98 protein-coding genes, 1 tRNA gene and 5 pseudogenes are annotated in these 107,415 nt (G+C 63.5%); 34 read left to right on the top strand and 70 right to left on the bottom strand.

The features are described 5' to 3' along the window. The 4 genes from CXY79_RS16445 to CXY79_RS07245 all read left to right on the top strand — a co-directional run. Positions 1 to 239 (top strand): hypothetical protein (locus CXY79_RS16445; protein WP_233191343.1); only part of this gene is annotated, 239 nt, incomplete at its 5' end. Further along, the gene (locus CXY79_RS07255) at positions 167 to 898 is read left to right on the top strand and encodes a dienelactone hydrolase family protein (protein ID WP_104100464.1); all 732 of its coding nucleotides are present in this window, start codon (positions 167 to 169) and stop codon (positions 896 to 898) included. The genes CXY79_RS16445 and CXY79_RS07255, both read left to right, overlap by 73 nt. A 265-nt stretch (positions 899 to 1,163) precedes the next feature. Beyond that, positions 1,164 to 1,607, top strand: a complete 444-nt coding sequence (locus CXY79_RS07250) for a hypothetical protein (RefSeq protein WP_104100463.1) — start codon at positions 1,164 to 1,166, stop codon at positions 1,605 to 1,607. 95 nt (positions 1,608 to 1,702) lie between these two features. Continuing rightward, positions 1,703 to 2,056, top strand: coding sequence for a hypothetical protein (locus CXY79_RS07245; protein ID WP_104100462.1), 354 nt, complete (start codon positions 1,703 to 1,705; stop codon positions 2,054 to 2,056). A 425-nt stretch (positions 2,057 to 2,481) separates the two neighbouring features. On the opposite strand, the gene CXY79_RS07240 is transcribed toward CXY79_RS07245, so the two are convergent. Next, complete coding sequence (locus CXY79_RS07240; protein WP_146068110.1) at positions 2,482 to 2,766, bottom strand: hypothetical protein; 285 nt, start codon at positions 2,764 to 2,766, stop codon at positions 2,482 to 2,484. A gap of 30 nt (positions 2,767 to 2,796) precedes the next feature. Between CXY79_RS07240 and CXY79_RS16435 the strand changes: the two are divergent. After that, positions 2,797 to 2,932, top strand: a pseudogene (locus tag CXY79_RS16435) (IS481 family transposase); the annotation flags it as partial. A gap of 163 nt (positions 2,933 to 3,095) precedes the next feature. Here CXY79_RS16435 and CXY79_RS07235 read toward each other — a convergent pair. Next, positions 3,096 to 4,310: an ROK family protein gene (locus CXY79_RS07235; protein WP_104100460.1), complete on the bottom strand. Its 1,215-nt coding sequence runs from the start codon at positions 4,308 to 4,310 to the stop codon at positions 3,096 to 3,098. Positions 4,311 to 4,508: 198 nt separating this feature from the next. Here CXY79_RS07235 and CXY79_RS07230 point away from each other — a divergent pair, with 198 nt between their 5' ends. From CXY79_RS07230 to CXY79_RS07200, 7 genes are all read left to right on the top strand, one after another. Then, complete coding sequence (locus tag CXY79_RS07230) at positions 4,509 to 5,330, top strand: sugar phosphate isomerase/epimerase (protein ID WP_104100459.1); 822 nt, start codon at positions 4,509 to 4,511, stop codon at positions 5,328 to 5,330. 52 nt (positions 5,331 to 5,382) lie between these two features. Continuing rightward, complete coding sequence (locus tag CXY79_RS07225; RefSeq protein WP_104100458.1) at positions 5,383 to 6,540, top strand: substrate-binding domain-containing protein; 1,158 nt, start codon at positions 5,383 to 5,385, stop codon at positions 6,538 to 6,540. 135 nt (positions 6,541 to 6,675) lie between these two features. Further along, positions 6,676 to 7,866, top strand: a complete 1,191-nt coding sequence (locus tag CXY79_RS07220) for a Gfo/Idh/MocA family protein (RefSeq protein WP_104100457.1) — start codon at positions 6,676 to 6,678, stop codon at positions 7,864 to 7,866. Between the two features lie 5 nt (positions 7,867 to 7,871). Continuing rightward, a complete protein-coding gene (locus tag CXY79_RS07215) occupies positions 7,872 to 9,380 on the top strand; it encodes a sugar ABC transporter ATP-binding protein (protein ID WP_199186739.1) in 1,509 nt (502 codons plus the stop codon). Beyond that, positions 9,381 to 10,355, top strand: a complete 975-nt coding sequence (locus tag CXY79_RS07210; protein WP_104100456.1) for an ABC transporter permease — start codon at positions 9,381 to 9,383, stop codon at positions 10,353 to 10,355. Further along, positions 10,355 to 11,494 (top strand): Gfo/Idh/MocA family protein, encoded by a 1,140-nt coding sequence (locus CXY79_RS07205; RefSeq protein ID WP_104100455.1) that lies wholly within the window; start codon positions 10,355 to 10,357, stop codon positions 11,492 to 11,494. The genes CXY79_RS07210 and CXY79_RS07205 overlap by 1 nt, the downstream gene beginning before the upstream one ends. A gap of 28 nt (positions 11,495 to 11,522) precedes the next feature. Then, positions 11,523 to 12,530, top strand: coding sequence for a sugar phosphate isomerase/epimerase (locus CXY79_RS07200; protein ID WP_104100454.1), 1,008 nt, complete (start codon positions 11,523 to 11,525; stop codon positions 12,528 to 12,530). A 535-nt stretch (positions 12,531 to 13,065) separates the two neighbouring features. On the opposite strand, the gene CXY79_RS07190 is transcribed toward CXY79_RS07200, so the two are convergent. Then, a complete protein-coding gene (locus tag CXY79_RS07190; protein ID WP_104100453.1) occupies positions 13,066 to 14,367 on the bottom strand; it encodes a glycosyl hydrolase in 1,302 nt (433 codons plus the stop codon). 188 nt (positions 14,368 to 14,555) lie between these two features. On the opposite strand from CXY79_RS07190, the gene CXY79_RS16900 reads away from it, so the two are divergent. Together CXY79_RS16900 and tatA are read left to right on the top strand one after the other, a co-directional pair. After that, complete coding sequence (locus tag CXY79_RS16900) at positions 14,556 to 14,882, top strand: fibronectin type III-like domain-contianing protein (protein ID WP_369827954.1); 327 nt, start codon at positions 14,556 to 14,558, stop codon at positions 14,880 to 14,882. Between the two features lie 290 nt (positions 14,883 to 15,172). Then, positions 15,173 to 15,388, top strand: a complete 216-nt coding sequence (gene tatA / locus CXY79_RS07180; protein WP_104100451.1) for a twin-arginine translocase TatA/TatE family subunit — start codon at positions 15,173 to 15,175, stop codon at positions 15,386 to 15,388. Positions 15,389 to 15,463: 75 nt separating this feature from the next. Here the strand turns inward: tatA and nrfD are convergent, their stop codons facing one another. The 8 genes from nrfD to CXY79_RS07140 all read right to left on the bottom strand — a co-directional run bounded on the left by nrfD (position 15,464) and on the right by CXY79_RS07140 (position 24,348). Next, positions 15,464 to 17,410: an NrfD/PsrC family molybdoenzyme membrane anchor subunit gene (gene nrfD / locus CXY79_RS07175; RefSeq protein WP_104100450.1), complete on the bottom strand. Its 1,947-nt coding sequence runs from the start codon at positions 17,408 to 17,410 to the stop codon at positions 15,464 to 15,466. Next, positions 17,407 to 18,270 (bottom strand): 4Fe-4S dicluster domain-containing protein, encoded by an 864-nt coding sequence (locus CXY79_RS07170; protein ID WP_104100449.1) that lies wholly within the window; start codon positions 18,268 to 18,270, stop codon positions 17,407 to 17,409. The genes nrfD and CXY79_RS07170 overlap by 4 nt, the downstream gene beginning before the upstream one ends. 56 nt (positions 18,271 to 18,326) lie before the next feature. Beyond that, the gene (locus CXY79_RS07165) at positions 18,327 to 18,908 is read right to left on the bottom strand and encodes a hypothetical protein (protein ID WP_134401343.1); all 582 of its coding nucleotides are present in this window, start codon (positions 18,906 to 18,908) and stop codon (positions 18,327 to 18,329) included. 44 nt (positions 18,909 to 18,952) lie between these two features. Further along, positions 18,953 to 19,297, bottom strand: coding sequence for a cupredoxin domain-containing protein (locus tag CXY79_RS07160; RefSeq protein ID WP_233191351.1), 345 nt, complete (start codon positions 19,295 to 19,297; stop codon positions 18,953 to 18,955). Between the two features lie 50 nt (positions 19,298 to 19,347). After that, positions 19,348 to 21,348, bottom strand: coding sequence for a Sec-dependent nitrous-oxide reductase (nosZ, locus tag CXY79_RS07155; RefSeq protein ID WP_104100446.1), 2,001 nt, complete (start codon positions 21,346 to 21,348; stop codon positions 19,348 to 19,350). A gap of 397 nt (positions 21,349 to 21,745) precedes the next feature. Further along, positions 21,746 to 22,006, bottom strand: a complete 261-nt coding sequence (locus CXY79_RS07150; RefSeq protein ID WP_104100445.1) for a hypothetical protein — start codon at positions 22,004 to 22,006, stop codon at positions 21,746 to 21,748. 458 nt (positions 22,007 to 22,464) lie between these two features. Further along, positions 22,465 to 23,748, bottom strand: a complete 1,284-nt coding sequence (locus CXY79_RS07145) for an MFS transporter (RefSeq protein ID WP_104100444.1) — start codon at positions 23,746 to 23,748, stop codon at positions 22,465 to 22,467. Positions 23,749 to 23,760: 12 nt separating this feature from the next. After that, entirely contained in the window at positions 23,761 to 24,348 is a 588-nt protein-coding gene (locus CXY79_RS07140; protein WP_104100443.1) for a helix-turn-helix domain-containing protein, read from the bottom strand. Between the two features lie 365 nt (positions 24,349 to 24,713). On the opposite strand from CXY79_RS07140, the gene CXY79_RS07135 reads away from it, so the two are divergent. Together CXY79_RS07135 and CXY79_RS07130 are read left to right on the top strand one after the other, a co-directional pair. Then, positions 24,714 to 25,460, top strand: a complete 747-nt coding sequence (locus tag CXY79_RS07135; RefSeq protein ID WP_104100442.1) for a phosphotransferase — start codon at positions 24,714 to 24,716, stop codon at positions 25,458 to 25,460. A gap of 38 nt (positions 25,461 to 25,498) precedes the next feature. Then, positions 25,499 to 26,053, top strand: coding sequence for a GNAT family N-acetyltransferase (locus CXY79_RS07130; RefSeq protein WP_134570374.1), 555 nt, complete (start codon positions 25,499 to 25,501; stop codon positions 26,051 to 26,053). A gap of 78 nt (positions 26,054 to 26,131) precedes the next feature. Here CXY79_RS07130 and CXY79_RS07125 read toward each other — a convergent pair whose 3' ends face one another. Beyond that, positions 26,132 to 26,935 carry a LysM domain-containing protein gene (locus CXY79_RS07125; protein WP_104100440.1) on the bottom strand — a complete coding sequence of 268 codons (804 nt, stop codon included), beginning with the start codon at positions 26,933 to 26,935 and terminating at the stop codon, positions 26,132 to 26,134. Positions 26,936 to 27,123: 188 nt separating this feature from the next. On the opposite strand from CXY79_RS07125, the pseudogene CXY79_RS07120 reads away from it, so the two are divergent. After that, a pseudogene (locus CXY79_RS07120) lies at positions 27,124 to 27,657 on the top strand (transposase); the annotation flags it as partial. Positions 27,658 to 27,979: 322 nt separating this feature from the next. Here CXY79_RS07120 and CXY79_RS16200 read toward each other — a convergent pair. From CXY79_RS16200 to CXY79_RS07110, 3 genes are all read right to left on the bottom strand, one after another. After that, positions 27,980 to 28,459 (bottom strand): zinc-binding dehydrogenase, encoded by a 480-nt coding sequence (locus CXY79_RS16200; RefSeq protein WP_199186738.1) that lies wholly within the window; start codon positions 28,457 to 28,459, stop codon positions 27,980 to 27,982. Between the two features lie 131 nt (positions 28,460 to 28,590). Continuing rightward, positions 28,591 to 28,947, bottom strand: a complete 357-nt coding sequence (locus CXY79_RS16195; protein ID WP_198412245.1) for an alcohol dehydrogenase catalytic domain-containing protein — start codon at positions 28,945 to 28,947, stop codon at positions 28,591 to 28,593. A gap of 144 nt (positions 28,948 to 29,091) precedes the next feature. Further along, positions 29,092 to 29,667, bottom strand: a complete 576-nt coding sequence (locus tag CXY79_RS07110) for a DUF4386 domain-containing protein (RefSeq protein ID WP_104100439.1) — start codon at positions 29,665 to 29,667, stop codon at positions 29,092 to 29,094. Between the two features lie 137 nt (positions 29,668 to 29,804). On the opposite strand from CXY79_RS07110, the gene CXY79_RS07105 reads away from it, so the two are divergent. Then, positions 29,805 to 30,428, top strand: coding sequence for a TetR/AcrR family transcriptional regulator (locus CXY79_RS07105; protein ID WP_199186741.1), 624 nt, complete (start codon positions 29,805 to 29,807; stop codon positions 30,426 to 30,428). Between the two features lie 461 nt (positions 30,429 to 30,889). On the opposite strand, the gene CXY79_RS07100 is transcribed toward CXY79_RS07105, so the two are convergent. From CXY79_RS07100 to speB, 4 genes are read right to left on the bottom strand one after another with little or no spacing between them, the layout of a single operon-like run. Next, positions 30,890 to 31,570: a cyclase family protein gene (locus tag CXY79_RS07100; protein WP_104100437.1), complete on the bottom strand. Its 681-nt coding sequence runs from the start codon at positions 31,568 to 31,570 to the stop codon at positions 30,890 to 30,892. Continuing rightward, positions 31,551 to 32,927 (bottom strand): cytosine permease, encoded by a 1,377-nt coding sequence (locus CXY79_RS07095; protein WP_104100436.1) that lies wholly within the window; start codon positions 32,925 to 32,927, stop codon positions 31,551 to 31,553. Before CXY79_RS07095 ends, CXY79_RS07100 begins: the two co-directional genes overlap by 20 nt. Before the next feature lie 29 nt (positions 32,928 to 32,956). Next, positions 32,957 to 33,352 (bottom strand): nuclear transport factor 2 family protein, encoded by a 396-nt coding sequence (locus tag CXY79_RS07090; RefSeq protein WP_104100435.1) that lies wholly within the window; start codon positions 33,350 to 33,352, stop codon positions 32,957 to 32,959. 42 nt (positions 33,353 to 33,394) lie between these two features. Continuing rightward, positions 33,395 to 34,393, bottom strand: coding sequence for an agmatinase (speB, locus tag CXY79_RS07085; protein ID WP_104100434.1), 999 nt, complete (start codon positions 34,391 to 34,393; stop codon positions 33,395 to 33,397). A 102-nt stretch (positions 34,394 to 34,495) separates the two neighbouring features. On the opposite strand from speB, the gene CXY79_RS07080 reads away from it, so the two are divergent. Next, positions 34,496 to 35,080 (top strand): XRE family transcriptional regulator, encoded by a 585-nt coding sequence (locus CXY79_RS07080; protein ID WP_104100433.1) that lies wholly within the window; start codon positions 34,496 to 34,498, stop codon positions 35,078 to 35,080. Here the strand turns inward: CXY79_RS07080 and CXY79_RS07075 are convergent. Further along, positions 35,046 to 35,339: a hypothetical protein gene (locus CXY79_RS07075; protein ID WP_104100432.1), complete on the bottom strand. Its 294-nt coding sequence runs from the start codon at positions 35,337 to 35,339 to the stop codon at positions 35,046 to 35,048. The two genes, CXY79_RS07080 and CXY79_RS07075, sit on opposite strands and share 35 nt — an antisense overlap. An 85-nt stretch (positions 35,340 to 35,424) precedes the next feature. On the opposite strand from CXY79_RS07075, the gene CXY79_RS15670 reads away from it, so the two are divergent. Continuing rightward, complete coding sequence (locus tag CXY79_RS15670; RefSeq protein WP_134373144.1) at positions 35,425 to 35,673, top strand: hypothetical protein; 249 nt, start codon at positions 35,425 to 35,427, stop codon at positions 35,671 to 35,673. Positions 35,674 to 36,078: 405 nt separating this feature from the next. On the opposite strand, the gene CXY79_RS07065 is transcribed toward CXY79_RS15670, so the two are convergent. From CXY79_RS07065 to CXY79_RS16895, 7 genes and pseudogenes are all read right to left on the bottom strand, one after another. Further along, a complete protein-coding gene (locus tag CXY79_RS07065) occupies positions 36,079 to 36,633 on the bottom strand; it encodes a hypothetical protein (protein ID WP_104100430.1) in 555 nt (184 codons plus the stop codon). Between the two features lie 794 nt (positions 36,634 to 37,427). Continuing rightward, positions 37,428 to 38,084: a histidine phosphatase family protein gene (locus CXY79_RS07060; RefSeq protein WP_104100429.1), complete on the bottom strand. Its 657-nt coding sequence runs from the start codon at positions 38,082 to 38,084 to the stop codon at positions 37,428 to 37,430. 294 nt (positions 38,085 to 38,378) lie between these two features. Further along, positions 38,379 to 38,642, bottom strand: a complete 264-nt coding sequence (locus CXY79_RS07055) for a hypothetical protein (protein WP_104100428.1) — start codon at positions 38,640 to 38,642, stop codon at positions 38,379 to 38,381. A 245-nt stretch (positions 38,643 to 38,887) separates the two neighbouring features. Continuing rightward, entirely contained in the window at positions 38,888 to 39,472 is a 585-nt protein-coding gene (locus CXY79_RS07050) for a chlorite dismutase family protein (RefSeq protein WP_104100427.1), read from the bottom strand. A gap of 372 nt (positions 39,473 to 39,844) precedes the next feature. Next, the gene (locus CXY79_RS07045; RefSeq protein ID WP_146068109.1) at positions 39,845 to 40,207 is read right to left on the bottom strand and encodes a hypothetical protein; all 363 of its coding nucleotides are present in this window, start codon (positions 40,205 to 40,207) and stop codon (positions 39,845 to 39,847) included. Next, the gene (locus tag CXY79_RS15930; protein WP_158250240.1) at positions 40,180 to 40,476 is read right to left on the bottom strand and encodes a hypothetical protein; all 297 of its coding nucleotides are present in this window, start codon (positions 40,474 to 40,476) and stop codon (positions 40,180 to 40,182) included. The genes CXY79_RS07045 and CXY79_RS15930 overlap by 28 nt, the downstream gene beginning before the upstream one ends. 132 nt (positions 40,477 to 40,608) lie before the next feature. Further along, a pseudogene (locus CXY79_RS16895) lies at positions 40,609 to 40,755 on the bottom strand (helix-turn-helix domain-containing protein); the annotation flags it as partial. Between the two features lie 202 nt (positions 40,756 to 40,957). Here CXY79_RS16895 and CXY79_RS07030 point away from each other — a divergent pair. Next, positions 40,958 to 41,692 carry a hypothetical protein gene (locus CXY79_RS07030; RefSeq protein WP_104100423.1) on the top strand — a complete coding sequence of 245 codons (735 nt, stop codon included), beginning with the start codon at positions 40,958 to 40,960 and terminating at the stop codon, positions 41,690 to 41,692. A 272-nt stretch (positions 41,693 to 41,964) separates the two neighbouring features. On the opposite strand, the gene CXY79_RS07025 is transcribed toward CXY79_RS07030, so the two are convergent. From CXY79_RS07025 to CXY79_RS06990, 8 genes and pseudogenes are all read right to left on the bottom strand, one after another. Beyond that, entirely contained in the window at positions 41,965 to 44,991 is a 3,027-nt protein-coding gene (locus CXY79_RS07025; RefSeq protein ID WP_104100422.1) for a glycoside hydrolase family 38 C-terminal domain-containing protein, read from the bottom strand. Positions 44,992 to 45,045: 54 nt separating this feature from the next. Beyond that, entirely contained in the window at positions 45,046 to 45,930 is an 885-nt protein-coding gene (locus CXY79_RS07020) for a carbohydrate ABC transporter permease (RefSeq protein ID WP_104100421.1), read from the bottom strand. Between the two features lie 3 nt (positions 45,931 to 45,933). Then, complete coding sequence (locus CXY79_RS07015) at positions 45,934 to 46,884, bottom strand: carbohydrate ABC transporter permease (RefSeq protein ID WP_369827953.1); 951 nt, start codon at positions 46,882 to 46,884, stop codon at positions 45,934 to 45,936. 54 nt (positions 46,885 to 46,938) lie between these two features. Continuing rightward, entirely contained in the window at positions 46,939 to 48,309 is a 1,371-nt protein-coding gene (locus CXY79_RS07010) for an extracellular solute-binding protein (protein ID WP_104100420.1), read from the bottom strand. A gap of 164 nt (positions 48,310 to 48,473) precedes the next feature. Continuing rightward, the gene (locus tag CXY79_RS07005) at positions 48,474 to 49,724 is read right to left on the bottom strand and encodes an ROK family transcriptional regulator (RefSeq protein ID WP_233191339.1); all 1,251 of its coding nucleotides are present in this window, start codon (positions 49,722 to 49,724) and stop codon (positions 48,474 to 48,476) included. 128 nt (positions 49,725 to 49,852) lie between these two features. Then, positions 49,853 to 49,996: pseudogene (locus CXY79_RS16730) on the bottom strand (FAD-dependent oxidoreductase); the annotation flags it as partial. Between the two features lie 81 nt (positions 49,997 to 50,077). Then, the gene (locus CXY79_RS06995; RefSeq protein WP_104100419.1) at positions 50,078 to 50,806 is read right to left on the bottom strand and encodes a hypothetical protein; all 729 of its coding nucleotides are present in this window, start codon (positions 50,804 to 50,806) and stop codon (positions 50,078 to 50,080) included. Then, entirely contained in the window at positions 50,803 to 51,447 is a 645-nt protein-coding gene (locus CXY79_RS06990) for a helix-turn-helix domain-containing protein (RefSeq protein ID WP_146068107.1), read from the bottom strand. The genes CXY79_RS06995 and CXY79_RS06990 overlap by 4 nt, the downstream gene beginning before the upstream one ends. A gap of 330 nt (positions 51,448 to 51,777) precedes the next feature. Between CXY79_RS06990 and CXY79_RS06985 the strand changes: the two genes are divergently transcribed. From CXY79_RS06985 to CXY79_RS06975, 3 genes and pseudogenes are all read left to right on the top strand, one after another. Further along, the gene (locus tag CXY79_RS06985) at positions 51,778 to 53,679 is read left to right on the top strand and encodes an ABC transporter ATP-binding protein (protein WP_104100417.1); all 1,902 of its coding nucleotides are present in this window, start codon (positions 51,778 to 51,780) and stop codon (positions 53,677 to 53,679) included. Positions 53,680 to 53,916: 237 nt separating this feature from the next. Beyond that, positions 53,917 to 55,641, top strand: a complete 1,725-nt coding sequence (locus CXY79_RS06980) for a formate--tetrahydrofolate ligase (protein WP_199186737.1) — start codon at positions 53,917 to 53,919, stop codon at positions 55,639 to 55,641. Positions 55,642 to 55,890: 249 nt separating this feature from the next. Next, positions 55,891 to 56,274: pseudogene (locus tag CXY79_RS06975) on the top strand (ATP-binding cassette domain-containing protein); the annotation flags it as partial. 463 nt (positions 56,275 to 56,737) lie between these two features. Here CXY79_RS06975 and CXY79_RS06970 read toward each other — a convergent pair. From CXY79_RS06970 to CXY79_RS06945, 6 genes are all read right to left on the bottom strand, one after another. After that, the gene (locus CXY79_RS06970) at positions 56,738 to 60,181 is read right to left on the bottom strand and encodes a DUF3376 domain-containing protein (protein ID WP_369827952.1); all 3,444 of its coding nucleotides are present in this window, start codon (positions 60,179 to 60,181) and stop codon (positions 56,738 to 56,740) included. Positions 60,182 to 60,885: 704 nt separating this feature from the next. Continuing rightward, positions 60,886 to 61,428 (bottom strand): hypothetical protein, encoded by a 543-nt coding sequence (locus CXY79_RS06965; protein WP_146068106.1) that lies wholly within the window; start codon positions 61,426 to 61,428, stop codon positions 60,886 to 60,888. A gap of 556 nt (positions 61,429 to 61,984) precedes the next feature. After that, positions 61,985 to 62,269, bottom strand: a complete 285-nt coding sequence (locus CXY79_RS06960) for a hypothetical protein (RefSeq protein WP_146068105.1) — start codon at positions 62,267 to 62,269, stop codon at positions 61,985 to 61,987. Positions 62,270 to 62,322: 53 nt separating this feature from the next. After that, positions 62,323 to 63,654 (bottom strand): DUF1524 domain-containing protein, encoded by a 1,332-nt coding sequence (locus CXY79_RS06955; protein ID WP_233191337.1) that lies wholly within the window; start codon positions 63,652 to 63,654, stop codon positions 62,323 to 62,325. 171 nt (positions 63,655 to 63,825) lie between these two features. Further along, positions 63,826 to 65,604 (bottom strand): DUF2075 domain-containing protein, encoded by a 1,779-nt coding sequence (locus CXY79_RS06950; protein WP_104100413.1) that lies wholly within the window; start codon positions 65,602 to 65,604, stop codon positions 63,826 to 63,828. Then, a complete protein-coding gene (locus CXY79_RS06945; protein WP_104100412.1) occupies positions 65,591 to 65,911 on the bottom strand; it encodes a nucleotide pyrophosphohydrolase in 321 nt (106 codons plus the stop codon). Before CXY79_RS06945 ends, CXY79_RS06950 begins: the two co-directional genes overlap by 14 nt. Positions 65,912 to 66,156: 245 nt before the next feature. Between CXY79_RS06945 and CXY79_RS06940 the strand changes: the two genes are divergently transcribed. Both CXY79_RS06940 and CXY79_RS06930 read left to right on the top strand, forming a co-directional pair. Beyond that, entirely contained in the window at positions 66,157 to 66,384 is a 228-nt protein-coding gene (locus CXY79_RS06940) for a hypothetical protein (RefSeq protein ID WP_104100411.1), read from the top strand. 1,970 nt (positions 66,385 to 68,354) lie between these two features. Continuing rightward, entirely contained in the window at positions 68,355 to 69,119 is a 765-nt protein-coding gene (locus tag CXY79_RS06930; RefSeq protein WP_369827951.1) for a dihydrofolate reductase family protein, read from the top strand. A gap of 270 nt (positions 69,120 to 69,389) precedes the next feature. Here CXY79_RS06930 and CXY79_RS15660 read toward each other — a convergent pair whose 3' ends face one another. The 12 genes from CXY79_RS15660 to CXY79_RS06875 all read right to left on the bottom strand — a co-directional run bounded on the left by CXY79_RS15660 (position 69,390) and on the right by CXY79_RS06875 (position 80,851). Then, entirely contained in the window at positions 69,390 to 69,851 is a 462-nt protein-coding gene (locus tag CXY79_RS15660) for a hypothetical protein (protein ID WP_146068104.1), read from the bottom strand. Positions 69,852 to 70,126: 275 nt separating this feature from the next. Continuing rightward, complete coding sequence (locus CXY79_RS06925; RefSeq protein ID WP_199186736.1) at positions 70,127 to 71,398, bottom strand: ThiF family adenylyltransferase; 1,272 nt, start codon at positions 71,396 to 71,398, stop codon at positions 70,127 to 70,129. A 149-nt stretch (positions 71,399 to 71,547) separates the two neighbouring features. After that, complete coding sequence (locus CXY79_RS06920; RefSeq protein WP_104100471.1) at positions 71,548 to 71,940, bottom strand: hypothetical protein; 393 nt, start codon at positions 71,938 to 71,940, stop codon at positions 71,548 to 71,550. 5 nt (positions 71,941 to 71,945) lie between these two features. Further along, a complete protein-coding gene (locus CXY79_RS06915; protein ID WP_104100408.1) occupies positions 71,946 to 72,590 on the bottom strand; it encodes a multiubiquitin domain-containing protein in 645 nt (214 codons plus the stop codon). A gap of 85 nt (positions 72,591 to 72,675) precedes the next feature. Then, positions 72,676 to 73,710, bottom strand: coding sequence for an ImmA/IrrE family metallo-endopeptidase (locus CXY79_RS16190; RefSeq protein WP_199186735.1), 1,035 nt, complete (start codon positions 73,708 to 73,710; stop codon positions 72,676 to 72,678). Between the two features lie 3 nt (positions 73,711 to 73,713). Beyond that, complete coding sequence (locus CXY79_RS06905; protein WP_104100407.1) at positions 73,714 to 74,622, bottom strand: hypothetical protein; 909 nt, start codon at positions 74,620 to 74,622, stop codon at positions 73,714 to 73,716. After that, a complete protein-coding gene (locus CXY79_RS16185) occupies positions 74,612 to 75,583 on the bottom strand; it encodes a hypothetical protein (protein WP_199186734.1) in 972 nt (323 codons plus the stop codon). The genes CXY79_RS06905 and CXY79_RS16185 overlap by 11 nt, the downstream gene beginning before the upstream one ends. Before the next feature lie 14 nt (positions 75,584 to 75,597). Next, on the bottom strand, positions 75,598 to 77,973 hold the full coding sequence (locus tag CXY79_RS06895; RefSeq protein WP_146068103.1) for a S8 family peptidase: 2,376 nt from the start codon (positions 77,971 to 77,973) through the stop codon (positions 75,598 to 75,600). Next, entirely contained in the window at positions 77,970 to 79,097 is a 1,128-nt protein-coding gene (locus CXY79_RS06890; protein ID WP_199186733.1) for an AAA family ATPase, read from the bottom strand. Before CXY79_RS06890 ends, CXY79_RS06895 begins: the two co-directional genes overlap by 4 nt. Positions 79,098 to 79,395: 298 nt before the next feature. Continuing rightward, positions 79,396 to 79,740 carry a hypothetical protein gene (locus CXY79_RS06885; RefSeq protein WP_104100405.1) on the bottom strand — a complete coding sequence of 115 codons (345 nt, stop codon included), beginning with the start codon at positions 79,738 to 79,740 and terminating at the stop codon, positions 79,396 to 79,398. Between the two features lie 169 nt (positions 79,741 to 79,909). Further along, positions 79,910 to 80,269: a hypothetical protein gene (locus tag CXY79_RS06880; protein ID WP_104100404.1), complete on the bottom strand. Its 360-nt coding sequence runs from the start codon at positions 80,267 to 80,269 to the stop codon at positions 79,910 to 79,912. Positions 80,270 to 80,341: 72 nt separating this feature from the next. After that, a complete protein-coding gene (locus tag CXY79_RS06875; RefSeq protein WP_158250238.1) occupies positions 80,342 to 80,851 on the bottom strand; it encodes a hypothetical protein in 510 nt (169 codons plus the stop codon). A gap of 974 nt (positions 80,852 to 81,825) precedes the next feature. Here CXY79_RS06875 and CXY79_RS06870 point away from each other — a divergent pair. From CXY79_RS06870 to CXY79_RS06855, 4 genes are all read left to right on the top strand, one after another. Continuing rightward, positions 81,826 to 82,128: a hypothetical protein gene (locus CXY79_RS06870; RefSeq protein ID WP_104100402.1), complete on the top strand. Its 303-nt coding sequence runs from the start codon at positions 81,826 to 81,828 to the stop codon at positions 82,126 to 82,128. Then, on the top strand, positions 82,125 to 83,030 hold the full coding sequence (locus CXY79_RS06865; RefSeq protein WP_104100401.1) for a hypothetical protein: 906 nt from the start codon (positions 82,125 to 82,127) through the stop codon (positions 83,028 to 83,030). Before CXY79_RS06870 ends, CXY79_RS06865 begins: the two co-directional genes overlap by 4 nt. 92 nt (positions 83,031 to 83,122) lie before the next feature. After that, on the top strand, positions 83,123 to 84,121 hold the full coding sequence (locus CXY79_RS06860; protein WP_104100400.1) for a tyrosine-type recombinase/integrase: 999 nt from the start codon (positions 83,123 to 83,125) through the stop codon (positions 84,119 to 84,121). Continuing rightward, positions 84,118 to 86,037: a hypothetical protein gene (locus tag CXY79_RS06855; protein WP_104100399.1), complete on the top strand. Its 1,920-nt coding sequence runs from the start codon at positions 84,118 to 84,120 to the stop codon at positions 86,035 to 86,037. The genes CXY79_RS06860 and CXY79_RS06855 overlap by 4 nt, the downstream gene beginning before the upstream one ends. A gap of 234 nt (positions 86,038 to 86,271) precedes the next feature. On the opposite strand, the gene CXY79_RS06850 is transcribed toward CXY79_RS06855, so the two are convergent. Continuing rightward, positions 86,272 to 86,348, bottom strand: a tRNA-Pro gene (locus tag CXY79_RS06850). Between the two features lie 175 nt (positions 86,349 to 86,523). On the opposite strand from CXY79_RS06850, the gene CXY79_RS06845 reads away from it, so the two are divergent. Beyond that, positions 86,524 to 87,024, top strand: coding sequence for a hypothetical protein (locus CXY79_RS06845; protein WP_104100398.1), 501 nt, complete (start codon positions 86,524 to 86,526; stop codon positions 87,022 to 87,024). Positions 87,025 to 87,062: 38 nt separating this feature from the next. Here CXY79_RS06845 and der read toward each other — a convergent pair whose 3' ends face one another. The 7 genes from der to CXY79_RS06810 are packed head-to-tail and all read right to left on the bottom strand — an operon-like array spanning position 87,063 to position 93,542. After that, positions 87,063 to 88,580: a ribosome biogenesis GTPase Der gene (gene der, locus CXY79_RS06840; protein WP_104100397.1), complete on the bottom strand. Its 1,518-nt coding sequence runs from the start codon at positions 88,578 to 88,580 to the stop codon at positions 87,063 to 87,065. Beyond that, the gene (gene cmk, locus CXY79_RS06835) at positions 88,577 to 89,263 is read right to left on the bottom strand and encodes a (d)CMP kinase (RefSeq protein ID WP_104100396.1); all 687 of its coding nucleotides are present in this window, start codon (positions 89,261 to 89,263) and stop codon (positions 88,577 to 88,579) included. Before cmk ends, der begins: the two co-directional genes overlap by 4 nt. A 2-nt stretch (positions 89,264 to 89,265) precedes the next feature. Beyond that, positions 89,266 to 90,348, bottom strand: a complete 1,083-nt coding sequence (locus tag CXY79_RS06830) for a prephenate dehydrogenase (protein WP_104100395.1) — start codon at positions 90,346 to 90,348, stop codon at positions 89,266 to 89,268. Positions 90,349 to 90,367: 19 nt separating this feature from the next. Next, positions 90,368 to 91,165 carry a pseudouridine synthase gene (locus CXY79_RS06825; protein ID WP_104100394.1) on the bottom strand — a complete coding sequence of 266 codons (798 nt, stop codon included), beginning with the start codon at positions 91,163 to 91,165 and terminating at the stop codon, positions 90,368 to 90,370. Next, positions 91,162 to 91,785, bottom strand: coding sequence for an SMC-Scp complex subunit ScpB (locus CXY79_RS06820; RefSeq protein WP_104100393.1), 624 nt, complete (start codon positions 91,783 to 91,785; stop codon positions 91,162 to 91,164). The genes CXY79_RS06825 and CXY79_RS06820 overlap by 4 nt, the downstream gene beginning before the upstream one ends. A gap of 43 nt (positions 91,786 to 91,828) precedes the next feature. Beyond that, the gene (locus CXY79_RS06815) at positions 91,829 to 92,638 is read right to left on the bottom strand and encodes a ScpA family protein (protein WP_104100392.1); all 810 of its coding nucleotides are present in this window, start codon (positions 92,636 to 92,638) and stop codon (positions 91,829 to 91,831) included. Next, the gene (locus tag CXY79_RS06810; protein ID WP_369827950.1) at positions 92,622 to 93,542 is read right to left on the bottom strand and encodes a ParA family protein; all 921 of its coding nucleotides are present in this window, start codon (positions 93,540 to 93,542) and stop codon (positions 92,622 to 92,624) included. The genes CXY79_RS06815 and CXY79_RS06810 overlap by 17 nt, the downstream gene beginning before the upstream one ends. Before the next feature lie 174 nt (positions 93,543 to 93,716). Between CXY79_RS06810 and CXY79_RS06805 the strand changes: the two genes are divergently transcribed. After that, on the top strand, positions 93,717 to 94,988 hold the full coding sequence (locus CXY79_RS06805) for a glycosyltransferase (RefSeq protein ID WP_233191335.1): 1,272 nt from the start codon (positions 93,717 to 93,719) through the stop codon (positions 94,986 to 94,988). Further along, entirely contained in the window at positions 94,985 to 95,785 is an 801-nt protein-coding gene (locus CXY79_RS06800; RefSeq protein ID WP_104100389.1) for a PIG-L family deacetylase, read from the top strand. The genes CXY79_RS06805 and CXY79_RS06800 overlap by 4 nt, the downstream gene beginning before the upstream one ends. A 794-nt stretch (positions 95,786 to 96,579) precedes the next feature. Here the strand turns inward: CXY79_RS06800 and xerD are convergent. The 9 genes from xerD to CXY79_RS06755 all read right to left on the bottom strand — a co-directional run bounded on the left by xerD (position 96,580) and on the right by CXY79_RS06755 (position 105,732). Then, positions 96,580 to 97,515, bottom strand: coding sequence for a site-specific tyrosine recombinase XerD (gene xerD, locus CXY79_RS06795; RefSeq protein WP_369827949.1), 936 nt, complete (start codon positions 97,513 to 97,515; stop codon positions 96,580 to 96,582). Positions 97,516 to 97,633: 118 nt separating this feature from the next. Beyond that, complete coding sequence (locus CXY79_RS06790; RefSeq protein WP_174721921.1) at positions 97,634 to 98,257, bottom strand: NUDIX hydrolase; 624 nt, start codon at positions 98,255 to 98,257, stop codon at positions 97,634 to 97,636. 84 nt (positions 98,258 to 98,341) lie between these two features. Beyond that, positions 98,342 to 100,063, bottom strand: coding sequence for a CTP synthase (locus CXY79_RS06785; protein WP_104100387.1), 1,722 nt, complete (start codon positions 100,061 to 100,063; stop codon positions 98,342 to 98,344). A gap of 11 nt (positions 100,064 to 100,074) precedes the next feature. Next, positions 100,075 to 101,772, bottom strand: coding sequence for a DNA repair protein RecN (recN, locus tag CXY79_RS06780; protein ID WP_104100386.1), 1,698 nt, complete (start codon positions 101,770 to 101,772; stop codon positions 100,075 to 100,077). A gap of 9 nt (positions 101,773 to 101,781) precedes the next feature. After that, positions 101,782 to 102,702 (bottom strand): NAD kinase, encoded by a 921-nt coding sequence (locus CXY79_RS06775; RefSeq protein WP_104100385.1) that lies wholly within the window; start codon positions 102,700 to 102,702, stop codon positions 101,782 to 101,784. Beyond that, positions 102,699 to 103,505: a TlyA family RNA methyltransferase gene (locus CXY79_RS06770; RefSeq protein WP_104100466.1), complete on the bottom strand. Its 807-nt coding sequence runs from the start codon at positions 103,503 to 103,505 to the stop codon at positions 102,699 to 102,701. Before CXY79_RS06770 ends, CXY79_RS06775 begins: the two co-directional genes overlap by 4 nt. Positions 103,506 to 103,600: 95 nt before the next feature. Beyond that, a complete protein-coding gene (locus CXY79_RS15925; protein ID WP_158250237.1) occupies positions 103,601 to 103,771 on the bottom strand; it encodes a hypothetical protein in 171 nt (56 codons plus the stop codon). A gap of 10 nt (positions 103,772 to 103,781) precedes the next feature. After that, positions 103,782 to 104,813, bottom strand: a complete 1,032-nt coding sequence (locus CXY79_RS06760; RefSeq protein ID WP_104100383.1) for an HAD-IIA family hydrolase — start codon at positions 104,811 to 104,813, stop codon at positions 103,782 to 103,784. Further along, positions 104,788 to 105,732: a hypothetical protein gene (locus CXY79_RS06755; RefSeq protein WP_233191332.1), complete on the bottom strand. Its 945-nt coding sequence runs from the start codon at positions 105,730 to 105,732 to the stop codon at positions 104,788 to 104,790. Before CXY79_RS06755 ends, CXY79_RS06760 begins: the two co-directional genes overlap by 26 nt. Here CXY79_RS06755 and CXY79_RS06750 point away from each other — a divergent pair. Beyond that, complete coding sequence (locus CXY79_RS06750) at positions 105,697 to 106,686, top strand: hypothetical protein (protein ID WP_104100382.1); 990 nt, start codon at positions 105,697 to 105,699, stop codon at positions 106,684 to 106,686. The genes CXY79_RS06755 and CXY79_RS06750 overlap by 36 nt on opposite strands. The last annotated feature ends 729 nt before the right edge of the window (positions 106,687 to 107,415 follow it).

Below are 107,415 nucleotides of genomic sequence, written 5' to 3'. Positions count from 1 at the left end.
GGGCGCAGCCTCGTATGGTGGCATCGCTCTGTTGCCGTCCTGAAGCCATCGGTAACCTGATCAGTGACGAAGCTTCTTCGTCCCAGTCCGCCGGTTCACGCGGGCAAGGCGAGGATACCTCCGGTGAAGCCGCTGTCACTGGATTCCTGAACGAACGGAAGAAAGCATGCAATCTATCCCGGCCCGTTCCGACCATTCGCATGCGAATAAAACTGCAGGGGCTGGTGGTGTCCCACTGACAGTGTCAATGCCGGTGGGCGTAGCCCGGGCTGGAGTCATTGTGCTCCACGAGGTCTGGGGCCTCTCCGCACCGGTCACCGCTCTCGTCGTCCGCCTAGCCGGCTGCGGCTATATCACCGCCGCGCCGCACCTCTACCACCGCATCGCAGACCCCGTCGTCACCAATGGGAAATTCACACAAGCCCGCCGTCACCACGACACCCTCACGAGGGAAGGGCTCACATTTGACATCGAGAGCGCCTTGTCCTGGGTCCGTGCCCAAGGAGCACAGAAAGTAGCGGTAATAGGATTCTCCATGGGAGGCACCCTCGCATTGTGGGCGGCAGCAACACTGCACATCGATGCCGCAGTCACCTTCTACGGTGCCGGCCTGGATTCGCCACGCTGGCCTGGCATCCTCAGCGGAATCGATGCCGTACGCGTGCTTAAGGCACCCTGGTTAGGAATATATGCCGGCAAAGACGCCAGCACCCCGGCCCGTGACCTCCAACAGGTGCGCGAAATCCTCACCCACAACACCACGCAATCCGCGGTGGTTGTTTACCCCAAAGTCCGTCACGGCTTCGCCCTGGACCCGGACCTTCCACGCCACGCCGCAGACGAGACGACAGACGCATTCGAGCGAACATCCCTCTTCCTAAAAACCCATCTACGCTAAACCAGCCAGCCAGTCCCGTAAACGGTGTCGCTCGTCGGTCACCCGGCGCATCACACCTAGCGCCATACGCGATGCACGTGGCCCAATGAGGACGGAATGGCCCATCATCGATACAGCAACAAACCGGGAGCGCATCAAGAGCCGCACCGCGTTCCAACTCCACGTCAAGGAGAAGCCCGATGCAAATGGCCGCGTCGTGCTGCGCTGCCCCGCACTGGCCGCCAGCCCGACCGTGACCTGCCCCTTATGAGAACTGCTCAAGACCGTGACGGACAAGATCCGCCCCGCGGTCGACGTAGAAGATCTGCCCGACTTCGCGGACAAGATCTGCAGCCAGCATTCCGTGTCCTTTGACATTACCAACAACCGGCGCAACGCGGAGGCGTTCGAATACGGCACGAAGGAATGGGATGAATTCCACGACCATGCTCGCAACTCCATCGAGTCCCTGAACGACCAGATCAAAAGCAACGGGCCTGAGGACATCGAGTCCGCCAGGCGCCGCCGAGTGCGCGGATTCGGCGCCGCGCAAATTATCGTCGCCATCCTGCTGACGAACTTCAACCTCCGCAAAATCGCCGCTTTCATCAGCGACAAAATTAGGGACAACGCAAAAAACACGTTCACGGAGAACCCGTCGTCCGCCCGATTCGCCGCCGCGACCGCGAATGGCACAACCCCTACACCGACACCTACCCGGCCGGCGTGATGCGGCCCGACAAGGTCAAACACCTCGCATCGGACGAAACCGGCGGACCACCGCTACGGACCTAACAGTCCCGCTCAGGACCAGATACCGCTCAGATGGCAAAAACACTTAGCATTCGAGACAATCCGGCGCGCGCGCAAACGCTTAAAAAGCTGCAGGACAGCCGATGGCACGACGACAACTCAAGCATCGCGACCGAAATCGGACGCGAGAACCCCTTCAACCAGAAATCGCTCCTGAGAGGCCTCAGGAGCGATTTCTTTTTGTTTCGACCGGACCATTTCGTGAAGAGTTTCGCGAACGGCCCTTTGGTGGGCCGTTTACGAAAGGCAGTGGGGCACGGGTCTCGCAAGATCGCAGAAGGCGTTTTCCTCCACGATTTCTGGATTTTCCTCCACTTAACGAAACCTCTCTATGCCGCCGTGGCGAGATGGGGCATATCGACGTGAAGGAGCTCGGTCGTATCCCCGACGGCGGCGGTTGGCGGGCCCAGCCCGGTCAACCCGCACCAACCACACAGCCGGGCAGGTTCGGGTCAGTTATGACTACGTGCACGCTGTCATCGACGACCACACCCGCCTCGCCTACGCCGAAGTGCACGCCGACGAAACGGGCGTCACGGCTGTCGCCGTTCTCCTCCGCGCTAGCTGTACTGCCCAAGGAGGTTAGTTCAGCGTCTGATGGGCGGCGATCGCGAGAGATGCTTCACCGTCCGCTGCTCTCTTCAGAGCGGTGAAAAGCCGTCTCGGTTGGTCGTCACCGAATGTTTCGGAACCTCGTGGGAGTTTGCAAGGTCTAGATCAGTCGGCATCAGAGCAAAATTATGGAAGTCGAAGATCACCGTTGGCGGTCTTCGGCTCCCGCTCGTGCGGGTTCAACCTTTCAGCGCCGTTTCGATCCAGTCGGCTGGAATGATGTCGGAGAATGCGGGAGCATCGTCCACCAACCCCGTTTGGAGGTGGAAGTCGACGGACTTCTCGAAACCGGATTCGGTGGGTTGTGAGCTGGCTGAGACGTGCGCCTGAATGATCGGGATCAGGGCTTCCAGGGTGGCGGGGTCCATGGCCTCTTCGTATAGGGCAAGGAGTCTTTCCACCTCGGCTGAATCGCTCACACTGAGTTGCTCGGCCCGATCGATGGCTCGGAGAAATGCTGCCACGGTGGGACCCTTCTCGTCCAAGACGTCCTGCGCTTCTACGCCTCGGAATCAGCCCGTCGAAACGCACTGCCAGCATGGATCCACGAATACGATCACCACAAAGCCCCACACCGCCATCGGAAAATACCCGCCCATCAACCGCTTAACTAACGTCTCTGGGCGGTAGTACATCTAGGTCGATGGCCAAGAACGATCCAGATCCATGCGTCGTGCATCTGCAAGTGGATTTCCATGGTCACGTCCTACCAGGTTGTGCAATTCATCGGCAGCGCGCCGGTGATCTTCTCGCAGTGACCGCTCCTGGTAAGAACTGCCTGCCGAAGTGCCCGCTATTTGTTTGCAGACTCCAGCGCGGCCGCCATCGCGTCAATGCTCGCGGACGAGAGGGCGAAGTCGATTGCCATGACGCTGGCTCCGATAATGCCGGCGTCGGCACCGGCTCGAGATTGTGCCACGATGAGATGTTCCGTGGCCAGCGGCATCGTGCGCGAATAGACAACTTCGCGAACGCCGGCAAGAAGATGGTCGCCGGCGAAGGCGAGGGAACCCCCGATCGAGATGATGGAGGGATTCAGGACGCTGACGCAGGTGGTGAGGACTTCGCCGATATCGCGGCCCGCCTGTCGAACTGCCTGAATGGCGGCCAATTCGCCAGCCTTTGTGGCGGCCACCACGTCGCTGAGAACAGCGATGGACTTGCCGTTGTATTCGACTCCGGCGAGGGCTAGTCGCTGAGCCAACGCTGGTCCAGCGGCCATAGCCTCCAAACAACCGCTGTTGCCGCAGCGACAGGGCACGTTCTGACCGCGGGCGATTTGCACGTGCCCGATATCTCCTGCGATACCTTCGGCTCCCCGTTGGAGTACGCCGCTGCTGATAATTCCGGAGCCGATCCCCGTGGACGCCTTCAGAAAGATGATGTTCTCCATGTCGGGCCAGGCGAACTTCTGCTCTCCGAGCGCCATGATATTCACGTCGTTATCGACAAGGACGGTCGCTGTGAGATGGTGGTTGACGAAGCCAGGTACATCGAAGTCATCCCACCCTGGCATGATCGGTGGGTTCGAAGGGCGCCCGGTAGAGTGCTCGACGGGGCCGGGGAGACCGATTCCGATGGCGATCAGATCCGCTTCTTTGAGGCGGAGAGATGCGAGTTCTGAGCGAATTGTCCTAACCATCCAGCCGAGGCATGTTTCAGGACCATCCGCAATGATGATTTTTGACGATGTTCGGCCGAGGATCTCGCCTGCCAGATCTGTCAGAGCCAGGCTCGCTTGCGTTGCCCCAAAGTCCACGGCCGCAATCACACGGGCTTTGGGGTTGAGGGCTACTTGGGCTGAGGGTCGACCACCGGTAGAAACGGCATCATTGACAGGTGCAATGAGGCCCAGATCAAGCAAAGTGTCGATGCGGAGCTGGATAGTCGATCGAGCCAAGCCCGTCATTGTCACCAATTCGGCCTTTGTTCGTGGCTGCCCATCTCGTAGGAGCTGAAAAAGGGCTGCGGCACTGAAGCCGTTGAATTTGATTTGAATCTCAGCCATCCCCGAATTTTACTGGCGCCGGACGCAACGATCTGCCCCTGATCTGGTTGTTATCGACAGTAGTTGATAACAGGTAGGTAACGTAATGTTGATTTTCGACAGAAGACCATTGTTCACTGTCATTATCGATCCACACACAGAATCACCATGAGATCAATGCCACAGGGCAGTAAAGCTTTACTTATGAAAGGCACATCGATGAAGATTGGCTACTCGACCATTACATGGGGCGGGGTCGTCGGGCATCCCTCCGGCGTCACGGCTGTGAAAGACCTCTTTTATCGTGCGAACGGCGATACCCTCGAAGCGATCTCGGACATCTCATCCGCTGGTTATCAGGGGACAGAGGTGTTCGACGGAGATCTCGCCGAATATGCCGATCGGCCAGACGTGCTGATTGATGCTTTCAAGAAGGCCAAGCTTGAGCTCGTTGCCGTCTACACCGGCGCCAACTTCATTTATGACGACATCCTCGAAGATGAGCTTCACAAAATCTCCCAGTCGGCCAAGCTCGCCTCGGAGTTCGGCGCCACCAGGCTGGTTGTGGGCGGTGGCGCCAAGCGCGCTCGAGGCGAGCAGCCAGACGATATGGCCAAGCTGGGTCGTGCCCTTGACCAGGTTGTGGAGATCGCCGCCTCCTTTGGTCTGGACTGCACCTACCATCCTCACCTCGGAACCATCGTTGAGGGGCCGGACGCCCTCGAACGGCTGATGGGTCTGTCCACAATCAAGTTCTGTCCCGATACCGCCCACCTGACTGCTGGTGGCGGAAATCCGGTTGAACTGATCGAAAAATACGCCGAGCGTTTGGCCCACGTACACCTCAAGGACTACAAATACGCCACCGGTGATTTTCTTCCCCTTGGACAGGGAGACATCGATATTCCTGGCGTGATTGCAGCAGTTCGATCAGCTGGCTACGACAGCTGGCTCATGGTCGAACTGGATTCATACGATGGCGACCCCACCGACGCCGCCGTCATCAGTAAGCGGTACCTCGATGACGTTCTTGCCCACTAGCAACACGCTTCGAGACTAATCCCCCCTCTCCCACAAAAAGAAAGCTATTTCAATGAAGAAATCAATTGCAGCGCTTGCCCTCGGCACAGCGTTGATGCTTGGTCTTGGAGCATGCTCAACAGCAGCCACCGGAACCGCGAGCAGTGAAAACGCTGATGTGTCGGCGCAGGTAGACGCGGCACTGTCCGAATTGTCAGGACAGGTGTTGAGTGTTGGTCCGAACGGCGAAAAACCCGCGGGTTTCGATGCAACGACGCTGACCGATGACGAAGTTGCCAAGGTCAAGACCGGAAACTTCAAGGTCGCGATTGTTATGCACTACGCCGGAAACGACTGGTCCACTGCACAGGTGGAAGGGCTCGAGTCAGAATTCACTCGCCTGGGCATGGAAGTCGTTGCAGTGACAGACGCCAACTTCAAACCCGAGCAGCAGGTCTCTGACCTGGAGACCGTACTCGCGTTGAAACCCGACCTGATCGTGTCTATTCCCACCGACCCGGTGGCAACCGCTTCCGCGTACGCACAGGCTCGCGACGCCGGCGTGAAGCTCGTCTTCATGGACAACGTTCCTGCTGGTTTTGTCGGCGGCAAGGATTACGTTTCGGTTGTCTCCGCCGACAATAAAGGCAACGGTGTCGTATCAGCTCACCTTTTGGCCAAAGCTCTCGGCGGCCAAGGCGAGATCGGTCTCGTCTTCCACGACGCGGAGTTCTTCGTGACAGCACAGCGCTACGAGGGTTTCAAAGAAACGATTGCCTTGTACCCCGGCATCACCATTGTTGAAGAGAAGGGTATCGGCGGCCCCGACTTCGCTGGCGACGCGCAGGCAGCCACCACCGCCTTGCTGACCAAGTACCCGAACCTCGCCGGAATCTGGGGAGTTTGGGACGTTCCTGCCGAAGGCATCATGGCCGCTGCCCGTGAGTCCGGTCGCCCGGACCTGAAGATTGCAACCGAAGACCTCGGAACCAACGTTGCTATTGCTCTGGCCAAGGACGAGCTCATCGTAGGCCTGGGCGCTCAGCGCCCCTATGACCAGGGTGTAGCGGAGGCTCGTCTTGGCGCAGCGGCACTCATCGGCAAGGCAGACATTCCGAACTTCGTTGCCCTCGGCGCCCTCCCGGTGACGCACGAGAACGTCCTCGAATCGTGGAAGACGGTTTACCAGGTCGAAGCACCTGATTCGATCTCGAGCGCTTACACGAAATAAAACGCACTTCCAACCGTGGGACCGGCAGCAGACATTTCATCTTTTGCTGCCGGCCCCACGGACTTCACGCTTTGCCAGAAACAGCTAGGTTGCAGCCTTTCCAAAGCTTTCGCCTAAAACGACAAGGAATTCACAATGAAGAGAATCAATGTTGGCCTCATCGGCGGCGGATTCATGGGCAAGGCCCACTCGCTGGCTTATTCGGCTGTCCCCATGTTTTACTGGCCCACCGACATCATGCCGGTCAAACACAGCATCGCGGAGGCCACGGATGACCTGGCTTCAGACGCTGCGGCGCGCTTCGGTTTTCAGAAGTCCACAAGTGACTGGCGCTCCATCATCGATGACCCGGAGATTGACCTCGTTGACATCGCAACCCCTAATAATCTTCACGCGGAGATCGCCATCGCCGCTCTCGAAGCCGGTAAGCACGTCATCTGCGAGAAGCCACTGGCCCGCACAGTGGAAGAATCAGAGAGAATGTACGAAGCCTCGCGCGGAAGCGATCGCGTCCACATGGTGGCCTTCAACTACCGCCGAACCCCCGCTGTCGCTCTGGCGAAACGATATATTGACGAAGGCGCCATTGGGCGCATCCTGAACCTTCGTGCGACGTACTTACAGGACTGGTCGGCCGACCCAAACTCTCCCCTGTCGTGGCGTTTCAAGAAGTCAATTGCCGGTTCAGGCGCTGTGGGCGACATCCTGACCCACGTGCTTGACATGGCTCGTTACCTCGCAGGTGAGATCACCGAAGTGAGCAGTCTGACGGCCAACATCATCACGGAACGCCCCTTGCAGCAGGCTGGTGCCGACTCGCTCGGGAATTCCAAAACCGATGGCGGACCAATGGGATCCGTTGATGTAGAAGACGAGGTCTTGTCGCTTGTGAAGTTCGCCAGCGGAGCCATCGGTTCCGTAGAAGCAACGCGTAATGCCTGGGGTCGCAACAACTTCATCACCCTCGAAATCCATGGTTCGGAGGGGTCCATCGTCTTCAACTACGAGAACAGGGACGAACTTCAGGTCTGTTTCAAGAGCGATGAAAACGATCGTCGCGGATTCCGCACGGTATACACCGGCCCCAACCACCCCAATGGCGCCAATCTGTGGCCCATCCCTGCGTTGGGTATCGGTTATGGCGAAACGAAGATCATCGAAGCCCATGACCTCTTCACCGCTATTGCAGGTGGTGACCCTGTTCGCCCCGACTTCGGCGATGGCTACCAGGTTGCTTTGGTCGATCACGCCATTCTCAGCTCGGCAGCGTCCGGGCAGTGGGTTAAGGTTCCTCAGCTCAACCGCGAGACCGGAAGGGTCGAATAAACCAGATGTCCACGACTCCTGTGCTCGCAGTTGAGATGTCCGGCATCACCAAGGCCTTCACCGGAGTTCCTGTTCTTCGCGAGGTCGATTTTGAACTGGTCACTGGTGAAGTGCACGCTCTCGCTGGTGAAAATGGTGCGGGCAAGTCGACTCTCATGAAGATACTGCAGGGCGTGTATCAGCGTGACAGCGGCGAGGTGAGGGTTGCGGGTGAGACAGTCTCCTTGACCGACACCTTCGCTGCGCGGGCTGCAGGCATCGGTATGGTTTTTCAGGAGTTCAGCCTCATCCCCACCCTCACCGTCTGGGAGAACGTCTTCCTGACGGCTGAACCCATGGGCAAATTCGGTCTCATCAATGATTCACTCGCCCGTGAGAAAGCGCATGCCATTTTCGTGGACATGGGTGTCAGCGTCGACGTCACGAGCCTGCTCGAGAATCTGCCCACGGCGCTCTGGCAGCTCACCGAAATCGCCAAAGCTTTGGCCCAGAACGCCCGTGTGCTCATCATGGATGAGCCCACGGCATCGCTGGCCAAGCACGAGACGAATGCGCTCTTCGAACTCATCGAGCGACTCCAGGCCCGTGGAATCTCCATCATTTACATTTCACACCGCATGGATGAGGTTTACCGGGTTGCCGATCGCATCACCGTGCTTCGTGACGGCAAGAAAGCTCTGACCGCAAAACTCTCCGATGTCTCTCCGGCGCAGATTGTCGCGGCCATTGTTGGACGAGAAATGTCCGGAATCATGGCCTACGAAGACCGCAGCGTGAAGATCAGCACGGATGCCGTGATGACCGTGACCGGTTTGGCTTCCGGCAAACGTCTGTCAAATGTCACTTTCGACTTGCACCGCGGAGAAATTCTCGGTCTGGCAGGTCTCATGGGCAGCGGTCGCACGGAACTCGTGAACACGTTGTTCGGAATCGATCGGGCCTCCGCTGGAACCATCACGATCAACGGACAGACCGTATCCATTCGCAATCCAGGGCACGCGATCTCCCTCGGGCTCGCACTCATCCCCGAAGATCGCCGAGCTCAGGGTCTGGTGCTTGAGCACTCCGTGCAGGAAAACATCACCCTTCCTCTTCTCGACGAACTCAAGAGTGGTCCGCTCCTGCGTTCCTCCAAGATAGCCATACGAGCACAAGAGATCATTGGCAAGTTTTCCATCAAGGTCGCCGACCAAACAATGGATGTCTCGAGGCTCTCAGGTGGAAACCAGCAGAAGGTCGTGATCGGAAAATGGCTCGGCACTGATCCAGACATCCTCATGATGGATGAGCCCACGGCTGGCGTAGACATCGGTACCAAGAAGGAGATCTTGGCTATGGTTCGCCAGATTGCCGACGACGGCAAGGCCGTCATCATCATTTCGTCCGAACTTCCGGAACTGCTATCGGTGAGCGACCGCATCCTCGTTCTCCGAGATGGCGAAGTGGTTCGCGATCTTTCGCGGGCCGAGATCCCATCTGAAGAATTCCTTCAACTCGCTGTGCAAGGAGCATAAATGTCTACGCTGACTACGCAAATGACCCGCAGTTTTCGAATTGTTCAGCGCTTTGACTGGCGTCAGAACATTATTTACGTCGGTTTTGTAGTGGTGTTTATCCTCTTCGCCATACTCCTGGGCGACAGCGGTTTCACGAGTGCCAACAACCTCCTGAACATTGCGCGCCAGACGGCCACCATTTCGATCATGGCCGTGGCCATGACATTCGTGATCGCCACCGCCGAAATCGACCTCAGTATCGGGTCTGTCGCGGGTCTGTCCTCCGTGGTTTCTGCCCTGGCCGTGTCTTCCTATGGACTGGTACCGGGCATTCTCGCCGGCCTCCTGGTCGGACTCGTTGTCGGTGCTGTCAACGGCGGACTCGTGGCATGGCTCAAGGTCCCGTCTTTTCTCGTGACCTTGGGAATGCTCGGTCTCATTGTGGGCGTGGCTCGCTGGATCACGGCTTCTGCACCGGTGCCGATCGCCGATGCCACGTTCATCCAGATCTTCGGTGGCGGTAATGTCGGCGCGATTCCGTCCCTTCTGATTTGGGCCGTGGTCGTTGTGGCCATTGGCGCGGTCGTCATGAACAAGACGAAATTCGGCCGCCAAGTTCGGGCTACGGGTGGGAATACTCAGGCAGCCATGTTTACTGGAGTCAACACCGCCCGGATCAAATTCTACGTTTTACTCCTCTCCGGGCTCGTGGCCGCCATCGCAGGCATGCTCTACGCGGGTCGACTTCAGTCTGGACGCTTCCAGTGGGGAACCGGTGATGAACTCTCAGTCATCGCTGCTGTGATTCTTGGGGGAACGTCCCTCTTCGGCGGCCGCGGTGCAATCATTGGATCACTCTTCGGTGCGCTTTTCATCGGCCTGGTCAACAACGGTTTGATCCTCGCCGGCCTTGAAGTGAGTCAGCAGCAGGTCGTTCGTGGCGCCATCATCATTGTCGCCGTCGCCCTGTCGAGCAAAAAGGCCTCAAGCTGATGCAGCCCCGACTCCGAGCCGGTATCCTCGGCGGTGGTTTCATGGCAGAAGTACATGCCCGGGCAATCCGGGCAGCCGGCTCCGAGGTTGTACTGATCGCGAGCTCTTCGCCCGACAGCTCCGCTCGCGCTGCGGCTCGGTTGGGTATCCACGGTATCGCTCCAAACGCCCGCGCCTTGATCGAGTCCGATGCGGTGGATGTCATTCATGTCTGCACACCGAATGCGTTTCATTCTGAGCAGGCAGGGCTGGCTCTTCTAGCCGGAAAACCTGTCGTGTGCGAGAAACCGTTGGCGACGCGGGTGTCAGACGCGGAAGACCTGGTGAGCCGCGCCAGGATCTCTGGAACACCGACTGCCGTTCCGTTCATCTACCGTTATTACCCTGCGGTTCGTGAAATTCGGTCGCGCATCTCACACGGTTCGGCCGGAGAGATGCACCTGCTCCACGGCTCGTATCTCCAGGATTGGCTCGCACTGCCCACAACCACAAACTGGCGGGTCGATGAGAAGGTCGGCGGCTCATCGCGTGCCTTTGCTGACATCGGCGTTCATTGGTGCGACCTGATGGAGTTCGTGACAGGGCACCGCATCACCAGACTCGTCTCAGCGCTCTCGCGATCACATCCTGAACGCGGGTCGACCGAAGATGCCGCATCCATCTTGTTTGAGACAGATCGCGGCGCATCCGGCACGCTCATCGCCAGTCAGATTACCCATGGGCGCAAGAACCGGCTCCACTTTTCCTTTGATGGGGAACTGGAATCATACCGATGGAACCAGGAGCACCCGGGAAAGTTCACGGCTTCGAACCAGAGTAGTGAAAGCACAATCTACTCTGGCTCCGCAGAGCTGTCCGCCCTGTCGTCCCAGCGTCTTGCACATCTTCCTGCCGGGCATCCGAAGGGATATCAAGATGCTTTCAACGCTTTTACAGCGGATGCCTATGCTTCATTTCAGGACCAGAATGTCGATGGCCTTCCCACGTTTGTCGACGGTTTACGGGCTGCGATCATCACAGATGCAGTGTTGACTTCCGCACAGTCCGGCCGATGGGTCGACGTCGTGGGTCCTACTGACGGAACTACTGCTGTGACGAACAACAGCCTCAGCGTCCTCGACGCAGCCCTAACTCAGTAGATTCATACTGACCACGAAGGAGGAACACATGTCTCGACCCGTCACCCTTTTCACCGGTCAGTGGGCCGACCTGCCGCTTGAGCAGGTCGCGAAGTATGCAGCCGAGTGGGGCTACGACGGCCTGGAAATCGCCTGTTCAGGCGAACACCTCGACGTATGGCGTGCCGCAGAAGATGATGCCTACCTTCAGGAACGCCGCGATATTCTCAAGCGCCACAACCTCAAACTCTTTGCAATTTCGAACCATCTCAAGGGCCAGGCCGTCTGCGATGATCCCATCGATTTTCGCCATCATGCCATCGTTGGTTCGCGAGTATGGGGAGACGGTGAAGCCGAGGGCGTTCGCCAGCGCGCCGCCCAGGAGCTCAAACTCACCGGCATCGCCGCTCGCAGGCTTGGCGTCGACACCGTGGTGGGTTTTACGGGCTCAAAAATATGGCCGTACGTTGCCATGTTCCCGCCGGTACCGGAGCATGTCATCGAGGCGGGTTATGAAGATTTCGCGGACCGATGGAATCCGATTATGGATGTCTTTGATGACAATGGTGTGCGGTTTGCCCTTGAAGTTCACCCAAGCGAAATTGCCTACGACTGGTATACGACGGAGAAGACGCTCGAAGCCATCGGACACCGTCCGGCGTTTGGCCTGAACTGGGACCCTTCACATTTGATGTGGCAGGACATCGACCCTGCGGCGTTCATACATAACTTTGCCGATCGGATTTATCACGTGGATTGCAAGGACACCACTTTGCTGCCGAAGGACGGCCGTCGCGGGCGGCTTTCATCGCATTTACCGTGGGGCGACCCGAAACGCTCATGGGACTTCGTCTCGGCGGGTCACGGCAGCGTGGATTGGGAAGCCAGTTTCCGCGCCCTGAACACGATCGGCTATACCGGTCCCATCTCCATCGAATGGGAGGACTCCGGTATGGACCGACTTCGCGGTGCCCCGGAAGCGCTCGCTTTCATTCGGGCACTACTCTGGACGCCAGCGTCGACTTCGTTTGACGCGGTGTTCAGCAACCAGGACTGATGGGGCAGTCCCGCACAAAGTCGCTGAGAGCTATGACATCAATCACATGCCGGGTTGAACCGTTCCCGGTTTCCTGCCAACGCGTTGCTGGCGTGAACAGCTGTCCACTGACTTGTTGATCTGAGGACTCAGCCCTGGCTCATTGGGTCCCCGATAAGACCGGTTACGTCAGCCCGGCCGAAACCCACCAGTCCGGCCGAGCGGCACTCCCCCACTCATTCAGAGTGCGGCAACCGATGCGTCCTCCACGAACCAGACGTGTCGGATCTTTGCATCGTCGCTTCTCGGTGTAAGGCTAGCGTTGCGAACTTTGAATGTCGTGGGCACGCTCACTGAATTACCGAAGATCAGTGCGTGCTGTTTTGGCAGAGACGGCAGGCGGCTGAGCACCGCTTCGGATATGAAAGGAGTCATTCGTCGGACGTGCTGGAGGTCTTCCGGGTTCTGGATCCGGTGCACCACGAAGTTAGAGCACTGCGAAAGTACCGTTTTGGAGATTCCTATTTCAGCCGTCGACTGTCACCAACCTGGCGGCTCAATTCACCGAGCGCGCCGCCAGTGCCTTGGTGAGGGAGCTTGTGGAGGTTGTGGAGCTGTTGATGCGCCAGTCGGTCTCCTTGAGGAAGTGGAACCAGACGAAACCGGTGACGTCGGGTTGCTTCGCCAGGTAGGCCACCAAGGCGGTGTTCCACTTCGACTTCGACCCGCCGGCCTCGGCGGACGAGGTTTCGGCGATAATGATCTGCTTCCCGGGCGCCAGTGCGCGCAGTTGGGCGAGCCCAGTGTCGAAGAGGGCCGCTGGTGCCTGCCAGGTGCTCCAGGCCGCCGACGTACCCCAGTTGTACCCGTCCAGCGCAACGACGTCGACGTACGCGGCGTCGGGGTAAAGTCCGACCAGCGGGGTCGAACCGGTGAACGGGATGTTCGGGCTCCAGACCCAGGACACGTTGGTGGCTCCGGCTGCGGCGACGACGTCGTGCACGTGGCGCCAGGCCGCAGCGTAGTCGCCCGGGGCGTTGCCGTTAACGCTATCCGCCCAGGGATACCAGTTGCCGTTCATCTCATGGCCGTAGCGCAGCATCACCGGCTGCCCCCAGGCGGCCAAGGCCTGGCCCCACTGGGTGAGGTAGGTGTCGTAGGTGCCGTCAGTGACGCGAGTAGAAGAGTAGGCCGGCTGGCTTAGCCCGCCGCCCCAAACCCAGGGTTCCCAGGTGATTAGGCTCGTGGCTCCGCGCGCCCGCACGGAGTCGAGTTCGGCGATCGACAAGGCCTGGTTGAAGTCTTTGTACGACATCACGATCGAGGGGCTCTCGTTTACGAGAGTGGCGACCGCGTCCAGTTCGGAATTCGCCAGGGCGCCGCCCGGGGTGGCCACCCCGAAACGTAGACGGGACGCGCTGATTGGGGCGCTCGTTGTAATGGCCTGCTGGGTGAGGGTGGTGGTGGCTGCCGGGTCCACCGCGGTGGAGACGGGGGCGAAGCTGACGGTGAAGGACGCGCTGGCCGTCACGGTGCCTACTGTTGCCGTCACCGGCAGGATGCTGGTTGTGGTGTTGGGAACCGTCAGATCGGCGCTGAAGGTTCCGTTCGCCCAGGTTTGAACCGCAAGACGGGTAGTTCCCATGGTCACCGTGCCCGCGGTGTTTCGCGGAAATCCGCGTCCGCTGGCGGTGAGTGTGGAGCCGGCCGGGCCGGTGTTCGGGCTCAATGAGAGAGTGGTGGCACTCGACGCGGCTGACGCGCTGGGGGCGGCAGCCATGCCGGTGGATCCGGCCAGGATGGTAAGTAACACGACCGAAACCGCGACCGCGGATCGGATGTGACGGTGTGCGCGCATGGAAGCTCCCGGGTGGGGAGATTCACTCGGATACCACGGCACAATGCCGCAGTGAAAATCTCTTGTGTCGTCAGAGTAGGGCATCAAGGGGGCCCGCGGAATCCGCGGGGTCTGCTGGCCGCAAATAAAAAAACGTCGGTCCGCATGTACTTCAGGCCAGCACGTTGGGGTACCCAGGAGGTGGTGGCGTGCGAGGAGAGTCGCGCCGTGCCTGCTGGCGGATCCGGCTCGCCCGGGAACACCTCACTCCTGCGAGACACCAAGGAGCAGAGCCTGGTCACCTGCAACAAATCGCCCCTTTCACCCGAGTGCACCTCCACGCGGGCGAGAGCGAGGCCGTTCAACTCGCCCTCGAACCGCGGAGCTGTACCCACTGGGATGAGAACGCCGCGGCGTTGCGCATTGTCGGCGGTACTTACACCGTCACAGTCGGCATCATCGGGGCCGGCGGCTGGACCAAGGAGGCCACATTCCCGCTGAGAAGACTGAATCAGCCCGACTTGTCCCCGTCTTGAGCCGGAGCCAGGAAAGCGCCGACCAGCTCGCTGAAGAATTAAAAGTTGCGAATGCTTTCGGCGGCTACAACGACCTCATTGCTCACCCGAATATCGACTCGTCGTCGTCCCCACTCCGGGTCCGCAACGCAGAGTGCTAAATTACTTAGTAGGTCATCGCTAGTTCGGATGCGTTCAACGACGTTTAGCGTCGCGATTGAGCGGCCGCGGAGATTTCGGATTGACGTTGTCCACCTCCCCCTTGATGGGGGCGGTATCGACACCCCTACCGAATTACAGATCGGACCCGCATGTTCAGCAACCTAACCGGATGGCATTCCCTGATCATCCTTGCAATCGTCGTGCTTCTCTTCGGCTCGTCCAAACTTCCCGCCCTTGCTCGCAGCCTTGGGCAGTCGACAAAGATTTTGAAGAGCGAAATGCAGAGTACGACCCCCGCCGAATCAGGCCTCGATGCCCCGGTGGCCGCTACACCCGAGTCACCGGAGCCTGCCCCCCGTCTCTGAGACGGTGCCAAAGGGCATACAAGGAACGCCCGCGATATTGTCGCGGACGTTCCTTTTTTCGTAGCTGGTCCGGGGTCAGCCGGAGGTGACCTTCCCGCCCTCGCTGCCCTGCGTGTCCTGGTTGAGCTGGGCGTCGGTACAGACCCGTCGGACCTTTACAACCTGCACGGTCAACGTCAACCAGATGGCGGCGACGATAGTGAAGATCGCTATGACCGTGACCTTTCCCATCGTGACAAAGGGTTTGGGTTCGGCCGGATGGTATGCCGACTGGCCCACCGTGACATTCACGGTTACCGAGTCTGTGATCGGTTGCTCGCCCATAGACGGTGTGTAGTGGGCGAAGAATTCCTGCGGCCCGGCCTCTGACGGCCGGTAGAGGTGGTCAGAGTCTCCGCCCAGGGTCAGGACGGCGACGCCCGTGGTATCGGTGGCGATTGTGCCCAGGGGAAGGAGCCGTTCCCCCAGTGCGCTCGTCGTCGTGAGGAATTCGACATCCCCCTGGGACATGGGTCGACCGTCCGGATCGGTGAGGGTCGCGGTGAGCCGCACTAGGCCGGTCGCTTCCACCCCGGTCAGGGCTATGGATGCCGTGTCTGACGTCGTGTCCGCCTGAGCGGGAGCCGCAGCCCCGACTGCCGCCCCACCCATCAGCCCCACGAGCAGGACGACGATACCCACGGATCGGGCCATCCGCCCGTTACCATCGACCTTTTGCCCGGATTCTGCTTTCCGGACAGTCCCATTCGCGGCGTCGATCTCCTCGATCTCGTCGATGGACAACAGGGGCACCACCCGGAAGAGCAGCATGAGCAGCAGCGGAACGGCGGCCGCTGCGGCGAGGGTCATGGCCACTCCGACCCATGTGATTCGAAAGTCGCCGAAGGTTCCGGTCATGTTGTCGAATGTGGCCGGAGCAACGACCATGAGCATCCGTTTCAGCCACATTGCCGGAACGACGAGGGCCGCCGCTGTGACGATGCCCCACACATTCCTGGTCCAGGGCAACGCCATGATCACGATCGGCAGTACGCCCCCGACGATAACGAATAGCCAAAACCAGACGGCCAGGCGGCCGAGCAGGAGCTCGTGAAACACTGCGAGGGTGTCTGGTTCACCGATGTACGCGCCAGGCAGGAGATCCGCAAAGGTCATATAGAGGTAGGTCGCGGAGAAAGTGACCAGCAGCATCCCGAGACGGACGAAGTGTCTTGGGGTGATAAACGCCTCCAGGTGGTAGCCACGACGGAATGACGCGACGACAAGAATGACCAGCGCTACGCCCGAGTAGAGTGCTGCGACGACGAAGTACGGCGCCCAGATGCTTTCATTCCACCAGGGGCGGTTGGTTAGTGTGAAGGCCCATGACAGCACGGAATGCACCGACACCGCCAAGGGAATGATCATGATCGACACCAGTCCAAGTGACCGGTTCAGCACCTTCCGTTGTACAGGGTTACCCACCCAGCCGCGAGATAGGACTCTGTACAAGCCGGCTCTGAACCGGCCGAGCCGGTGCGGGCCCTCACCATGCAGGATGGCCATGTCCGGCACGAGTGGCAACAGGAAGAACACCAGGGATGCGGCGGTATAGGTCATCACGGCGATAAAGTCCCAGAACACTGGGGCCGCGAAGTTTGGTTGGGTCAACAGCTCCCAGACTCGCTCCGGGCGTCCCAGGTGCGGGATGATGAGTGCCGTGCCCACAAGCACAGTCACTACTGCGGTGCCCTCGGCAAGCCGGGTGAGCGGTGCACGCCAGTCGGCGCCGGTGAGGCGCAGGATCGCGGAAACCACCGCTCCGCCGTAACTGACCCCAATGAATGTGATCACGTCGGCGATGTAGATGCCCCAGAACGCCTGATCGTTGTAGCCGGCGACACCCATCCCAAACACAAGCTGTACGATCCAGGCGACGACACCGGCCAGGACCACAATGCCGAGGGCGGTGATCGCGTACCAGTAGCGGCGGCTGGGGGTCCCGAATGGGCGAAGCGCTGCGGCCCGGACCGGGTTGCTCACGAGAGGTCCTGTCCGTGGCCGCGAATGTAGTAAACCCGCGGGTTGGTCCCGAGTTCCTCCTTGAATCGCACGGCGTCGTTCTCTTTGAGAAATTCGGAGAGTACCTTGACGTCTCCGAGGCCATTCACGGCGACGTCGGTGATCAGGTCGCCGACATACATGACACCCATTGGGCAGCCGGTCACGCACGCGGGTAGTTCACCGTACGGCAGTCGGTCTGCGCATAGAACGCACTTGCCGACTGTTCCCTTCTGTTGGGGCACCGGCATTTGCGGCGTCGGAGGGAATGGCATCATTGTGACTGGTTTTGGTTCGTTCCAGTTGAAGTAGCGCGCCTCGTAGGGGCAGGCCGCCATGCAGGCCCGGGAGCCGACGCAGGTGTTCGGGTCGACGAGGACGAGCCCTTCGTCAGTGCGGAAGGTGGCGCTCACCGGGCAGACCGACAGGCACGGCGGGTTCTCACACATCATGCACGGCCGTGGCATCGGATAGGTGCCCCCTGTGCTGTCCTCCATCGAATACACCTTTATCCAGGTCTGCTCCTCCGGTAGCTTGTGCCGCTGTTGACAGGCGATTGTGCACGCTTTGCAGCCGTCGCAGCTTCGGAGGTCGATGACCATGCACCACGCGTGCTCCGGTCCTTTCCCCTTCTTTCCATTCGTTCCTCCCTGCCCGGTTGTCGCCTCCGCGTCGTCGTTGAGGAACCCGAGGGCTATGGCACTTCCGCCGGCTGCCGCGATCCCGAGGGTGGCGAGGAGGTTGCGACGGCTGAGAGTGTGCGACTTGCCTTCCGTGCCGACGCCGGTTTTTCTCACCCGGTTGTCGCCTGCCTCGACTGGCTCGTCTGCTTTATTAGACATTCGAATGTCCTGCCAAACTGCTTGGTGTTCGTGAGTGGAACGGGTGAACGCTGCGTTCAGCGCTCGGAGACACGCCGTGGGATGCGTCGTGGGATAGTCGGGGCGAACGTCACCAGTGCGGCGGCGGCCGCGATCAGCGCGAGAGCCGATCCGGGAATGCCCCACATTGTGAAGTTCATAACCACGGTCGGGCCCACGACCAATGGGGTGAAAGAGTCGATGGTCATCGGTGCGGAACCATCCAGGTTGTGTCCCATCTGCCAGAGGCGGAACTGCACATCGGCCAGCGCCCCGACAGGTATAAGCCACAATCCGGTGCAGGCGAGACGTCGCCACCAGGCTCTGTCCGCCGCTGTCGCAATGATTACTCCCAGCACAGCGAGCAGGATCACAAACGGCCACAGCGTCATCTCGGGCATCCCTGTAGCGTCGAAGCGCGGCATCCCGATGTAATGCGAGAGCACCGTGATCTCACTCAGGTCGCCACTGACGCTGTTGCCGTACGCTTTGATGTCGAGGCCGGCTGGGTATTGGGGGGCGAGGAACCTCATTTGCCAGATCGGCAATGTGGCAGCGACGAGTACCAAAGCGATCCCGGCGGCACCGGCAACGATCCGCGCGATTCCGATTCGCGTCACCGAACCTCGCCGGAAAAAGCGGGCGAACCCTTCGGTTCCTGCCGTCATGAGACCGTCAGCGTTCCTTCCATTCCGCCTGACCGATGCCCGGGTATCGAGCAGTACACCGCGTATGTGCCCGGTGCGAGGGTGACGTCTGCCTCGACGGTTTCACCGGCATCAGCCATGAGATGCACATGCAACTCATCGATCAAGAGGTCATGCCCTGTCGTTCCCTTGTTCGTGAAGCGGATCGTCGTTTCGCCCGCGACCGCAGTGAGGGCGGCCGGCGTAAAGGAGAACTCCTTGCCGACCACGGCAAGCACCGCGGTGGACGAGCTGGACGAGGACGTCGCCGACCGGTCAGGCTGAGCCCCGCCGGTGCTGCATGCCGTCGCCAGCAGGACCACGGTCAAGAACAACGATGCAAGGCCCGCGCGTCGCGAGGATGCCGGCCTCATCAGGCACCCGCCGGTGCTACAAGCAGCCACCCGTACATTTCCATGTGCATGGCAGAGCAGAACTGAGCGCAGTAGAAGGCGAACGATCCCACCCGGTCGGCGGTGAACTCCACGCTCACGGTCTCCCCCGGGTCGAGCGTGGCCTGAAGGTTGTGATTGGGCACTGCGAATGTGTGTGTGGCGTTTTCCGCTGTCTCGATGTTGGTCAGGTGGATGCGCAGCTTCTCACCGACAGTGACCGGGATCTGCTCAGGAGTGAAGTGGCTGCGCATGACAGTCGCGTAGACATCGACGAAGCCGTCCGCGCGCACGATTCGTTCCTGCCCGGAGGCGGTCGCGAACTCCGATTTAGCCATGGTCTCCGGGTCGGTACCCGGAGGGTAGACCGTGAGCGGGCTGAGCCGGTCGACGCTGATAATCTGCGCATAGTGCGGCTCGGATCCGCCGAGGGGCAAACTGCTCAGCACGCGTGGCGGCGTGTGATCAATGTCGAAAAGCTCCAAGTTCACCGGATGCTGCGGACCAAGTTTCTGCACCTGATCGAGCGACCACTTGTTGAGGGCGACCATGTACGTCCCGACCGGCGCTACAGTGTCTCCGCCGGGGATCGCGAGGTGGCCAATGTTGTAGTGCACGGGGATCTTCTCAAGAACGGTAAACGGCTTTTCAGTCACACCGGCATCGGGACCCAGGGTCCACTTGATGATCGCACTGTCGATGAAGAGGCTCGTGTACGCGTTGCCTTTGCCGTCGTACTGCGTATGGAGCGGCCCGGCACCGAGTTCGACATGCGCCGCAGTGACGGCCGTGATCGGGATGATCGGAACGCCGTAGCGGTCCGTGCCCTCGAAGTTCTTGTCCTCGATGGCCTTCTTGATCATCGTGATCGAGTACACCGTCACGGCCGGGTCGAGCTTGCCCGCGATCACGATGTAGTTTCCGTCGGGAGAGACCTCAACTCCATGCGGATTCTTCGGCTCAGGAATGAAGTGCAGGATACCCTCACTGATGGCCACTTGCAACGGGATCACGCGGATGCCGTTCCGCATAATGATCTTGCCTGCAGCGACGACCTTTTCGGCTTTCTTCCAGTCAATGACGTGGAGGTAGTCGTATTTGTTCTTGGCCGCCCCGATTTCAATCGGCGGGTTCTTGTGAGACATGCCGACCGAGAGCTCGGCGTTGAACGAATTCAGGAACCCGTAGCCCGCGCTGGCCAGCTTGCCCATGTCCGCGAGATCCTGACTATAGGGTGGGAGCTCGATCTGAAAGCTTTTTTCGGGCACCAGGTGGCCCGTCGTCTGGTCGATCGCACACCAGCTCGAGAAGCCTCGATAAAGGTCCGCGTAGCTTTCGAGCGGCGCATATCCGTTATCGGTAATCGGCCGGGGAGTGATGGACGACACATGGGCGTACTCGGAATCGGGCGTGACGAACACTCCGCCGTGAGCGCTGCCGATGTTGGGGATGTCGTAGATCTGCTTCGTCTTGTAGTCGGCGAGGTCAACCATACCGATCCGCCCGTTGGCACGGTCGTTGACGTACAGCCAGCGGCCGTCATACCGGCCTTCGGTTTCCGAGAGGGCGGGATGGTGGGTGTCGCCCCAGCTCAGCAGATTGCTCTTGGTCGGATCGGACCCCCGCGGGATGACGCCGTCAACGTCCGTACCAAAGCCATATCCAGAGAATGAATCGCGAGAGAACACGGGAATGATCTTTAGCAGCCGCATCGAAGGGATGCCGATGATCGAGATCTGACCGGAGTGCCCGCCGGACGCGAACATGAAGTACGGATCATACTTGCCGGGTGGCACCACCGACGTCAGAGCCGCACGGGCCTCGGCACCGGTCAGTCCCCGGCTTGAGGCCACAGCCGCGAGTTCCCCACCGGCTCCTAGATTGTTGCCAACGTTCGTGCCGGTGATGCCAACGGCCGCGCCAGCGACCACACCACCGCCAACCTTGAGAAAATCTCTTCGTTTCATGGCGGGGATCTTCATGGCATGTTCCTCCTACTTGTCGCAGGTTCACACGGCTTTTCGGCGCGCAAAACAGGCACTAATGGCAGGTCATGCTCGCCCAGCTGAGGATCCCGAACAGGAGGCGGGCCACTACGGGCAGTGGGTCGCGTCAAAATACGCTTGACGCACGTCGTCACGTTTGCCGCGGCGGCTCCCACGATGCGACCGGCGAGACTTGGCCGGGGGCATGGGGTGGACGCACTCCACTTGGAATGCGTTCTAGCCTACCAATTGGATGATGCTCATCGAAGCATACCGGGTCTCGCCCCCGGTTCCGGAACAAGGGCGGTAGTTCTCATACTGTCGCCGTCGGCACAACTGTGGATTTCGTGGGTGAACGGATCGACACCAGTCGGAGCCAGAGCGCCGATGCTTCTCAGCCTTTGTGAATCAGGTCTACGATTCTTTGGGCGTTGTCGTCTGGAGCGATGCTGATCTGCACATGATCATCCTCCAAGGCTTCCATCACCACGGCGGCAGCCTGTATCTCGCCGCCGATCTTGATAATCAGGCGCGCCGAATCTCCGGCTTGGACAGCCTTCACCGTGAGGGCGTTAAAGACGATCGCCCCGTCTTCGGTGAACGTCACGTCAACCGCGTTCTGCCCCTCACCTTCGGCGATGGTGGCATCCTTCACTCCAGCTCGCTCAAGTGCGGATGGGAGAACAACATTCTCGCCATTGACCTGAACGCATTGCGGGTCCGCCCCATCAGCGCACGTCTCCGATACTGCCAACTCGATCGCTCCCCCTGTAGCCGACGCTGTATCGCTGGCGCCAACACCAGCCGAACACCCACTGAGGGCCAACACGATAAGTACGACCAGAGAGAGCCTGGGGGTTCGAGAAGCCATGAATATTCTTCCTTAGACGCGGGAGATGAGTGCTGGTACAGCTGCCGCGTCCAACCATTGTTGCCCGCCGCGGATTGGCGATCTACAAATTGGTCATTTGCACCAGCAGCGTCTCGGCGGCACTGGAGATGCTGCCAATTGAGGAGAGAGGGACGATGCCAGCAACGCCCCAGAACCAGTGGACGCGCTTTCCATCTCGGGGCACAGGTTACCAGGCATGGACTGGCGAGCGTTCGGGGCGTTCACTTCGCGGGCATCACGGCCGGGCGCCGCTCCATGTGCCGCCAAGCTCCTCCGGTCAGTGGACTCAGCGTGACGAGCGTGTAGACGACCGCGACGATTCCGAAGGCGAGCGACAGTCCGATCGTGTCGGCGGCGAGGCCGCCGAGCAGGGCGCCGAACGGCACCCCCGCCCACGCACCGGCGTTGATCAAGCCGAACACCCGGCCGCGCATGTGTTCAGGAACGCGTTCAAGCTCCACCGCGCCGAGAATCGGATTAATCGCCCCAGCCGCCAGGCCCGAGAGCACGGTCATCGCGACGAGCACGGGCAGCGGCGCACCGATAGCGAAGGCAGCGCTCGACGGGCCGCCAGCCACGGCAAAGCAAACCGCCAGGGTCACGCGGCGGGGCACACGGTGAGCGACGAAGCCGAAGGCCACGTTGCCCACCAGAGCGCAACCGCCCATGACCGCCACCAGCAGACCCAGAGCGGCCGCGCCTCCCAGACGATCGTTCGCGTAGAGGGGCATCAGGGTCGAGCCGCGGGCGGCGTCGAGCAGGTTCGTGACCAGCACGAGGCCGACGACCAAACGCATCAGCGGGTCGTGGATGACGAAGCGAAAGCCTTCAGCCAGGTCGGCCCAATACGAGGTATGGGGAGTGTCAACGCTGTCGCCGCTCAGCCTGACGGTGGCAGGGACGGCTGCCACGAACGTCCAGGTCAGCAGCGCTGAGACCGCGAACGTTGCCGCGTTGACGAAGAGGGCTGCGATCGGCCCCAGGAGCGCGACGAGCAGGCCGGCGATCGAGGCGCCGATCAGCTTGGCGAAGCGCTCAGAGCCGTCGAGGAGCCCGACACTCTGCTCGATCCGCACGCCGGCCCGTACCGTCAGCCCGGGCAGCATGACGCGGCGGGCGGTCTGTCCCGGGGTGTCGAGCAATCCGCCCGCGAATACCAGGATGAGAAGGGCCCAGAATGGCAGCCCGACGGTCAGCGCCAGTACCGGCATGGCCAGCACGGTGGCACCGCTCACGAGGTCCGCAACGATCGCCGCTCGGCGGTGACCCACCCGGTCCACGACAACCCCGCCGAGCGCCCCGCCGACCACAACCGGGGCGGTAGCGAAGAATGCCGCGATTCCCACCTCGACGCCCGACCCGCCGAGGCCGAGGACGTAGAAGGGGATGGCGAACGCTGTGATCACGTTGCCCGTTTGCGAGATCGCGTGGGCAGCCAGCAGGGCCGAGAGGGCGCCGGTTGCGCGGCGGTCGCGAGGCAGCGCCTCGTTCATGTTCTTGCTCATCGGCGGTCTGACTCAGGGACGGCGATAGGCCTGGTAGACGAGCACCACAGGCTCGGCGCCGTCGGCCGTCGCCGGGTCGTGAGCAGCGCTCGCGTCGACCCACCGGGTGACCAGGGCTTCGAGCTCGGCCCGCATAGTGCCCAGCTCCTCGACCGTTAGACGCAGGCTGCGATCCCCGCTCGCGCCTGCCGCGACCCACTCACGAGGCAGGGCAGGTGTCGCGTCGATGTAGTCCGTAAACCGGGCGGCGTAGGCCTGAGCAATCGACTTCTGCAGAACAGAAGACGCCGCGAGCTTATCGGGGTCGTCGAGCAGATCGGCGGGCTCCCAACTGGTCAGTAGGGTCGTGGCCTTCCACCAACGTTCGCGGTGGTCGGTGCTCTGAGCCTCGGCGGGCTCGATCAGGGCGATGGAGGCAAGCTTGCCGAGATGGTAGCTGATGGTACCGGGAGCCTCATCGACGATGTCGCCGAGCTGGGCTGCGGTCAACGGGCCGCGTTCGCGAAGCAGGCCGAGCAGACGCAACCGGGTCGGATGCGCGAGGACCCGCATGGATGCAGCCGAGCTGAGCGTGGTGCGTGAAGCGTCGCGGGGGGACATACCGCTGACCCTATAAGAACAACAGTTATTGCGCAATGATTGTTGCGCGATAACTGGTACTCGAGCGCCCTCTCGCTCCTAAGCTGAGCCCATGGTCAACGAGGCGAAACATGAGGGCCGGGCTCTTCGGATCGAAGGTTTGGTGAACGCACGCGATCTCGGTAGCCTCCCACGACAACTCACGGCACGACAATAGAGGGCGCATTTCGCTCCGCACTTCTCGGCCTCGACCTGGTCACACTCCTCGAATCCCCGGGACTCAACGACGCCAACCGGGCCGCGGTCACGAACTGGCGAGGCTCCGTCTGACCCGGGTGCACGACATTTCGCCCTGAGGTTCCGCTTGCAGCCTTTAGGTTGGTGGGATGGATGAAGAGGTTCTGGCCGGGGGAAACTCGAGCATTGTCGTGCGGGTGGGCGATACCGTTCACCGCCCCGCCGGTCCTTGGACTCCTGCGGTACATCAACTTCTGAGCACACTCCGTGCGGCGGGCGTGATGGAAGTACCTGAGCCCTTGGGTCTGGACGAGCAGGGCCGCGAAGTGCTCTCCTACCTTCCGGGGATCGTCGGCAACTACCCGTTGCCCAGCTGGATCTGGTCGTCGACGATCCTGCACGAGGCTGGGTCCTTGCTCCGACGGGTGCATGACGCGAGCGCACCCCTCGCGCACTCGGCAGCCACATGGCAGTTGCCTGCACACGAGCCAATCGAGGTGGTGTGCCTGAACGACGTCGCACCGTACAACATGGTTTTCCAAGACGGGCACATCACCGGTCTCATCGACGTTGACATGGCCTCCCCCGGGCCTCGGATTTTGGATCTGGCTTACCTCGCATATCGACTCGTCCCGCTCGGCGAGTACTCAGACCCTGACGCGCCCGGACGAGATGCTCGCCCGGGCCGGCTCGATGCGCTCATCCGTTCCTACGGCTATGAGTTTGACCAGGCTGCCGTTCTTCGGGCGGCAGCGGACCGTATGGAGGATCTGGCCGTGTTCACGGATCAACGTGCCGCCGACACGGGCCGCAATGATTTCCTGGAGCATGCCGCACTGTACCGACGCGACCGCGACCGACTTCTCGACATGATCGCAAGCCTGAAGGCCCCGTGAACGCGGATATCCAGGTAGTCCAAGTCAACGATCCACGCTTGAAGCGTCTAACCGAGGCGGGGTACTTCGTTGTCGGCGAATCGTGGGGTGCCCGCCTGCGCCTGAGCGATCCACCCAACCTGACGGTCCTGAACGCCGCCGTCGTCGCGGCAACAGGCCAAGGATTCCGGATCGAGGAACTCGATGCCAGCTGGGCGCCTCAGGTCACAGCACTCGAAGCCATGAACCACGCCGACTACCCGTACACGCCAGCGACATCCGTGCCCCACCGCGACGAGTCCGACGTGCTCGACCTGTGGACATTCGGCTGCCGTCTCTTTGGCGCCATCCATGACGGACAACTCGTGGCCGTCAGCGTAATGAGACTGACTGCCGCGCGCGCGGAAACCGAATTCACTTCCGTCCACCGCACTTACCGCCGACGAGGGCTCGCCGTTGCCGTCAAGGCCGCATCGATCACGGCGTTGGCCCACGACGGCGTCAGGATCTTCGGCACGGGTGGTGCTCAAGTCAACGCCGGCAGCATCCGTATGAACGAACACCTCGGCTACGCCATCGAAGAACGCTGGCTCAGCCTCACCGTGCCGCATTAGAACAAGAACACACGCGCTCGGAGGAGGTTTCTACACGGCCACTATCCCTGGGCGGCGGTTCATGCCCTGAAGCGGCGTTCAGGCCCAAGGCGGCGGGACCGAGGCGCCGCCACGCAGTGCCACCTGGAGGTTCAAATCGTCACCGGCCTGGAGCTGGCGGCTAGTCAGTGGGTTGAGGAAGCCGAGATCGTCGACCGTGATGCCGAAGCGGTCGGCGATGTCGTTGAGCGTGTCGCCAGCGACCGCCCGGTAGGAGATGGGGGCACCATCGGTTGTGGCGGTGGCGCCGCCGGCGCCGAACCGGGAACCGGTGTCAACGGCGAGCAGCCCGGGCCGGGTGTCCGGCACGTCCCAGGTGATCGTGCCGACCGCCCGGGGAGTGAGCACGCAGCCGTCAGGATCGGTCGTGCTCGGGTCGGTCTCCGTGATGACGGCAGTCAGGAAGTAGCTGGGGTTGCCCCGGGAGTAGTCTCTGTCTCCCAAACTCAGCCCGGGCTGATCGGCGTCCGTGGATAGGTTGCCGAAGGAGAAGTTGTACATGTCGGCCAGGCAAGTCGTGGTCTCCGACCAGGGACTGAAGAACAGTTGCAAGCCTCCGGGAACGTCCGAGTGGAAGTCTTTCAGTGCGACGTCGAACCCGCCGCCTGCGGCCGTGACGACGACGGTTCCGGAGACGGTGTCGTCCCCCGAGGCCGACGTGAGCTCGGCCGTGCCGATGACACCGTCGGGGATGACGACGTCGACCGCGCCGTCGGGCGGGGCCGACGCATCAGTGTGAACGGCCGTGTCGAGCGGTGGAGTCTGGGTTGTCGGGGGCGAGCAGGCCACCAGTCCGAGCACCAGAGCGATGCTCCCCAGAACGGATGTCGTCAGTCGTGGCATCAGGTCCCCTCCCCGCCGGGCCCAGTATGGCAGTCGGCCGCGTCGCCGGTCCAGCCGCGGGCCCGAGAAACGAGATGGCTCGACCGACGTCGCCACCGGACGCACCGGTCGCTATGAACCCTCCCGTTGGCGGTTGGGCTTGCGGGCGAAGCAGGGGGACTTTTCAGTCGCCTGAATTGCCCGGATGCCGCGGTTCAGACGTGCTCGTGGGCTACCTGCCGGGGCTGGCAATGAGGCGCGTCGCGGACCTGCACGCGGGCGAAGCCAAGACCGACGCCCGCGATGCCGCGATCATCGCCCAAGCCGCGAGGAGCCTCCCGCCCGCTTTGCGGTCGCTGCAGCTGGCCGATGAGCAGGTCGCTGAGCTCTCGATGCTTTGCGGTTTCGACGACGATGTCGTTGGCCAGATCACGGCCACGAGCAACCGTATCCGGGGCCTGCTCGCCCAGATCCACCCTGCGTTGGAGCGGGTCCTGGGCCCGCACCTGGACCATCCGGCGGTGCTGGATCTGCTGCAGCGCTACCCAACGCCAGCGGCGATGAAGGCCGCTGGCCCAACTCGACTTGGCAACCAGCTGCTGAAGTTGGCACCGCGAATGGGCCGGCGCCTCGCGGACGAGATCACCCGGGCGCTGGGCGAGCAGACCGTAGTGGTGACGGGCACGAACGAGACCAACGTCGTGCTCCCCAAGCGTGCCGAACAGCTCGCCGCGCTCCGCCGGCACTCGCAGACGCGAACCGACTTCCGACCGCCGCTCTAGCTCGAAGCCTGAGTGGGTCCCTGGCCACTCCGATGACAGCTACAAAGCGATGGCACTAGTGAGGTTGACGAGCACATGGTGAGGGGCAACGGCCAGCACCACGTTTGCATATTGGCTGAGTATGGTTACTCGCAATGGTCGATTGGTTCCTTGGGCTGCTGACGCCCGCTCAGTGGGATGCGTGGCGCACCTGGCTCGCGACCGATGGGGGGGCTCACCGCGCTGCTCATCGAAGCCCTCCGGTCCAACGGCTAAATGAGGTCGGGTCCATCCGCTTCCGAGATCAGACGCTTATCGCGACCTTTCCACGGGCGTGCTCGTCGACGAAGTACCGCATGGCAGCGGGCACCTCGGCAAGCCCATAGATGCGATCGATTACGGGGGTCACCCGCCCGGCCTCAATCAGGTCGCGTCGCTCGTTCAGCGTTTTCGTGCTGCCATTCTGGGTGAATGGTTTGAGTTTTTGGCCAATGAATGGCGATATGGCAACGGCTTTGAGGATGTGCCCCGTAGGCCCGACCACGCGTCCGCCTGTGCCACTGGAGAGCACGAGGACTCCCTTGGAAATGAGTGCGCTGCGCAATTCGGTCAGCGTGTGGTTCCCGATCAGATCGAAGATGACTTGGTGCCGAGCGGTTCCACGGGTGAAGTCGTCGCGGCCGTAATCGACGACGTGGTCGGCACCGAGTGATTGCACGAGCGCAGCGTTGGCGGCGCTGCTCACGGCGGTGACCTCGGCGCCGAGCGCCTTCGCGATCTGCACAGCGAAAGTCCTTACTCCCCCGGATGCCCCATTGACCAGCACCCGCTGACCGGGCGTCACCGAACCGGCATCGCGCAAGCCGACCAAAGCTGTCATCCCGGACAGAGGCACCGCGGCGGCTTGCTCGAAGGTCAAATTGACCGGCTTTCGCGCCAGAAGGGAGGCGGGTGCGGCGACGTACTCCGCAAAGGTTCCTGAACTGAGCTCTCGTAGACCTCGTCGCCCTGGCGGAAGGCCGTGACGTTGGTGCCGACCGACTCGACGACGCCCGCGACATCCTTGCCCCGCGTCATCGCTTTCGGTCTTCGAGTGCCGAAGGCCAATCGCGCGACAAGCGGTGTGCCCGACATGTGAATCCAGTCGGCATGGTTGAGGCTCGCGGCTACCACGCGGACGAGAACGTCGTTTTGACCAACGACCGGATGGTCGATGTCTTCCACTTTGAGCACTTCTACATCGCCGTAGTCCCGCTGAACTATTGCCTTCAAGATGTGCCTCCTAGTTCGGCTGCAGGGTACCGCTTACCGGTAACGTCTTTCGGCGCTGCGCACAGCCGGGCGGCGGTGACGCGACCGGTGGCCGGGCCGGAGCGGTGCCCAATCACGGCTGGCCTTTTGTGGGACAGGAGACGGTCATGCCCGAGCCGTTACGGCTGCGGTCGTGCCAAAGCCCCGCACAATGAGCCAAATGGCGAAGAACAGCTCGAACAGGCCACCCGGAACGGTGAAAACGAGGCTGGCACCCACTACGCCGGCGAGTTCGAGAAAGCACCCGCCCGCGAATAACGCGTAGCCAATAAATCCCCACACGGCCAGGAACCGTGGCACGAGGCGTGAGCGGTAGAGCGCAATGCAGAACAGCAGGCTACCGACGCCAAGGCCCGCCATCGCAATGTTGTATGCAAGGAAGTTGGTGCCGCCCATGCCTGCGAGTAGCGCGACCGCGCCGACCGCCAAAAACCCACCCTCGAAGATCCGGGTGGCGAGGTAGCTGGCCGCGATTCCGGGAGCGTGTGGCCAAAGGACAGGAAGCATGACAGCTCCGATCGCGATCACGGCCACCGAGTTCAACACCATGAGCACCACTCCTGCGGTGAGGAGGCCGCCGGGGGAAGCGGTCGTCGCGATAGAGCTTCCAGTGCCGTAAAGGAAAAAGGCGGCAAGCATCAGCGCGCCGACGGTGCGGGCAATTGTGCGTGTATTACTCATACGTTTCTCATCTCCAGTCGTCGCACCTTACGGTGTATGGTGAACAGTGCGAAAGTACCATACGGCGTATGGTGATGTCTATGGCGAAGCTTGAAGATAGAACACCGGTCACCCGTGAGCGAGCGATCAGGGTCGCCATGGCGCTGGCCGATGCCGACGGGATCGAGTTGCTCAGCATGCGCAAGCTGGCCGCCGCACTCGACATAACGGCCATGTCGCTCTACTACCATTTGAAGGACAAGGAAGATCTTCTCGACGGGATGCTCGACATCGTGCACTCCGAATTCGCGACGCCGAGTGCTGGGGACGAGTGGCGGGCGGCCATGCGGAAGCGGGCGGGGTCGACGCGCAGTGTCCTGGCACTGCATCCCTGGGCCATCAGCATGAAGGCCCGCACATCCCCTGGACCGGCGACCCTCGGTCACCTCGATTCGGTCATCGGCTGCTTAACGGCTGCGGGCTTCTCGATGGCCATGACGGGCCACGCCATGTCGATCCTGGACAGTTACGTGCTGGGCTTCGCCCAGCAGGAGGCCTCGCTGCCGCTCGACCCGTCCGGCGACATCGGCGACGCGACCGAAGCCATTATGGCGCAGCAGGAAGCCATGGCCGACTCCTTTAAGAACCTCGCCGCGATGGCAGTATCGCTGATCCTGCAACCCGGATACGCCTTCGGCAACGAATTTGACTTCGGTCTCGAACTGATTCTCGACGGTCTCGAAGTAGCCCTTCTCAGCGACTCCGTTCCTTCTAGTCAGTAACGTTCGGCCGGACAAGGCCAAACACCTTCCATCGGATGAGACCGGCGGACCACCGCTACGGACCTAACCGTCCCGCGACGGTCAACGTACTGCCCGAGAGGACAAAACACCCAGCATTCGAGACAATCCGACGCGCGTGAAAACAGACAAAACAGCTTGAGCGGCGTCGCTGAACACGAATTCGCAGCCACGAAGAGCCGCAAGATCCGCTTAAACCAGAAATCGCTCCTGAGAAGCCTCAGGAGCGATTTCCTTTTGTTTCGACCGGACCGTTTCGTGAAGAGTTTCGCGAACGGCCCTTGGTGGGCTGTTTACGAAAGCTAGCAGGGCGCGGATCGGCGGTGAGGGTTGAACTCCATTTCCTCCGCAGCCCTCATTCTTTTCCTCCCGGAAGGCCAGCGCCTGACCACTGACTCCCGATCTGACCCAGCGCGAGGCGCGAATTCATTCGCTGCTCGGCCTCAGACGAAGGCGACCGCGCGCACCGGCGCCCCGTCGCCGCCGAGTCGCAGGGGGAAGAAGCCGATCCGCACCTGTGACGGCAGGTCATCCAGGCCGCAGAGGTTCTCGACGATCAGCCCGCCGCGGCCCAGCACGACCTCGTGCACGGGAAAGGCGGCCGACGACGTGCCGGTCGGGTCGGGACTCAGCGTGTCGACCGCGAGGATCCGCATCCCGCGAGCGACGAGTTCGCTCGCGGCACCGGCATCGAGGGCCGGATGCCGCACTGCGCGTGCGTCGCCGAACCACCGCGACCAGCCCGTGTCGATCACGACGATCGGGGGCAATCGATCCGGTAGCGGATGCTCCGCATTCAGCCGGTCCCACCCGTATACCTCGCCCTCGGCGAGCGCTCGCACCCGCACCACCAGCGCATCGCCGAGGAGCTCGTCGAGGGCCACATCGGCCATTGTCCGGCCACCGGGGACGGTATGGGACGGCGCATCTATGTGCGTCCCGGTATGAGACCCCATTCGCAGCCCTGTCACGGCCACCCCGTCGCGGTCGAGGACCAGCGCGGCTTCGACGTGGACCGCCGGGTCGCCGGGATACACCGGCATCCCGTCGGTGATCGGGTGACTGAGGTCCCGGAGTGCCGCGCGCGGCGGCGCTCCAGGGCCGTCAGCGAGAGGTGTCGGCATCGGCGAGGTGCTGGCTGGGCTCGAAAGGCGTCCTGCTGCGGCGCGCGAGCGAGAAGGCCAAGTACACGGCGAAGGTCAGGAGGAATGCGGGAACGGTCGCACCGAACGGAAGCGGCCACACGTACGCCCACACGTAGGCGGACACCGCACCGACCACCCACGACGCGACAGCGAGCCAATTGATGCCGCCGGTGTACCAGTAGCGACCGCCTTGAGCCTTCAGGATGTCGGCGCTGTAGCTGCCGCGTGCGACGATGTAGTAGTCGACGATCATGATCGCGAAGATCGGTGCGAACAGGGCACCGATCGTGACCAAGAAGGTCGTGAACTGGGCCAGCAGACCGAAGAAGGTCGAACCGATGATCGAGATGAGCCCGAGGACGATCGCGGTGGGCAGGAACTTCACCCGGCGGCCGGGGAGCGCGTTGACCACGCTTGTGACCATGCCGTAGACGACCATCGTGTTCGTCGCCATCACGGATAGGAAGATCGCGACCGCGAACAGGGCGCCGAAGGGTTCGATGATCGTCACAGGGTCGAACGCCATCGCGTCGCCGCCCCGCAGGACGACGTAGCCGATCGCGCTCGCGCCGAGCGTCATCGAGATCACCGTCGACAGGGTGTAACCGATTCCCGAGCCGACCACGCCCGCGCGGGTCGTCGATGCGAAGCGGTTGAAGTCGGCCGAGAGCACCGTCCACGATATGGCGGTCGCGACCACGACATCGAACGCCAGTCCCGGGGAGTAGAACGGCTCTAGCGTCGCCGGGATGGCCGCGAACTCTGCCGGCGGGAACGTAGAGAACGCTACGACGAAGATGTAGGCGGCGATCGCGAGGATGACCGCGGCGAACCACGGTTCCACCCGAGCGACTCCGGCGTGGCCGAAGATCGCAAGGATCACGACGATCGTCTGGCAGAGCACCGCGAAGATGACGGGGTTCGAGAACCCGGTCATCGACGCGACGATGTAGTTGAGGGCGATCCCGGCGAGCATCGCCTGCACCCAGCTCCAGCCCATGAGGATGACCACGTTGGCGGCCACCGGCAGCAGGCTCCCGCGCGTCCCGAACGGTCCGCGCGTGATTGCCATCGTCGGCAGGCCGGTGCGCGTTCCGATCGCACCGACCGTCACGAGCACTGCTGCTCCGACGATCGTTCCGCCCACGATCAGAGCGATGACGAGGCCGAACGGCACATCCGGCACGAAGAGCGTGCCGGTCAGAAGGGTGGTGACCACAAGGTTCGCGGCCAGCCAGATCATGAGTACGCGGCCGAGCGAGTAGGTTCCGCGAACCGGGCCCGCGTCATCTGAGTTGGTGTCCAGTCGGCGGTCGAGACGGGTGTAGAGCGACATCTTTGGGCTCCTCGATGAATAGGGACTGGTCAGGGCTGGGGTGACAGGTGTTCGTGGATGGCGATGAGACCGGCAGAATCAGACCGGAAGACGATCGTTTCGCGCTCCCGGTAAGACATGGGTCCGTCCGCGGTGCTCACGCTCGTGCTGACGGAGTGGGTGAAGACGGCTCCGCCGGGAAACGCCTGCACCGCGGCCGCGCTCGATGCGCAGGATTGCACGCTCCAGCCGCCGCCCACCCATTCCTCCCACATGGCTTCGTAGGCAGCCCGGTCCTCGATTCGCGCAGGTTCGGTGTGGAAGACGAAGGTTGCGTCAGGTGCGAAGAGTGAGAAGTAGCGCGGGCCGTCGGTGGCGGCGAACGCCTCGACGATGGCGGATGCCGCGGCACGGACTTCTTCGTCCGTTGGGGTGGGCAGTGTCATGGGTGTCTCCTGCGTCGGGCTTGTCGGTCGGGTTCGGGACTTCTACGTCAGGTCGGGGCTTTGTCGGTCGGGGTGGGTCACCCCAGGCGCCATCGCGCTCAGCAGCTCGTAGACGACGTGGCTGGCCGCGACAGCGGTCAGCTGGGCATGGTCGTACGCGGGGGCGACTTCGACCACGTCGGCGCCGATGATGCGCAGGTCGGCCAGGGCACGCAGCATCCGTAGTAGTTCTCGACTCGTGAGCCCGCCCGCCTCCGGAGTTCCTGTTCCCGGCGCGTGGGCGGGGTCGAGTACGTCGATGTCGATCGAGATGTAGAGCGGCGCGTCTCCGACTCTGGCGCGGATGCGTTCGACGGCGGCCGCGACCCCGTGCTCTTCGACGAATTCGCTCGTGACGATCGCAAAGCCGAGCCGGGCGTCGTCTTCGAGGTCGTCCTTCGAGTACAGGGGGCCGCGAATTCCAACGTGCATGCTCGCGGTCAGGTCGATGAGGCCTTCTTCGGACGCCCGCCGGAAGGGGGTCCCGTGAGTCATCGGCGCCCCGAAGTACGTGTCCCACGTGTCGAGGTGGGCATCGAAGTGCAATACCGCGACGGGCCCGTGCTGCGCGTGCGCGACGCGAAGCAGCGGCAGAGCGATCGTGTGGTCTCCGCCGATGGCGACTAGTCGGTCGGCGTGCTCGCTGAGCTGGCGCGCGCCCGCCTCGATCTCGGCCACGGCAGCAGCGATGTCGAACGGGTTCGCGGCGATGTCGCCGGCGTCGGCGACCTGCTGGGCGTCGAACGGGAAGACGTCCTGCGCAGGGTTGTACGGTCGCAGTAGGCGCGAGGCCTCGCGCACATGAGCGGGGCCGAACCGAGCACCGGGTCGGTAGCTCACTCCGCTGTCGAAGGGAATCCCGACGATCGCGATGTCTGCCCGCTCGACCTCGTCGAGCCGCGGGAGTCGCGCAAAGGTCGCGATTCCGGCAAACCGGGGCACGACACTCGCGTCCACCGGCCCGCGGGGCTCATCCGTCGCATCTTTGCTGAACGGTTGCATATTTGACAACTTTCGGTACGCTATAGACAACTACAGCGCTACCGTACGCTGTCCCGTGCAGATCGTCAAGGACGAATGTGTGAGCAGCTTCGAGGAGGAACTGTGCGCGCCATCCACCCCACCGCCGAAGGCACCGCGACACCCATCGGCGCCAAGCTGCGCTCCGCGCGCACCGCTCAGGGCATGTCACTCGCCCAGGTCGCTCAGACGACGGGCCTCAGCAAGGGCTTCCTCAGCCGGGTCGAGCGCGACGAGACGTCACCGAGCGTGGCAACGCTTGTCCAGTTGTGTCAGGTGCTCTCGTTGCCCGTCGGAGCGCTCTTCGCCGAGCCCGACGTTCACCATGTCGCGTACGCCGACGCTCCGCGGATCAACTTGGGCGGAGTGCACGCCGACGAGCGACTGATGTCGCCGCGCGGCGAGGAGCGGGTTCAGCTGCTGCGATCAGAACTCGAGCCGGACGCGCACGGCGGGACCGATCTGTACACGATCAACTGCGACGTCGAAGCGCTCCACGTCGTCTCGGGATCACTCACCGTGCGATTCGCCGGTCGCACCGTGGCCGTCCACGCCGGCGACGCACTGACCTTCCCCGGTCGAGAGCCGCACACCTGGCAGGTCGAGGGCGGCGAGCCAGCCGTCGTGCTGTGGGTCATCGTGCCCGCGCCGTGGAGCGGCTCGGCCTGACCGAGACCGCGTCGTATTCGAACCCCAGCGTCCAGATCAGCGCAGGCAGGGGCGCGGCCGCCCCGAAATCGTTGAGGAATCCGCTGATGGTATCCAGGAGCCCGGCAGATAAAACCCTGTCCAGGTCGGGACCGAGGCCGGTCATCCACTTCGTCCCTTCCGCAGCGCGGTGGTCCGCCACAGCTTCGTCGACGCGTTCGAAGGCGACGCTCGGGCCGGCGAAGTCGAACTCGGCCGCCCGCAGCACATCCGGGTCCACGTCGACCGCTTCACACTAAATCCTGTCCGCGTCTCACTCTGAACGTTAGGCTTGCTAACAGAACCCTTGAGATCGGAGGAGCAGCATGAATGGTGACGGCACACAGAGTGAACCGATCCAAGACCAGCATTCTCAATCGGACGAGGACAAGGTGGCGGGGATTCTCGCACAGGAGGAAGCTGACCTCGCCGGCCACAGTGAGCCCCAAGTCCTCGACGCGCTGCGTGAACGATTCGCAGATGCTGGACACACCGTGAGCGAAGAAGCACTCCACGAGCATGCGCGTCGAATCGCCGGCCTCGACCCGAACGATTTCTCCAGCAAAACACGGTGACTTCCTAACGACGATGCAGCGCCACCATCGCGGATGCCGACAGGGTTCTGCGTGGACATTCAGGAACGGCGTAGGAACCGGATCAGAACCGCGGACCCAGGCCAGCGACAAACAGTAGCGTCACCGCTACCGGCCGAGCACGCCTCGACATGTGCGAGTCCTCATCGCGCCGGCGGAATCTGGACGGGGCGGCCTGGGTGCGAGCCTCTTCGGTCACCCCACTCTCGGCGAGCGGATCGGGGTTACTGCCCATCAAGGCGGCCACCCGTTCTCCACCGCGTCGACGCGGTCGGATGCCAGAAGCGGGAGCGAGTGACCTCTAACTCTCTCCCGGCTTCATCAGCAAGGGGGTCGTCCCGTCCCCTTCCGAGTATCGCCAGAAACAGGGATCTCAATAAGAATCGCTCAACGATGGTTCGGCGACCGCAAGGAGGTGCGCGAGGGAGAATGCTCCGCACGGTCCCGGATACCCCGGAGCATCCGCTCGGTCATGAGGAAGCTCACCATCTCGATCGGCTCCACGAGCACCTTGGCCCAGTCGGTGAGGTACGCGTACCGCTCGCGAACGACAAGGCGCGTCGACCCGTCGGTTCGAGGTTGAAGGACAAACGCCCACGTGAAATCGTAGGGCGCTCCGGCGCCCGTGCCGTCGAGGGCGACCGCTCCGCGCAACACGAGATGGCGCTCATCCTCGAGATGGACAACCGACAACACGACCTCGGGAGCAAGATTCACATCGTCGCCGACGGAGCGGATCTGAAGTTCGGGCTCGACAGTGTCGACGCTGTGAATCTCGACGCCGGCGAGGTTCTCGACCCAGTCGTAGGTGTAGAAGCCGCCGCGGTTCTGGCCGAGCTGCGCAAGCCAAGGCCACACCTCGGAAGGTGTCGCAGCGATCGAGATACCGCGGGTCGCTGTGAGGTCGGGGTTGGGAAGCAGATCATCCCCCGCCAGCGTCATGCGGAGCTCGTCGTCGGTCGCTCCCCACCGCAGCGATGCCCGCCGCGGCGATCGCCATCGCGCCGGCTAGCCCTCGCATCCACACCATGAGGTCACTATCCCACCCGTGCAAATCGAGGGCAACGGATGCCGCCGCACTGGAGTCTGGCGCGCGCCCGACCTCATGGACTAACGACGCTCGAGCAATAGTCCGGCGGACACTGACTCGGATCGGACCCAGCGCGAGGGGCAAATTCATTCGCTGCTCAGCGGTGTCGACGCCCAAAGGGCAGTTCGATAAAACCACACCCATCAAGAAGGCCCGGAACGCAAACTTCCGCTGGGGCTGGGAAATCAATATCGCCGTCCGCGTCGACTCCGAAACCCCTGGGAAGCAGCGGTTTCCCGGACTGGCCGTCGCCGCAGATCTCGCACACAACTCAAGAATCGCGACCGGAAACGGACGCGAGAACCCCATAAACCAGAAATGGCTCCTGAGAAGCCTCAGGAGCGATTTCTTTTTGTTTCGACCGGACCGTTTCGTAATGAGTTTCGTAAACGGCCCATTTGGTGGGACTGACAGGATTTGAACCCGCGACCCCTTGAAGGTTCAGGCCTTAACTTGGTTCTCGCCGAATGTCTTAGAAAACTCGCGGATTTCCTTGTCTTTACAGGGAACCGAGCGGTTCGCTACCTGCAATTGTACTTTGTCAATTTGGGTCGAATCGAGATGAATGTGATGAGTAAATGATGACCATTTGAACCGTCGCGGTCGGCACCGCGATCCCAAGTCCTTCAGCACTTTGGGTCGCGACTTAGGACTCTGAGGGCACCAAAGGCAGTTCGGCTCCGTAGTTCCACGACAAGATGGCCGGCTGCTCTCGGTAATAGCTCAGCACGGAGACTGATCCAGCATCCAGGCTGATTTGAGCACCGAATCGAGGGGCCATCCTCAGGTACACGGCGGTGAGAATGCGCAGGAAATGTCCGTGCGCGATCAGGGCGACATCTCCCTCCTCCATGGCAGGCAGCACCCGCGTGAGCACCCGCGACGCGCGGGCGGCGACCTCCTCCACCGTCTCACCAGGCGTTTCACCACGAATCACGCCGTGGGTGAATGCGCTCCAGTTGTAGCCGAGTTCACTGCGGATGTCCCGCGTCGTACGCCCCTCGTACCCGCCGTAGTCCCATTCGACGAGGAGCGGATCAACCTCCGCTTGAAGGCCAGCGAGCTCAGCAGTGCGTCGCGCACGCTGCAGCGGCGACGTCAGAACGAGCGAGAAATCGTAGTCGGCCACTAACCTGCCCGCGCCGTGGGCAAGTCCCTCTCCCCGGGCAGTGAGCGGAATATCCGTGAGCCCAGTGTGTTTGCCATCCTTCGACCACTCCGTCTCCCCATGGCGCAAGAGAATCAGCTTCCCCGACGGGTTATCCGGAGCGGGGTGGCTGGGCAGCGGCTCGATCGTAAACATACGGCAACAGTAGTAGCGCACCCCCGTTTCGATGGAGGTTCTTGATTGCTGGAAAGGCCAACGTTCACCCCTGCGGGTGTTCGAAGCGGGTGGGGGAACGGGCATCCCAGCCATCACGCGGCTACGGCCGTTCATGGTGAGCGCAGACGGCTCGGAAAGCGAAGAGCTGCTCGCCCACCCCGGAACAACGGATGTTTCGGGCAGCACTTACACGAGGACGATTCGGGATGAGAACGTGCCGGCAGGGTTCTCCCGTCGCAACATAGTACTAGACAAGTCCGTCCTGGCGAGTGTCTAAAAATGCCGCAGAGTGCTAACCGTCTTGGCCGAGCCGACCTGATCGACGGCCTCCGGGACCTTGTCCAACGTCTGCAGGGCGACGGTTTGAGCACCGGTGTCTACTTCATTGGAGGCGCCGCATTGTCCCTTCGATACATCCCTGATCGTGGTCTCACCGACGATATCGACGCTGAGATTCGTCCCTCTTCCCGAGCGCTTGAGTAGGCCCTCGAGATCGCCGACAACCGAGGGCGGGGTGGCGACTGGCTCAACGCCCACGCCGAGACATACATACCCATAGCGAAGAACCCCGGCTGGGAATCCCCCTACGACGGTGACTTTGTGTCCGGGTGGGTGGCCTCACCGCCCGCAGCCCCGCCGGCTCCAGAACGGGGACCGTCCCGGAGCAACTAGCGACCCACCAACGCCCCAGCCACCGGACACCACGCCAAGGCCAGAACCGGAGGGACATTCTCGCCCGTTGCTCATCATCTGCGGTTAACTGACCGGCGTCGGGGCGCTCGTCACTGCGAACCGAGCGACAAGCGCACCTCGACCTCGCGTTCGACGAAGATCCATTCCTCGGTGCTCCGCAACTCATCGAGCAGCTCGTCGAAATCCGCGACACTTTCGGGCGCGTACTCAAACCAGGTCAAAAAATCGAACGGCCCACCCCCATCACGGCTGTGATGGAGCCGCCGGGCCACAGCTGGCAGCGAGTTCATGGAACGTCGGATGTGGTGACTGGTTTCCTCGAAAATCTGCCGGCGTTCGTCTTGGGCCAGTTCCCACCACTCCTTTGACTTGGTGATGGGGATAAAGGAGGCGACGGTCGCGCCGGGTCGGCCCAGAGCCGGTGACCGCGCCGTCAGCTCGGCCAGTTCGGCAGCGGTCGTGTAACGCTGATGACTAACGGTGCCGCGCAGGGTCCACCCCGGGGCGTCCGTGGCCGATGACCCCGACAACCATGATTCATCCTCTGCCGCTCCTTCACGAATCAGCAGACGCGCGGCGGCGGGGAGCCCGTCACCGGTCACCGCGATGATGCGATCAATACGCCACTGGCCAGCATCGCCTGCAGTGAAAGTGACGGGTAGGGCGTCGGTCATTGGAACTCCTGACGGTATCAGCGACTTCGACGCTAACATCATCTTGAGAACCGCCCCAGCAGGCTCTGATGGCGTGCGATCAGGCATCCTCAGGTCGACGCCCCAGCGTCAGCCCAAAAAGGTGCGGCCGCCAGATCTGGGCCTGGCGTTCATCATGGTTGACGGTGACCAGCTCAGCCCGGTCGATTGCTTGGTTGGATCCTCGGGCTTCCAGGGGGGTGCCTCCTGTGACTCCTCGTCGTGCTGCGGCCTTCTCACCGACGTGCTCTGCGATGAGGACGTCGATGGTGGCATCGCCGCGGGTCCACCGGTGCTGATGGCCTTCTGGGCTTTCACCGGCGGACTCGAATCCGATGTCAACGGGAGCTTTAGTCAAACGATGCCGTCCTCATCGTCAATTGTCTCCCACTCGACGACGCGGCCGAGGGTCGGGACGGCGTCGGCCTTCGTGACCTCGAAGTTCAGCCACTTCGCGTCCCACCCATGCTTCAGTGCGACTCGTTCGGCGGCAGCGACGGAATCGTCCGAGCCGGGGCGGACGTGAAGGACATCCAGGTCCTGCGTGGTCCCCCGATCGAAGTAGCACAGGGCGAGTGCCGCACCGCCCACGAGCCGGATGCCGGCCACCTCACCCGAATTACGAAGCTCGGCGACGAGATCACGGAGGCCGATGAGGATCGCGTTGCGGTCCAGCGCGGTGCCGGACATCAGACGCTCGCGAAGGTATCTGCCCATGCAAGAACGCCGCGTTCGGCGAACTCGTTCGGCACGTCATCACGTTCGGGCGCGGGGTCGGCCGGGTCGACCCGAAACACGACAGGTTCGGTCAGTGCGCGATCGGGGTTGTTGACCCATCCAGGCAGCGGGATGTTCTCTTGATTGAGTCGCCATGCCACGAGAGCCGCGATGGCGGCATCCCACATATGATCGCCGGTGGGTTCCGGCTCCGTCAGCCCAAGGATTCCTCGAACGAGTCCGTGTTCGGCGATGAGATTATCGTTCAACTGAAGCAAAGCCCGGAGCGCGCGGTCTGTATCCTTCGCTCGAAGATGCTCTCTGATCGCCTCTGCGGAGCTGGCAGCGTCATCACGACGCGTGGGAGCGGCATACAGGCGGTGTCCGGCGCCGGCGAGCAGCCGATCGACCGTGCTGTAGGCAGCATCCCGTCCACGCTCATGATGGGAGACGCTGGCCTGGTCAATGCCGGTTAGCTCTGCGAGTCTCGCCTGAGTGAGGCGTTTGCTCCGGCGAGCGGCGCGGACGAGAGTAGATGAAGCTGCCACAATCGCCTCCTCCTTATTACCAATATGACTTGTGCATCATATTCTGCGCGCACTCGATGCAACCCGTGCCTGAGGGTCTGGCCTGCACCGGCAGGATCGGCCTGCAGGGACGCCATCGGCCTGGATTGACTGTGGACACACTTGCCCTCGCCTCGACGATCGGCTCGCGAATCCGCCGGGGCGCCTGGCACGTGAGTGGACGGTGGATGACTTCGATGCGGCAGCCGGCGTCAGCCGCCGCCAACTGGTGAATATTGAGCAAGGCGAAGCGAACCCCAGCCTTGTCGGTTACGACCGGGCCCGCCGCGGCGACCTCCTTGCCCACATCCAGGGCCTCGGTAGCCGCGCCCTCCCCTTCTGCCCCGACCAGCTCGCCTTCGACATCGACCTGCCGCTGCCTGACTTCTACCGGTCGGTCACTGCCCTCGACCTCCGCGGCCGCACCCAAACGGACGTGGAACTCCGTGACCTCGGCCTCGCCGTCAGCCAGCACCAGATGACCCGGTTCTACCCCCTCTTCAAAGAACTCGGAGTCACCCCCGCCTCAGAACTCGTCAACCTGCCTGGCGGCACCGAAGCCCTCGTCGCCGCAGTACGCCGCGCCACCCACACACCCCCAATGCGAAGCGGCAAACGCGTCGTCTTCCTCTCACTCGACGACGGCAGTGCACCGGTATCCAACGTGGTGTTCTTCCACGATGCCCAGGCTGCGATCGGGGCGTCCGTGTTCCGCACCCACTACGCGCTGATCCGCGGCCGGACCCGGCGCACCGGCGCCCGCGGCGTCTCAATGACCGGTGAGCAGATGTGGACCTGCTCGACGTGGCAGGGAAAGTCCGAGCACGTCAGGCTGCGGAACGGGCACGGGAACGGGCTGTGGTCGAGGCAGAGGCCGCGGACAACGTCATTCAGATGTGGAGGCGGAGGGCATGATTGACAGAGTTGCGGACGGGTCAGCGCGTTGACGTTCTCTGAGAACCAATCAGCACTGTTACTTCGCTTAGCGGGACTCTTCTGCGCGATGCCCATCGGAATGGACCAGTCCGGCCTTCAGTCGCCGGCCACAGTGGCCCGCCGGCGGCTGCGGCGACGCCTTGGGTGGGTGTGGTCGTGAACGGCACCGCGCTAAGCCTCAATCTGACCGCTGGATAAAGGATTAGTGTGGTGCCGACTCCCGGACCGCCGACAGTCTCGTCAGCCGAGGTGTCATCATTCGAGATTCTCTGTCGTGGTGCGGTGAAGGCGCAGTGTGACGAGCTGGAACGGGCGGAGCGAAAGCGAGATGGTTCGGTCTGGGCGCCCGATCACGGCGCTTGGCTCAGTCTCCCGCTCGAGCAGGTCGGTCTCCGTGACGTCCGACCAGCCGAATCCCGGAGCCAGATCACCGCGCGCACGCGCGCCCAGTGACTCGTAGAGCCGCACGATCACGTCGCCGGAACGGTCCTCCGCGAGCTTTACAGCCTCGACGACGATCGCCGGATTGGTCACGACGACCAGGGGTGCCACCGGGCCGGCTCCCCTTACCTCGCGCAAGGGCAGATTAACTCGATAACCCTCGTCGACGGCATCCGCGATCTCGGCACCGACGCGCAGCGAGACGACGAACTCCTGCTGGCCCTGATCCGAGGCCGGGTCGGGGAAGAGGGGCGCGCGCAGGAGGGAGACGCGTACGACGGTGCTCGTGCCGCCACCAGGCAATGCGGCGCGGCGGATGTCGTGCCCGTAGCTTGCGTCGTTGGCGACGGCGACACCGTAGCCCGGCTCGCCCACGTGAACCCAGCGGTGGGCAACAGTCTCGAACCGGGCGGAGTCCCAGGAGGTGTTCGCGTGGGTCGGCCGGTAGACATGTCCGAACTGCATTTCGGATGCTGCGCGGTCGGCATGAATCGCGAGGGGGAAGGCGAGCTTCAGGAGTTTCTGAGACTCGTGCCAGTCGATCGCTGTGTGGATGTCGAGGGCACCGGTCGCGCCGTTGAGTCGAAGGGTCTGGACCACGGATGAGGAACCAAAGGATCGGTTGACCCGCACCCCGAATCCGTCGTCCGTGACAGCGACGCTGGAAGCCTCGGTCAAGTCGCGCCCGACGTTCTTGTACGTCTCGTCGATGTCCCAGGCGTCCCACTGGATCGGGGTGTCCCGGAACAGCTGCAGCAGGTTGGCAGTCTCGCCGGCGGGGATGACTTCTCGGTCGGCGACGAGGTCGCGCATCGACACGATGAGTCCCCGATCGTCGATGACGACACGCACCCGGTCATTGGTAATCACCAAACCGGCCCCGCTTTCGGTGACCTTGGCCGCACCCGCCCTCGCCGCGGTCGCGGCGGAGAGGCCCGGGACGCCGTCGCGTGAGTTCGGTCCGGCGTTGAATGTGAGCGGATGACTGCCGCTGCCTGCCAGGACCTCGAGGGATCGGGTGATCTGTTCACCCAGAGTCTTCGCGACGGCCGCGTAGTTGCGCTCAGCCTCCTGGTGCACCCAGGCGATCGAGGTGCCGGGAAGGATGTCGTGGAACTGCTGTAGGAGCACAGTCTTCCAGACGTCGTCGAGGGCGTCGTACGGATACTCCGTACCTCGAAGGGCTGTCGCAGCAGTGGCCCAAAGCTCTGCTTCTCGGAGCAGGTGTTCGCTGCGACGATTGCCGCGCTTCGTCTTGGCCTGGGAGGTGTAGGTGCCGCGATGGAATTCGAGGTACATCTCCCCCGACCAGACCGGCGCCTCGATGTACTCGCGGTGCGCGCTCTGGAAGAACTGCTCCGGCGTCGTCATGGTGACGCGTGGCGATCCCTCGAGGTCACGCGTACGGGCCGCAGCGGCCAGCATCTCGCGGGTTGGGCCTCCACCGCCGTCGCCCCACCCGAATGGCAGGAGCGAAGTAGTGCCGACCCCCTTTTCGGCGTACTGCCGCTCCGCCTTGGCGAGCTCCTTACCGGAGATTTCCGCGCTATAGGTGTCGACTGGGGGGAAATGAGTGAAGATTCTCGTGCCGTCGATGCCCTCCCACCAGAAGGTGTGATGCGGCATCCGATTGGTCTCGTTCCACGACATCTTCTGCGTGAGGAGCCAGCGAGATCCCGCCGCTGCCACAATCTGCGGCAGAGATGCGGTGTAACCGAACGAATCCGGAAGCCACACCTCGAGCGGCTCGACGCCGAGCTCCTCCATGAAGAACTTCTTGCCGGCGACGAATTGCCGTGCGAGCGCTTCACCGCCGGGCATATTCGTGTCGGACTCGACCCACATCCCGCCGACCGGAATGAATCGGCCCGCCGCCACCTGCTTCTTCACCCGCTCGAACAGTTCCGGATAGTAAACCTGCAGCCACGCGTACTGCTGCGCCGAGGAGGCAGCGAAGGTGAAGTCCGGGTCCTCGTCCATGAGCGCCAGAACGTTCGAGAAGGTTCGCGCGACTTTGCGCACGGTCTCGCGCACCGGCCACAGCCAGGCGGAGTCGATGTGGGCGTGACCGACGGCGGCAAGGCGGTGGGCACTCGCGTAGGCGGGACTGGCGAGCACGCCGACGAGCGTCGCACGGGCGGCCGCCGCCGTGCCCGCAACGTTGTCGGGATCGAGAGCATCGGCCATCCGTCCGAGCGCGTGCAGGATGTCGGCCCGTCGCGGAAGACTGTGCGGAAGCTCATTCATCAAGCCGATAAGGGTCCAGGTGTCCTGCAGGAGCTCCCATACGGCGACGTCAAGTTGTCCGAGTTCGAGCCGACGCAGAACGTAACTGGTCGAGTCGCCCGCTGTGGCCTTGTCGCCGAGCTCGGTAACGCCAAAGGTGAAAATACCGGCGATATTCGGATTGGCGGCCGCCTCGAGGTAGATGTCGACGGGCTCCCCAGCGTTTCCCGCCGGGATGTAGCTGTTGAGGGGTTCGATCGCTTTGATGATCACGCCGTCCGCCGTGTAGGCGGTGCCCTCGGCCTGGAAGCCCGGGAGCGTGGCGGAGAACCCGAGGTCGACGACGAGCTCAGCCCGGGTGCCATCCTCGGCCCACTCGGCGGGCACACCTCCAGTGAGATGGAACCAGACGGTACCCCAGGGCTTGCCCCACGCACCGCCGACGGCGAAAGGCTCGTAGCTCTGCCCGATGGCCGCGTCGAAAGGCACCGGCTCGTCATCGACGGTCCAGGAAGCGATTGTCAGCGGGGCGGTTCGGCGATAGACGGCGGGCTTGATCCGTTCCCGGATGACGCGCTCGATTCGCGCTTCGAGGAGGACTCGATTGTCATGCATGGTGGCTCCTTAGCCCGCGATGGTCCTCGCCGCGCGGCGAGGCGTGATGGTGAGTTATCCCTTGACTGCGCCCGCGAGGGCGAACGAGCCGCCGATGCCGCGGGACACGAGAACGTACAGAACGATGGCGGGCACCGCATAGACCAGCGAAAACGCTGCGAGTGGTCCGTAGGCGATCGCGCCGTACTGGCCGAAGAAGCTGTAGATGCTGATCGCGGCGGGCTGCTTGCTCGGCGAGAGGAGCAGGATGAACGGCACGAAGAAGTTGCCCCAGGCCTGAAAGAAGACGAAGATACCGACCACGGCGATGCCCGGTCTCATCAAGGGAACCACGATCAGGCGCAGGGCTCCCATCGCCGATGCGCCGTCGATCCAAGCTGCTTCCTCGAGGGTGATCGGCACCGAATCCATGAAGTTCTTGGTCATGAAGATCGCGATCGGCAGAGACGAAGCGGCCATGAAAAGGATCGTGCCCGGGATCGAGTCCAGCAGATTGAACTGGACGAAAAGGCTGTAGACCGGCACCATGATTGCCGTGATCGGCAGCCCGGTCGCAAACAGCACCCCGTACATGAACGGCTTGTTGAATCTCGCCTGGTAGCGGGACAGCGGATAGGCCGCGAGCAGCGCGGCGACGATCGTGATACCTGCCGTACCGACGGAAATGATCAGGCTATTCCACAGCGGAAGGAACGTGAGTTCGGGAGTGAGAACAGCCGCGAAGTTGTCCAGCGAGAACTCTTCAGGAAACTTGGTCTGGTAGGTGGCCTTGTTGTCGACGGACGCGAAGATGAGCCAGCACAGGGGAAGAAGAAAACAGGCGCCGATCAGGACGAGAACGGCATTGGCGAGGAACCCGATCACGCTCTTCTTGGGGGAGGCTACCGAGACGGGCCGATCGGACTTCCGGGCCTCGGGCGGTGCGGCGATGACTGACATCGGCTAATCCTTCTGCGGACGCAGTGCCCGAATGTAGACGACGGAGAAGATCGCGCCGATGATGAGCATGACGGTGGCGATGGCTGTGCCATAGCCGATGTTGCTGAATCGGAATGCCTCTTTGTAAGCGAGGATCGGCAACGTTGTGCTGTCGTTGCCGGGCCCTCCCGCGGTCATCACGTAGATGAGGGTGAAGACCGACAATGTGAGCAAGCTGATGAGCATGGTGTTCGTCACGATCGTGTTCTTGATCATGGGAATGGTCACGAGAAAGAGGCGCTTGGAGCCGCCGGCTCCGTCGATCATTGCCGCCTCGGTAATCTCCGGCGGTACGTCGTTGAGGGCGGCCTGGTAGACCATCATCGAGAACGCCGTGCCACGCCACAGGTTCGCCAGGATGATCGCGAACATGGGGAAGCTATACAGCCAGTTGGGGCCGGTCATACCGAAGTTCGCCAAAATCTGGTTGAGGGTGCCGTCAGCACTGAAGTAGGCGTAGCAGACGAAGGCGGCGACGATCTCGGGCAGGATCCACGCGGCGACGATGATCGTGCCGACGGAAGCGGTTACCTTCTTATTGGCCTTCTGCATGAGAAGCGCGAGACCAAGGCCAAGGATGTTCTGTGAGATCACAGCGGAGCCGAAAGTGAAGATCGCGGTCAGCCAGAGCGAGAGGGGAAAAACGGGATCGTTGACGAGCTTGACGTAGTTGTCGAAGCCGATCCACTGGGGGTTGCTCGCGTTGACACCGGTGAGCGACGCATTCGTGAACGACCCGTAAACCGACCAGATGATCGGTCCGGCGAGAAACGTGATCATGATGAGAATCGCCGGCACGAGCGGGATCATCCGCACGGCCTTGACAATTCCGCGCACCCGGCGGCGGCGGGAACCCGAGTTCGGTTCCGGCCGCCGCACGTGTGTGTCCTGCGGTGCGAGCACTTCTGCAGTCACTGTGTTCCTGTTCCCGTTTTATCTGTGGGCGCGCACCTGGGTGTCTCGGTACTGCTACTTCTGGATGACGCCCTCGGCACCGACGATCTCTTCGATTGCCTTGTCGTAGGCTGCGGCCGCTTCCTCGGGAGTTGCCTTGTCGGTGATGACTGCCTCGTTGGCCTTCTGGACCTCGGCTGAGATCTGGTTGTAGTCAGCCGTCGCCGGACGGAAGTTCGTCACCTCGACGATGTCGGTGACGGTCTGGACGAAGGGGTTGGCGGCAATGTAGCTCTCGTCGGCGGCGACATCCTTGCGAACGGCAATCTGCGAGTTCTCGTTGTCGTATGCGAGTGCATTGTCCTTGCTCAGCGCCATCGCCATGAAGTCGAAGGCAAGCTGCGGGTCGGCAGTTTTAGCTCCGACTGCGAGTGTCCAGCCGCCTGACATGCTAACGCCGCCCGGCTTCTGGCCGTTCTGGGTCGGGAACACTGTTGCGCCCATGTCGTCGACGTACTCGGGCCACTCGTAAGAGCCACCGGTCTGCCAGAACGAAGGCGTGTAGGAGCCCTCGATCGTTGCGCCGAGAGTCGCGTTTGGGAACATTTCCCCGAAGATGCTCTTCCAGATGTTGGGATCGAGCGCCTGTGCCGGAGTCAGAGCGAGTTCCTCGGAGTAGAGCTCGTCGACGAAGGTGAGGGAGTCGATGAACCCCTGCGAGCCAGTGACCCACTTCGAGGTTTCCGAGTCGTAGAGCGAATCTCCCCCGAGTTCGGTGCCATAGAGGAGTTGGTAGAAGCCCTGCATGTTCGAGCCCTCGCCGGTGCCTGTTCCAGCGTAGAAGTTGAACGGCACGACGTCAGGACTGCTCGCCTTGATCTGGCGTGCGGCCTCCATGACGTCGTCCCAGCTCTTCGGCTCCCAAGGGAGAGCGATTTCGGCCGCCTCGAAGACGGGCTTGCTGTACCAGATCGCACGAGTATCGGTACCGAGGGAGACGGCATAGATGCTTCCGTCGTCGCCCTCGCCTGCCACCTTGGCGGCGTCGGTGAACTGGTCCCAGTCCTCCCACTCGGAGACGTACTCATCCAGGTTGAGGAGGTACCCGGCATCCGCGTCCGCTCGCAACGCATTGGTGTCTTCGTAGAAGATGTCCGGTGCGGTCTCGGCCGAGCGCTGTGAGAGGGCGAGTTTGGTTTTGTAGTCGTCATCTGTTGCTGCGATGGGCTGCAATTCGACGGTCACGCCCTCGTTGGCGGCCTCGAAGTCCGCCTTGGCGGTTGTGAAAAGCGTGTCGAGAGCGGTGAAGGCGTCGGTCTTGATGTAGGCGACCTTGAGGACCTTGTCTTCGCCCTCGGATGGCGCCGATCCGGCCGTGCATCCGGTGAGTGCTACCAGTCCGCCGATCGCGAATGCAGATAGGGCGATTGCTGCTCTTTTCTTCATGGTGCTCCCCTTTGCTCCAAGTACAGATGGTCATGCGGAATGTGGTGCCGACGCACTGGAGAGAAGAGGATGCCTCGCTGCCGTGCCTCGATTTGATAGTACATCGATTAGATAAACCAGCATCAAGGTTTGACCGGGCGTGTCTTGCCGAGTTCCGCACTCGCTCAGGACAGAAGGAGCGCTCTGGGATTCGGAGCGAGTGCGCGATCCAGCACCAGGCAGGCTGCCCCAATCGCCCCTACGTCCTCCCCCACCGTTGATCCCGCCACTGAGATTCGGTGGATGCTTCGCGTGGCGCGGAGCTCTTCGAGCAACTCGGGGATCCTGCGGAGGTAATATCCTGAAAGGCGTGCCCAGAACGGGCCGCCGAGTACCACGCGATCGACGTCGAGTAGGTTCGCGATGATAGCCACCGCTTTCGACATCCGTACGGCTGAGCGCTCCACGATCTCGATCGCGGTCGCGTTGCCCGCCTCAGCGGCCGCACACAGCTCCGTGAACCGCGAATCGACAGTGCGAGTGTCGTTGGCGCCCCAAGCATCGTCGAGGACGCCCAAGCGCTCTGCTTCCTGGACGAGTGCCTGGGGCGTACAGGTCACAGCGATGCACCCGCGCAACCCACACAAGCACTTCGGGCCTGCTGGATCGGTGACGATGTGCCCGACCTCTCCTGCGTTTCCGGAGCTTCCCCGGACTACTTCGTCGTGCATTACGAGACCGACCCCGATGCCGGTGCCAAGGTAGAAGAAGGCAAAGCTGCCCAATCCGGATTCCCCACCGGCCCACATCTCGGCGATCGCCGACGCGGTTACGTCCTTGTCGAGGATCGAGGGAAGCCCGACGCCCGACTGGAGCGCGTCCCGCAGCGGAACCCGATGCCATCCGACCAGGTGCGGCGGGTCGACCACCGTACCCAGCACATTGTCGATCGGCCCGGGGGCCGCAATGCCTACCCCGCCGATCCGTTCCCGCGGCACTCCTGAGTCGTCGATTAGCTGCTCGAGCGCCTCGACGATCCGTTCGATGATGAGGGTCGGGTCCATCACCGCTGGGGTCGGAAAACTCGACCGTCTCACGACGCTGCCGGTGAGATCAAGCATTACGAAGGTCACGACCGTCGGATCGACGTGAACTCCGAGCGCGTAGCGCCCGCCGGGATTGAGCCGCAACATCGTGCGGGGTTTACCGGGCCCCGTGCCCGCCTTGCCGGCTTCCTCGATGAACCCGCTGTCAAGCAGGCGCCTGGTGATGTTTGAAATGGTCTGGGGAGAAAGCCCGGTAGAAGTCACGAGCTCGACGCGACTCAGGCCGGTGGCGGATCGACGGATGGCGTCGAGAATAACAGACTGATTGAAATCGGCCATCGCCGGGAGGTTCGTACCCCGACGCGCCGTCACGTCCTTCTGGTCGCTCATGTCACGACGTTAACGCGTCGACGCAGATCTTCGATGACGAGAAGCTTCTCAGCCTTGTTGAGCAGAGCGCAGTCTCTATTGGTCGGCATGAACTCGATGTTAGTAGCTGGCCGTAGGGGGCCATCTGGATGCCGCCACTGGCCGCCGAGTTGCACGACGCGGCCAGCGGCAGTCCTGGTTTGCTCGACCCGCCCGCCGGGCCGCGCGCGAGCCTCCAACACAACAACATCCGACCCGGCGTTCATCAGGTCCCGGGCAGCGCTCAACCCAGCAAGGCCAGCTCCACGGGCGACAGTTACGACAACGCCATGGCCGAAGCGTCTGAGTCTGCCATCCGGCCACCGGCCTCGCTGCTACGCGTTCAGCGCGATGGTCAGCCGTTCGATTCCGAGGTCAGCCCCGTCGATGACGGGGATGATTGTCCCATCTATGCGGATGGCCCCGATCGCGTTACCGAGCAGCTGGCGGTCCCGCTTGCTCATCTGCACGGCCAGCTGGTCTCCACGGGTGACCAGGGTGCTGAGGACGGCGAAATCTATGAGATGCCGCTTGACGCCCTGGTCAAGCGGTGCGGTGAATGCGGCAGCTTTGAGGACGAGTGCTCCGAGCAGGTTCGGCCGCCAGATCTGGGCCTGGCGCCCGTCATGGTTGACGGTGACCGGCTCGGCTCGGTCGATTGCTTGGTTGGATCCTCGGGCTTCCAGGGTGGTGCCGCCTGTGACTCCTCGTCGTGCTGCGGCCTTCTCACCGACGTGCTCTGCGATGAGGAGGTCGATGGTGGCATCGCCGCGGGTCCACCGGTGCTGATGGCCTTCTGGGCTTTCGCCGGCGGACTCGAATCCGATGTCAACGAGGGCCTTGGTGACCTGATGGAGGATGGTCGGCTGCGCGCGCACATCCAAAACAGCATCCGCGTCGTCGGTCGGCCGATTCGGCGTGGTGTCGCGTTCGACGCACCAGAGGTGCACCATCTGGCCGCCAACCAGGCACCAGTTATTCGGCACGTTCTCGGATAGGTCGAAAAGGGCGTGCCAAGCCAGCGAGGACCTCTGACCGAGTACCGGCATGTCGATGACGGTCATCGGTTGCTCAGCAGTTCCTTGATCCGCTGACTTTCGCGTGGCCCGGCGTGGTCGGCGAGGTCAGCGAGGACAAGGCCCAGCGGCGCTCGCCCGTCGGCGTCAGCTTGGACACGAGCCAGGTGGAGCCAGACATTCGCATTCTTCGCCTTCACCAACAGGTACTCGTTGATGAGCTGCTGGGCGATCTCGGGGTCAACATACGCTTCAACCTCATGTTCGCTGCTAAGCCCCGCGCGGTCGTCACTGATTCCGGAGAGGACTATTCGCTTGTCGCTGCGGAGGTCACCGAGATCATCGGCGTTCGCGTGCAAGGCACGGACCGGTGCGCGATTCCGGAGCCAGCTGACAAGGAGGAGGGCCGGCGCATTGCTTTCTGCCAGGGCAGCGCACTTGCGGTTCAGGAGCCAGCGAGCCTTCGCCTCCATGTTCTCGGGTTCGACGCCCGACAGCAGAGCGATGAGCGACCATGAGTTGGCCGGGCTCAGCGGGCGGGAGAGCGGAGGCTGTCGACGGAGCTCCGACTCGTCGATTCCCCAGCTTGAGCCGATCTTCTCGGCATCGACCTTGCCCTCGCGGATCAGCTGGTGCACGCGCGCGACAGAGATGTCCTGGCGGGCGGCGTACTCTTTCACACTCAACACGTCACAAGGGTACAACCGCTGAAACCCTTGTGACAAGCGACAGCACCAAATGAATGTGTCAGGCTCGTCCAGATGAGGGACGGCCCAACTGACGGCCCCGCAGCGCGACCACCTCAGTCGCGCCCTGGTCCGCCAAGCCCCTGTGCAGTCCTGTCACACGAGGTTTCTGGGTCATGACGGGGGGAACCGGCGCACAGTCGTGGAATGACCGCGGACCCGACGCGGTCCATGACGCTGACCGGCGCATCGCGCATCACCTCGGCAGCCGCGTCGCAAAACTCGGGCAACTCGCCATCTAAACTGGGTTTGGTGCCCACGGAAGGAACCTCAATGAGCATGGAAGGCGCGGCCTGGAGCTCGCTGCACAAGATCTCGACCGCCAGGGACGGCAAGCGCGGCTTCTCCCGTGAGTCCGTGCGGCGGATCATGACGTTCGCGGTGCCCTACCGGTCCAAGCTGCTGATCTTCATCGCCCTCTCTATCGTGGGAGCTTTCCTCGCGGTCGCGACGCCGGTACTCGCCGGCCAGGTGGTCGACGTCATCGTCGCCCAGGGCGAGGTCACCACGATCGTTTGGCTCGCCGTCGTCATCGCCCTCGTGGCCGTGGCCGACGCCGCCGTGTCACTCGTGACGCGCTGGTACTCGGCGCGGATCGGCGAAGGCGTGATTTTGGACCTCCGCACCTCCGTCTTCAACCACGTGCAGAAGATGCCGATCGCGTTCTTCACCCGCACGCGGACGGGCGCCCTCGTGAGCCGCCTCAACAACGATGTGATCGGCGCCCAGCAGGCCTTCAGCGGCACGCTGTCCGGCGTGGTTACGAACCTCGTGGCGCTGATCCTCACCCTGATCGTCATGCTCAGCACGTCCTGGCTCGTGACGGTTCTCGCCGTGATCATGCTCCCCATCTTCCTGGTACCCGCCCGCCGCATGGGCAGCCGCCTCGCCGCGCTGCGCCGCGAGGCCGCCGATCACAATTCCGCCATGAGCACGCAGATGACCGAGCGCTTCTCGGCGCCCGGCGCCACCCTCGTCAAGCTGTTCGGTCGGCCCGACGAGGAGGCCGAGGAGTTCCGCGTCCGCGCCGCCCGCGTCCGCGACATCGGTGTCCGGACCGCGATGCTGCAGTTCGTCTTCTTCACCGCCCTGATGCTCGTCTCCGCTCTCGCCCTCGCGCTCGTCTATGGGCTCGGCGGCTTCCTCGCACTCGCCGGCCAGCTGAATACCGGTGACGTGGTCACCCTGGCGCTCCTCCTCACCCGCCTCTACGCGCCGCTCACCAGCCTCGCAAACGCACGGGTGGAGATCATGAGCGCGGTGGTCAGCTTCGAGCGCGTCTTCGAGGTGCTGGACCTCGACCCGCTCATCAAGGAGAAGCCCGACGCCGTCGCCGTCCCCGAAGGCCCAGTGGCCGTCGAGTTCGACAACGTCCGCTTCGCCTACCCGTCCGCGGACAAAGTCTCCCTCGCCTCTCTCGAGGAGGTTGCCACGCTGGACACCCGAGGCGGCGAGGAGGTGCTGCACGGCGTGTCCTTCAGGATCGAGCCGGGGCAGACCGTTGCCCTCGTTGGTACGTCCGGTGCCGGCAAGTCCACAATTGCGCAGCTCCTCTCGCGCCTGTATGACGTCGACAGCGGCGCCGTGCGCCTCGCGGGGACGGATGTCCGCGATGTCACTTTCGTCTCCATGCGGCACACCCTGGGCATGGTGACGCAGGACGGCCACCTGTTCCACGAGACCATCCTCTCCAATCTGCGCCTCGCGAGACCGGAGGCGTCCGACGACGAGGTGTGGGACGCCGTCCGCCGTGCGCGGCTCGAGCCGCTCATCCGGTCCCTGCCGGACCAGCTGGACACCATGGTCGGTGAGCGCGGCTACCGACTGTCCGGGGGCGAGCGCCAGCGGATGACCATCGCGAGGCTCCTGCTCGCCCAGCCGCGCGTCGTCATCCTCGACGAGGCGACGGCGGCGCTGGACTCGACGTCTGAGGCCGCCGTGCAGGCGGCGCTCAGCGAGGCGCTCGAGGGAAGGACGGCGATGGTGATCGCACACCGCCTCTCCACCATCCGCAGCGCAGACCTGATCCTCGTGGTTGAGGACGGCTCGATCGTGGAGCGCGGTACGCACGAGGAACTGCTGGCTGTGGGTGGGCGTTACGAGGAATTGCACCGGACCCAATTCGCCGTGCAGAAGAATGATGCGGCCGATGAGGAAGCACTGAGCCGGACCTAGTCGCTGGGCTCGGTACCCCTGCCCCGAGCGCCTCGGAAAGTCGTCTCATCACGTTTCGTTTAATGGGGACTGATGACGACTTGATTGACTCTGACGAGCTCCAACGAGTCAACTGGACCCGGGGCAGTACCGCACGCCCCATTCGAACTGCTCCACGCCACGCCGGCACGAGCCCGTGGCCTGACAGTACGCTTGGGTCACCAGGCCCCAGAGGCGCTGAGGCGCTGAGGAGGCACCATGTTCAAGCCATCTCGATCAATCACCACGGCCATGCCGTCGGATCTCGCTATCTCGCGCGCTGCGGCCCGTCGCCCGCTTGAAGAGGTTGCAGCCGACATGGGCATCGGTCCACACCTGCTGGAACCGCACGGAAGTGCAGCGTCGAAGATCTCCCTCGATGCGATCGATGAGCTCCGTGACCGTCCACGGGCCAAGTATGTCGTCGTCACCGCAATCACGCCGACTCCACTCGGGTCGGGCAAGACGACCACCGCGGTCGGGCTCGGTCAGGGCTTCCGGCACATCGACAAGCTCGGGATCGTCGCGATACGGCAGCCGTCGATGGGGCCGACGTTCGGCATCAAGGGCGGAGCCGCTGGTGGCGGCTACGCTCAGGTGGTCCCGATGGAGGCACTGAACCTGCACCTGACCGGCGACACGCACGCCGTTACCGCGGCCCACAATCTATTGTCGGCGATGATCGGCAACCACATCCACAAGGGAAACCGTCTCGGGTTCGACCCCCATGAGATCACCTGGCGACGTGTCCTCGACGTCAACGATCGCGAGCTGCGCACCATCATCACCGGGCTCGGCGGTCCTGACGACGGCAATCCGTTCCAATCCGGTTTCGACATCTCCGCAGCCAGCGAGGTGATGGCGTTGTTGTCGCTGTGCACGTCGTTGCGGGATCTCCGTGAACGGATGGGAAGAATCGTCGTCGGCTACAACCGCGGCGGCGAACCGGTGACCGCCGAGATGCTCAAGGCGGCCGGCGCCATGACCGCGATACTCAAGGACGCCATCAAGCCGAACCTGATGCAGACCGTGGAGCAGGCGCCAGTGCTCGTCCACAGCGGTCCGTTCGGGAACATCGCCACCGGTAACTCCTCGGTCGTCGCCGATCTGATCGGCATTCATGCCGGCGACTACCTCATCACCGAGGCGGGGTTCGGTGCAGACATCGGCGCGGAAAAGTTCTTCAATATCAAGTGCCGTGCCTCCGGGCTGGCACCGGATGCCGCCGTCATCGTCGCGACCGTGCGTGACCTGAAAACTCACTCAAACAAGTACCGGGTCGTCGCCGGCCGACCGCTGCCACCGGAGATGCTCGCCGAGAATCCCGACGATGTCATCGCCGGGGCAGCGAACCTGCGCCGGCAGATCGCCAACATCCGACGGCACAGAGTGACGCCGGTCATTGCGGTGAACGCATTTCCCACCGACTACGACAGTGAGCATCAAGCGATCATGGACGTCGCGGCAGAGGAAGGTGTGCGCGCGGCGATCAGCTACCACTTCACCGAAGGCGGCAGGGGTGCGGTCGAGCTGGCCGAGGCGGTTGCGGAGGCCTGCGCTGAACCGTCGGGCTTCCACCGGCTCTATCCCGACGAACTTCCCTTGGTCGATAAGATCGATGTGATCGCGCGCGAGATGTACGGCGCCGACGGCTTAGACCTCTCGCCTCTGGCAGCTCGGCAACTCGACAAGTACGAGCGGGCAGGCTTCGGCAGCCTGCCCGTGTGCATCGCCAAGACACACCTGTCCCTGTCGGCCGACCCCCGCATCAAGGGAGCACCCACCGGGTGGCGACTGCCGGTGCGTGAGGTGCGTGCGTCGATCGGGGCCGGGTTCATCTATCCCATCTGCGGCGACATGCGCACCATGCCTGGTCTCTCGTCCGCACCGGCAGCCGAACGCATCGACATCGACGACAACGGCGAGATCGTCGGGTTGTCCTGATCGGCGGACCCGGCCGGGCTGCCGGTGATACCTCGATCGTCCCCGGCGTAGCTGCTCATGCGCCCTCCCCCAATGTGACGCGCCCGAAACCGTGCGGAACCGGCCAAATCGCGCGGCACCTCGAGAATCGTTCCCGCGAACACACCCAACAACATCAGCAACCAGAAATCTCTCCTGAGTATCGCTCAAGAGCGATTTCTTTTTGTTTCGACCGGACCGTTTCCTCCCTCGTGGTTACAGGACCGCCAGCTGGACACCATGGTCGGAGAGCGTGGCTACCGGCTGTCCGGGGGTGAGCGCCAGCGGATGACCATCGCGAGGCTCCTGCTCGCCCAGCCGCGCGTCGTCATTCTCGACGAGGCGACGGCGGCGCTGGACTCTACGTCTGAGGCCGCCGTGCAGGCGGCGCTCAGCGAGGCGCTCAAGGGACGGACGGCGATGGTGATCGCACACCGCCTCTCCACCATCCGCAGCGCAGACCTGATCCTCGTGGTTGAGGACGGCTCGATCGTGGAGCGCGGTACGCACGAGGAACTGCTGGCTGTGGGTGGGCGGTACGAGGAATTGCACCGGACCCAGTTCGCCGTGCAGAAGAATGCTGCGGCCGATGAGGAAGCGCTGAGCCGGACCTAGTCGCTGAGCTCGGTGCCCCTGCCCCGAGCGTCTGAAAGTCGTCTTGTCACGTTTCTGCGGTCCCCGAGCGCATCGCCTTCAACTCAAGATCGTGGCTGGCGGGGATACGTCCCCTCATCACCACCTGGATCGGCGCAAGTGCGGCTGCATCCGAAATGGGGATAGGGACAGCCGCGGTTGCGGCAGCGTTAGAGGCGGCGGCCGCAGTCACCGGTCGCGCCATGTCGCATTTCAAAGGAAGATTCAGCTATTGCGCTGTTCGAAGGGCATTTTTCTCGTCTTCGGGCGAGAGGATGAGAGTCTCAGCCACGAGTTCACCGAGTCCGGGGCCCGCACCCTTTTCTTGGGTTTCAACAGCCGCCGTAGAAACGTCCGCTTCGATGTCGGCCTCCGGCACCCGCTGGTACGGCGTGACCAAAGCCGGTCGAAGCGGAATTGTGAGCTGCCTCACTGCTGGCAGCGTCTACAGGTCGCTGGTGATTGCCACATTTATCTGGCGCTCTCTCGGTGGTTTTCGAGTGGCGGTTGTGTCGCTGGGCGCGTATTCAGGTTGAAGCCACGCTGGCATCCACCACAGTGCCGTACCCCACGCCCAGAACGCGATAAGGGCCGGAATGGCGGGGGACACCCAATCTTGCTGGCTAAGGAGCGGGACGATAAACGGGGAGCCGGAGACAATGCCGCACAGCACAGCTGTGAAGGTGAGCACGCCGAGACCGATGAGCCGCGGGAATCGACTCTGCCGTTTACCGCAAGCCTGTTTCTCGAGGCCAGTAAGCCACCCGAGCATGAGGGCGAGAGCCACCGACGTGCCCGTCGCCGATGCGAGAAGGGCGAGGAACCAATATTCCATCTCCCCTTCACTGCCGTTGCTCATCCAGCTGAAGAGCCATGCGACCGCGACGATCGCGATAGCTACCAGGACGCCGACTATCGATCGCACCGGACTGTGACCACTAGGCACCATCGGTACAAGAAATCTTGACCTCGCGAAAAGCGAAAGAATCAAGGCGGCACCAAGCATCACCCAGACAAGCGGCTGTTGCTTCTCGGTAGTGGCGAGGATCCACAGCGCACCGGCGGCTGTGATCAGTGCTGCCAGCGCGTATCCGGCGCCGACCCAACCCGCCCGCTGGATAGCATCCCGAACACACTTCATACGTGTCGTATCGATGGCGGCAGCTAATGCGTGAGTCCGCCGGAGACGTTCAGTGAAGGAGATGATGACGGTGGCCACGCTGAAAATGGCGAGGGCGAGGGCGGCGATCCAGCCACCGAGATCATTCGACTGCCCTCCAGGGACTGCAACGAGTAGGGGCATCACGATCAGAGCAAAAACAATAGCGATGCGCGGAGGATCCAGCAACGCCGGCATAAATACAAGGAGCGGACGTAGCAGCCATAGCGAGATCCGTTGTGGCGCGAACTTCGATGATCCCCGGACTATAGCTCGCGACGCCAGGCGGATCAATCGTGAGGTAACCGCAACCCTGTAACTCGGCTCAAGCGAGGCGAGCCCGGCAATGTTCGCGCCGATCGAGGACTGAAATTCTTCCCGTCCCTTAGGGACGTTGCCACCCCCGGTTAGGCGCCACTCGTCGAGAACTGCCGTTTCGGCGTCTTGTCTCGGGCACGGGCGTGCCGAGCAGGGGCTGTCTTCGACCGGATTGAGTGACTCGAGTACGTTGATTGCACCCTGTGCTGCGTCGAGACGTCCCCACCACCAATCATTGGTTCGCCAATCACCGCTCAGGAAGCCCGCGAAATTCGCTAACCCCATCCCCGCTAGCTTCGTACGGGGGCTTATCTCGTCTGTCGGCATGAGCCGACGAACGCTTTCGCTCACTGACTCGGTTTGAACCCCAACCGGCAGCGCGGCCTCTTCCGTCCCGGTACCTTCTGGCGCGAGCTGTTTCGCATCCTTTAGGCTCAGCTTGAGAAGGCTCCGATAGCCGTTGATCATCTGAGCTTCCATCAACGCGCGGTAGGCCCCGGGGTCCCGCCGAGTTTCGGCAGCCGTGATGTCTTCGTACCGCATTGCTGGCATCGCCATCGGCATCCCCCGTGCTGCAACGAGCGGCGCGAGATCGCGAGCCTTGAACGAGCTGGGGGTCCGCCCGATGCCTGACCATGGCGATTGCGCCCAGTCAGTGGTGCGCAACCTGTCTCCACGCTCCTCCACCGCTGTCGGCGAATTGCCTTCGTGATCGTCAAGTGCCAGTGAGACAGCGCGGAGATCCTCAAGCAGGGAATCTAGCGTGTCCCATCTGGAGGCGTCGCTCGGTATCGCATTTCCATACTTCAGCCACGCTTCAACGACTTTCTCCGCGAGAAACCGTGGCAAGATTTGATCGCCTAAGGGTGGCGCGCATGAGTCGGCCCCTTTGAGAACTTGCATGATCGCCTCGTCACGATCAATCAGCGCCGCTCCAAGCTGGTCGTGAAGTTTGGCGCGCAAGGCGCGCCGAACCCGTGCCGCTCCAGAGGCGGCCCAGACCGTGCCGTCCAGGTTCGCGATACCACCCCCAGACCAGAAGGCCCCATCTTCTATTGCTCGAATCCAGGAAATCATGCACCTGCAGGCGTCAACGGCCGCTTGAAAACCGGTGCAGACGCCCTCGAGTTGGCCAGCATCGAGATTTCGGCCGATGTGGTCCAAGAAAATGGGTTCCAGACCACCCAGGTCCTCGCGGCTCCAGCCTCGGTGCTCGGCGCGCGGTGACTTTGACGTCAATTGCCAGAGGGAAGGTTGGACGAGCACCTCAGTAAGAAGATCAAGATCCGCAACAGAGCGGAAGCGGGCATAGGCGCGCGAGACATGGACGGGATTACCGCCACCGGTGCGGCTGATAGGTTCCTCAGTAATCGGGGCGAACAGCTCGTCCTTGCCTTGTTCTAAGAAAAGGGTTCTGCGGAAGCGCTCGACGCCTTCGACCTCGTCATCTTTCGACTCGCGACCAAGCATGTGGCCGAGAGCAGTGAAGATGACAGCCAGAAATGATGACCGCGGATCGGGCACGTTGATTTCGCTACCGTTTTCCTGCAGACTCGGCGGACGCCCGGCGTATGCCGTCGGGCGGATCAGCCCGTCGAATTCCAGCTTGGGGCTCGGGTCTAAGTACACCAACGCCCTATTGACGTAGCGGTCAGCTGGGCGATGGCGGATCGCACGAAGTGCCCGGTCGATTGGCACGTTATCGGTGACGCCACCGTCAACGACTCTGAACGGATCCAGGTGCGTACCATCCGGCTGGGTAACTCTCGTCTTACGGTGGGCATGGAATGCCTCTCGCATATCGACCGACCCGAGTTCCGCGGCGGCTACGCCTGAATAGATCTTTGCGGGCTCGAAAGCTCCTGGGAAGGACGACGTGGTGCGTGCCGCGTACGCCAGTCGTTCCAGGGCGGCATTCGCATCTTTGCGATTCGTCTCGTGGTCAGGGATGAGACGCCCCGGCATGCACGTATCTGTTCCTCCTGAAAAATGGAAGTGGGCTTTACCTTCCCTAGTTCCGCGCTCACTGCTCTCTTCGCCATCGATCACTGTGGCAGACAGGTCGACGGACACTGGAGCGACCAATGCGCTGTGGTGCGGCGCGTCGTATAGATCCCTCAAAGCTCCTTGCATTGCGCCCCAGAAATACTCGTCGCCTCGCAGGACGGAGTCGATGCTCTTTACGCCGCGGCCACGAAACAGGTTCCAGATGTCCCCGCTTTCCTGCCATACCTCTAAGATTTTGTCCGTTGTAACGCCGACGCGCTGCGCGACCCCATACATCACCGCGTTCAGGCCACCTGCGCTGGCGCCTGCGAGCACGTCGAACTCAACTTCGTCATAGCCTCTTGAAGCCAGCAGCTCCGCGTACACGGTCGCACGTTCAATTAACTGCAGCTGCGCGATGGCCACTTGCTTTTCCTGACCTCTTGCCCAAGTAGCGAGGAGGACGGCGCGCGGATTCGCCGGCTCTCCGATCAGGCGAATCCGGCGAAGGACATCTAGCTCGGCCACGGCCCCGCCGATCCACACAGCCAGGCTGACTCCCCCCTTCATTGCTAATGCGATGCGGAGGGTTCGTCCGAATGGTCCGGTCGCGGGCTCATTACTTCCCACGGGGTAGGTCGCGGCCAACGCTGCCGCGTCGAGCAGTACGACGTCAGCCGCGTCAGGAAGCGCATCTTCTAGCTTCCGTGTGCGCCCGAGAGTCAAAAGGAACGCTCCCTCGACATGTTCGCTTCGCTGTTCCACAAGCATCCCCTCTCAACGTTCCCAAGCTTTGCTCCGGCTAAACCAAATCTCGCGTACTGCCTTCACGTGTTTCGACTCGCTTTGAGGGACTTCTCCATCTACTCGTTCCGTCGGGTGACGATCTTGTCATCACTTTTTACCCCCAAGCGGATGCCACCGTTGCCATAGGTTCGTTGCTCCAGCACGCAGTGTTGCCCCGCTGTTAGAACACGGGCGGCCGTCATTCTGCATGCAGAGGCTCCTGTTATCAAGCAGTGAAGTCGACCTGCGAATTCCGCATTCGATCGAGCACGAAGGACCGAAAGTTTGCGTAGTCGATTTTGACCTCAACTCCGAGTGGTCGGTGTTCCGGTGGCCTAGCTGCCTCAGCCAGCGCAATAAAGGTCCTGAAATAGCGCAGTACCAACTGCGAGATATGTTTTGTCCGGTTCAGTTGGGTCGAAATCCTCCCAGATTTCGATCAAGGCGACCGTGTCTTCATAGAGCTCCTGCCCATCATCTCGGGCACCAGCCTCTCCAGCGAGCGCCCTCAGCGCAGCGATCACTTCCTCGTGATCTTCTGCGAAGACCAGATCGATCACTGGGTCGCACAACCGGCTTTCGCGCGTCACCCGCACCTTCGCAGCGAACTGCGACTTGAACTGAGTCCAGCGTGGAGCCTGAATGGCGTCATCAACTGCCGCGGCCGCCGCGCCCCGAAAGGCTGCCGCGTCATCGATGCTGGTATTGAGCAAGACGACGGCCGCCCCGCGCGCACCGTCGTCCGCGCCCCCACGAATAAGGTTTGCCGCCGCGCGAGCAGCATCGTCTGCGCCAGTGGTTATGATCCTGCCTCCACCGCATCCCGAAAGCACCAGCGCAAGAATCACGAATATCGTGACTGTTCCGAATGAGAATGGTGTGCGCATGCGACCTTCCCCCTGCTGAGCCCGACGACGTGGGTCGGGGATGGTGCCGACGTCGCCAGTATTGACGGTCTCTCAAATCATCGCAAGCCCACTGCCGATGAATGTTTGAAGGCCTCGACCAACGTGAGAATTGCCAAGCGATCACTTGGAATATACGCAGCGACTAACTCGCGCTCGTGGCAGCCCGTTGACGGCAAGCAGTACTGTCGGCCGCAAACGGGCGGGAGGATGAGAGTGAGCTTCTGACGTCGTCTGGAGTGACCTGGCGATGATTGACGAGGAGGTGAATGACTTTGGCGCTCTTTGGCGGTGTTCCGTGATGGGAATGCGCAATAGTGGTGTTCCTGAACGCGCCAACGAGCCAGTGGCGGTCCTGGAACTCGACATACCGCAAGTGCCTTCGGATCGATGTTCTGTGGGCCGTTTGCGAAAGACAGCAGGGAGAGGATCGTCGGTGAAGGTGGAGCTCCATTTCCTCCACAGCCCTCATTGTTTTCCTCCAGGAAGGCCAGCGCCTGACCACTGTCTCGGATCGGACCCTGCGCGAGGCGCGAATCTATTCGCCGCTCAGCGGCGTCGACGTCCAGTGCAGCTTGTTCGAAGTGGGATAGGGCAATCGCTTGGTTCGCGGATCGAAGTCAGCATCCGACGCGTTGATCACACGCGGGCGGACTCCCCTGGCAACCATCGCGGCACGATCCGACCCGCCTAGTTTTTCAATCAGTTTCTGACGGACCGGCTCGATCGCCTCGAAGAGGAGATCATCCACAGCCTCCAAGAGTTCAAGGAAGCGGCTCACCATCGGCGGCTGGAGCGTCTGAGAATAGGTCGCTGCCGTCACATCTCTCACCTGCAGGCTGCCCGCACACACTCACCTGGTCAGCCTTTAATCCATTAGGCGTCGCAGCCGATGCCGTCCTTGTCGCGGTCAAACTTGGGCTGGAAACCCGGCGATCCCTCGGAGATCGGGGCCGCTCCCGCAGCGCGCACAGCATCGCAGTTCTCGTAGTAGACGTCGACTGGTGCCGGCGCAGGGGCAGGGGCAGGGGCAGGTGCCGGTGCCGGAGCAGGTTCAGGGGCCACGACGACAGGAGCCGGCGCAGGAGGGGCGACAACAACCGGAGCTGGCGCAGGCGTGAACGAGGAGGTCAGTGCCTTTTCACCAGTGCAAGAGCCGAGGACGCGGGTCATCGCGTCGTGCTCAGCCTGAGTCACCCACAGACCATATGTTGCCTTGACGGACACCTGACGGGCAACATAGCTGCAGCGGATTGCCTTGTTCGAGGGCAACCAGGTTGCGGTGTCGCCGTCGCCCTTCTGGGCGTTGGAGCGGCCATCGACGGCGAGCAGATTGAGGGGATCGTTGGCCAGAGAAACACGCTGAGCCTGAGTGAGCTGCTGAGCGCCCGTCTGCCACGCATTCGACAGAGCCACGACGTGGTCGATCTGCACGAGAGCTGAGGTGTCCTGCCCGCGAACGAAGGCGATTGGCGTGGCGGTGTAGGGCGAAACGAGGTAACCGGTCATCACCCGGCAGGTGCCTGACTTGGTGGTGGGGTTCAAGTCCCGAGAGAGGATGTCGTTTCGGGTGTCGCATCCGTTTCGGTCCACGTCGATCCAGGCGGAGCCGAACATGCCAGTGCGCTCGTAGCCGGTCTTCGCGGCCTTTCCCTTGACGGGGATGGTTGCGAGGAGCGTTAGTGCCGTGGTGTCGGTGGAGCTTGTATCGACAACTACGACCGACGCGCCCTCAGTCGCCGCGGTGACTGTTGTGGGGTCGACCGGCGCTTCTTCGGAGAATTCCGGTCCGGGTGTTGGCGTTGGGCTTGGGCTTGGGATGGGAGTTGCGCTCGGCGTCGCACTGGCGGTGGGCTGCCCGGCCAAGGCAGTTTCCGCTGCACCTGGCGCCGCGGCAGCGACCCCACCGGAGATGAAGAAGACAAGGCTGGCCGCCACCGCGATCGCAGTTGTCTTGCGGGCTGATACGGATGCCCACGGCCGGCGACCAGAGATCGCGTACACACCCGTCACCAGAGCCGCCATTCCCAGAATGACGAGAATTGCGGGGAATCCGCCGAGGATGGCGTACATCAGAGCGAAGAAAGCGACCAGGCCACCGAGGACCCAGGTGCTGAGAGTCGGCTTGGACGCCTTCTTTTCGGCTGTCGACGACGTGTCGATCAGTGGCTTCGCTGGCTCCGGTTTTTGCCTGCCGAATTTCATCATCTGATCCCCCATTTTCACTGCCCTCTACCCCGAGTGCAGACACGACTGTTTGAAATCTACTGGAGGCAGGGAATGGTCGGAGACCGGGCGAACACCCCAGAACGGGGGACCAGAGCGACCCAGCGACGTTTCCCGTACCGACTCATGTCGACCGCGAGGAATCGGGAGCAGCTACACAGCGATCGGGATGAATCCCCGCAGATAGGCGCGAAGCGCGGGGTCGCAGACATACACGTAGGTCCCCCGGATGCCACGGGTGAGCAGTACCGCGTAGATGTTCGTGATGAACCGCAGGAGGTCGTCGTCGGTGTACGTCTTGCCCAGGACCGGATTGTTCTCCTTGCCCTTCTTGTCGAAGTACGACCCTCGATCGATGACCAGCTTCCCTGCGACGGGATCGAAGCGAAGGTCCGGGCCGATGATCACACCCGCGTAGTTGAGGTCGTATCCCTGCACGGTGTGGATCGAGCCGACTTCGTCCACCGACTTCGGCGACGCGATCCAGTCGGTCTGCGTGCTGTTCCACCGCAGCTGACAACCGTCGATCTCAATGTCGTAAAGGGTCTTGTCGGTCTTGGTCTTCCATGCCCACGCGTACCCGGCGAGCAGGCGCGAGAGCCCGACCGCGGCATCCTTGCGATGGATCTCCGCCCGCATCCCAGCGATGCTGTCGAACATGCGAAAGTCGTACCCCTCGAACACCTCCGCAGCGACCGGCGGTGTTGTGCTGGTCGTCGTCGTATCGAGAATGCGCCTGACGTAGGCGACGTAATCCGAACCGGCCTGAACCCGCATCTGCGACATCAACGGATGGTGACGCCTCGAGAGTTTCGCCTGGCGCACGAGACCGGTCAACAGCTCGGGAGGCACATCGGCCGGGCGCACGCTCTGCGCCGCGTCCAGCAGGAAGATCTGATGCTTGCTCTTCGCTGTGATCCAGTCGAGCTGGGTCTTCGTCTTGTCGTCACTCCCGAAGAGCTTCTGGGTGATCACACTGAAGTTCTTGTTCTGAACGCCCGAAGGCTGATTGGCCCGTTGGTTCAGCCGGTGCGATTCGTCGACGATGAGCAGGTCAAAGTGCTGATCGGAGAAGCCCACCTCAAACGCGGTCATGACCATCTCCGGCCGAAGCCCGGGCGTCTTGCGGAACACCTTCTTGATCGACTCACGCAGGGACTGCTGCGGCACCACCAGACCGATCCGGATGCCCGCGAGCAGTTCCCGATACCCCGGCACGAAGAACTCGGAGAACAGGGAGTCGCTGTCCATGTCTTCACCGGGAGTCGAGGCCGCAATGTCGACGAGCAGCTTGAGCAGGTAGATGGCGACCACGGTCTTACCGGTTCCCGGGTCACCCTGCACGACGATCGTGCTGTCGGTGCCGGCCTGGAGATCTTGGAAGAGCCCCTCGAGGATGCCGTCGACGGCGATGGCCTGGTCCTGAGAGAGCGCCTTGAACGGTGACAGCTTGAAGAGGTCGCTGTTCTCGATCTCGGGAATGCTGCGGGTGAAGACCCCGTCCCGTCTGAGTTCGTCGAATACCGCGCGGAAGGTCTCGCGGTACCGGCCGCGATCGTAGTAGTCCGCCTCGGTGATTCCGTCGTTGCGGTTCAGCACGCGGTAGAAGCCGTCGCCGGCGAGCATCCGAATCAGGTAGGACTCCAGATCGAGGCACACCGATTTGTTGAATGTCGCGTCGACGATGACGCGGACCGTGCTCAGATGCTGTTTCTCGGTCGACTCGAAGTGCTGGCGCATGCGCCCGGCCGCGTTGCGCGACTCCCCCACGTAGACATCGTTGAGCCCGCCCCTGACCGCGGGTGTGCTGCCGACCTTGGCATCGTCTAATACGTAGACGACCGGCCAATTGGTGTTGCGGTGGTCGCGCGGCGCCCAGGCCCGCACCGCTTCCTTCGTGAAGTCGAGCCGCTCGATCTCAAAGGACGTCATACTTGTCGCTGCGCCCCCGCGATTTGTTGACCGGATACTTCTCACGGGTCTTGGCCAGCTTGTCGAGCACGATCTGATTCGGATCGACACCGAGGCGATCGGCCAGCAGGATGCAGTAGGTGAGCACGTCGGCCAGTTCGTCGCTCACCCGATCTGTGTCAGCATCTGCGTTCCACTGATAGCACTCGAGTAGTTCGCCGGCTTCGATGGCGATGCTCTTCGCCAGGTTCTCTGGGCTGTGGAATTGCGCCCAATCACGCTCGGCGACGAAGGCCGCGATTTCGTCGCGGACTGAAATTTCGTCCATGTCGCAAACCTAGCAGCGTCACCACCCATCGGTTTCCGGCAGCCCGCTGACCGTACCGACCCACAGGACTTATGCCGTGGATCCGACGGAGCCTCGACCGATTGTTCAGGTATTCGGCATTCTCCGCGACCGTCACGTCGCTTGCCCTTGCCCTTGCCCTTGCCTCGGATTCTGAGAACGCCTATGGAGGAGCCCCGTGGCGGCCGGCCGCAAAAAAGTTGGCGGATACGACAGGAGAGGACACCGTGAACCAGGACGAGACGCTGGTGCACATCCTTGAAAGCTACCGAGACTCGACGTCCGTCGTTAGCCACGTCACCGAGGTATTCCCGCAGTTCGCCGAGGGCTTCCTCGAATGCGCGGACATTACCGGATTCGTCATTTTCAGCGATCCGAATGAGGAGGCCAAGAAGATCCGAGACGGCTTCGGTCCGACCTGCATGCGGCCATTCGAAGGCTTCACCCGCAATTAGAGACCGCACCAGGGCCCGTCAGTCACAGACTCGGGACGTGAAGTTCGTCACCGTCTTGTTCCCTCAACCTCGGCATCGTTGCCTCGCAGTGCTCCGACCGTCCCCGGGGCCGGGTGAGCCCAGAAACTGCATCACCAAGACCGGCCGCACCGTTGCGTGCAGAGTTTCGGGAACGTCCCGTTGGCTTTGGTCGGGCTGACAGGATTTGAACCTGCGACCCCTTTTAAGGTTCTAGCTTTAACTCGGAATTTGCCGAATATCACCGATATCTAGCGCAAACGAGACGGCCCCATCACCAGAGATACCGGAGTCCAGACGGTAGGGTCCTGGTACACCGCCCAGGCAAACTGGGTGCCGCAGAAAGGTATGCAACCTCTAGATCAGGGATCTCTCGGTGAGGACATACGACGTCAAGCCAAGGGACGCCCAAACATTGTCCTTCGTATATCGGGTGTGACTTACGGCGGTGAATTGTGTTACCGGTGGTCTGGGTTGCTCTACGCAAGTCAGCTCTCCACTGAAGCCGTTTCGGCTGCCGGTTCTGAGCCCGTCGAGAATGACTACCCAGTCCAGCGGAGTCCGCAAGTCTAGGACTCGATCTACGCTTCTTTCGATTAGAGCCCACACGCGCGGGTCCCGCTTCAGGATGGGAACGTGCAGCAGGACAAGAAGTTCGACCTTAAGTCCCTGCGCTATGGCGTCTAGCACTACGTTGCCACCGTGACTGTGGGCGTAGACAGTGCTGAGCTGGCGCACACCATGTTTTTTGCACCACCGCAAGAGCTTGTCGGTCCCGGCCCGCCGAGTGTCCTCCGTGTATCCCCCTGTCCATCGGAAATAGTCCATTCCCACATACAAGTCACTACTCGATTCGCGGAGAATCCTAACGGGCAGCGCCGCCGACGGGTCGTACCAGCGGTGTTTGTCGTCGGCAAGTGCGGCAAAAGTACCGTGGATTATGACGCTGGCAGAGTCGATAGCTTCGGTTGCGATCGCGCTTTCCTGCTCCGGGCCTCCGCCATTGGGCTGTCGAGGAGGCGACCAGAGTCCAGAGTCAGCGAGAGCGGATTGGGCCATTTCTACGATGAGCGCACTCTGCGATTCCAGTCCTGCACTAAGGACGGTCACGACCTGAGAATTACGCATGGGATGCAACGCGTGCAGAGCGCTAGCTGCAGCGACTCGTACGGACTCGCTGTGATCACGGAGAGATCCGTAAAGTAGCGCGAAAGCGGCACGAGAGGACCGGAAGCTGTCGATGTTTTGCCACAGCCGATTCACGTCGCGCCCAGGGACGTCTCGATTCGCAGATACCAATTCGATTTCAAAGACTCCCAGTTCGGAGTTGCCTTCGGTCCCGCCTAGACGTTTGAGGCCCAAGGACATCGCTTCAAGCCATTCGAGGGAATATCGCAGCGTGGTCTTCGTAGCGGGCCGTGGCCGGGGAACCTCAAGGTGACTCGCAAACGGAGCTATCATCTCAATTTGCTCGTCATCACCACCCAGGTAAACGGCAAGGCAGATGAGCTGACTCGCACGCGCTGTTGCATGGGCAAAGTCATCATTCTCGTACGCGGCGAGCCCCACGGGTCCTGATTGATCTGCTTCTTCAAACGCTGATTGAATCAATGACATCCTTCGTTTGATTGGCGAATTGACGCGCTACGAACCGTTGAAGAGTCTATGAGGAGCCCCCTCGGCCGTCGAACAGGTGCGACAAGAACTCGTGGGCTGGCTCGTCTCATGGCCACGCCGCGTATCCGGCGGACATTGTTCTGTGTACTCATCGCTAGTTCCGAGACACGAGTGTCAGCGGCACTCTCTGCTCCGAATATTTTCAAACGACCGTTTCCCGCGGACCGCAACCAACGGTATCCGAGCACTGACGCTGCCGTGAAAGGGCGGGGCCGATTACCCTCGTCCATGAGCAATTCAAGCAAAGACGCGGCCTGGCTGACCCTCGGTCCGCGATGCGCGCTACGTGCATCAAGGGAGAGCAACGAGATGAGACCACTCCGATACTCGATCAACGTCACGCTCGACGGCTGCCGCCATCACGAGGCAGGACTCCCCCGAACGAGGATTCGATACGCTACTGGACCGCTCAGATCGAGCAAGCCAATGCGCTGCTATTCGCCCGGGTGACCTACGAGATGATGGAGTCAGCGTGGCGGAAGCCGGCCACGGGCACGTGGCCTGACTGGATGGATAAATGGCAGATCCCGTTCGCCGAGACCATCGACCGGGCGAAGAAGTACGTCGTGTCAAGCACACTGAGCGAGGTCGATTGGAACGCCGAGCTAGTGCAAGGCGACTTGGCGCAAGCGGTTCAGCAACTCAAGCAGGAGTCAGGCGAGGGCCTGTGGGTAGGTGGCGTGACGCTCCCCCTGGCGTTGGCAGATCTGGGACTGATCGACGAATACGAGTTCCTCGTGCAGCCGGTCCTTGCCGGACACGGGCCGACGTTGCTCGCCGGTCTGCGTGAGCGCATCCAGCTCGAGCTCGTGGACCGCCATGAGTTCCGGTCGGGGGGCAGTCGCCGTGCGATACCGGCCCACGCGAGTTACGGCTTGACGTGTTTTGTCCTGGCACGTTGGCCGCTCCCTCACGACGGAACGACGGCTCGGGCGCAGCTTGCGCCGCGCGGGCCGCACCCCCGATCGCGCAGACAAGTTCGGGATCGCCTCCGCGGACTTACCCAAATTCGGCAACACCGCGCGGACACTCCGCCATAGAAGTAGTCTCCCCCCGGTATTTCCAACTGTGCCCCGAAAAGGCTCGTCCCGTAGCGAGCTTCCGAGATGTACCGAGCCTTCTGCCCGCTAAGATCGCGCCGCCGTGAGTGCTTCCCGACATCGATGAGTTATGAGACTGTGCTCGTGTGTTGCAGTTGACGGGCGTCGCGGGCGTTCTGCCGGGCAGGTCGACCAGTGCTTTGCGATCTGTTCAACGTGAGGGGGCGCGGATCAGCGAGGCTTGAAGCGGTTGCGCACCCGAGATACTTCTCACTCAGAGTGATCGCAACCTAGCTGCTCTCTGACAGCTGTAATTAGCCTCGGAAGTGGCATGTCGGGCGGTCCGAGATCGGGCCAATCCCAGATGGCCCCTTCCCACCGAACGACAGAGAAGATAGCAGCGGCTGGTGTCTGTCCCTCACCGATAAATGGCTCGGACCACCCGGCAAACTGATGGATGGTTGAATCAATCGAGTAGAGCAGACCGCCGTCGGCAGCCCGCCATTCAAGCCACGCGTGACCATCCGGCTCGCCATCGGGCCGACCAGCGGTCACGAAGATCCACCGGCCCAGCCGCCGGTCTTCGAGGATCGCCGCCACCACAGCAGAGGCGTCCTCGCAAGCCCCCGCGGGCCATCCGAATCCCCGAGGCAATCGGTGTTCCCGAGGATCAGTCGCCAGCATCGCGTCGAGCACGTCACCAACCGTGTTATTCACAGCGTCGAGGTCCATGACCTAACGATGGCAGATCATGCGCGTGTGGATGGTCGATTTGGCGTCGTCGTCTCCAGGCGGGCCGGCGCCGCGACGCTTTATATAGATACGGCCCCCGCATCGCGATATGCATCTCTTACCGCTGTTAGCCGCTTTGCGGCTAAAATCGTGCCACCCGCGCGAACGACATCCCGTCGCCGGACCACTAATTGAGGGACCGAGCCGAGCGCCAACGATTGCGAGCCCCAGCGAACGCTTTCGTCACCGGACGGTCCGTCCCGCCCTCTCCACCGTTAGGTTTTCGCGAGCAGTGGCACTTGGTCACCCCGAGCAAATCGAGACGCACCGCAATGGCGGCAATCGGGTGACCTCGCGGGTTCATGCTCGACTACTTCATCGGTGAGTGGGTGATATGAGACCCAATGGTCGGCGCTCGCTTCCGAATCCGTGAGGCCGCCGATGGCCATGAGCCAGTCATCGACTGCACGCGATGCGGCGACCGCGTTGAGGGTGATCACACTGGGGGCGTGGACGTCCTCGTCGTTTATGTATCGCTGTCGGCGACGTTGGACGTCGCTAGTGGCTTCTTCCGTTAGCTTCCATGCGGGGATCAGGCCGTTGCACTGAAGGCACCCACTGCCCGGACCGCTCATTCGAGATACGGAGAAAATATCGGCGATCTGCCGATCGATGACCGTGACTTTCGAGCCGACTTGGGTATTGGGGATGAGGTACTGGTGAGTGATCGCGTTGACTAAGCGACGGGCGAGAGCGGAGTCCGCGGCGAGGAAGATGTGGTCGCAGTCGGTCAACAGCACCGCGACGTCCGCTTCGACAACGGAGCGCGGAACTGCGGTGATGCGCATGCTTCGGGATGCTTGCCGAGCGACTCTGGCGGCGATCTTCACCTTGGTGGTCGCGAGACGGGCGCCAAGTCGTTGCATCCACTGCGGTCGGGCGTCGTTTTGGAGCAGAGGCATCGCGTCGGATCGGCGGGCGCCGACGACGCGCGGCAGGTTGGTCGGATCGAGGCGATCCGGATCGACGAGCACGAGTTCTCCCACTCCGAGTCGGGCAAGGTATTCGGAAATGAGGGAGCCGATTCCGCCAAGCCCGATCACGGCGACTTTGGATCCAGCGAGGATCGCCTGCCCGCGATCACCGAAGATACGTGCCTGTCTGTCGTATGTTGAGTCCGCCACCTGGGCGGCCTCCGGCTCCGGCGTGAGTGTGAGCTGGGGCCGACCTGCAACACGCATGTCGGTGATCGTGTGGCGTTTCCCGTCGTTGGTCCAGATGTCGCCAGCCACGGCGTTGTTGGCGAACACAAGTGCGCCGACGGGGACTCCGTCGTTGATGTCCAGTAGCGCTGGGTATCCGCGTTCATGGGATGCCATGTCGGTCCCAGAGAAACCGACGCGGTCGCGCCCGCCGTGGTTGTGCACCGCGACGTAGGCGAGCTTTTCTTGCGCGCACATATCGATGTTCTCTGCGACGAATTCGGCGGTTAGCTTGCGATAGCCCCGGTTTCCTTCTACATACTCGACACCGTCGATTGCCGGCACGACGTCTCGGACGAGTAACCGTATGCCACGGGGGCCGTGCGCAATCCCGCATCGGAGGATCGCGCCGTGCTCGTCCCCATCACCGGGGAATAGGTGACCGTGCAGGACGGACCATTGCTCCCCGGTGATTACGACTGTCCAATCGCCGATCACTGCTTGCCGAGCCACTTGAGCACCTTCAACACCTTGGTCGCGGCCGTATCGAGTGCGGGGTCGAGTCGATTGCTACGGCGTGACAGCTGCGTTCCGTTCTCGCCGCGCGGACCCCAAGGAACGGACTGGAAGCCTTCGCCGTGAGCACCGCCATCCTTGCGACGGAGATCGGGGCGCACGAACAGCGGGTATACATCGGCCTCTGGATAAGGAAATGTGATCTGGAATGCCATCCACGAGCTTTCCTGCTCATAGGCCGGCCCGACCGGGACATTGCTGATGGATACCCATACTCCGCCTGCGGCGTCGTCTTCAGTCGTGACGATGGCGTCCGCGAACGTCTGCTCGAGCTCGTCGATCGCTTCCAGGATGACGGCGGAAGTCGTCATCGTGTTCACGAGTTGTCATCCCCGTCGTTCGCGCGGAACTCGTCATCGTCCCGGACACGGATGTGCACGTTATCGTCGACAGGCTTGAACTTCGGGCCGTCCTTGCGGGACAGAAGGAAGTCGATCTTGATGGGAACGCCCTGAGCTATCGCGGAATCCTTGATCGACATGCCAGTCTGAGCGGCGCCGTGGATAGTGACCGGACGGCGGTTGACGGTGACGCTGATCTTCTTCTGAGGGAGAGGCTTGGTGAAGAAGCGGTCACCGTTGACGATCGCAACGATCTCGCCGGTCTCAATGGGGTCGTCCAGGTCATCCGGGATGTCCTTCCAGATCCCATGGCTGTCAGGCACAAGCGGCGTGGGGAGGCCACGCAGCTGAGTTTCAATGAGCGCCGCCGTGCGAACTACGTAGGGCACCTTGTCGAGGTAAATAGTGCGGGAGCGATCGGTGAAGAATCGCATCCCGTTCTCGACTACCACAGACTCTGTGGGTACGACAGGGTGGTCCGGTGCATCGGCTACATCGAGCCATAGGTTTTCAGCCGGCGGTGTTACGAACGCGCGCAGCTGGGCGCCGGTGAGGCGCCGCTCCGTCACGTCGATCGGTTCGCCGTCGATGTGGATTTGGGTCTTGTCTGTGGGTGCCACGGTGGGCTCCTAACTGCTGTCTGGCGGGCCGGATGCCCGCTCAACAGTTAGAGACGGGACAACTCCCGAATCGTCCAACCTGTGATCAACTCGCGCATTCCAGACACGTTTTGGAGCCGGGAGCGAATTGATTACTGTGCTTCTGGAGGAAGCACTCCACGCACGTCTTCTTCATCTTGGAGGTGCACCCGCAGTGACCCGATCTGCAGCGAGGTTGCCCACATTTATGGCAGATGAACCTGATGACGAACGTCTTGTTGCAGTGCTCGCATTGCTCCCAGCGGGCGGTCGTGTGTTGGACGGTACCGTCTCGGGGTGGCGACATCGCCAACCACGGGGCACTGTACTCGACCATTACCAGAAATAGCAGGTCGCCAGCCCATGCCCCCTGCCCGTAGAGCCGTTCAGATGTGTGGCCATCGCGGTACCAGATCTGCGCGTCATCGCGCACGAACGTGCGGCTGTCATCGTCGTCGCCGAGCGCCGCGCGGACGAGCGAATTCTCAGTCTGGTCACTACCGCGAGCAGGGGGATATAGACCGCCACCGGCCGCAGCGAAGGTCACGATTCCGTCTTCAGTGACGACAACGACCGCGCCTGGCGATTGAAGACGGTTGGCAAGGCGGACGCAAATAGCCGCGCGCGAAGCGCTCGAAGTCTCGAACAGTTCGACGGCGGTGCGAACAGAGGGACCGCGATTGGAGATGTGCGCGTTGACAAGGTCGTCAGGGAGGAGTATCCGTGCGGCGAACGCGTCGCAGCAAGCGTCCTCGAATGCCTCAGGGTCCCGGTGCTCAACTATCTTTGTGCCCAGGTCTATGTTTGTCTTCTGAATGTGGTGGCCAAGTTCATGCAAGAGCGTGAACTGCTGGCGACGACGTGAGAGTGACTCCGTCACTACCAGGGTTGGCGGCTCCCAGCGATACCCGCCAGCGACGGAGCAGCCCAGGTGCGAGTCCGCCGGAATGAGCTCCGGCACCCGGAGAACAGAGAGGTCGACACGCTGTTCCAATGCCGCGAATGCATCTAGTGTGAGGTCATCGAGAGATCCCCCAAGGGCTTCCCAAGCGCTCAGCATCGCCTCAACTTGAGCCGGAGCGTCATCGAAGGTGGCGCGCATTGGCTATCGGTTATCCGTGGCGAGGACGGTGTCGAGGCGCTGACGCCAAAGCTCGCGTCCTTGGCCTGTCTCGCGAGCGGCGAGCTGATAGGCCTCGTATCCGAGGCGCGTGCGGGCGCGATCCTCGTCCCCGTCGATTGCTCGATTCCGAATGTGGGAACGCCAGCGAGGCTCTTGCAATTCGCGCTGGAGGTCCAACGGCAGCGGTGCGACCGCCCCGAGGATATGGCTCAGCGGGACTTCTGTTGCCGCGGCAAGGAGGTCGGCCTCCTCCACTGTTAGCGGTTCTTTACCCATTCGAATTGCCATCGCGCGGGGCTGCGGTGCTTGCAAGACGCTCATGATGGTCGGAAGCGGAACCTGTAACTGGGCGGCGGCGGTGTCCGAGCTGGCCAGTTGTAGCCGTGGTGCACTTTGGAGCACGTCAATCGCATCGAATAGGTCGGCAAGAGCGAGGGCAGCGCCAGATTCAAGTGCCGGTTCTCCGTGCCCGCGACGAAGGCCGTCGGCAATCGGGTCGTTTGAAGGAGCTGATCGAATGGCCCGGAGCTGAGGTTTCGAGATTGTGGCGATCGTCGAGCCCAGCGTTGCGAATGGAATTATCGCCGGGGAATCAGGCCATACCGTGACAAGGCCGTGTAAAGGGCTGGCGTCCCCTTCGATGATGACGGCCGTGCTGTTTTCAACCCCGGGTTCCAGACAGGCTGGGAACACGGAGGCTAGCGCGGCGACGTCGTCGATAATGTCGATGAGGACCACAAGCCTGGCGTCGCCCCAGTAGGCCTGCCGCAACTGCCCCGCCACGACACCATCGGTCGGTTGAGCGCTTCGAAGCATGCCGTTTCTTCGTTTCGGTCCTACAGGGAATGTCTTGGAGAGCGCGATCCAGCGCTCTGATGCTTCAGACGACATTGGAGTCCTCCATATCTTCACTTTGTATTGACGGGACACCGAGCGAATCGTCCAGTACGAGACTTAGCAAGGCCGTGAGAACGCCCTGGCTTCTTGCGCTGTCCCCTGCCAATTCCGTAAGTCGAGCCCGAAGTTTCTGAACAACGTTGTTGGCGCTAGTTCGGCCGATTCCAAGGTCTTTTGCCAGCGCTGCCGCGTCTCCCCCGTGGCGGATGGCTGCTCGTTCGGTGTCCGTGAACCGCGGCATCAACTGCTGGGCGAGATGCTCGTCGTCTAGCTTGATCTCGGTGGCTGCTGGACTGTCGATCGCGGGGGTCATTTCTTCGACGATGTCCCAATCTGCATCAACCGTTGCCGCGAGGACATCTCCCGTCTCCAGGAGCGACGGGAACCTGTCTGCGCAGATTTTAGTGAGGTCGCTCACATGCAGCCGGCCCGCCGCGACGAGAACTCTTCGCAGCATCTCTTCCAGCTGCCCCGGACGCCCTAGCCTCGCAGACGCATTGCCAGTGGCGATCGGCATCTCAACTGGAGCAAGAGCAGCAATTTCCCGAAGCCCGGTTTGAGTGACATGACGATCGACATCCTCGCCGCCTGTGAGGAACCAGTAATGCTTCGCGACCGACGGGCTGAACAGGGTGGAGCGCTCGAGCCGTTTCTCAAGGCGGTTCCTGAGCGCACCCCAGGGTTGCTTGCGGGTGAGGTCAACGAGCCATCGTTCGACCCACTTTCGGGTCTCCTGCTTCGCGGCGCGGTCATCTGGGAGCGCGGTGATTGCGTTGCTATACCCGGCGCCCTTGTCCTCGAAGAAGCTGTTGACGAAATCGTCGACGGTGGCAGTATCGCGGAGTCCAGGAAATCTGGGCAGCTGCTCTGCGAATACGCGTCGCATCATCGCGAGCGCGGCCATGCCGAGCGTCCCACGGGCGAGTGCTTCGTCCCGAATCAATGTTGTGGTCATTTCAAGACTCCGCGCTAGTACCAGGCGTTTTGGCGACCGCCACGCAGTCGAAGCCGTCCGGCAACCCGTTGCACAGGTCGGAGTGCAGCGAACTGTGCGGCGACTTCGTCATAGAGCGTTCCGCTGGAGTTGGGATCGGAGACGGAGACGAGAATTGCAAACGGCACTTCGGTTGGGGATCCGTCGAGAGCGCCCGCTCGGCGAGCGAAGTAACGCAACTCGAGCCTTGCGTCATCGATCTCGCCGGCGGCGAAGCTGACTCGGTGGTGTCGCAATGTCTCCCACTTGCCCGAATCGCGAAGATCCGCCTCGTTCGAGCTTGCCGCGCTTGTGAGGGTCTTCGTCACCGGTTCCTGGCTGCTCGTCCACCCAGCCGTCAGCAAGGTTCGCGCTTCGATCGAAGTTAGGTCGACGTTCCGCGCCTTCTCCGTCGAGCCTTGTGGAGGTGAGAATCGGAACATGTTGCGGTGCGGTCGCAAGGTGAGCTCAAGCGAAGCGGAGGTGTACTCGGTCGGCTGGGTCGGCTCCACGGGTGAAGCGTATGCAAGCGTGACCGAGACCTTCGCCGCACTCGAGAAGGATCTGGGCACTGGGAGTTGATAGCCGAGGATGTCACCGCGCGCTATCTGATCGACGAACAGGACGTGTGCCTCGTCGGGCCCGCAATCCAGAGCGTCAGCGAATGAAAGCGGCAGACGCCCAAAGCCAAGCTCATCTTGCCTCGCCTTGAATGCTCGATGACGCTCCGCAAAGTGGGTGGCGAACGCACGAAGCACACTGCTGTTGACGCGGGGCAGTCGAGTGACAAGATCCGCCAGGGCGTGGGTTACAACTGGTGCCGAGAAGCTTGTTCCGCTGGCCTCGAGGAAGCTTCCGTCGGTGCGCAGAACATTAAACAACCGGTCATCGACCCCGCCGAATTGCACGCCCATTGGTTGGATTCGGCTTCCGGGTCGTCCGGGTCCCATCGAAGAGTAGGGGGCCCGCGCCCAGGGACGGTCCGGAGCAGGCGCATCACATGCTCCGACAGATACAGCGTTGGCCATATCAGCGGGGACCTGAACTCTGTGCAAGCCCGTATCCGGGTGCTGGTTTCCGTCGTTCCCCGCAGCCACGACGAAAACGATGTCCCGTTCCCATGCAAGTTGATCCAACTCTGCGGTCCAGCGGTTTGGCTCCATGTCGTCTTCGACAGCGAGCGTGGGGCCGAGACTCAGATTCACGAGCTTGTGGCGGTCCTCGGCCAAAGTCTCCTTGATACGATCGAGGATCCAATATCCGTCGAGATCTCCCGGTTTATAGGGAGCGGGCATGACGCGGAAGCTCTCCACCGGCAGCGGTGGTTGCGGCGCCTGCGAACCCGATTCCAGCAGCCCGTACAGCACGGCTCCGGTCACGCCTGTGCCGTGATCGAGATCATCCGCGTCTACCGCTTCCGGGGTCAGATCGATAACTGGTATCGGAAACAGACCACTCCGGCCTCGGTCATGTACACCGCCGTCGAATACCGCCACCGTTGTCACATCAGCAAGCGCACCGCGAACGGCAGGCGCGACAACTCGGCTCCCGCTTCGAAGTCCGAATCGTGGGCGTGGCCGGATTGCGGGCATCGGCCGAAGGACCCGCAGTGGGTTGAATCTCGCTAGCTCAGGTACATCGGTTGATGACGCGCGAATCGGCATGAAAGTGAGGCCACCCACCTGGCGGAGGTAGTCTCGGTGCACTTCTCCGCCGCGTGACTCAACCAAAGCGATCCACCGCTCCAGCGCCTCGTCGTCGATCGGTACTGGTTCGCCGGATCGCACCGTGCTGGGGTGGAGCACTGCTTCCCACACGGAATGCTCGCCCGCTGAGGCGTCAATTCCAGGGCTGGTTCGCAGAACGGTGCTCGGCGCTGGCGAAGCAAATTCCTCTAGGCGTCGTATCTGCGAAAACGCCTGCAGAGCGCTGCGGCCTGTGCCAGGTGCGTTGACAAGTTCTTCTAGTCGTTCCAGCGCCGCGTTGTCGACGGCGAGGATTAGTCGTCGGGTGCCGCTCAGTTTCTCCATCGACGCGGTGCGGAGTGTGCCAGTGTCGGCGCGCGAACCGACGGGGACGGCACCGATGAAGCCGAGAAGGGCCTCGGGGTAGTAGGTAGGAGCGATGTAGTTTGGCAGAAGCTTAGCTTCGACGTAGACGCGGTCCGCCGCTCGCAGCGAGTCAGGAAGCCCCTGAATATTGGCACGCGCAGACCGGACCTGAGGAAGGAGCCACTCTCGTGCTTGCTCGGATGTGAAGGGCTCATACTTCGGACCGCCTCCGGTCGGCGCGGGCTCCACATCAAGACGGAGTGATTCCCCATTCAGGAGTAGGCGTCGGGCTACGTTGCCCGCTGCACCGATATCTGTCACATCGTGTCCTTTGCTTGACGGATGCCCGTGGCAACCGTCGGATGGCTGACGCCTGCAAGCGTCGCGATCTTACGATTAGACATGTCTAACTGCTCATGAGCGTGTCGCCACACTGAGGTCCGTAGCTCAGTTGTCGGAAACTGCTCAATCAATTGATTCACCACGACGTATTCGAGGGTGAGATCGTGCAATATCGCCTTCCGTCGACAGAGCTCCCAAAATCGCACGATGTCAGAGTGGCTGTGCCCTTCCCACAGAGCGGCCGCTAGCTCGATGACCGCGATGGGTACGTCGCTTTGGTTAGCCCTAGTGAGGAGGGCGCGCCGTTCAGAGTCGCCAGGGAGTGGGAAGCTCAATACACGGTCAAATCGGCGATCAATCGCCTCATCTAGCAACTGGGGGTGGTTCGTAGCAGCAACCAACAGACTCGTCTCTGGCCAGCGATCAAGCTCGACAAGTATCACGTTGACGATCCGCTTCAACTCGCCGATGTCAGTATCATCATCGCGCCGCTTGGCGACGGCATCGAATTCGTCCAGGAACAACACGCAGGGTCCGGACTTCGCGAACTCCAGGACCGACTTGATGTTCCGACCAGAACTACCCAGATAGCTCGAAACGACGGACGCGAGATCCAGGGTCACCAGCGGCAGTTCGAGCTGTTGCGCGATCCATCGGCTGGCGAGCGTCTTGCCCACCCCCGGCGGGCCCGAAAACAAGACAGTCCGGCTCACTGAGACGCCCGCGCGCGCCAATTCCTCGGCACGCTTACGCTCAGCCACGATCTCTTGCAGTTGAGCAGCAAGCCGCTCATCAGCGATGAATTCGTCAGCACCGGGAACCGCATCGACGTTCACAAGCGAGTGCAGTCCCTCAGCATCTGTAGGAATCGCCCCGCTGTCGAACCGGAGACCGTTTGACGGATTGGCCGCGGATAGTGCCTCATGAACTGCAGTTCGGAACGCACCAGCGTCGGACACTTCTGGTGGAATTGCTCGCATCAGTCGGCCAGCGAGCTGACGCACCCCGCCCGCGTGCCCGCGCGCGCCAATGCGTACCAAGTCGACCAGCGCTCGTTCGAGCCCGCCCGGCTCTTGGTAAAGAGTAGTCTTTGGGGCTGCCATGTTTACCACCCTACAGCCGGCCGATGACACCGGTAAACGATAAGCACCGGAATCCGTACCGAGGCGCAAGCAGGGTACCGCAACCCCTCCTGCGGGCGGCGGCAGACCGGTCTTGTCGAGCGCCAACGAAGTTGTGCGCAAGCCAGCCCGCGTTGCTCTGGGCGGTAGAGACGGGCATGATCTTCGAAATGCCCCTGATGAATTCGGATTGCCCGGCCAACAAACCACCGCAGTGCCCCTCAGCCGTTCAGCTGAGGGGCACTGCGGGCGGTTGATGAGTACCGTCGGTGGCTCGCCGTCAGAAGCTGATGTCTGTGCCCATGACGCCCAGCGGGTCGAAGACGAGCGTGGCCTTCTCAAGGTTGAGATACTCGGTCACGCAACATTCTCTCCAGCATGTCTGCCCGTGGCGCATGTAGTCGAATGCCTGTTCAAGCATCGAACTCGTTTGCGCAGCCGCCATGTTGTATTCCGATTGCCTGTTCATTACGTTTCGGGCTGGACCGTTGAGGGACTCCGCGGATGGATTGTGCTCCCACGCGTGGAAGAACTCCATCAGGCTGACGAACCAGTCGTTCTGAAGTTCGTTGAGCAGCGGGTCGGCCTGGAGGATGGAATTGATTGCTGAATCGTCGTGTCTCATACCGTCATCTATGCGCGACTTGGAAACGAGGTGCTCGGATCGACTACTTTGTTCAGTTCGACATCCCGCAGACGACTCGTTTGCAATGACCGAGGAGACCGGAGTCTCTCCGAATCGGTCTGCTACGTCAGGCGGACCTGAGGCCTCTGCCCTGCCTCCAAGTGCAGGCTCACGTGCGTTTACCGAGTTGCGCACTCCCCGGTTCAACGGTGATTCTGATGATGCGAGCCGTCAAATGTGTCGTGCTGCCATACAGATAACTGGAATCCGAGACGGTCAGGCGACCGCGTCGCCCAACAACGAAATCCTCCATCTCACTTAGGATCACGCACTGACCGTCGTAAACTGCCGAACCCGAGGTGGGCGTCGGCAACCTTTTCCACGTCAACCGACCAACAGTGGATATGAGGTGGACAGTTCCCGAGAGCGTCTCCACCGTGTAGACGCCGGGAATGTCAGGAATCTCCTGGAGTCCGGTCGTGAGGACCACATCGGAGTCACTGTTATCTCCGCCGTCATTATCGTTCACACGTGGGTCTCCATTCGCGACTTGGCTGGTCCTGGTTTGTCCATATCGACCACGGCCTCGTCGCACGAGGTCCTAGGGCGCATCGACTGCACCCGCCGGCTGTTGGACGTACGCCCGAACACGAAGTACGTCAACGGCTGTCAATCCCCACTCGGGCTTGGTGCCGACCAGGAGTGAGGCCGTGCTCCCGAAGGTCTGATGCATGCTCCGGCGTTGCGGTGTCCATGGTCTGCGATGCTCGTCGCCGAGAAGGTCGTCGACCATGACGAAATCCTGGTTCGTCACGACACGGCTGACGGCTTGCGTCTTGATCCAGATGTCGCGAAACATCAGGTCTCCCTGCCGCGTGCCCACCGGCGCGACCCGCCACGGGCCTCCGTGTAGCCCGAGCGCGGGAATGAGGAAGTTGGCGCCGGCATCCCATGTCGAGCACCAGATCGGCTCGACGAGCCTCTCGTCGATCAATTCGTTCAAGGCGGCGACCACGGCGGTGCTGACCCAGGCATGCTGTGGGTACGGGTCAGGGGCGAACGTTGGAAATCTTTCCAGGTCCCGCGATACCGCCGCGTTCTTGAGGGGCATGGCGCAGAGTCCGCCGTCGACATCCAGGAAGAGTGGCGTGCGGGTCACCTCGCGATTCGCTCCCATGTCGTCCTCTCAGATCTGTCACGAGGTAGGGCTCACGAACGGCGCGATGCCGTTCCTCGAACTCTGTATTCGAACGAAGATACAGCCTGGTTGACGACCTGCCATCGAGATTCCAGGACCTTGTCACAAGCTCGGTGTTTCACCGATTTCGGCCGCGAGGTTCAGTAGGTGGGTTAGGAGAATGGCGCGGTCCTTGCGGAGGGTGCCCGTTTGCAGTTGCCGAAGTTGGCGTCCGAGCCAGCGGGCGAGAGTGAACTCAGCTCTCTCTGAACCGTTCAGGTATGGGAGCCGGCCGTGGTCTCGAAGGTGCCGCAAGCATGCTGTAAGTTGCGCTTGCCACACGCGTTCGTGAGGGTCCCAATCGAAGGCGGGCGAGACGTCGAGCCGCATTCTCTGGTAGCTGGTGAGAGTTTCTGGGAAGCGGCGCTGGTACCGGGCCCACTCCCCCAAGCGACGCTCGTCGCCGGGCAGACTGGCGCGGTCTCTGGTGTTCTCACGAGGGTTACGGCCGCAGGTTCGCGCGAATTCTTCGTAGCGGTGGAGTGCTGCGACCCAATTGGTTGCTCGCTTAGGGGTTCCGCCGTTATCTGACTCTCGCCCTGATGACAGGATCCTGTCCGCCTCAGCGTAGAACACTGACTGTGCGTCAGGTTCTCCGGTCTGTATCCACAGCCTGACGGCCCTCGCGTGGAGGTCTGCCGGATCCGTTCTGTGCCGCATGGTGCGCCCTTCCGGGTCGCAGGTGTTGCGGCCTCACCCGGACCTATGCGCGGTGCTGCGGAAGATCATCGAGCGCGGGTTTGTCGCTGAGTCGGTGGTTTGATTTCCGGCTTTTGCCTACCGTTGTGCTTCAGCGGCCCGAGTCATTCGGCAGGCGGGTGTCTCCGCCGCAAGAACGGAGATGGAGCATGTACGCGCTGACGGACGAGGCAACAGGCCGCTATCTCGTGACGACAGAATCCGGTAGCCGCTACACCCTCGACTTCAACCGGCGCCTGTTTCGGCGAACGACAAATCCGACTCTCGTGGCACGTCGTGGCCTCCGCCGCGACGGCGAAGACATCGACCTTGTCGAGGTCATGCAGTGCCGCCTGGGCAAGCCCCTACTGCTGCTGATCAACCTGTGGATTCCAGGCGTCTGGTTCACAACACGCGAATCCACCCCCGTCATCCGCATCGAACCGCTGCCTGAGGATTCGGGCACGCCATGACCGCGGAGGCTGTGTCGCCGCTCGACTACCGGCCGATCAATGCCTTGCCCTATTGGGACACGATCGGCAAATTCGTCACCGACGCCGTCGATGCCACCGCGAGCATCTCCGGTCGTGACAAGCGGTCGCTGTATCCGGCCACCGTGGCATTCGTGCTTTGGTGCTGGCAGAGCCGAGGCACACCGTTGGAACGGCCGCGCATCTTCCGCCGAGCCATCGTCGAAGAGTTCATCCATCTCGGCATGACGGCCTATACCCGCGGCAGCAGAGCCACGCATCGGGCGACCCTGTCTCTCATGGTGGAGGCTCTGAACCCCTCCGAGGCGGTTCGCCTGCGGCGCGCAATCCCACGCTCGGCTCCTACGAGGCCCTACACACGCGATGAGGTCGCAGCACTGCACAGTTGGGCGACAGCACAGGGCACACCACGACGTCACCGTGACGCCATTGCCCTCCTGGCCCTTGGGCTGGGCGCCGGCCTCGCCACTCGGGAAATACTCGGCGCTCGGGTCACAGACCTAGATACCCGCGATGACCAGATGCACGTAATCGTGTGGGAGAGCCGTCCGCGCGTCGTTCCGATCCGCCCCGACTGGCAGCGCCCCCTTCGCCGAATCCTCGGAGATCTCGACCCGGCCGCACTGATCTTTCGTCCCGGGCGAACCGGCGCAAGCCCAGGACAGATCACCGACTTTCTACTGAGATCGCGCACCGAACTGGATGTGCGACCCAGCCGAATGCGCACGACATGGCTGCTCGAACACCTCCAAGTCGGCACTCCACCTCGAGAATTGCTCCGAATTTCCGGGCTGAAGAATCTCGCAGCCCTCGACAAAATCGCCACATTTGCCCCCAAAACAGGGCACAGCGTCACGCCGCACACATCCCATAAATCAATTTGATCAGGGATTTCAGTTAACGGCGGTGATGAACGGTGCTTGGGAAGGGCCACTGTCGTCGACAGCTTTGGGGACGCCCCACGCACATAACGTTCGTGAACAGAAAAGACCAACTCAACGACATTTTCCACGCCGACTCCGCGACGTACGCGCACCTTCGAGCTTTGGACCCCGAGATTCCCGACTACGTGTGGGGAATCATCATCCGGTACCGGCCGCACGTCTCCCCCGTGCAATGGGCCGCCGTGCGCGAATTCACCATCGCGAACGCCGTACGGATGCAGCCGCGCACTTTCGACGCGACCCGCCGACTCATGTCGATGTCGGCACGCTTTGCCGCCTGGGTGTGGACGACAACGGGCACACGGCTCACCGTCGAGCGCGTGTACACGCAGAACAACGTGTCCCGGTATCTGCACGCGTGTCTGCCGAAGCACTCTGAATCCCACCGCTGGGGATTCGTCAGGCAGATCGGCACCGTTGCCGACACCCTCGCGGGCACCGACATCAACCGTCTCCCGGCACCTAACCTTCCCGGTCGTCGCCCCTTCACTGTCTCCGACGCCGCCACCATGCACAGCTGGGCCGCAAGCCTGACGACCGACCTGAAACGACGAAATGCCTGGGCCCTCCTCGGCCTCGCCGGAGGTGCGGGCCTCCGCGCAGACGAAATCATCGACACGCGAATCGGCGACATTGAAATCGTCGACGGCCGCGTGTTCGTCAACGTCCCAGGAAAGCGCGCACGTCGGGTTCCGGTGATGCACCTCTGGAACCGCACCCTGCTGCGCAGCATCCAGGACCGCACTAACCCCGAGGACTTCGTCTTCAGTGGGTATCGCTGGGACGAGTATCGACCACGGGTCATCCAGAACTTCCTAACCGAGCATCCCGCCAGCGTGCGAGCCACCGTGTCCAGACTGCGCTCAACCTGGATCATCGCCCAAATCGACAACGGACTCCCGGTCCCGGTGCTCCTGGCCATCGCCGGGTTCGCCTCCGCCCACAGCTTGGACAAGCACCTCGTGCACGCCAAAGCAGCGAACACCAGCGCGTACGTCGGTCTCATCATCGGCGAAGAGGTCGCCCGATGAGCGCCGGCGACATCGACTACGCGTTCAACGGATACGAACCCGACCTCGGCGGTATCACCCAAGCTGAGGTGATGGGCCGCGGCCACATCCACCAGCTCATTGACGACGCCACCGTAGCTCTCATGGAAGGCCGGGTTCGGAAGACCGGTGTCCTCGAGCGGCTTCAGGATTGGAGAGACGAAGATGCCGTCGCGGTCAGTATCGGCGGTCGCCCGTCTCTCATCTCAGAACGGGCCATTCTCACAGGTATGCTGCTGCTGGCCAAAGAGGGCACGGCGATGCACCTGACGTGCGTGCGAGACCTGTTCATGTTCCGCCTCAGCGACGCCTCCCGAGCACTCCTCGGCCTGCAGGCCCCTTCGGCAGCCTTTGTCGGTCATGTCGCTGAGAAGAACCGCTGGTACGCCAACACCAGCCGGGCCTTTCACCGCATCAACGATCTGATGGACCCCTTCCCTCAGGAACGCCGCCACTCCAAGACTTACACCCAAATTCAGGAGATCCTCCACGCACACGACGCAGTGCTGGCCGACAAACGCAAAGCCCGTCTGGACGAATTCACGAAGCTCTTCCTCGTCATGACCTTCAACGAGCAGTCACGCGACATCCGGCGCGCCTCCAAGAAGATTGATATCTCCTTCGACCAGACCTATGTCGGCACCCCGACCGTCAAGGGATACTCGCGAAATAATCTCGCCGTCCGAGTCGCGGCAGAGGCCAAGGTCGAAGACAAGAGAACCCTCAAGCCTGGTCCGGTCGATGCCTTCGCCAGCTGGCACGTCACGACCGGTGAACGCGTCGACGTGCCCAAAGGGCAAGTCGACAACACCACTCCAAACAAGAAGGCCGGATTCGCAAACTTCAGGTGGGGCTGGGAAATCAATATCGCCGTCCGCGTCGACTCCGAAGCTCCCGGGCAGCACCGGTTTCCCGGACTGGCCGTCGCCGCAACGATGAGCCTGCCCAACGTCCGCGTCGCCGAGGAAGCAGTCTCCCTGATGCGCGGAGCCCTAGCCCTTGGTCTAGAAGCCGGAGTCGGCGACGCCGACAAGCAATACTGGGCCAACTCACTCGCCGAACGCCTCCACGAACCCGCCTTCAACCTCGGTTTCACGCCGTCCACGGACTACCGTACCGACCGGCTCGGGCACCAAGGCGGCGACCACGGCGCCCTCTACATCGAAGGCGGCACCTACTGTCCCGCAACGCCCAAACCCCTACAGAACGCCACCAAGGACCTGCTGGGCGCCGTCATCGACACCGAAACATATCGAGCGCGCATCACGAGCCGAACCGCGTTCAAACTTCACGTCAAGGAAAAACCTGATGCCAAAGGCCGCACCGTGCTGCGCTGCCCCGCACTCGGCCCCAGCCCCACGGTGACCTGCCCACTACGAGAGCTCCTCAAGACCAGGAAGGTTCTCGAGGGGGTCGACAGCGAAGACCTCCCGGACTTCGCCGACAAGATCTGCACCCAGCACTCCGTGGCCTTCGACACCGCCAACAACCGCCGCACCGCCCAAGCGTTTGAATACGGAACCAAGGAATGGGACACGTTTCACACCCACGCACGAAACAGCATCGAGTCCCTCAACAACCAGGTGAAAAGCGGCGGCACCGAAGACATCGAATCCGCCAGCCGCCGCCGCGTCCGCGGATTCGGCGCCGCCCAAATTATCGTGACGATGCTGCTCACCAACTTCAACCTGCGCAAAATCGCCGCCTTCATCAGCGACAAGATCAAAGACGACGCCAAGAAGCAGGTCAACGGCGAACCTCCCATCGCACTCGTCCGACGTCGCGACCGAGAATTCCATAACCCCTACACGGACACCTACCCACCCGGTGTGGAGCGGCCGACCAAACCCAAACGCTCAGACGGCGATGGCACCGGCGGACCACCGCGAAGAACCTAAACGGCCCCTTAGGCCGCCGATACCGCCCGAGAGGGCAAGCCTCCCCGCATTCCGAACAATCCGACGCGCCCCAAAACACAAAAATCCACGTGCGACGCGGTCCCCGGCGACAATTCGCCGACGTAACCACTCGCAAACACCGCTTAAACCAGAAATCGCTCCTGAGAATCCTCAGGAGCGATTTCTTTTTGTCTCGACCAGACCGTTTCGTGAAGAGTTTCGCGAACGGCCCTTTGGTCGGGCTGACAGGATTTGAACCTGCGACCCCTTGACCCCCAGTCAAGTGCGCTACCAAGCTGCGCCACAGCCCGCCGCTCCTGCGACGATTCCAACGAACAGAATCAGCGGGAGACAACTTGAATATCTTACCGCGTCTGGGAACCACTCGCGCACCGTCTGCGGCCGCGGAGGGAAAGTCGCGGTGCTGAACCGAGCACGGGTGACCGATGCAGTGGCACAGCGACGGCGCGGGCGGAGCGTGAGTGAATGCCAGCAGACAGCGAGACCAAGGTCGAAGCCGCCGCATCCGTGCTGCGGGAAGACGTGAGCCAGGTGTTCGCCACCCGCGGCGACCCGGCACGATGCTGGTGCCAGTACTTCAAGCTACCGAACCGGGAGTTCCAGAACGCCACAGCGCAAGCGTGCGCCGGGATGTTGCGGGAGCAGGTGCAGGCCAGCGCGCCCGGGCCGGGCGTCATCGCGTTTCTTGACGGAGAGCCGGTCGGTTGGTGCGCGGTCGAGCCGAAGCCGGCGTATTCGCGGCTGCAAAGGGCGAAGGTGGTCACCGTGGGCAGACGGCAGAAGCCTGACGACGCATCCGTGTGGCCGGTCACGTGCTTCGTGGTGCGGGTCGGAATCGGCGGCGCGGAGTTGCGGCGGCGCGGCTGTGAGCGGCTGTCGCCCAGGCCCGTGGCGCGGGTGCGGAAAGGCCGGGTCGTGATGGAGCTGGTGGTTCAGACGACCGAAAAGGCCCCGACCGGGAGATGAGACATCTCCCGATCGGGGCCTTGTGACGCGCTGAGCGGCTAGCGCTTGCGCTTCTCGCGCACGCGCATGCTGATGTTGATCGGGCTTCCCTCGAAGCCGTAAACCTCGCGCAGGCGACGCTGGATGTAGCGACGGTAGCCCGGGTCGAGGAACCCGGTGGTGAAGATAACGAAGGTCGGCGGGCGGCTGGAGGCCTGGGTGCCGAACAGGATGCGGGGCTGCTTGCCGCTGCGCACGGGGTGCGGGTGCGACGCGGCCAGCTCGGCGAGGAACGCGTTGAACTTGCCGGTGGCGATGCGGGTGTCCCAGGCTTCGAGAGCGGTCTCGAGGGCCGGAACGAGCTTCTCCATGTGGCGGCCGGTCTTGGCCGAGATGTTAACCCGCGGAGCCCAGGAGACGTGCGCCAGGTCCTGCTCGATCTCACGTTCGAGGTAGCGGCGACGGTCGTCGTCGATCTGGTCCCACTTGTTGAATGCCAGCACGAGGGCGCGACCGGATTCGAGCACCAGGTCGATCACGCGCACGTCCTGCTCGCTGATCACCTCGGTCACGTCGATCAGGACCACGGCCACCTCGGCCTTTTCCAGTGCGGCGCTGGTGCGCAGTGAGGCGTAGAAGTCGGCGCCCTGCGAGAGGTGCACGCGACGACGGATGCCGGCCGTGTCGACAAAGCGCCACACCCTGCCGCCGAGCTCGACCTGCTCGTCGACGGGGTCGCGCGTGGTTCCGGCGAGTTCGTTGACGACAACGCGCTCCTCGCCGACGACCTTGTTCAGAAGACTCGACTTGCCCACGTTCGGTCGGCCGAGGATCGCGACGCGGCGTGGTCCGCCGACTTCCTGTTTGGCGACGGCGGAGATCTCGGGGAGTTCCTCGAGGATCGCGTCGAGCAGGTCGGCGACGCCGCGGCCGTGCAGGGCCGAGACGGGCCAGGGCTGGCCGAGGCCGAGCGCCCAGAGGCTCGCGGCCTCCGGCTCCTGGCGGATGTCGTCGACCTTGTTGGCGACGAGGAAGACGGGCTTGCCGGCCTTGCGCAGCAGGCGCACGACGGCCTCGTCGGTGGAGGTCGGTCCCACGTTGGCGTCGACGACGAACATGACGACGTCGCAGAGTTCGATGGCCAGTTCGGCCTGGGCGGCGACGGATGCGTCGATGCCCTTGGCGTCGGGCTCCCAGCCGCCGGTGTCGACGAGACTGAAGCGGCGTTCGTGCCATTCACCCTTATACGTCACGCGGTCGCGGGTCACGCCGGGGGTGTCCTCCACGACGGCCTCGCGGCGGCCGAGGATGCGGTTCACGAGCGCGGACTTGCCCACGTTCGGGCGGCCGACGATGGCGATGACCGGCAGGGCCGGCAGGTACTGGATGGCGTCGGGGTCTTCCGTCACCGTGTCAAGAACGTCGAAGTCCTCGTCCGCGAGGTCGTACTCGTTCAATCCGGTGCGGAGGGCGGCGGCGCGCTGCGTCACCAGGTCGTCGTCGAGATCGTCCAGTCGCGTCACCAGTTCGGTGTCAGGGTCGGGGATCGTGTCGTCGAAGTCGTTGTTGTTGGTCATGCGATGGCCTCGCGGTAGGTATTGATGACGTCGAGGACCGCGTCAATGGTCTGTTCGAAGTCGAGATGGGTGGAGTCGACGGTGGTCACACCGTCTGCGGCGCTCATGAATTCGACAACCTGTGAGTCAGCGCGATCCCTCGATCGCAGCTGCTCCGCCACGGTTTCAGCCGATTGGGTCGATATTTCCGCAGAGCGCCTAGCCATTCTAGCCTCCTCGGAAGCCGTGAGCAGTATGCGGATCTCGGCGGTGGGAGCGACCACGGTGGTGATGTCCCGGCCCTCGATCACGATTCCGGTGCGCTTGGAGCTTGCCGCGATGGCGCGAAACAGCTCCGTCAGGTGCGTGCGCACCTCCGGGATGCGGGCCACGGAGCTGACGATGGCGGAGACGGCGGGGTCGCGGATCGCGTCGGTGACATCCGCCCGGCCGACCCGAACGACGTGCTCGTCGGGGGCGATGCCGATGGAGTAGTCGAAGTCGCCCAGGGCGGCCACGACGGCGTCGGTGTGCTCCGGGTCGATGCCCCGGTCGCTGACGAACCAGGCGAAGGCCCGGTACGCGGCGCCCGTGTCGAGGTAGTCGAAGCCGATGCGCCTGGCGGCGGCGCGGCTGACGCTGGACTTGCCGCTGCCGGCCGGTCCGTCGATCGCGACGATGTGGGGGCTTGAGTGACGACCCATGATTAACCAGCAATCCGCCAGCCGCGGGCGGCCAGCTCTTCGGTGAGGCGACCAACGGCCTCAGGGAGTACAGAAATTTCGGCCAGGCCCAGTTGGGCGCCCGGTGAGTGCTCGAGGCGGAGGTCTTCGAGGTTGACCCCGACCTCGCCGACCTCGTTGAGGAGTCGGGCAAGCTGCCCGGGGGTGTCGTCGACCATCACGCTGAGCGACACGAAGCGGCGGTCCTGGCCGTGCTTGCCGGGCAGGCGGGCCACCCCGGCGTTGCCGCCGGCGAGTTCCTCGGCCACCTTGCGGCGCGCGCCCGGTGCGGCGGGGGCTTCCAAGGCGTCGATGAAGCGGTCGAGGTCGTCGCGGTAGGCAAGCAGGATGTCCCGCACGGGTTCGGCGTTCGCGCCGAGGATCTGCACCCACAGCTCGGGGTCGCTGGCCGCGACGCGGGTCACGTCGCGCAGACCCTGGCCGGCGAGGTTCAGGGCCGAGCCGGTGGCATCCGTCAACCGGCGCGCCATGATCGTGGAGACGACCTGCGGCACATGGGAAATGAGCGCCACCGCACTGTCGTGCTCCTCGGGGCTCATCTCGACCAGGATCGCGCCGAGGTCGAGGATCAGGTCGTCGATCGCGGTGGCCTGCTGGTAGCTGATCGCGTCGTGCGCGGCCACCACCCACGGGCGGCCGACGAAGAGGTCGGCGCGGCCGGCGAGGGGTCCCCCGCGTTCGCGGCCGGCCATCGGGTGACCGCCGATGTAGCGGGACACGTCGGCCCCCAGTGCGCGCAGCTCCTGCAGCGGGGCGAGCTTGACGCTCGCGACATCCGTCACGATCGCCTGCGGGTGGGCGGCCAGCTCGCGCGCGACGATCTCGGCCGTCACGTCGGGCGGCACGCACACCACGATCAGCTGCGGCAGGTCGCCGAAAGTGGCGGCGCGGCCGGCGCCGTAGTCGACGGCGATGCTGAGGTTGGTCGGCGACGCGTCGGCGAGGATGACGTCGATGCCGCGCGCGCGGAGGCCCAGGCCGATGCTGGTGCCGAGCAGGCCGGTGCCCACGACGCGCACGGGCCCGATCAGGCGAGATTCAACCACTGGAACTCCTGACCTGGGCCTAGATCTTGGTTTCGGCCCGCGACACGGTGAGCAGCTGCCCGAGTTCGACCTTGGTCAGGTCGCGCACGGCGCCCACGCGCAGCGTGCCGAGGTGCAGCGGGCCGAACTGGCGGCGCACGAGGTCGACGACGGGGTGGCCGACGGACTCCATCATGCGGCGCACGATGCGGTTGCGGCCGGAGTGCAGGGTGAGCTCGACCAGGCTGAAGCCGTCGCCGGGAGGGCTGGTCAGAATGCGCGCCTTGTCGGCGGAGATGGGCCCGTCGTCGAGTTCGATGCCGCTCTGCAGCAGCTGGATGGTCTGCGCCGACACGCGGCCCTCGACCTTGGCGATGTAGGTCTTCAAGACCCCGAACGACGGATGCGCGAGCACGTGCGCGAGATCGCCGTCGTTGGTCAGGATCAGCAGGCCGCTCGTCATCGCGTCGAGGCGGCCCACGTTGAACAGGCGCTCCTCGAACTGGTCGGTGAACTCGCGCAGGTCGGGGCGTCCACTCTCGTCCTGCATCGACGAGACGACGCCGACGGGCTTGTTCAGCATCACGTAGCGGCGGCTGGTGTCCAGCTGCACGGCGACGTTGTCGACCATGATCAGGTCGGAGTCGGGGTGGATCCGGCGGCCCAGTTCGGTGACGACCTTGCCGTTCACGCGCACGCGGCCGGCGGCGATCATCTCCTCGGAGACCCGTCGGGACGCGACGCCCGCGGAGGCCATGACCTTCTGCAGGCGCACGCCGTCGGCGGCGGCCTCGAGATTGGTGGGTGTCCCCTGAATCCCCTGGTTGTCGGTTGTCATGGCAATTCCTCAAATCCGTTCGCGCCGTCATTGAGCAACGGCGATAGGTATGGCAACTCGTCGAGCGAGTTGATTCCGAGCTGGGCTAGCAGAAGGTCTGTGGTGCCGTAATTGATCGCACCGGTCTCACTGTCGGTGAACGCTTCGGTGATCAGACCGCGGCCGAGCAGTGTGCGCACGACCGAATCCACATTAACGGCACGAATCGAGGCTACAGCCCCGCGGCTGATCGGTTGCTTGTAGGCGATCACGGCGAGGGTCTCCAGGGCCGCCTGCGAAAGCCGGCTCGGGTTCTGGGTGACCACGAAGTCGGCCACGGTCACATCGTGCTCGGGCCGCACGTAGATGCGCCAGCCGCCGGCCACCTCGCGCAGCTCGAAGCCGCGGCGCACGGTGCCGGCGAGGCCGTCGAAGTCGGCCACGAGCCGGGCGACGGATGCGCGCACCTCGCCCAGCGTGGCGTCGACGGCCGCGGCGAGCTGCAGCAGCCCCTGCGGTTCGTCGGCGACCATCAGGATGGCCTCGAGGGTGCGCTCGAGCGGGGGGCGCGGGGCATCCGTGCCCTCTGTGTTTTCTGTGTTCTCTGCGTTCTCTGCTGCGGGGGCGGTGTCACTGCTCATAGTCGTGTCAATGCTCATAGCCGTGTCACTGCTCATAGTCGTGTCAATGCTCATAGTCGGCTCCGAGGTTGGCGAGGGTGTCATCGGTCCAGGTCTCGGCACTCCAGTGCAGGCTGAGGTCGCCGAGCGGCACGAGCTGGTCGAAAGAGATGGCGTCGAGGCGGTACAGCTCGAGCACGGCCAGGAAACGGGCGATCACGACGCCCTTCACCTCGGCGCTCACGATCAGCTCGCGGAACGTGAGCGTGTCGGCGGCGCGCAGCATCCGTACCACGTAGGCCGCCTGTTCACGGATGCTGACCAGCGGCGCGTGCAGGTGGTCGAGCCCCACGCCGGGCAGAACCCGCGGGGTGAGTGCAAGGGAGGCCAGGGCGGCGAAGTCGCCGAGGGAGAGAGTCCAGACCAGCTCGGGAGTCTGGCGGCGGAATTTCTCCTCCAGCCGCACCGCCCGCACGTGCCGGGTGGACTCGGCGTCGAGCCGGCCCTGGAACCAGGCGCTCGCGCTCTTGAAGGCCCGGTACTGCAGTAGCCGGGCGAACAGCAGGTCGCGGGCCTCAAGCAGAGCCACGTCTTCGGCGTCAACAAGCTCACCCTGCGGCAGCAGCCCGACGACCTTGAGGTCGAGCAGGGTGGCCGCGACCACCAGGAATTCGGTGGCCTGGTCGAGCTCTTCGTCCTGGTCGAGGCCGCGCAGGTAGGCGATGAACTCGTCGGTGACCCGGCTCAGGGAGATCTCGGTGATGTCGAGTTCGTGCTTGCCGATCAGGGACAGGAGCAGATCGAACGGACCCTCGAAGTTGCCGAGGGCCACCGAAAACGACTTCGGTGCGTCTGCGTCAGGCGACGGCGCCACGCTGGATCAGTTCCCGCGCCGCCTGCTTGTAGGCCTTGGCGGCCGCGTGCTCGGGTGCGAATTCGGTGATCGGGACGCCGGCGACGCTCGCGTCGGGGAACTTGACCGTGCGGCCGATGACCGTCTCGAGCACACTGTCGCCGAACGCGTCGACGACCCTCTCGAGCACCTCGCGGGAGTGCAGGGTGCGGGAGTCGAACATGGTCGCCAGGATGCCGTCGAGTTCGATGGCCGGGTTGAGCCGGTCACGCACCTTGTCGATGGTCTCGATCAGGAGCGCCACACCGCGGAGGGCGAAAAACTCGCACTCGAGCGGAATGAGCACGCCGTGGCTGGCCGTGAGCGCGTTGACGGTGAGGATACCCAGCGACGGCTGGCAGTCGATCAGGATGACGTCGTAGTCGCCGGAGATCTTGCGCAGCACGCGGGCCAGGATCTGCTCGCGGGCGACCTCGTTGACAAGGTGCACCTCCGCGGCGGACAGGTCGATGTTGGCCGGGATGATGTCGAGGTTGTGCACCGACGTCTTCTGGATGGCGTCGTGCGGGCTGACCGAGCCGCTCAGCAGCAGGTCGTAGATGGTGGTGACGTCGTGGGTGGGCACACCGAGACCGGCGGAGAGGGCGCCTTGCGGGTCGAAGTCGATGGCCAGCACGCGGCGGCCGTAGCCGGCGAGGGCGGCACCCAGGTTGATGGTGGTCGTCGTCTTGCCGACGCCGCCCTTCTGGTTGCACAGCGAAATGATGCGCGCCGGGCCATGACTGGGCAGAACCGCGGGTTCATCGAAGTCGCGCTTGGGTCGACCGGTCGCACCGACCGGTACCTCGTCTAAACCGGAAAGTCGTGTCCGGTCATCCTGCTTGCGCGCCACTGAGATGCCCTCGATCCGTCTTACACCTGTCACTGTCCCCACTGTAGCGATCGGATCGGGCATGTTGCGGCACGGATCGCCGAAAACCGCAGGTCTGCCGCGTGAATCCGGCGTGTCTCGGCCTGTCATCGGCCTGTCATCGGTCCGTCATCGGTCTCTGATCTGTGGAACCGGGTGAGTCACAGGCTCTTGCGTTAAGATTTTGAGGTGCCTCAGCCATTTACGCCCCTCCGAATCGCGCTCGTTTGCCTGCACACGTCCCCGGGAGCTGAGCCGGGCTCGGGCGACGCCGGGGGCATGAACGTGGTCGTGCGGCACCAGGCGGAGGCTCTAGCCTCCGCCGGCCACCACGTCGATATCCTCACCCGTCGCTCCTCCCCCGTGTCGAAGACGATGCAGTTGAGCCCCGGGGTGACGCTCCGCTTTCTCGAGGCCGGACCGGCCCGTCCCGTGCCGAAGGGCGACCACGAGGAGTTCATCGAGGCGTTCCGCGTGCAGATGGATGCGCTGGGACCCTACGACGTCATCCACTCGCACCATTGGTTCTCGGGTATGGCGGCGCTCCCGCTCGCGCGCCGCCGGGGCATCCCGCACGTGCAGAGCTTCCACAGCATCGCGGCCGACGCGTCGACGCCGTTGTCGGCCGGCGAACGCCCCGAGTCCCCCGGGCGCATGGCTGGCGAGGCCTGGCTGGCGCAGGAGTCGGATGCCCTGGTCGCAATCAGCGAGTCCGAGGCCGACACCATCGTGCAGCGGCTCGGCGGTGCGCCCGAGCGCATCTCGATCGTGCTGCCGGGGGTGGACGGGATTCTGTTCCGGCCCACGGACATCCGGAGTGTCGGTGCCGCCGCGGTTGGGGCTGCCGAACTTTCTGGACCGATCGACATCCGCGGGTACGCGATCGTCGCGGGGCGCCTGCAGCCGCTGAAGGGCCTCGACCTCGCGATCGAGGCGATCGCGGCCGTGCCGGAGCCGATCCGGCCCGAACTCGTGATCGCCGGCGACGCGTCAGCCGACTACGACGGCTATATCGACGAGCTTCGGTCCCTCGCGGCCCGGCACGGAATCGAACGCAACGTGCGTTTCGTGGGTCCGCAGTCCCGCGTGGACCTGGCCCTGCTGCTGAGCGGCGCCCGGGTCGTGCTCGTACCCTCGCACTCTGAAACGTATGGGCTCGTGGCGCTGGAAGCGGCCGCGAGCGGTGTTCCCGTCGTCGCCGCGGCGGCCGGCGGACTGCGCGAGGCGGTGCTCGACGGCGACACCGGCGTGGTGCTGGACTCGCGCGATCCGAAGGTCTGGGCCGGCGCGCTCACGCAGATTCTCTCGAACCCCGCGTTCGCCCGGCGTCTGTCGCTCGCCGCGCGCGAGCGGGCCGAGCACCTGGACTGGCCGCGGTCGGCAGAAGGCCTCGTGACCGTGTACCGGTCGCTGGTGCGCCCCGGTGCCGGCGACCGCCGCCCCTCACTGCTCAGCGCGTGAGTCTGCTGGACGGTGTTCCCACTGTTCTGTTCGTGCACGCTCATCCCGATGACGAAACCATTGCGACGGGTGCGCTGATTGCGGAAATGGCGGCCCGGGGCATCCGGGTGTCGTTGCTGACCGCCACGCGCGGCGAGCAGGGTGAGGTCGTGAAGGGCCTGCTCTCTGGGCTCGCGGGCACGGATGCGCTCACCCGGGAACGCGAGCGGGAGCTCGCCCGCGCCGCGGCCGCCCTCGGCATCGGTCTCGCGGATCGGTTCTGGCTGGGCACGCCGCCCGCGCGCGCCGCGGGCCTCGCGCCGCGCGCGTACCGGGACTCGGGCATGACCTGGATTCGTCCGGGGCTGGCCGGGCCGGCCGACGACATCGACGGCGACGCCCTGGTGCGGGCGCCCCTGGCCGAAGTGACCGCGGATGTGGCCGCGCTGATCGGGCGGCTTCGGCCTGCCCTCGTGATCAGCTACGACAACGGTGGCGGGTACGGGCATCCGGATCACGTGCGCATGCATGAGGCGGCGCTGGCCGGCAGCCGGGCGGCGGGGGTCGCGTTTGCCGAGGTGGTGCAGGTGGGGGTGGATGGAGCCACATCGGGTGCGGGTGTTGCGGGTGTTGCGGGTGCGGGTGCGGGTGCGGGTGCGGCCGAGTGGTTCGACCTGTCGGCGCACCTCGCGACGGTCACGGCTGCCCTGCGCTGCCACGCGAGCCAGCTCACCGTCGACGAGGGCGGTGGCCACATCGTGCACTCCGGCGGGCAGCGCGAGCCGATCATCACTGTGGTGGGGCTGCGCCTGCTCTGAGGTCGGCCGCACCGACCTGCGCCCGTCTGCGGGATCTGCACTGGCTTCCGCTGGTCAGCCGCCGGCCTGGTGTGTAACCCCTCGTGCATAACTCCTGCAAATCCTGCAGAATAGGCTCGAAAACACGGTGGAACCGGCTCCCGGCAGCCAAATTGCAGGAGCTATGCCAGGGAGGGCGCCGAGACTCCGACGGGTGGCGATGCGGGTGACGACGCGGGTGACGGATGCCCCGCGCGGCGGACCCGGCCGCAACTGTTGCCGTTCCGGACAATTGTTGCCGGTACGCGGGCAACAGTTGTCCGGAACGGCAACAGTTAGGCGGGGTTTGGCTACGCATCCCGGACCGGCGGGGCCGCCGCAGCCCAGAGCGGGGGCGGCTCTCGACAGCCGGCGTCACGTAACCTCGGGGATAATCGCGACACGCCGCATTCGGTGGCCGCTCGACCGGCGGGTTCCGAAAAACTTCGAAGCTAGCGACGGTGACGGATGCCGACGGGCGGGTTCGAGGGCCCGGTCACCGGGTTTCGGGAGGCTCAACCACCGGCGGGGCCGCCGCAGCCGCGAGCGTGGGCGGCTCTCGGCATCCGTCGTCACGTAACTTCGGAAAACACGCGAGACGCAGCCTTCGGTGGCCGCTCGAACGGAATGCCCCGGAAAGCTCAAACGTCAGCGGCGCGCGGCGGCCCCGGCCGCCACTGTTGCCGTTCCGGACAGTTGTTGCCGGTACACGGGCAACAGTTGTCCGAAACGGGAACAGTCAGGCGGGGTTGAGCTCGTCCAGGACCGGCGGGGGCTCAACCTTCACCGCGGGGTGACTCAACCGCCGGGGGGACGGAACGGGACACCCGCGCCCGCGGATGCGCCGTCGTGTACATGTCGCGCAGGGTATCCGCGGTGACGAGCGTGTAGATCTGGGTGGTGGCCACCGAGGAGTGGCCGAGCAACTCCTGCACCACGCGCACATCGGCCCCGCCCTCGAGCAGGTGCGTCGCGAAGGAGTGCCGCAGCGTGTGCGGCGAAACATGCCCCTCGAGGCCGGCGCGTTCGGCCGCGGCCCGGATGATCAACCACGCGTTCTGCCGGCTGAGCCTCTTGCCGCGAAGGCCCAGGAACAGGGCCGGCGTCGCCGGTCCACGGGCGGAGAGCAGCGGTCTCCCCCGCACCAGAAACGTGTCGATGGCCGCGCGCGCGTAACTGCCGACCGGCACGATGCGCTGCTTGTCGCCCTTGCCGGTGAGGCGCACCACCTCGGGGTCGAGCACATCGTCCACATTGAGGTTGACCACCTCCGAGACGCGGGCGCCCGTGGCGTAGAGCAGCTCGAGCAGCGCCTTGTCGCGCAGGTTGTGCACCTCGTCGCCGTCCGTCGCCGCGAGCAACAGCGTGACCTGCTCGATCGAAATTGCCTTGGGCAGCCGGGTGCCGAGCTTGGGCGGCTTGGACTCGTGGGCGACATCGGTGTCGACCACGCCCTCCTCGAGCAGAAATCGGTGAAACCCGCGCACGGTCGAGAGGATGCGCGCGATCGACGCCGCGGTCAGCGGCGACTCCTCGCGGGATCCCAAGAACCGCACGTAGTCGGAGACGTGCTGCCGGGTGACGTCGGCAAGTCCGGTCAACCCGACCGCGGCAAGCCACCGGCTGTAGATGGCCAGGTCACGCCGGTAGGCGGACACCGTATTGGTGCTCAGGCCGCGCTCGATCGCGACGTGCCGCAGATACGAGTCCACGGCCGCCGCGACGACCCCACCGGCAACTCCCGGTGCAGGCGGACCGCCCAAACCCGCGACGCCCCGGCCAGCAGGAACACCAGCCGCACCGCCCACACCACCAGACGAGGCCAACCGGTCACACCGTGTGGTCCCAATTGACCGGATGCCGCGGCCACGGCTCATCCGCCGCCCCGAGGGTGCTCCAGCCGCGCGCGCGGGCTGCCTGGGCGGCGAGCACCCCGATCACCAGCGACGGGTTCTGCACCCGGCGGGCCAGCACGGCATCGACGCAGTCATCAAGCGGCACCCAGCGCACCTCGATGTCGGCTTCTTCCTCGGTGCGCTCGAAGATCTCCGGAGCCGCGGCGAGGCCGCGCGCCAGGTAGATGCGGATGACCTCATTGCTGCCGCCGGGCGAGGTGGCGAACTCACCGAGCACATTCCACTCGGTGGCGACGAGGTCGGTCTCCTCGGCCAGCTCGCGCTGCGCTCCGACGAGTGGATGCTCGCCGTCTTCGTCGAGCAACCCGGCCGGCAGCTCCCAGTCGCGCGTGCGCACGGGGTGCCGGTACTGCTTGATCAGCAGCACCTGGTTGTGCTCGTCGAGGGCGAGGATCGCCACGGCGCCCGGGTGGTCCAGGTACTCGCGATTGATGCGGGAGCCGTTATAGCCGAAGGTGTCGCGGCGGACACCCCACACCTTGCCGTCGAAAACGATCGCGCTGTCCGAGACCGCCGCGAAGGCCGGCTCATCCGCCAGCGGGGCGGAGGCCGATTCGCCGGACTTCTCGGCGGTCACAGGAGCGGTCACGTTGGCGGCGGGCACAGACGGGTGGGTCACGGCTCAGGCTTCTTCCTTGGCTTCGACCTCGAACAGGCGGCTGGCCTGCTGGCGGTCCAGGGCCGCGCTGATCAGGCCGCGGAACAACGGATGCGCGTGGCTGGGCCGGCTGCGCAGCTCCGGGTGCGCCTGCGTGCCCACGTAGAACGGGTGCTCCTCGCGCTTCAGCTCGACGTACTCGACCAGGTGGCGGTCGGGTGAGGTGCCCGAGAACCACAGTCCGGCATCCGCGATCTGAGAGCGGAACGCGTTGTTGACCTCGTAGCGGTGGCGGTGACGTTCGGACGCCTCGGAGGCACCGTAGAGCTCGGCCACGATGGATCCCTCGGCCAGAACGGCCGGGTAGAGACCCAGGCGCATGGTGCCACCCAGGTCGCCGCCCGCGATGATCTCGACCTGCTCTTCCATGGTCGCGACCACCGGGAACTCGGTGTCCTCGTCGAACTCCGAGGAGGATGCGCCGGTGAGGCCGGCCTTGTTGCGGGCGTATTCGATGACCATGCACTGCAGGCCAAGGCAGAGGCCGAGCACGGGGATGCCGTTCTCGCGGGCGAACTTGAGGGCGCCGAGCTTGCCCTCGATGCCGCGCACGCCGAAGCCGCCGGGAACGCAGATGCCGTCGAGCTCACCGAGCAGGCGGTTCGCGCCCTCCTCGGTCTCGCAGTCGTCGGAGGCGATCCAGGTGACTTGGACCCTGGTCTGGTTGGCGAATCCGCCGGCGCGCAGCGCTTCGGTGACCGACAGGTAGGCGTCGGGCAGGTCGATGTACTTGCCGACCAGCCCGATGGTGACGGTGTGCTGGGGCTCGCGCACGGCGTCGAGCACCTTCTGCCAACCGGTCCAGTCGACGCTGGTGACGGGCAGGCCGAGGCGGTCGGTGATGTACTTGTCCAGGCCCTGATCGTGCAGCATGGTGGGGATCTCGTAAATGCTCGGCACGTCGACCGCGTTGACCACGGCGTCTTCGTCGACGTCGCACATCAGCGCGATCTTGCGCTTGTTCGAGTCGGAGACGGGCCGGTCGCTGCGCAGCACGAGCGCATCCGGCTGGATGCCGATGGAACGCAGGGCGGCGACGGAGTGCTGGGTGGGCTTGGTCTTCTGCTCCCCCGCGGCGCCGAGGAACGGCACCAGCGAGACGTGCACGAAGAAGACGTTGTTGCGGCCGAGTTCGTGGCGCACCTGGCGTGCCGCCTCGAGGAACGGCTGGGACTCGATGTCGCCGACCGTGCCGCCGATCTCGGAGATGATCACGTCAGGGCGCAACTCGTCGCTGGCCTGCAGGCGCATGCGGCGCTTGATCTCGTCGGTGATGTGCGGGATGACCTGCACGGTGTCGCCGAGGTACTCGCCGCGGCGTTCCTTGGCGATCACCTGCGAGTAGACCTGACCGGTCGTGACGTTCGCGGCCTGGTTGAGGTTGATGTCGAGGAACCGTTCGTAGTGTCCGATGTCCAGGTCGGTCTCAGCACCGTCGTCGGTCACGAAGACCTCGCCGTGCTGGAACGGGTTCATCGTGCCGGGGTCCACGTTGAGATAGGGGTCGAGCTTCTGCATGACCACGCGGAGACCGCTGGCCGTGAGGAGATTGCCGAGGCTTGCCGCCGTCAGGCCCTTGCCCAAAGAAGAAACGACACCACCGGTCACAAAAATGTGTCGTGTCGTGTCGTTGCGTACTGATGCGTCCGTGCTTTTATTTTCCACCACGGGCTTCGACTCTAGCATTGAGGGCTGACCTATCGGTTGGCGCGGGCGAGGTTCATGAGCTCCCGGGCATGTTCGAGTCCGCTCGCGGAATCGGGCAGGCCGGAGAGCAGGCGGGCCATTTCGGCGGCACGCTCGTCGCCGTGCAGCTGGCGCACGCTGCTGGCGGTGACGGAGCCGTCGCTGTCCTTGACGACGCTGAGGTGGTTGCCGGCGAACGCGGCCACCTGGGCAAGGTGGGTGACCACGATCACCTGGGCGGTTTCGGCGAGCCGGGCCAGCCGGCGGCCGATCTCGATCGCCGCGGCGCCGCCCACGCCGGCGTCGACCTCGTCGAAGACGAAGGTCGGCACCGGGTCGGCCTGGTTGATGACGACCTCGATCGCAAGCATCACCCGGGACAGTTCGCCACCGGAGGCCCCGCGCGCCAGCGACCGTGGCTCCGCCCCCGCGTGCGGGCGCAGGAGAATCTTCACGAGGTCGCGTCCGGTGGCGGTGATCTCGGCCCGGCCGTCGACCTCGACCAGCAGCGACGCGTTCGGCATGGCCAGGGCGGCCAGTTCGGCTGTGACGGCCGCACCCAGGGCCTCTGCGGCAGCGCGACGGATGCCGGTGAGCTGGTCGGCGAGGCCGTCAGTCGACTGGCGTGCGGCATCCGTTTCGGTGCGGAGCGTGTCTATGCGGTCGGAGTCGCTGTCGAGTTCGAGCAGACGGGCACTGCCGGTGTCGAGAAAGTCGATGGCCTCGTCAAGGCCGCCCGCGTACTTGCGGGCCAGGCCGGTGAGCTCCGAGCGGCGCTCCTGCACGACCTCGAGTTCGCGGGCGCCATCGGCGTCGAGGCCGGCCAGGTAGCTGGAGAGCTGCGCGGCGATGTCGGCAACCAGGAAGCCGGCGTTCGCGAGTGCCTCGGCAAGGGGCGGCAGGGCCGGGTCGTGCTCCCCGGCCCGTTCGAGCTGGCGCCGGGCGGACTCGAGCAGGGCGACAGCGTCGGGCATCTCGTCGGGGTTCTCCTCCGCCGAGAGCAACTCCCGGGCCTGGGCGGCCGCGATGCGCAGCTCCTCGAGGTTGCCTAGGCGTTCGGCGCGTTCGCTGAGCGACTCGTCTTCGCCGCGCTGGGGGGCGACGAGTTCGATCTCGTCGAGGGCGGCGCGCAGCGTGTCGGCCTCGCGGGCGCGCTGGTCCTGCTCGTCGACGAGTCGGTCGAGCTCACTCTGGAGGCCCTGCCAGCGGTAGTAGGCCCTCTGGAACAGGTCGAGGGTGTCGGCGAGCGTCGGCCCGGCGAAGCGGTCCAGGGCTGCAGCCTGGGCGACGGCCGAACGCAGACGCACCTGGTCGGACTGGCCGTGCACGACCACGAGGTCGCCGCCGAGGTCGCTGAGCACGCCGGCGGGGGCGCTGCGCCCGCCGACCACGGCCCGGCTGCGTCCCTCCGCGGACACCGAGCGGCTGAGGATGAGTTCGGGGCCGTCGAGGTCTCCCCCGGCGTCCCGCACGCGGGTCGCGACGGTGCCATCGGCGGGGATCAGCCAGCGGCCCTCCACCCAGCTCTGCGACTGGCCCTGGCGCACGAGACCGGGATCGGCACGCTGGCCGAGCAGCAGGCCGAGCGCGGTGACGACCATGGTTTTGCCGGCGCCGGTCTCGCCCGTCACGGCGGTGAAGCCGGGGCCGAGCGGCAGGGTGGCCTCGGCAATGACACCGAGGTCACGGATGACGAGCTCCTCGATCATGCGGAACGCCTATTCACGGCCGACCGGGCCTCTCCAACCCGTGACGGGCAGGTTGAATTTGTTGACCAGTCGGTCGGTGAACGGGCCGCTGTGCAGGCGGGCCAGCCGAACGGGAATCGGTGAACGGCGCACGATCACACGGGAGCCCGGCGGCAGGTCGTGCACGCGGCGACCGTCGGCGCAGAGCACCGCGGCCCCGCCGGTGCGGGCGAGCACCTCCACGGCGAGCGACGAGTCCGGGCCCACGACGAGCGGGCGGGCGAAGAGGGCGTGAGCGCTGAGCGGCACCAGCAGCAGCGCGTCGAGCGTCGGCCAGACGATCGGGCCGCCGCCCGAGAAGGCGTAGGCGGTGGAGCCCGTGGGCGTGGACATGACCACGCCGTCGCAACCGAAGGAGGAGAGCGGGCGGCCGTCGACCTCGATGACGACCTCGAGCATCCGTTCACGGCTGGATTTCTCGACTGTGGCCTCGTTCAACGCCCAGGTCTCGTAGATCACCTCGTCGCCGAGCTTGACCCGAACGGCGAGGGCCATGCGTTCCTCGACCAGGTAGTCGCGCAGCAGAGCCCGGCGCACGGCCTCACCGAGGTCGTCGCGCTCGCTCTCGGCGAGGAAACCTACGTGGCCGAGGTTGATGCCGAGCAATGGGGCCGAGCAGCCGCGCACGACTTCGGCGGCACGCAGGATGGTGCCGTCGCCGCCGAGCACGATCACGAGTTCGAGTTCGGTGGTCGCGACGCACTCGTGCAGGATCGCGATCTGGTCGTCGAGGTCCGGGCAGTGCGCGAGCAGGTCGGCGCGCTCGTTGCGGGCCAGCACCGGCACGGCTCCGGCGGCCAGCAGCTGCTGGCAGACGGTGACGGCGGCCTCGAGGGAATCCGTGCGGCCGGTGTGCGCGACGACGAGGATGTTGCGTGGTGCTGCACTCATTTAGTCACTCCCACCAGCGCCGTTGTGCGTTCGATCCATTCTGTCGGATTGCTGCCGACCGCGCTCGACAGCCAGCACAGGTACTCGCGATTTCCGGCGCCGCCGGCGATGGGCGAGGCGATCAAACCGTTCGTCTTGAGGCCGAGATCCCACGCCGCCCAGAGCACACCGGCAATCGCGTCGGCGCGGAGGCCCGGATCGTGCACGACGCCCTCGCGAATGCTGCCCTTGCCGACCTCGAATTGCGGCTTGATCAGCAGCACGAAGTCGGCACCGTCGGCGGCGGACGCCACCAGGGCCGGAAGCACGGTGGTCAGGGAGATGAAGGACAGGTCTCCCACGACCAGGTCCACCCGCTGCGGCACCCCGGAGGCGGCCGCGATCTTCTCGGCCGTGGCGTAGCGCAGGTTGAACCCCTCGACCAGCACGAGTCGCGGCTCGGTCGCCAGCTGAGGGGCCAGTTGCCCGTGCCCCACATCCACCCCGATGACCTGGCCGGCGCCGCGTTCGAGCAGCACCTGGCTGAAGCCGCCCGTGGACACTCCGGCGTCGAGCACCGTGCGGCCCAGGGCCGGAACCGCGAAGGCGTCGAGGGCGGCGATGAGCTTGTGGGCGCCGCGGCTGACGTAGTGGTCGGTGGCCGCCACCTCGATCAGCTGGGTGTCCCGCACCTTGGCGGATGCCTTGACGACGGGCGTGCCGTCGACCGTGACCAGTCCGCCCACGATCAGCTGCGCGGCGACGGTGCGGGACCGGGCCAGACCGCGCTCGGCGACGGCCGAGTCGAGGCGCTGGTCGGGCATCCGCTCGCCGGCAACGCCGGGGTCGCTGGGGTCGCTGGCACTGGTGTCGGGGGCGACGTCATCGGGGGCGCCCATCGGAGTTCCGTCGACGTCGGTCATGGGTGGCTCGCCCGGGGAACGTCTCCACCTTCGAGGTGGCCCCGCAGCCCGTCGTGCTCCTGAACGTACGCGGCGGCGCGCTCCTCGAGGGGCCGGTCTTCGATCGCAGCGAGCCGCGCGGGAAGATCCTGGGTTACGTCGTCCGTCGTCACGTGGGGCTGATTCACCCTCTCCACGTTACCGTCCGAGATACAGTCGCTCCGGAACAGTGAGCCCGTAGATGGGCCGACCGGATGCCCAGATCACGGCGCAGGCGGCGCGGAGCAGGTTGATCGCCCCGTCACCCTCGGCCACGATCGTGACGTCGGCGCCGACAATGCGCACCGTCGCCCCGTTCACCGTGGCGGAGGAGCCGTCCTTGGAGAACACCGTCTGCGGGTAGGGCTCGTGCAGCTGGCGCAGGTCGTCGAGGATATACGTCGGCCGCGACTTGGCGTCGGCGGCCAGGGTCTGCTTGGCCTTGTCGATGCCGGTGAGCACCAGCGCGGCCGGAATGCCGGCCCGGTTCGCGCCGAGGATGTCGGTGTCGAGGCGGTCGCCGATGAACAGGGGCGCCTGCGCCTCGAAGCGGGTGACGGCCTCGGTGAAGATGGCCACCTCGGGCTTGCCGGCCACGATCGGCAGGCGACCGACGGCGCTGTGCACGGCGGAGACGAGGGTGCCGTTGCCGGGCGCGATCCCCCGGGCCACCGGGATGGTCCAGTCGGTGTTCGTGGCGATCCACGGAATCTCCACGCCATCCTCGTTCGGGTGCAGGGCGAACGCGGCCTCGGCCAGGTCCTTCCAGCCGAGGTCGGGCGAGAAGCCCTGGATCACGGCCGCCGGAGCGTCATCCGCCGAGCGGGTGACGACGAAGCCACCCTTTTCAACCTCGGTCAGAAGACCTTCGCCGCCGATCACGAGGATGCGCGAGCCGGCCGGCACTTCATCCGCGAGCAGACGCACGGCGGCCTGCGGTGAGGTTACGACATCCGTCGCCACCGTGTGCAGGCCCAGTTCGGAGAGGTGGTCCGCCACGGACTGGTCGGTGCGGGACGCGTTGTTGGTGAGGTAGCCGACCCGCACAGTTTCCGCCGCACGGTTCAGGCTCTCGACCGCGAACGGGATGGCCGCTGGACCGGCGTAGACCACGCCGTCCAGGTCGGCCAGAACCACGTCGACGCCGGTCAGCGGGGTGACCGCCTCAAGCACGCGGCGACGCCTGAGCATCGTGCTCCGCCTCGTCGGTGGAGTCGTCGGCGTCATTCGCGGACTCTTCGTCGGAGACGTCAGTCGCGTCGTCGTCGTCGGTGGAGTCGTCGGCGTCATTCGCGGACTCTTCGTCGGAGACGTCAGTCGCGTCGTCGTCGTCGGTGGAGTCGTCGGTGTCGGTGTCGGTGTCGGTGTCGGTGTCGTCGTACTCTTCCTCGTCGACCTCCTCCTCGTCGATCTCGAGGATCTCCATGGTCTCGTCGAAATCGGTTGCGCCGGACACGGCAGCGTCGGCCCGTTCGGCCCGCTCGTTCCACAGCTCGGCCTCGTCGTCGCGGCCCAGCTCACCGAGAACCTCGGCGTAGGCGGCGAACAGCTCGGCGCTGTAGGAGAACGCGGTCTTCGGGTCCAGCTGCGGGATCTCTAGCTCGCTGAGCGCAGCCTCGGTCTCGCCGAGGTCCAGACGCGCCCCGGACATGGCGATCGCCAGGGCAACCTGAACGGATGCCGGCAGCGAGGCGCGCTCGACGGAGCGTCCCAGCTCGAGCGCCCGGTCCGGGCGGCCCACGCCGCGCTCACTGTCCACCATCAGCGCAAGCTGATCGTTGGAACCGGAGATGCGGCGATAGGTGCGCAGTTCCCGCAGCGCCAGGGCGAAGTCGCCCGTGGCGTAGGCGGTGATCGCGAGGCTCTCGCGCACCACGGCGATCCGGCCGGCACGACGGGCAGCCGACAGGACGTGGCGGTGAGCCAGCTCGGGGTCTTCGTCGATGACGCGGGCGGCCATGGCCAAGTGGCGGCCAACGGCCTCGGCGTTGTCCTTGCTGAGGGTCTTGAGCTCGTTGCGGGCGATCCGGTCGAGGTCCTGCGACGTGATGTCGTCGGGCAGCTCGGGGTCGTCGTGGCGCGGGCGCACCGAACGAAGCTCGCGCTGCATGCGCTGCTCTTCGGTCATCTCCTCTTCGACGACACGGGCATCGCGGTCACCGCGGGCTGGGGCACCGTCACGGGTCCACAGCTTCTTACCGGCGTCTCCGCGCGGAGCTCCAGCACGGTTCGGCGAACCGCCGCGCTGGGTCCAGGGCTTCTCGCCACCCTGCTGCGGGCGATCGCTGCGCTCGGGTTGGGCGCCGTCCTTGGCCCAGGGCTTGCGCTCCCCGCCGCCGGAGGAGCGATCGGAGTTGCCCCGGTACGGGGGACGCTCGCCGCCCTGCGGGCGATCGGGATTGCCACGGTACGGGGGACGCTCGCCGCCCTGCGGGCGATCGGGATTGCCCCGGTAGCCACCGGTAGAGGGACGGTCCGAATTGCCACGGTAAGGGGGACGCTCACCCTGCTGCGGACGGTCGGAATTGCCGCGGGAGGAAGGACGCTCACCCTGCTGCGGACGCTCGGAGTTGCCACGGTAAGGAGGACGCTCGCCACCCTGCGGGCGTTCAGAGTTGCCCCGATAGCCACCGGTAGATGGACGGTCCGAATTGCCACGATAAGGGGGACGCTCGCCACCCTGCTGCGGACGCTCGGAGTTGCCACGATAAGGGGGACGTTCACCATCACGCTGGGGACGGTCAGTATTGCCACGGTAACCACCCGTGGCCGGGCGGTCGGAGTTGCCGCGATAGGGAGGACGCTGACCATCACGCTGCGGACGCTCGGTATCGCCACGGTACGAAGGACGCTCGCCACCGTTGGCCGAACGCTCGGAATTTGCACGGTAACCACCCGTGGAGGGACGATCGGAGTTCCCGCGGTAGGGAGAACGCTCGCCTCCCTGCTTCGGACGCTCGGAATTACCGCGGTAAGGGGGACGCTCACCGTCACGCTGCGGACGGTCGGACCGGCCCTGGTAACCCCCGTTGGAACGACGATCGTCTCGTCCGCCGTCGCGTGATTCGTTATCGTGCGTTCCTGAAGGGCTCACTGTGTCTCCTGTGTAATTTGACCTGTCATTTCGACAGACCTATCAACAGTAACTCAACGCCAAATGACCACCCGTCTGGGAGGCCATTTTGGTTGATTCTGAATCGAGTCCGGCGGTGTCATACCGGGTCGCGGCGAGTGTCCCTCTCCGGTCGAGAGTGGTGGCTCTACCGGGCACTTTCGACCGGAATGAAGACATTCACTCTCGCTCACCACATGGAAGTCACCTCGAGGGGTGGCCAACTGTCGTTGGTGCAGGTGTGCCCTCCCACGGGGTGGTGTGGTTCGTGGCGCAAGGTGTGGAGGTGGACGCACGGTATGGAGGTGGGCGCAGGTAGAGCGTGCGCCGCGGGGCGGCTTGGCCAGGGCCCGTGTGTGTGTGGCTAACTCAGGACATCTGTTGCCCGCAGTAGACGGCCGCCGCGGGTTAGTGCGGCATTGGTGCGGATGCCCGGCATGGCCCGGCTGGATCTCCTGAGTTGGCCACGACCGCTGCTGGATGTGCGCCGCGGGGTGGGGGTGGTGCGCGCTTGGTTTGTGTGGGTTCGGCTGGTGTACCGCGGGGTCGTGTGCGCCGGTGAACGGTTGGGGCGGGGCTGTCGCAGTTGGTGGGCGCCGGGGTGGTGGTTAACGCACAATGGCCACCCGTTGGGGTGGCCATTGTGTGTGTTGCTACGTTGAGTCCGGCGGTGTCCTACTC

It is taken from the genome of Cryobacterium sp. M96 (assembly GCF_002929845.1).
Lineage (GTDB): Bacteria > Actinomycetota > Actinomycetes > Actinomycetales > Microbacteriaceae > Cryobacterium > Cryobacterium sandaracinum.
The sequence above is the reverse complement of the archived record's forward strand: the minus strand, read 5'-3'. Positions and strand labels throughout refer to the sequence as shown.

Bases quoted from the DNA above. Each gene is read 5' to 3' on its own strand.
- CXY79_RS07255 (WP_104100464.1), top strand. From the start codon at position 167: ATGCAATCTATCCCGGCCCGTTCCGACCATTCGCATGCGAATAAAACT.
- CXY79_RS07245 (WP_104100462.1), top strand. From the start codon at position 1,703: ATGGCAAAAACACTTAGCATTCGAGACAATCCGGCGCGCGCGCAAACG.
- CXY79_RS07235 (WP_104100460.1), bottom strand. From the start codon at position 4,310: ATGGCTGAGATTCAAATCAAATTCAACGGCTTCAGTGCCGCAGCCCTT.
- CXY79_RS07230 (WP_104100459.1), top strand. From the start codon at position 4,509: ATGAAGATTGGCTACTCGACCATTACATGGGGCGGGGTCGTCGGGCAT.
- CXY79_RS07225 (WP_104100458.1), top strand. From the start codon at position 5,383: ATGAAGAAATCAATTGCAGCGCTTGCCCTCGGCACAGCGTTGATGCTT.
- CXY79_RS07220 (WP_104100457.1), top strand. From the start codon at position 6,676: ATGAAGAGAATCAATGTTGGCCTCATCGGCGGCGGATTCATGGGCAAG.
- CXY79_RS07215 (WP_199186739.1), top strand. From the start codon at position 7,872: ATGTCCACGACTCCTGTGCTCGCAGTTGAGATGTCCGGCATCACCAAG.
- CXY79_RS07210 (WP_104100456.1), top strand. From the start codon at position 9,381: ATGTCTACGCTGACTACGCAAATGACCCGCAGTTTTCGAATTGTTCAG.
- CXY79_RS07205 (WP_104100455.1), top strand. From the start codon at position 10,355: ATGCAGCCCCGACTCCGAGCCGGTATCCTCGGCGGTGGTTTCATGGCA.
- CXY79_RS07200 (WP_104100454.1), top strand. From the start codon at position 11,523: ATGTCTCGACCCGTCACCCTTTTCACCGGTCAGTGGGCCGACCTGCCG.
- CXY79_RS07190 (WP_104100453.1), bottom strand. From the start codon at position 14,367: ATGCGCGCACACCGTCACATCCGATCCGCGGTCGCGGTTTCGGTCGTG.
- tatA (WP_104100451.1), top strand. From the start codon at position 15,173: ATGTTCAGCAACCTAACCGGATGGCATTCCCTGATCATCCTTGCAATC.
- CXY79_RS07170 (WP_104100449.1), bottom strand. From the start codon at position 18,270: ATGTCTAATAAAGCAGACGAGCCAGTCGAGGCAGGCGACAACCGGGTG.
- nosZ (WP_104100446.1), bottom strand. From the start codon at position 21,348: ATGAAGATCCCCGCCATGAAACGAAGAGATTTTCTCAAGGTTGGCGGT.
- CXY79_RS07145 (WP_104100444.1), bottom strand. From the start codon at position 23,748: ATGAGCAAGAACATGAACGAGGCGCTGCCTCGCGACCGCCGCGCAACC.
- CXY79_RS07140 (WP_104100443.1), bottom strand. From the start codon at position 24,348: ATGTCCCCCCGCGACGCTTCACGCACCACGCTCAGCTCGGCTGCATCC.
- CXY79_RS07135 (WP_104100442.1), top strand. From the start codon at position 24,714: ATGGATGAAGAGGTTCTGGCCGGGGGAAACTCGAGCATTGTCGTGCGG.
- CXY79_RS07125 (WP_104100440.1), bottom strand. From the start codon at position 26,935: ATGCCACGACTGACGACATCCGTTCTGGGGAGCATCGCTCTGGTGCTC.
- CXY79_RS07110 (WP_104100439.1), bottom strand. From the start codon at position 29,667: ATGAGTAATACACGCACAATTGCCCGCACCGTCGGCGCGCTGATGCTT.
- CXY79_RS07105 (WP_199186741.1), top strand. From the start codon at position 29,805: ATGGCGCTGGCCGATGCCGACGGGATCGAGTTGCTCAGCATGCGCAAG.
- CXY79_RS07100 (WP_104100437.1), bottom strand. From the start codon at position 31,570: ATGCCGACACCTCTCGCTGACGGCCCTGGAGCGCCGCCGCGCGCGGCA.
- CXY79_RS07095 (WP_104100436.1), bottom strand. From the start codon at position 32,927: ATGTCGCTCTACACCCGTCTCGACCGCCGACTGGACACCAACTCAGAT.
- CXY79_RS07090 (WP_104100435.1), bottom strand. From the start codon at position 33,352: ATGACACTGCCCACCCCAACGGACGAAGAAGTCCGTGCCGCGGCATCC.
- speB (WP_104100434.1), bottom strand. From the start codon at position 34,393: ATGCAACCGTTCAGCAAAGATGCGACGGATGAGCCCCGCGGGCCGGTG.
- CXY79_RS15670 (WP_134373144.1), top strand. From the start codon at position 35,425: ATGAATGGTGACGGCACACAGAGTGAACCGATCCAAGACCAGCATTCT.
- CXY79_RS07065 (WP_104100430.1), bottom strand. From the start codon at position 36,633: ATGACGCTGGCGGGGGATGATCTGCTTCCCAACCCCGACCTCACAGCG.
- CXY79_RS07060 (WP_104100429.1), bottom strand. From the start codon at position 38,084: ATGTTTACGATCGAGCCGCTGCCCAGCCACCCCGCTCCGGATAACCCG.
- CXY79_RS07050 (WP_104100427.1), bottom strand. From the start codon at position 39,472: ATGACCGACGCCCTACCCGTCACTTTCACTGCAGGCGATGCTGGCCAG.
- CXY79_RS07045 (WP_146068109.1), bottom strand. From the start codon at position 40,207: ATGGGCAGATACCTTCGCGAGCGTCTGATGTCCGGCACCGCGCTGGAC.
- CXY79_RS07025 (WP_104100422.1), bottom strand. From the start codon at position 44,991: ATGCATGACAATCGAGTCCTCCTCGAAGCGCGAATCGAGCGCGTCATC.
- CXY79_RS07020 (WP_104100421.1), bottom strand. From the start codon at position 45,930: ATGTCAGTCATCGCCGCACCGCCCGAGGCCCGGAAGTCCGATCGGCCC.
- CXY79_RS07010 (WP_104100420.1), bottom strand. From the start codon at position 48,309: ATGAAGAAAAGAGCAGCAATCGCCCTATCTGCATTCGCGATCGGCGGA.
- CXY79_RS07005 (WP_233191339.1), bottom strand. From the start codon at position 49,724: ATGAGCGACCAGAAGGACGTGACGGCGCGTCGGGGTACGAACCTCCCG.
- CXY79_RS06995 (WP_104100419.1), bottom strand. From the start codon at position 50,806: ATGACCGTCATCGACATGCCGGTACTCGGTCAGAGGTCCTCGCTGGCT.
- CXY79_RS06985 (WP_104100417.1), top strand. From the start codon at position 51,778: ATGAGCATGGAAGGCGCGGCCTGGAGCTCGCTGCACAAGATCTCGACC.
- CXY79_RS06980 (WP_199186737.1), top strand. From the start codon at position 53,917: ATGTTCAAGCCATCTCGATCAATCACCACGGCCATGCCGTCGGATCTC.
- CXY79_RS06965 (WP_146068106.1), bottom strand. From the start codon at position 61,428: ATGCGCACACCATTCTCATTCGGAACAGTCACGATATTCGTGATTCTT.
- CXY79_RS06955 (WP_233191337.1), bottom strand. From the start codon at position 63,654: ATGATGAAATTCGGCAGGCAAAAACCGGAGCCAGCGAAGCCACTGATC.
- CXY79_RS06950 (WP_104100413.1), bottom strand. From the start codon at position 65,604: ATGACGTCCTTTGAGATCGAGCGGCTCGACTTCACGAAGGAAGCGGTG.
- CXY79_RS06945 (WP_104100412.1), bottom strand. From the start codon at position 65,911: ATGGACGAAATTTCAGTCCGCGACGAAATCGCGGCCTTCGTCGCCGAG.
- CXY79_RS06930 (WP_369827951.1), top strand. From the start codon at position 68,355: ATGCGCGCTACGTGCATCAAGGGAGAGCAACGAGATGAGACCACTCCG.
- CXY79_RS15660 (WP_146068104.1), bottom strand. From the start codon at position 69,851: ATGGACCTCGACGCTGTGAATAACACGGTTGGTGACGTGCTCGACGCG.
- CXY79_RS06920 (WP_104100471.1), bottom strand. From the start codon at position 71,940: ATGACGACTTCCGCCGTCATCCTGGAAGCGATCGACGAGCTCGAGCAG.
- CXY79_RS16190 (WP_199186735.1), bottom strand. From the start codon at position 73,710: ATGCGCGCCACCTTCGATGACGCTCCGGCTCAAGTTGAGGCGATGCTG.
- CXY79_RS06905 (WP_104100407.1), bottom strand. From the start codon at position 74,622: ATGTCGTCTGAAGCATCAGAGCGCTGGATCGCGCTCTCCAAGACATTC.
- CXY79_RS16185 (WP_199186734.1), bottom strand. From the start codon at position 75,583: ATGACCACAACATTGATTCGGGACGAAGCACTCGCCCGTGGGACGCTC.
- CXY79_RS06890 (WP_199186733.1), bottom strand. From the start codon at position 79,097: ATGGCAGCCCCAAAGACTACTCTTTACCAAGAGCCGGGCGGGCTCGAA.
- CXY79_RS06885 (WP_104100405.1), bottom strand. From the start codon at position 79,740: ATGAGACACGACGATTCAGCAATCAATTCCATCCTCCAGGCCGACCCG.
- CXY79_RS06875 (WP_158250238.1), bottom strand. From the start codon at position 80,851: ATGCCCCTCAAGAACGCGGCGGTATCGCGGGACCTGGAAAGATTTCCA.
- CXY79_RS06870 (WP_104100402.1), top strand. From the start codon at position 81,826: ATGTACGCGCTGACGGACGAGGCAACAGGCCGCTATCTCGTGACGACA.
- CXY79_RS06865 (WP_104100401.1), top strand. From the start codon at position 82,125: ATGACCGCGGAGGCTGTGTCGCCGCTCGACTACCGGCCGATCAATGCC.
- CXY79_RS06855 (WP_104100399.1), top strand. From the start codon at position 84,118: ATGAGCGCCGGCGACATCGACTACGCGTTCAACGGATACGAACCCGAC.
- CXY79_RS06845 (WP_104100398.1), top strand. From the start codon at position 86,524: ATGCCAGCAGACAGCGAGACCAAGGTCGAAGCCGCCGCATCCGTGCTG.
- der (WP_104100397.1), bottom strand. From the start codon at position 88,580: ATGACCAACAACAACGACTTCGACGACACGATCCCCGACCCTGACACC.
- cmk (WP_104100396.1), bottom strand. From the start codon at position 89,263: ATGGGTCGTCACTCAAGCCCCCACATCGTCGCGATCGACGGACCGGCC.
- CXY79_RS06825 (WP_104100394.1), bottom strand. From the start codon at position 91,165: ATGACAACCGACAACCAGGGGATTCAGGGGACACCCACCAATCTCGAG.
- CXY79_RS06820 (WP_104100393.1), bottom strand. From the start codon at position 91,785: ATGAGCAGTGACACCGCCCCCGCAGCAGAGAACGCAGAGAACACAGAA.
- CXY79_RS06785 (WP_104100387.1), bottom strand. From the start codon at position 100,063: ATGCTAGAGTCGAAGCCCGTGGTGGAAAATAAAAGCACGGACGCATCA.
- recN (WP_104100386.1), bottom strand. From the start codon at position 101,772: ATGATCGAGGAGCTCGTCATCCGTGACCTCGGTGTCATTGCCGAGGCC.
- CXY79_RS06775 (WP_104100385.1), bottom strand. From the start codon at position 102,702: ATGAGTGCAGCACCACGCAACATCCTCGTCGTCGCGCACACCGGCCGC.
- CXY79_RS06770 (WP_104100466.1), bottom strand. From the start codon at position 103,505: ATGCCCGACCAGCGCCTCGACTCGGCCGTCGCCGAGCGCGGTCTGGCC.
- CXY79_RS06760 (WP_104100383.1), bottom strand. From the start codon at position 104,813: ATGCTCAGGCGTCGCCGCGTGCTTGAGGCGGTCACCCCGCTGACCGGC.
- CXY79_RS06755 (WP_233191332.1), bottom strand. From the start codon at position 105,732: ATGCAGCGCGAGCTTCGTTCGGTGCGCCCGCGCCACGACGACCCCGAG.